Origin of the sequence: Bradyrhizobium centrolobii (assembly GCF_001641635.1) — a bacterium.
In the GTDB taxonomy this organism is placed as follows: Bacteria; Pseudomonadota; Alphaproteobacteria; order Rhizobiales; family Xanthobacteraceae; genus Bradyrhizobium; species Bradyrhizobium centrolobii.
In genome coordinates, this window is the sequence record NZ_LUUB01000026.1 from 29948 (window position 1) to 145290 (window position 115343).

Below are 115343 nucleotides of genomic sequence, written 5' to 3' on the forward strand. Positions count from 1 at the left end.
CGGATATCTGAGATAGACCGGCTCGCCCGAGGATTTGACCGCCGTGATCAGCGGCAGCTCCACGGGGCCGATCAGCCAGTTCGGCGTCTGGATCTGGTAGAAGTCGCCGCCGCAGGCCCACAGCATGAGATCGGCAAACACGATCGAAAGCCCGATCGTCACCATGGTCTGCCGGAGATCCTGACCCTCCATCCGGCGGAAAACGATGACCTGGAGCAGGATCCCGACCAGGGCGGTCAGGATGAAGGCGACGATGAAGCTGAGGATCCAGGAGCCGGTCGAGGCGCTGATGGCATAGCCGACATAGCCGCCGAACAGGTAGAGCGAGCCGTGTGCGAGGTTGACGTTGCGCATCAGGCCGAAGATCAGCGTGAAGCCGCTCGCGACGAGGAAGTAGAGGCCGCCGAGCGTGATGCCGTTGAAGACGGCGTTGAGGAAGACACGCTTGCGGCCGATCGCCTCTTCGAGGCCCGGCGGCCAGACTGCGAAGATCAGCCAGAGCACGATAGCGATGGCAATGATGACGATCAGTGCCCAGGCGGGGTGGCGCTCGACAAAGCGGGTCATGGCAGCCGCTCACCCTTCACCGCTCCCCGCAAACGCGGAGAGGGAGCAAGACCGCAGCGACCTTGCTCTGCGTCGCGCTTCGAATGCAGGTCGGACAGCCTTGCGCAGGCTGCGTACCTCGCCATGGAAGTGCCTCTCCCTGGATAGCGATCCTCTATCGGGATCGCGTTCCCCACATCCTAGCGAGGACACAAGGAGAGCGTTTGATCGTCAGTATCTTTTCGCGCGTGCCTCAGGCGCGCAAAACCTTGGCGGCGCGGCGATAATCGGTCGGCGCCATCCCGACATTGGCGGCGAAGAAGCGGGTAAAACCGCTCTGCGAGGAGAAGCCGAGATCAAAGCCGATATCGGCGATCGGCGTCTCGCTGGCCACCAGCGCTTCGAGCGCCTGTTCCATGATCAGCGTGTTGAGATAGAGATGCGGCGTGACGCCGGTCTGGACGCGGAACAGCCGGTAGAAATGCGGTCGCGACAAGCCGGATTCCCGCGCGATCGTATCGAGCTCGATCTCGGCCCCGGGACTCTCCGACATCAGCTTGATGCATTTGCGCACGCGAAAGTCGGTCACCGCGCCGTTCGCGCGCGTGTCGCGCACGACCTCGGCCTGCTGCCAGCTTTCGTCGTAGCAGATATCGATCAGTCGCCGCAGCTCGGAATCGAGACTGGAGAGCGATGGTGCGCCGCACACGAGCGCGGCGGTGCGTCTGATGTGCTTGTCGAGCGCGACGGTTCGCTTGAACTGGGTGCGGCCGAAACGCAGCCGGTCGCTACCGGATGCGTCAGGCGCAAACCATTCGGCGTTGACGTAGAGCACGAAGAAAATCGCCCCGCCGTCGAGATCGGTAGGCAGGAAGTTGTGCGGCTCCCAGGGATTGACGGCGACGACGGAGGACTCAGTGAGATCATAGTGTCCGTCGCAGACATCGATGCATGCCGGCATGCCGCCGACATGGAAGATCAGATGACCTTCACGATGCGCGTGGATGTTGAAAGGGCGGTTCAACTGATAAACCGTCGCCCGACCGAACCGGCCATGGAAGACGGCGAGCGCCCGGCTCATGCCTTCCCCTCCCGAATGTTCTTGTCTTTTCAGTCAGCGTTCAACAACCGGGAAGATATTGCAAGAGCGGAGAGCGTCCGCGTCAGCAAGTCGCTCCCCGGTCGCACGTGATGCGTCAGTACTTCTTACATTCCGGCACTGTCCGGCTCGGCAAACCGATCTTGGCGAATACCGCCGGATCATAGCCGAGGGTCTGGTTCACATTCGGGATCACCTTCACGACTTTGCTGAACAGCGCTCCCTTGCCGTCATCGACGACTTCTGTGACGAAGTTGGTGCCGATCGCCTGGCGATTGGAGTCGAGCTTGATCTTGCCGTTCGGCGCGTCGAGTTCGATCTTTGCCAGCGCGGCCTTGAACTTCGACTGATTGTCGCTGAGGTCGCCGTTGACCTCGCGCAGCGCGAGGATCAGCGCCATGGTCGAGCCGTAATAGTTGGTGGCCAGGAGCGACGGGCTCGGGAAGCGCTTGTTGGGCGGGAAGGCGTCCTGATAGGCCTTCACGAACTTCTGCCAGCCCGGATCCTCCCACGTGTCGGCTTGGCCGCTCGCCGCGATGGTGCCGATCAGCGCGTTCTTCGCGTTGCCCTTGGACGAGAGGATGGTCTGGTCGATCATGATGGAACCGCCCATCAGATGCGCCTTGCCGCCGGCCTGCTGATACTGATTGAGGAAGTTGACGGCGTCCGCGCCGCCGAGCCCGAGATAGATGGCATCGACGTCGTCGGGCAGGGCGGCAATGACGGAGGCGAAATCCTTGGTGCCGAGCGGCACCCATTGCCGGTTGGTAACCTGTCCGCCCTGTCCGCAGAATTCGAGCACGAGCCCGAACACCTGCGTGTAGATGAAGGAATAGTCCTCGCCGACGGTTGCGATCTTACGATAACCCTTGGTGTCATAGGCGTATTTGCCGAGGCCCACCTGCCACTGCGCGCCGTCCATGTTGTAGCGGAAGAAGTTCGGGGCAGGATCGACATAGGTGGTTTCCTGCGCACCGGATGCCGCATTGATGAAGGTCAGCTCGGGATGGGTTTTTGCAAAGTTCTTCACGGCGATGCCCTCGTCGCCGGAGAGCGGCGACAGCAGGATCTGCACCTTGTCCTGCTCGATCAGCTTGCGCACGGCGCGCACCGCGGAGTCCGGCGTCGCATCGGTGGAGGCAACGATGAATTCAAGCTCCTTGTCGCCGACCTTCTTGCCGAGCACGTTGAGCGCCGTCTGATGGCCACGCATGCCGTCCTCGCCGAGCACCGTGTAAGTTCCCTCGAGGGTTGCGGTGACGCCGACCTTGATCTTTTCCTGGGCGATTGCGGCGCCTGAAAGAAAGAGGCTGCTTAGCGCGATCAGTCCCACACTGCATTTCGACATTGTACTCCTCCCTGTATCGCCGATTTGTTGCCGCGCCGAACCGGCGCGAAGCCCGTGGCTCTCGAAAGGCTCTCGGTCTCTTGAATGAAGGCTAACCGAAGTCGGATGCGGCGCATGCGCGGGTACCTCGTTCGGCTTGACGAGCAGTCTCATTTTGAATGTTGCGGCGCAATTGGCTTCGCGGGTGCAATAGCCGACTGGCTTGCGGCGTTCGCGCGACCGTTGCGTAAGGGGGACGCCAGCCAGCCATAATCAAGAAAGAGAGAGATGTGAGGGATATCACATGGCGGACTCGGGTCTTGCACTAGTCAGAGCTTCATCTCTCTCAGAACCAAAGGAAGTTCGCATGAAGCTCCTGATGATCTCCGGCCTGACTGCCATCGCGGTTCTCGCGGCCGCGACGAATATGCCGCGATCGCACCCATCATCGTCTGTAGCAGGGATGCCGGCAATGCAAGAGATGCATAAGGCGCAACAAGGCAAACTGCCGGTTGACGATTTCGAAGATCGATCCCTGGTGTATCCAAGGGGAGTGCAGCCGTAGGTAGAATGCCGCCTTTGCGTCCCGACCAGTGGTTCGCGATGTGTGTGTGTGTGTCGGACAGCTCCCACAACTTCGAACAGCTCGATGCGTCAGGCGGCTCGTCCGCTTGCGAGAGCAGCGGTGTCACACGGGATGTCTCAAGGGCTCATGAAAATCGGGTTGATCTCAACAGGGGTGCCGAACAGTCCGAAGGATTGAAGCAGCGCGCGGTGGAGGTCGACTTCAAGGACAGCCAATAGTAGCGCTAACACGGCGACGATGTAGATGAGCAGTGGCGACGCGTCCCGGGTGGCGGGATCGCGATTTCGCGGCAGCATGACGCGAAAGTGCCACAACCGCGAGATGAGCTGCAGATATGCTTTCGGGTGTATTTGCATGTTCGGCCTTGGTTCGTGAGGGGCCTTTGGCAAGACTGCGATCACTTGGGTCGCCATTCAAGGCGCCGCTTGTCGCACTCTGGAACCGAATACGAGCTGCCTTCGTTGGGCTGGATCAAATCAGTAGTTTTTGTCCGGACGTCGGGCTTGCCGGCCAAACCGCAAAGACCCGCAGAATGGTCGCCGGCAGGAACCGACACAAGCCAGGCAGAATGGCAAGGTGGTGGGTTGCTTCGCTTGAGTGTTTCCGACGGCCAATGGATTTGATCTTGCGTCTCGCCACCGCGCTTCTGACAGCATCGCTGCTCCTGGCGCTGCAGCCCGCGCAAGCGCAGTTGGCGGGACACGGCGGGCCTGTCCGCGCAATCGCCGTTTCGGCCGATGGCAAGACGGTTCTGTCGGGTAGCTTCGACACGGCAGCGATCCGATGGTCCTTGGCAACCGAGTCCGCCGAGCAAGTCCTTCGCTTTCATTCGGGTGCAGTGAACGCGGTTGCCTTCCTCCGAGACGGAAGAATGGCAACTGCCGGTGCGGACGGCCAGATTGCTATCTGGACGCCGGGCCGGCCGCAGCCGGACCAGGTTTTCGAAGGCCATACGGGACCCATTGTCGGGCTCGCCGTTTCGCCCGATGCATCGAAGCTCGCATCAGCCTCGTGGGACCACACCGTGCGGATTTCATCGTTGCCCGACGGTGGGACGCGCGTGCTGCAAGGTCACTCGCAAAACGTGAACGGCGTGGCCTTTGCTCCCGATGGAAAATCGCTGGTGAGCGTGGGCTACGATCTGACGGTGCGGATCTGGCGCCTGCCGGGCGGCAGCCCCGAGATCGTTATGATGCCGGCGCCGCTGAATGCCGTAGCCATCTCGCCTGATGGCGAAATTGTCACCGGCGCAGCAGACGGCAAGCTGCGCATGATGACTGCCGATGGCAAGGGGAACGGCGAGGTCACGGCCGGCGCTAAGCCGATCGTGGCCTTGGCGATCTCCCGTGACGGCGCCTTGATCGCCGCGGCGGGAATTGACGGCACCGTGGCGATCGTCGATCGCAAGGTGCGCAGCGTGCTGCGCACGCTCGCCGGGCTCGGGAAGCCGGTCTGGTCGGTTGCGTTCCTGCCCGATGGCGCGACGCTCCTGACCGGCGACGCTGACGGCAAGATCAGGCGCTGGAATGCGCTGACCGGCGTGGCGATCGGATCGAACGTGCTGGGCACGCCGGCGGATCCGCTCGCCGCCTATGCCGGTGATCACGGCGCCGAAATCTTCAGGGCCTGCGTCGCCTGCCACACATTGTCTGAGACGGAGGTGCAGCGTGCCGGCCCGACGCTTGCCGGACTCTACGGCCGGAAGATCGCTTCGCTGCCGGGCTATCGCTTCTCCGACGCACTCAGGGCGATGGACATCGTCTGGACGCCGGAGACCGTCTCAAAACTGTTCGAGATCGGGCCGAACGCCTATACGCCCGGCACGAAGATGCCGGAGCAGCACATCGGCTCAGCCGAGGATCGCCGCGCGCTCACGGACTTTCTGGCGCGTGCGACGTCGAAGTAGGTCGATTTGGTGGTAAACGCTCAGCGCCCTCCTCGAACGCGATCGGTTCGCGCGAAGAAAACGCCGACAAGGCTCTAATACCCCGGCCATTGCTCCACGGGAATATTCGTTAGCTCCGGGCGCTCCTTGAGCATGCGAGCGACGTCAATGTTGGGATGCTCCTTGAGCGCCGTCACGACACACTGGTTGACGTATTTCCGGCGTGACAGCCACTTGATCTTCTTGCCTTTCGCCTCCGCCTTGCAGGCGACGATTGCCTGCTTGAGCGCAACCTTTTCCGCCTTGGTGAGCGCGGCAGCCTCGGCTGCTCCGTTGGCAAGGACCGTGGTCGTAAGGCACGTCAACAGTACCACCGTGAAACGAGACATGCGGCTAATCCTTGTTCTCGCGTTGGCGCAGATAGTCATCCGTCGTCCGTGGCGGCGCGCGTTCCGGAACGCCCTGGAACGGGTCGAATTGCTGTTCGCTCATGACAATGACTCGGCAGTCGGCGCACATCCGTAAGGCGTCGAGCCGTCTGTCGCCGGCGGGATACATCCAATGCCGGCCCTCGAGCTTTGCCGCGATCCGGTCGATCGTGCTCTTCACGCCGAATGGCTTGCCGCAGCGGATGCAAAGCGCGGGCTCCTCCTCCTTGATCACTTGCGCGGGCGCGCGGGCCGCGCGGAAATCGATCTGCGGCTTGAGCGTGATGACCTTTTCTGGGCACGTGCTCTGGCACAGGCCGCATTGCACGCAGGCGTCTTCGACGAATTTGAGCACGGGGCGTTCGGGATCATCGCGAAGCGCGCCGGTCGGACAGACCGAGACGCAGGACAGGCACAACGTGCATCCATCGGTATTGACGCTGATCGCGCCGATCGGCGCGCCTTGCGGCAGGGCGATCACGTCGACCGGCTTGGGTGCCAGGCGGTGTAATTCGCTGAGGGCTAGGCGAAGCAGATCGCGCCGCTTGCCGACTGTCTTGAAGGTTGCGGGCGTCCCGACTGCCGCAAGCGTCCCGATCCCGCTCAACTGCGCTCCGAGAGCGTCGGGATCGTCTGTTTCGATCGTGGCCACGCGGCATCCCCCAAATCCGAGCCCAGCCAGAATGACGTCGGCCATGGCGATCGTCTGTGACAGTCCGGTCACCTCGTGCCGCGGTTTTGCGCGCAGCAGAAACCGCACGGCAGCCACGCCATACGCGAATCCGCCGATGATAGCCTCCAGCCCGATCTGCGTCAGCTCGTTGACGGCGAGGGGAAGCACGTTGGCCGGCAATCCGTCGCCATGACGGGCAAGCGCATCGATCAGCGGCATGCCGTGCTGGCTGTCATGCAGCAACAGCACCGGATGCGTGCCGCCGGCCTCGTGATAGGCGAGCAACATGGCGCGAAGGACTTGCAACTGGGTGTCGGCGGGCGGCAGCGCGTAGGATGCAGCTCCTGTGGGGCAAGCGGCTGCGCATTGGCCGCAACCTGCGCACACTTCTGCGTTGACGGCGACATGGTCGCCGTTGGGCGTGATCGCGCCGGTCGGGCACAGATCGAGGCAACGATGGCATCCGGTCAGCTTCGAGCGCGAATGCGCGCAGAGGCTGGGCGTGAAGTCGACATATCTCGGCTTGTCGAAACTTCCGACGAGATCGCGAGCGGCAAGTACCGCGCGCAGCACAGCCGCGGGATCTCTCGGATCCGCGCGGAGATAGCCGTCCCGCAGGTCGTGCGCGGGAAACAGCGGTGGCTCGCCGCAGAGGTCGAGCACGAGATCGCAGCGCGAGGTCGCGCCGTTGCGCTCGGTTTCGAACACGAAGCGGTCGCGCGACGACGGGTGTGGCTGCGCGTAGCCGTCGATCGTGAGCTCGAAGGCGCCAAAATGTCCCCGCGCGTTGCGGATCGTGCCCTTCACGATCGGGAACACTGCCGCGGCAGGCGGCGTGATGTCTGCCGGCCTTTTGAGCATGACCGTGACATCGAGATGATCTGCAAGCAGCCGCCCGGCTTCGATCGCCGCCTCATCACAACCATAGATCAGGATGATGCCCTCACTCGACAATGTGACCAGCGGATAGTCCGGTGCGGGAACCTCCGCCGCCGCAAGCAGCGCCGCCATCTTGGCGCCCGCATTCGCGCCGTCGTGCGACCAGCCCGCCGTCTCGCGGATGTTGACGAAGGTGATCCCGCCAGGGCGCTCGCCGCTCTCATCGGTAAACTGCGCAGCCTGCTGCGTGCAGGCGACCGTCAGCGGGCCGTCCGCCTTCGCGGCGTCGCGGAAATGGTCGAGTTCCGCGCCGCAGAGATGACGAAAGCTGCTGATTTCGCAATTGGGGCATCCACGCCGGATCGCAGCCGTGTCAAGGCGCATCGTGTCTTCACACGAGCAGATCAGGACGGTCTTCGCTGGCTGCTCCAGGTGAATCCCTCCGTCAGTGCGGCGCCGACTTGCGGACTCGCGCCATTCCTGCACCTCGTATAGATATTCACTTTCGGGAAGAAAAGGAAAGTGGAGGACGGTCTTGGGGTCGACCCCAACCAGCCACGTTTCCCTGGCGGAACCGATCCATCTGCCGCCACCATTTACGCTCGTCCGGTTGCGCGAGAGCGGAGACGCCTTCGCTCACGCTTGCCGCATTGCACCCAAGAGCGGCGCCGGCACGCTGGTGTTCGTCGGGCGGTTCGATCTTGCCGAATTTGCCGTGGTGCTCGAGCCGGGCGAGCCCTTGAGCACCGCGCGGCGCGCCTTCTACGCCGGCATGGTCGCGCTCACTGACGCTCTTCGCGCCTATGCGCCGCCCAACAAGACGGTTGCGATCGGCTGGCCCGATGCTGTGAGGATTGACGGCGGGCTGGTCGGCGGCGGGCGTTTGGGGTGGCCGCCATCCGTGCGGGAGGACGAGCCGCCCGAGTGGCTCGTGTTTGGCGCCATGATCCGGACGGTCGCAATGAGCGAACGGGGGCCTGGCGTTCATCCGCTCGCGTCTGCGCTGGACGAGGAGGGATTTGGCGAGGCCGGCGCCGTGCAAGTGACGGAAAGTTTTGCGCGCCACCTGATGCGGGCGATCGACGGCTGGCAGGTCGATGGCTTTGACGGCATCGCGCGCGATTATTTGAGCCGCGTAGCCCGCGAGCGGAAAACCATCCTGCGGATCGATGATTGCGGGAATCTCCTCATACGCCACATCAACGCTGACCGGATTGAGCGGAACGAACTCATCAAGGCGCTCGCCACTCCGTCCTGGCTCGATCCCCAGCTCGGAGGGCCGCGACTGTGAAACTGCTGCGCACCATCGCGCTCGATCCCTCTGACACCTTCGTGTTCGACGTGCCGGCCGCGTCAGGCGAATGGGCCGTCTCCGGCGCCTTCCGCTTCTGCGATCAGGATCCGGCGCATCTGAGCGGCAAGGCGCGCGCGGCCTTTCGCAGCGGCTTCCTCGGGGTGCAATCCTGGGGCTGGTCGACGCTGGTGCAGATTGTGCCGGCGACTGAGGACGATTGCCGGACGCTGATCGAACTCCTTGCCAGGCAACTCGTCGATCGTTTCGGCGCGCCGGATCTGGCAACCGCGCGGACGGCTGCGGAAGAGGAAGTCGCCTTTGCGCGGTCGCTCTGTGCGCATCCGATCAGTTCGCTCATTGCCGTCCACCGTTCGGTGAGCGACGGCGAAGTCCGCGAGTCATTCCGCAGGCTGCAACTGCGGAAAGGGCAGGGACACGGCAAGGCATTCTCGTTCATGGAAATCGAGGATGAAGTCGAACCCGACAGCGATCTCAGGCTTGCCGATATGAGCCAGGAGCCGCGGCACTGATGAAGGATTTCTGGATCGCGTGCGGCCACCATCTGCTCGATCGCGACGAGAGCGGCGGGCTTTGCGTGACCGACGAGTTCCTGAAGGCCTATTTCGCCCGCCCCGAGCTGATTCCGCCGGACGAAGCCTGCCCGGTCGAGCGGCAGTTGCACCGCGAGCTGCTCGCCGCTCCCCGCCGGCCGGTCAGAGCGGACGAGATCGCAGCGATTGTCGATGCAGATGCCCGGGAGAACTGGCGGTTCGTGCTTGCCTTTCGCGATCTCCTCGTGCGGCATCCGACGCTCGAGGCCGCCTATCTTGCAACCGTCCGGTCGGGGGTCAAGGATTTGCCGCCGCTTTTCGTCAATCAGCTCGTGCACGTGATCCTGCGCAACACGCTCGATGGCTGCGATGATCCGTTCGTGCTGCGCGCAGCCGAGCTGTTCTTCCGGCCGCAGCGCATCCTGCCGCAAGAACGGGCCCTGCTGCTCGGCGATGAAGAGGTTGTCGGCGGGCAGAGCCCGACCCCGGTGCTCTCGCTGATGTCGATGCTGGGGGCCGTTGGCGATGCCCAGCTGGACGTCTTGAGCGAGGACAATGCCGAGGACTATTGGCACCGAAGCGACCATTTCGACATGGCGTTCGACCTCACCGCAGGCGGCCGCGGGCCGAGAGCGCTGGCGCAGGCGATGACGCGCTGGGTCTCCCATCTGCTCGGGATCGACGTCACCATCGAGCCATTGCGCGAGCTGCGTGATGCGCAGCTCACCTGGTATGTTGGGCTCGATGCCGATGCGACCAGGCTCGGCGACCGTCTCTGGCATGGCGAACGGCTCGACGATCGCAGCGCCGGACGCGTGCTCTCATTGTTCCGCCTGACGTTTGCTGACACGAGCATGGCCGCAGACGAGATGCAGGGCGAGCCAGTCTATCTCATTCTGTCGATGGACACCGATCAGAAGCTGCGAATGAAGTCGCAGAATTTGCTGACGGGGCTGCCGATTAAACGCCTGGAGATGGTGACGTGAGCCCGGTCGCGCTGCCGCTTGTGAGCATTCCCGTCGGCGTCGTGGTCGAACGGCACAGGGCGGACTCGCCTTGGACCGAGTTTGTCTGGCGCGCGGTCGCTGTGCTGCCGGACGAGCCGGACACCAAACCCTGGACGGTGCTCCGCGAAGAGGACGGGACGACGCTGTTCTATGCCGGCAGCGCCACGGTCGATCTCTACAGTTCCGAGACAGCGCGCTATCGCGACAATCTCGTTTCGGGCAGTCCGAGCATCTGGACCGTGTTGTCGCCTGCGGAAGGCGCCTGGCCCTATTCGGTGGCGGCCGCCACTGCCGATCCCGCGGAAGGCGAGGCGTTCACGGAGGCCGGTGCAAATCTCGTCGAGGCCGTACCCATGCCGGAGATGCTGCGCAGGCAGATTGAAAGCTTCGTTGCCGAGCACCACGTCGAACGTGAGTTCTTCAAACGCGAGCGGCGGCAGGCCGATCCAGAGGCGCTGGCGCGCCGGCAGCATCATGAAGGCGGACACGAATGAGTGAGGACAAGTTGAGTGAGGATAAGTTCCTGGCACGCTGGTCCCGTCGCAAGCGGGAGGCAAAGGCGAACGCCACGCAACCGGCCCCGGCAATACACGACGACATGCAGTCAGCACCGCCGCCCCGCGTGAAAGACGACGAAGTGGAATTCGACCTTTCGAGCCTGCCTCCGATCGACTCGATCACATCAGCGACCGACATCAAGGCGTTCCTGCGCAAGGGGATTCCGCAGGAGCTGACGCGTGCGGCGCTTCGTCGCGCCTGGAGTGCCGATCCTGCCATTCGCGACTTCGTAGGGCTTGCGGAAAATGCCTGGGACTTCAACGATCCGACCGCGATGCCGGGCTTTGGTCCGCTGGATTGTTCGGAGGGGGAACTGGCCGCGCTCGTTGACAGAATCGTCTGTGGCCTGCGCGCCTCGGCCGAGACGCTGTCTGAGACGCCGGCTGTAGTCATGGATCCTTCACGGGAATTGCGCCAAGCCGAGACGTCAAGAGTTGATGTCGAAGATGTCGCGACCGCTGAACCCGAACCTGTTCCTGCTGCAACGCAACCAACGCTCGTTGAAAACACTGAAAGCGAACGGGTGTCGCTTCGGCGCCGCAGGCATGGCAGCGCGCTGCCCAGCTAGAGGTCCGACGAAAGGCTATAGCCTCAGGCTATGGGGAGGCGATTGACCCCCCGCGGAGCAGGGACTACCTTACATCTAGCGCTTTGTAACAGAAGCAAAATCAAGCACCTGGGACTTGGATGGGAGGTCCACGTGCGTGATGATGGCCTTGAGCGAGCCATTGGCGCCGCTGGCGGCGTTGCCCAGCTTGCGCGCAAAATCGGTATCAGCCAGCCCTCTGTTTCGAACTGGAGCAAGGTGCCCGCACAACGGGTGGTTGCGGTCGAAGCGGCCACCGGCGTATCGCGCGATCACTTGCGCCCTGATCTGTACAGCGAGCCGCTCTTGTCCGAAGAACCGATTGATCCCGTGGACGCAGCGCGAGCGAAGGAATATCTGCTGCTCGCCTCGCTTCTGTCCGCAGCACCGTCGAAAAACTTGCTCGATCAACTGGCTGCTTTGACCGGCGATACGACGCCGCTCGGGCGCGCGCATGCTGCGCTCGCTGCAGCCGCCGCCAACGCGGTCGAGACGAAGGCCGAACGCGAATATTTCAACCTGTTCGTTGGCCTCGGCCGCGGCGAGCTCTTGCCCTATGCCTCCTACTACCTGACCGGCTTTCTCAACGAGCGGCCGCTGTCGCGCCTGCGCGCTGATCTCACTGCGCTTGGGATCGAGCGCGTCGCGAACAATCCTGAGCCGGAAGATCACGCGGCCATCCTGTGCGAGATCATGGCAGGCTTCGCGGGAGGCCGCTTGGCGGCGTCGTTCGACACGCAGCGCGCCTTCTTTGAGAAACACCTCGCGCCCTGGATGGGACGGCTGTTCGCCGACATCGAGAGCGCGGAGAACGCCACCTTTTATCGTGCGGTCGGTGCGTTCGGTCGCGTCTTTATCGAGATCGAGGCGGAAGCATTCACATTCGCCAACTGACCCGCACGCGCGGGTCCAGGAGGGATGCGATGAGTAGAGACAAGAAAGTCACGGTCGGGCGCCGCGACTTCCTGCGCAAGGTCGGCATTGGCACGGTCGGCGCAGGCGCGACGCTCGCGACACCGCTGGTCGGGCCTGCGCAGGCCGACAGCGAGACCAACGATGAGAAGCGCAAGGCGCGCTACAAGGAATCCGATCACGTCAAGGCCTTTTACCGCGTCAATCGTTATCCGGCTAAGGGAGGCTGACCGTGCTGATCAAGCGAACAAACCAGCGTCCCCTGCGCCACGGCTCCGTTGTCGAGTCCCTTGCAGGTCAGGCCGGCGGTCTCGACCGCCGCAGTTTCCTGCGCAAATCCGGTCTCGCCGGCGGCGCGCTCGCAGCACTCGGCACCCTGCCGGTCGGCAACGTGCGCAAGGCGGAAGCAGCGATGGCCGGTCCGCTCACCGCGGGCGCGACCGTCCGCAAGAGCATCTGCACGCATTGCTCCGTTGGGTGCACGGTGACGGCCGAGGTCTTGAACGGGGTATGGATCGGCCAGGAGCCGAGCTGGGACTCCCCGATCAACCGCGGCTCGCATTGTGCCAAGGGCGCCTCCGTGCGCGAGCTCGTGCACAGCGAGCGGCGGCTGCGCTATNTATCCGATGAAGCTCGTTGGCGGGCAGTGGACCCGCGTCTCCTGGGATACCGCAATCAACGAGATCGGCGACAAACTTCAGGCTGTACGTGAGAAGTCGGGGCCCGATTCCGTCTATTGGCTCGGCTCGGCCAAGATGACCAACGAAGGCGCCTACCTGTTCCGCAAGCTCGGCGCGTTCTGGGGAACCAACAACACCGATCACCAGGCCCGCATTTGCCATTCAACCACCGTCACCGGCGTCGCCAACACCTGGGGCTACGGCGCGATGACCAACAGCTACAACGATATCCGCAATGCGAAGACGCAGGTCATCTTGGGCGGCAATCCGGCCGAGGCGCATCCGGTATCGCTGCAACATCTGCTCGAGGGAAAAGAGCTGCAGAAAGCCAACTTTGTCGTCATCGACCCGCGCCTGACGCGTACGGCCGCACACGCGACCGATTATGTGCGGATGCGGCCGGGCACCGACATCCCGGTGCTCTACGGCATGATGTGGCACATTCTCCAGAATGGCTGGGAGGACAAGGAGTTCATCCGGCAGCGCGTCTACGGGTTCGACGATCTTAAGAAAGAGGTTGAGAAGTGGACTCCGGAAGAAGTCGAGCGCGTCACCGGCATTCCCGGCGAGCAGCTCAAGCGCGTTGCCAAGATGTTTGCCACCGAGAAGCCGGCGACGCTGATCTGGGCCATGGGCCAGACCCAGAAGACCGTCGGCACCGCCAATGTGCGGGCCAGCTGCATCGCGCTCCTGATGACCGGCAATGTCGGCAAGGCCGGCGCGGGTGCCAACATCTTCCGTGGCCACGACAACGTGCAGGGCGCAACCGATGTCGGGCTCGATATCGTCACGCTGCCGTTCTACTACGGGCTCGCCGAGGGCGCCTGGAAGCACTGGTCGCGGGTTTGGGAGGTCGATTATGACTTCCTGAAGTCACGCTTCGACTCCAAGCAGATCATGGAAACCCCGGGCATCCCGCTGACCCGCTGGTTCGAAGCGGTGACGCTGCCGAAGGATCAGGTCGCGCAGAAGGACAATGTGAAGGCGGTGTTCGTGCAGGGACACGCCTCCAACAGCATCACCCGTATTCCTGAATCTCTCAATGGCCTGAAGGCGCTCGAGCTGCTCGTTATCGCCGACCCGCATCCGACGACCTGGGCCTCGCTCGCAGTCGAGGCGGGGCGCAAGGACGGCGTCTACGTTCTCCCGGTCGCCACGCAATTCGAGTGCAAGGGCTCGCGCGTGGCCTCCAACCGCTCGCTGCAATGGGGCGAGCAGATCGTGAAGCCGATCTTCGAGTCGAAGGATGATCTCGAAGTCATCTATCTCCTGGCGAAGAAGTTTGGCTTTGCCGACCAAATGTTCAAGAAAATCAAGGTCGAGAACAATCTTCCTGAAGCAGAGGATGTACTGCGCGAGATGAACCGCGGCAGCTGGTCGACCGGCTATTGCGGGCAATCGCCCGAGCGCCTCAAGGCGCACATGAAGAACCAGGCGAAGTTCGACATGCTGACCATGCGGGCGCCCAAGGACGATCCCGAGGTCGGGGGCGACTATTACGGCCTGCCCTGGCCATGCTGGGGATCACCCGAGGTCAAGCATCCCGGCACGCCGCTGCTCTACAATACCAATCTGCATGTGATGGATGGCGGCGGCACGTTCCGGCCGCGCTTCGGTGTCGAGCGCGAGGAGAAGCTGCCGGATGGCACGACGCGGAAGGTGAGCCTGCTCGCGGATGGCTCGTACTCGTTGGGCTCGGCAATCCAGGACGGCTACCCGGAATTTACGCTGGCAAGCCTGAAGAAGCTCGGCTGGGACACCGAGCTCACGGAAGCCGAAATGGCGGTCATCAACAAGATCAATCCGGCCAATCCGGACACGGTGTCGTGGGCGCTCGATCTTTCGGGCGGCATCCAGCGCGTCGCGCTGGCGCATGGCTGCGTTCCCTATGGCAACGGCAAGGCGCGCATGAATGCCTTCGGCTTGCCGGATCCCATCCCAGTCCACCGCGAGCCGATCTATACGCCGCGCGTCGATCTCGTCGCCAAATATCCGACGCTGCCCGACGCCAAGCAGTTCCGGATGCCCAATATCGGCTTCTCCGTCCAGAAGGCTGCGGTGGAGAAGGGAATTGCAAAACAGTTCCCGCTCATCCTGTCGTCCGGCCGTCTGGTCGAATATGAGGGCGGCGGCGAGGAGACCCGGACCAACCCGTGGCTCGCCGAATTGCAGCAGGACATGTTCATCGAGATCAATCCCGCCGATGCCGCCGAGCGCGGCGTCAGGGATGGCGGCTGGGTCTGGGTCACGGGTGCGGAGAACAATTCCAGGGCTAGGATGAAGGCACTCGTCACCGAGCGGGTGGGCAAGGGCGTAGCCTGGATGCCCTTCCACTTCGGTGGCTGGTTTGCGGGCAAGGATCTTCGCGGCAACTACCCGAAGGGCACCGACCCGATCGTGCTCGGCGAAAGTGCGAACACGATCACCACCTACGGATACGATCCCGCGACGGGCATGCAGGAGCCCAAGGTCACTCTCTGCCAGATCGCGGCGGCATAAGGAGCAACGACGATGGCACGTATGAAATTTCTCTGCGACGCCGACCGTTGCATCGAGTGCAACGCCTGCGTCACGGCCTGCAAGAACGAGCACGAGGTCCCCTGGGGCATCAACCGGCGCCGGGTCGTCACCATCGACGACGGCAAGCCGGGCGAACGCTCGGTCTCGATGGCCTGCATGCACTGCACGGATGCGCCCTGTGCGGCAGTCTGCCCGGTGAACTGCTTCTATACCACCGCCGACGGCGTGGTTTTGCACTCCAAGGATCTTTGCATCGGCTGCGGCTACTGCTTCTACGCCTGTCCGTTTGGTGCGCCGCAATATCCGAAGATCGGTAACTTCGGCTCGCGCGGCAAGATGGACAAATGTACCTACTGCGCCGGCGGTCCCGAGGCCGATGGCAGCAAGGAGGAATACGAGAAATACGGTGCGAACCGTCTCGCCGAAGGCAAGCTGCCGCTGTGCGCCGAGATGTGCTCGACCAAGTCGCTGCTCGCCGGCGACGGCGAGATCATCGCCCAGATCTATAAGGAGCGCGTGCTGAAGCGCGGCTACGGCTCAGGCGCGTGGGGCTGGAAGACCGCCTATCGCGAGACGATCGAGTCCTGAAGCAGGTCGCGGGCGACGTGGCACACCGCCGAGGAGGAGTTGATGTCGTCATTTGCAAGGTTCATTCGACACGTCATCGGTGCGTGGGCGTTGCTTCTGTTGATCGCGGCAGGAGTCCCGGCATCGTCATCGGCTCAGCAGATCAATCCGACGGCGAGCTCGGTCAACGAGCGCCAGCTGCTCCAGGAGATGGACCGGATCCAGGGGCGCGTCAGCATTCCCGACCAACGCTCCAGCGTGCTGATGCAACCGGCTGGCCGCGAGTGGCGTGAATTCCGCAACGTCGCGCTGCGGTGGATCGGCGGCGTCGCCATGCTCGGCATGCTGGCGGTGCTCGTGATCTTCTATTTGACGCGCGGCATGGTTCGCCTCGAAAGCGGGCGATCCGGCCGCACCATCGTGCGGTTCAATGCGTTTGAGCGTTTCGTGCACTGGATGACCGCGACCTGCTTCGTCATCCTTGCGATCTCGGGACTGAACATCACGTTCGGGCGGCCGCTGCTGCTTCCGCTGATTGGATTTGACGCCTTCTCGGAATGGTCGCAATGGGCGAAATTCGCCCACAACTACCTGAGCTTTCCCTTCACAATCGGCGTCGTGCTGATTTTTCTGATGTGGATCGGCGGCAATATCCCGAACAAGGTGGATCTGGAGTGGATCAAGCGCGGAGGCGGCCTGATCGGTCACGATCATCCCCCGGCACGCCGCTTCAACGCCGGTCAAAAGGGGATCTACTGGATCGTTGTGATCGGCGGTGGTCTCGTCGCTGCGACCGGGTACCAGCTCATGTTCCCGTTCTACCTGACGGGAATCGAAGGCATGCAGATTGCCCAGATCGTTCACTCCGTCGTAGCCGTGTTGTTTATCGCCGCGATGATCGCGCACATCTACATCGGCACGATCGGGATGGAAGGTGCCTTCGAGGCGATGGGATCAGGTGAGGTAGATGTCAATTGGGCGCGCGAGCACCACAGCCTGTGGCTCGACCAGGAGCTGGCGCGGAGCGGCCCGAACGATTCTCAGCCACGGCCTCGCCCTGCCACATCCGCGGCCGAATAGAGCTGGCGGAGCCATTGTCTACAGGCGCACGCCCGTCGTCGCAAAGGCTTCTGCGACGGGTTCCTGTATGCTGTCGAGCACGGCAACTCCAATCGCAGCGATTACGATCGCCGCAACGCAGGCAAGGATGAAAGCCTTCATCGCGATCCTCCAGACAAGCTGACTTACGAACTTACGAATTGTTATACAGGATGTCCGGTCGCGAACAAACGCTGCGCTTGCGCAAACAACCGCAGTAAGGCCGCCGTTGAGGGGCGTTCGACGTGTCACCTTCGACTGTGCACTAAAGAATCCGAAGACAGATTTCGCTTCGAATCCTGACCTGTATGGGCCTGGAACGCGCAGGCTGCGGAGCGTCTGTCCAACACAATTTCTCAGTCATGCAGGGTCGGTTTGAGCCAAAATATATCAACGAAATTAAAGATTTATATCAAAAATTCGCTGTTGCGCCGATGGCGATTTCGCTCACGTTAAATTCGGCGTGCGACCTTGCGTAGCGCCGGCGCCATCTTGTTGCAGAGGGTCCCCGAAACGATCATGACGTCGGACTGACGGGGCGAGGCGCGGGGCTGCACCAAACCGTTCAATATCGTATCTCGGCATGGACACCTGCATTTGCTCGATCGCACAGCACGCGAGCCCAAATGTCATCCACATCAGAGAGCCCGACCGCGCCCATGTGATCCGGTCGTCGAAGGGAGCGACAAAGAAGCCACGGTCTCCGAGATTGCTTTGGACGTCGCCAAACGGAGCGGTACCGAGATAGTTCATGGCAGTATCGCCTTGCACGCCTTGCCTGATGCAGCAATCTCCGCTTCTCCTAGACGTTCCTATTCTGCTCGGGAGCAGAAATGTCGGCGATTCCGGCTCCGTCGAATGGATCTGATGTAACTTATGTACCGCCGCTCACTCGGCTAAGAGCCAAGCGGGTTTCGACCTCTGGACTGGGATACGGAACAACGAGGAGCCAGAAACAATTGGCATGGTCAGTCGTTGCTTCAGACACCGGACCTTAAGTGGGTGTACCATGAAGCGAACTCTGTTCATGCTAGTTGCAGCGCTCGGTACGCTCGGCACGTTAGCAAGTGTTCCGGCCAAGGCGGTTGAATTCGGCGTAGGCCCCGGCGGTGTGTACGTCGGTGACGACGACGGCCGCTATTATCGCAACTACCGCGAATACGGCGATTGCCGAACAGTTGTTGAGCACAGAACCAACCGATTCGGAGAGGACGTGACGATCCGCAGACGCATCTGTGACTGATTGCAGAATGCTGCCCTGAACGTCGCATCTGCACGGCCTCGGTTCCTCCCTGAGGCCGTGCTTTCGCATTCATGCCCGATCAATCAGGCGATGACGAGTTCTGCGTCTTCTTGGGTAAGAGAGGGGGCGCGCGTCGGCCAGGCAGCCGGCATTGATACGATTCGAGCGCGAAGGCACAGTCGATGCCTTACAACGTGCTCGCGCTCCTTCAGCGTTTTGCCATGTGATTGCGACCGCCTTCGCCGGTTCGAGCTTCAGCAGACAGTATATGGGCTGGTTGGCGAGGGCAAAACGGCCGACGGAGATCGTCTCGCGAAGGCTCGGGTCTTGGGTTGAACACGCGATCCGTCTATCACCTCAAGTTGGCCGCAGCGGTTCAGGGTATGCAACTTCCTGCCAGGCCATGCCGGTCCGGGTCTAAGAGAGTGGCGAACGATCTGCTTGAATGTCGTCGGCGACAGTTCGACAACCTCCGCCATCCCGAGCGCTGCGCCGTATCCGTTGGCACAATCCTGGACCGGTCGCCACAATCTTTCATTGATGGTCACGAAATTCCCCGCCGGTCGCGCGCTTGAGCGATCGATCAGGACCGGGTTGCTGGCATGGGGCAACCAGGGGCCGAATAGGTGTTTGGCGTAAAAGATCGCCAGCGAATCCGAATAACCGCCGGTTCCGTCGCGCCAAGCTCCGAACAGATAATTCATGCCGTTGTGCCGCGTGATCGTCACGTCGGCCAGCTCAAGGCCTGAGAGGAGCGTCGAGTGTCGCTCCCATTTGTCCGGAAACCGAACGCATTTGTAGAGGGCGACGTCCCCGTGTAGAGAACTCTCCGGGATCATCCACAACTCGCCGCTATCCTCGATCAGAAACGGATAGGACAGGTGCCAGGGCTCCTCCAGCACGGGCACGACCTCTCCGACCGGCCCCGCGTCACCGAACTCGTTCGCCGAAATGATTCCTTTTCCAACCCGGTGATCAAGGTCTTCGAAGAAGACGAATGTTCTTCCCTGCCATTTGATGGGAAAGGGATCGGCGTAGAAGCGATGTCCTGGATCTCCAAGAACGTTCCAGCTTGGCCCGGATAGGTCTCCAGTCTGCCAGACGCCCGCGCTCGCATTGTAGCGCCATCCGACGTGCCAATGCGGGGCATAGCAGCAGAGGCGATATATCTCCTTGGCGATCGATACGGCTAAGCCGCGCGCAACGTATCCGGCGGGTCGCCGGCGGATGCTTTCCCCGGCGGGATGCGCCAGCTGCGGCAGAATGCGCGGCCTTCCCGACAGGATTGCCGTCACCATGGTCAGGGCTCGCGCCATGACAGTTTCGAGAGCACCGCTCAAGCCGGCCGCAATCTCTCCGGAAGGATGGCCGCGATCGAGGACCGAACCATCGATCTCGTTGACGATTTCGATAACCGGCAGGTCGCCCGCGAGAATGGCCGCCAGCACAGCGTTTTCGCCTGCGGCTCCATTGAACAGCGGGCGGAGATACAGCCGGGCAGAGCAGTTCGGATCCCTTGCGGCGCTTGTGAAATCGACAATCACGTCGGCCGTGCCCGTGCGAGCCTGCGTCCGTTCCGGAATGATTTTCAGTTTATCGGCGCCACCGTGTTTGCCCTTGCGCAACACCACGCGCTCGAGTTCGAACAGCGCGTCGAGACCGGCGGTCGGTGACTCTGCCGTTGCGGTCCACACGACTTGAACCGGAACATCCCGGCCGTCGACCGACAACGTCTCGCGGCACATCCATTGCCGCGCATGCTCACGTTCGCAGCGAAACTCGATTATCATGTCGAGCCAATCTATTCCAATGCGCCCGATCAAATGGCCTGGCTGAGAATTTGAACGTATTCCTCCACCATGGCATCTACCGAATAGCGCGACTTCAGGCCTTTGGCGTTTTGTCGCAGTTCGTCGCTCAGGGTTTGGTCTGTTAGAATTGTGGAGACGGCCGCCGATAGCTTCGCATGGTCAGAGGCATCGACGAAGAGTGCCGTGGGCCTTCCCTCGAAGGACAGCACCTCGCGCAAGACGGGAAGATCGCTAACGACGGAAGGAACACCGGCGTTTGCGGCTTCGACCGCGGCCAGACCGAAGGTTTCGGCTTGCGTAGGAAATACGAACACGTCCAGACAAGCGAGAAAGTCCGCCATTCGGCGCGGGGGGATTTCGCCGACCAAATGCAATCTGTCGGATACTTTCAACTCATCTGCCAACAGCCGTAGCCGCGCCTCGTCGGCCCCCTGGCCGGCCAGTGCAAGGTGCCAGGACGGTTCACCCGGCAAAAGGCGTATCGCCGCATCAAGTCGCTTATGCGGGTGCAACCTTGCAGCGCAACCGAGCAGGACGCGATCCGGCGGCAGATTGAATTGTTGTCGCGCAGCTTCTCTCGGCAGAATGAGCGCCTTGTCGTCGAAGCCGTGTGGGACATGCACCATGCGCGACCGATAGGCTGCGGGGTAGCGCGCGTACTCGCGCTGCATGTCCAGCGAGTTGAGCGTTATGCGGTTGAAAAAGCCAAGGCTGCCCATGACGATGTCGGCCGTGCGGACCGGCCAACTCATCGACATCGCAGATGAAACCTGATTGGCGACAACCGGTGCGCGGCTGACGAGGCGAGACACGCCTCCGCCGATGACGTTGCCGAAATGCTGAAACGTCAGGACGGCGTCGGGCCTGGTGGTCCTGATATGATCACCGAGCTTCCACAGCATGCGTAGCAGCGTGAGCGGATTTCCCGGTCGGCTCGACGCGCAGTAGAACGTATTGGGCGGTTCGTCGAACGAATCCGATTTGCGGAAGAAGAACAGATTGGAGACCTGATAGCCGCGTGCGGTGAGGCCGGCACCAAGCAGCCTGGAGATCTCCTGGGCACCTGCGTTCTCGGCCTGGGTCTGCACGAGAAGAACATGCGGCTTGGGCCCGCCGCTGTTGGATCGCGCGACTGGCGCGGTCGACGAACGCATCGGTGCCTCGCGCAATTCTGTGCTTGGCTGATAACGGAGCACGGATTCCTACCCGTTGAAGGAATGGAATTTTTCTCGTGGCCCGTACCTATCACGCGAAGCGCGAATGGACACCGAGTAGAAACGAATGGAGTTAATGCGCAGCCTGCGCGATCGGACATCGTCATGAGTAAATTCCGTTGGTTGCCGGGCGGGGTGCAGCGAGCCCGTTAACCAATTGGTCATGGTCGTGTTGGGGAGGGTAACCGCCGATTAACCATAGATATTTACGTTGGAGCAGGCCACTGAACAGTGTTCGCCAGTTGAATTCGAGTAAATCCATGACGTTCGGTCGCCGCGCAGACCCGACAAGTTCCGGATCGACCGGTGTCTCCGCGTCGTGGCAAGCTCAGAATTTGCCGGCCGGCGAGGCGCGCGCGACGGCCGCGTTCCTTGGCGGTGCACTCACCGCCGCGGGCGTGCTCTCCTTTCTTCTGGAAAACGTCCGCCGCATTTTGACGCTCGCGCTCGCGATCTTCATGATCGGTGTTATCGTTCTGTTGGTGATTCCGGTTCGATTTGCAGCGACCGCTCTGGTCGTTGTCGACCCCCGAGAGCAACGCGTGACCACGGACCAGGACGTCCTGCCGGGCATAGGGCAGGATGCGGCCGCGCTGCAGAGCCTGGTTGAAGTCGCCAAGTCCGACGGCTTTCTCCGGCCGCTGATCGAGCAGCTCAAGGTTCGAGATGATGAAGACATTTCCGCTGGTCAAACCGACACCACGCGCCTGCTCGAGAAATTCCGCAACCGTCTCGATATTTCCCGTCGCGGGCTCACTTATGTGATCGCCATACGGTTCACCTCGAACCGCCCGGAGCGGGCTGCTTACTACGCCAATGCCGTGGCCGAAGCGTTCGTTGCCAACCAGAGCCGCATCCGCACCGAAGCGACTGACGAGGCGGCGGACTGGCTCAGTGGCCGGCTCAAGACATTGAACGACCGATTGAGAGCTTCGGAGGATGCCGTTGCCGCATTCAAGCTCGAGCACAGGATCGTCAATGCCGGCAAGGACGCCACGACCCAGCAATTGCGCGTTACCGAGTTGTCGCAGCAAGTTGCCGCTGCTCGCGCCCGGACCGAGGAGGCAAGGGCCCGCTACGAGCAGGCGCAACGCGACCTGAAGGCGAACGTCGAGGGACCCGCCAAGCAGGACCTTTTGAACGTACTGCGGGCCCAGCGGTCGGCGCTCAACGATCAAATTGCGCAAAAGCGCGCGGTCTTCGGCGATCGCCATCCCGACCTCGTCATATCGTACAGCCAGTTGAGCGATCTCAACAGGCAGATCGAGTTGGAGCGGACGAAGGGCATCGAGACTGCAAAGTCGGAATATGAGGCCCAACGCGATCAACAGAGGGCTCTGGAAGGCCAGATGAAGGCTGCTGAATCGCAGCTCCTGATCGACGGCCAGGCTCTCGTCCGGCTGCAGGAGCTGCAGCGCGACGCCGAGGCCAACAGAAATATCTACGAGCAGTTTCTCTCACGGTCCAAGACGACCAATGAGCAGCGCCTTCTGCAGAGTTCTCTGACCAAGATTGCGTCGCCTGCCATCCCGCCGCTTCGCTCGACCCTTCCGCCACTGCCGTTGCTGCTTGCCGCTCTCGCGATCGGCTCGCTGCTGACATCGACGGCGGTCGTTGCCGCCACGGGGCGGGGATCTGGCGAATCTGTTCAAGAGGTTCGCGATCCGGATCCGGCTGTGTCCCAGCCTGCGGTGTGGCCACGCCCGCCGGTGTGGGCCCGCATTCCCGATCTGGTGCCCGGAGACACCAGAAACATCTGGCAAAGCCCGCTGTCCGCGACGACTGAACTTGATCTCAGTTCCCATCTGCGTCCCCTGCTTGACAGGCTGGAGAAGCTGCCGGCCCCTCGGGGCAAGGTCGCCCTGGTGATGTCGGTCGGCAAGGGGGCCGGCGGCAACACCGTCGCGCGGTCGCTGAACCGGTGGGCTGTGAGCAAGGGAGAACTGAGCGTCCTGATCCAGGTGCAACCGGACCTCGGCGGTGTCGAGGTCGTGCCGGCCAAGGGGCAGGTAGACGGCGCTACCACGGCGGGCTTTCGCAGCGTCAACGTGCTTCTCAGCGCGAGCAAGAGGCCCGAGCCGCTGCGCGCGGACGATATTCGTTCAGAGTTCGATCTGATTGTCGTCCATGCAACATCTCTTGCCTTGCAACCCGAGGCGATGGCGCTGGCCGCTCACGCCGATCTGGTCATCCTGGTGGTTCGCGAAGGCGCAGTCGATTCGGCTGCAATGCGCAGGGCAACAGCTGCGCTCTCCAGATTTGGCGGCGTGCCGACCGGCCTCGTGATCAATCGTGTACCGGCGGGTTCGTCGGCTCCTCATCGTCAGGGCGAAGCATTGGGCTTGGTTGGTTGATGGCCGTTCGGCAACGTGTTGCGGAGCCGTGCAATCGCCGCCAATTGAAATCGGCGTCTAGTCGCCCGAGTCAGCGACACGGACCGCATAAGTGCCGCTTTTCGATGCCGAGAAGCGCGACAGCACTAGGATTGATGGATCGACTCCGGTTCGCCGGCGACACAGGATGTTGAGGGCGATGGTCGCGAGCGCCAGCGACGCTGTGGCCGAAATAGCTGCGCCAAGCACACCGAGCCAGGGAATTAGGACGAGAAATCCGACCAGCCGCATCGCCACGTTCGCTGCAACGACGGGAACGTACTGACGCTCATGGCCGGTCAGCTGCAATATCGCCGCAGCTGGACCGCCCGCCGCCTGAAAGGCCGTTCCGATCGCGAGCACGATCAGGACCCAGTGCTGCGCGGCGAAATGAGGCCCGAACAGGTTGAGAAGATAGGGGGCGCCAACCCAGATAAGGACGAGCCCGCTCACCACGCAAAGCGCGGTCACCTCCGCCATGAGCTGCAACGTTCGCTCGAATTCCTGATGGTTCTTGCTGAAGTACAACGAGGGAAGGCGGCGCGCCCCGAAACTATACAGTGCGGCAGACAGCATGGCGAAGATGTTGGCCAGACGCGAGGCGGCAAAATAGATTCCCGCGGTTGTCGGATCGAGCATCCAGTAGACCAGAATGACATCCAAGTACTGGTTTGCGGCCTCCAGGATAGACGCGACCCAGAAATGAAGCGCGCTCGATCTCCAACGGGACGTCTCGGAACGCGCCGACATGCTGCGCAAATTCGGCAGAGCTCGCGCAATCGCAATGATTTGCGCGACCAGGCCCACCGACATGGCGATCGTCATTACGGTGATCAATTCGGCGGGATCGAGTTGTCGATGACCGAACAACACGGCGAGCAGAAACAGGACGACGATGACCCGCCAAAAGAACTCCCTGTTTCCTTCTCCCATCAGAATGCTGACAAGCGAGCGGGCGATCTGGCTACCAAGCATCAGCCCGGCGTTCACGGCGGTGTAGGCCGACACCGCGAGTATCAGCAGCCACCAATCGCCCCTCAAGTTCGCCACCAACGCGATTGCCGCAATTGCAATCAGCATCGCGACTGAGGAGATCTTCAGGCTTGATAGGAGCACGCCTTTCGTGAGGTCGGGCTGATCTCCCACCTGATACTCGTTCAGGAATCGCACCAGAAGCATTTCTTGGCCGACCAGTCCCACAACCGATGCGATCTGGGCAACCGAAAGCCAGGTCGCAAAGATGCCAAACCCATCGGGCGACATGGTGCGTGCGGCCAGCGAGAACAATGCAAACGCAAGCGCGCCGCTGCCGACCTTCAGCAGGATGGTCCCGGCAACACCGCGCGTCACGTCACGCTGTATGAACTGGACAATGGATGCGATCATGGAAGATACGGGACGACTCTCCCGCGAAGATGCGCGTTGCGATAGCAGTGACAGCCTAGCATGCCAACAAACCGCGAGTGTTAATCGCGGCCTCCAATATTTTGTCGACCCCGGCCGACTTCGGCGTTACGCCGGGTGCTCCACTGTGGAACACGATAGTCCCGGTTGTGTCAGATCGAGCAAAGGCCGGCTTTACCGAATGGCGGCGTAGCACCGCGTAGACGCTCGAAGAAAGCCGATATCAGCTGACCCACGGCCACCGCCGGGCTACCGGAGACCCGGTTTCAGCGCATCCCGAGCAAGGCGCGTGCCGGACATCGTCGGGCCTGGGCAGGCCGCAACCCATTAACCTCAATCTCCGGAAATGATCGCGTTTGCTCCTGCGATGCGACATCAGGCGAGAGAATTGCACGTGCAACCACCATTAACCGTGGGAGCCTGGACCATGACGACGAACAAAAGCGTGACCGAGCCGATCGCGGCAGCCGGGACTGCGACGATCGTTGCGGACATCGCTATCGTTGGCGGAGGCCTTGCGGGATCACTCGCGGCGGCTGTCCTTGCACGGGCAGGGCATCGCGTCGCCCTGATCGACAAACGCGCGGTCCATCCGGATGAGTTCCGGGTCGAAAAGATCGGTGGCCAGCAGCTGGACATGTTCCGCAGGCTGGGCTTCATCCGGGGTCTCGAGAGCGTCGCTTGTTCGTTTGATCGTGTGCTCAATATCAGGGACGGCAAGGTGGTCGATGTCAGCGTCGGTCAGGCTTACGGATTTCCCTATGCCAATCTCGTTGCCATGGCGCGCGGTCAGATACCCGATCCATCGAGTCTGATTGTCGACGAGGTCATCGCGGTAAGCTGCAGCGATGACGTTCAATATCTCGACCTCGCCTCCGGAAGGCGGCTGAACGCGCGCCTTGTCGTTCTGGCTACGGGCATGGCGGGAGCTCTCGGATACAAGCTGGGAATCAGGCGGCGCGTGCTGGCCGAGCGCCACTCGGTCTCGTTCGGCTTCACGATCGCCCGCCGCGATGGCGCGCCGTTCGATTTCAAGGCCCTGACCTGTTACGGCGAGCGGACTTCCGACGGCGTCGATTATCTCAGCCTGTTTCCCGTACCTGCAGGTATGCGGGCAAATCTCTTCATGTTTCGCGACCCGACCGATCCGGTCATGCGCGAGCTACGTCGCGACATGGCAGCGACGCTTCTGCGCCTGCTGCCGGGATTACGCCCTTACCTCGGCGATTTCCACGTCACAGACCGGGTACAGAATTGGGTGATGGATCTGTCCGTCGTCGAGGGACACGTGCAGCCCGGCGTCGTGCTCATCGGCGATGCGTTCCAGACCAACTGTCCTGCCGCAGGAACTGGCGTAGGCCGGCTGCTGGTGGACGTCGAGCGTCTTTGCACCGAGTATGCGCCGCGGTGGCTCATGACCGAGGGCATGAGCAAAGAGAAGATATCTCAGTTCTATTCCGATCGCGACAAGGTCGCGGCAGACCAACGGTCATTGAAAATGGCGCGCTTCCGCCAGGCCCTGACGTCCCGCAACGATATTGGCTGGGATGCGCGGCGGCGGCTACACTTCCTGCGGCGCAATATCACCCACCGAGTGGATCAAATGCGGCCAGGCTGGCTCTCGCGTTTCCGCAGCGCGCTGCGGGCCTGAGCGCTGCGCCCGTCGACGCCGGCCCGCCGGTCAGCGCGTGGGAGTTGAGGTGCGGGTCGGCAGGAGCCTGAACTCCGACATCCGCTTGGCCGCCAGTTTGAGCCAGGGGGCTTGCCTCACTGCGAACAAAGCCATGGCGCCTGCGGTGCTGCCGGCTTGCGTAACCGTCCACATCGGCGAAGGCTGCCCGCCGAACAATTTCTTGTATGGCTCGTCACCAATGGTGAAGTCGAGCATCTGATCCCCGCGCTCGATACAATCCTTGGCGACCTGCTCGAACATCAGCGCGCCGAGGGATTGGCTCTTGTACCCGGCAATGTCGAAGGCGCTCATGATGATGAGGAAGCTGCCCTGATGGCACAGTCCCAGCACGGCGGCGATCACGTTGCCGTCCATCTTCATGGCATAGAGCCGGACAAAGGAGCCGAGACCGCGGAGCGCTACATCAGAATAGAAGCCGTAGTACTTGGGACGCTGGAGCAGATCGCCGTCGCCTTGTGCCTGAAACCGAGGGCCGCGAAATTTCCTCATCATCTCCATCGTGCCGAGGACGGAGGCGCTGTCGTCGCAGCATGAAAAGCTCAGCGTGCCCTTCTTCCGGAGTTGGCGATATTTCTTTGCGAGCTCCTTTTGATAGGAGCGATCTAACGCACTGGCCCGCCATTGCTCGAACGGAGCGACGAGAACGGTCGAGTAGGCATTCGTGTCCATCGATGCCCGGCGGGGCGCTCCCAGGAGGTTCTCGACCGGAAGCCGTCCGTCCGGCAGCTTGGTCATTCGGAGCAGATCGAAAGGTCGGACGAGGCGCCTAATCTCCTCGCACGCACTCTCGTCATCGAGCAGATCGGAAAACACTTTCGGACTGCAGACCGGCGCCAAATAGTCGGATACGCGGAGGTCAGCGAATTCGACGGTCCGTATCGGACCACGCCGAACCCTGAGCAAGGGCAGCACCATTGCAAGCGCGCCCGTTGTTCGGTGGCGGACCACGATAACCAGCCGTTTCGCCCCCGCATGGGAAGCGAGCTTGGTGTAAAGGCTGTCCAGCCAGAGCGGATGCTGGAATGCGGTCGCGGCCGAGTTATCGAACAGCTCTGTGTATTCCAGAGACAGAAAGTCGAACGCGTGATCGATGGCAACATCGAACGTGTCGCTACTTTTGTTCATACGAGACCAAAGAAACCAGATAACTTGGGAAACGCTGATCGAGCCGAATCTGCGCCTCTATAGCAGGGTAGGGCCGGGCCAAACACCGGCAGGGTTCGATCTATATTAATGCATTGAGCCAAGTTCGCCCATCGTCACACACCGGCACCAAGTCTGGTGATGTTTTCCACGCGGGGTCCAGACCCGGCGGCAGCTTGCTCTGGCAGGCACTTCGTTCGGGATTGCACCGCATTTCGTGTCGTTAACGAATTCTTAAATCCCGCGGTCGCGTGGGCTTGGCGGATCTGAGGTCAACGCGGGTGGCCCAACCCGCGATAGCAAATATTTAACCGCGCTTAAGGAAGGTCATTCCATGGCCAGCCTACAGACTCAGGTGGATTCCGGGGCACTCGAGAGCGCGATCTGGAAAACGCGCAGCGTTGGCGTGGAGAAGATTGCCAGGGCCGCAATCAGCTGTTCGATCACCATCAATGTGGTTGCATCGATGGGCACCTTCAACACCGCGCTGCTGCCGGCGGAGATGACCTTTCTGCAACAGGCCGTTGCGCTCCTGATGTGGAGCGTTCTTATCTATGCAAGTGCATTCGTGCGCCCGCGTCTGCGGCTGGAATTCAACCCCGATTTGATCGCGCTGGTCGCATTTTACACTCTCGCCGCTATCTCCGTCTTGTGGACCAGCATGAGCGCCGCAGCGATCATGAAGAGCGCGGCGCTTGCCGTCACGACCTTTGGTGCATTCTGTCTTATCACGCGTATCGACGTGGACGAGATTGTGAGGTCGACGGCCCTGGGGCTTTTTATATTGGTCGCCGCGTCGGCTTTCTGCGCGCTCTTCGTGCCCGATATCGGGATAGATCACAGCTGGATGCATAATGGTCAGTGGCAGGGCGTCTATGAATCGAAGCAGACACTTGGCTTCGTCGGCGCGTATTTGATGTTTTTTGCCTGCTATCGGAAGATGACGGGCCAGGGATGGGCGGCCTTCCTCGTTACATTCCTGCTCGCGTCAACGTGCGTTATGGCGTCGGAGTCGCGAGGCGCCGGCGCTGTTGCGCTGGCTGCCTGTGCACTGCTTCTTACCTCGCTGTGGTCGGTCAACTGCATGAGACTCTATGCGGTTTTGCCATTCGTCATGTGCATCCTGGCCGGCTTCCTGATCCTCTATTTCTATTCGACGGGATATGACGCCATCCATATCGGTCACTCGACCATCGACTTTACCGAGAGGACCTTCATCTGGCAGTACGCGATAAGCCATTTCGACGATGCGCCGCTGCTGGGCTTCGGAATCAACGGATTTTGGACAGTTCCGTCGATCTATGATTATTTCGAGCAGAACCACGGCTGGGTGCTTGATAACTATCACAGCGGCTACATCGCGATCCTGATGGAAACGGGGTTTCTGGGCTACGTGCTTTTCGCCGCGAGCGTCATTCTGTTCTCGAACAAGGTTCTCCATCTGATTTCCGCCCAGTCGATCAATCGATCGCACTGCGCCCTCATCATAGGATTTGTCGTCCTCAGCTTTCAGACCAATTTTACGGAGACGATGTTTCTGCGTTCGACGATGTTTACGTCGGTGCTTCTGGCGGCATTTTTCTTCGCGACGTGCAGGCCGGTCCCGCAGAGAAATTTGCAGCCTTTATGAGTGGAAGCAAGATGACAGCCATCCGTGCTCGTTGGCCGAGAGGCTTCAATCTTGCGGCGACGGTATTTTTCCTTGCAGCACTATTCTCCCAGGCCCGAGGGGGCGAGCAGACCGCTTCCCGTGACGCGGCGAGATTGGGGCGCGGCATTAACATTCTCGGCTACGATGGAATCTGGGAAGGCGGGCAGAACGCACCATTTCGTCTGGACAATCTGACTGCAATCAAAAGGGCTGAGTTCTCGCACGTCAGAATCAATTTCTTCGGCTTCAAGTATATGGATTCCGGGAATGTTCTGGATGAGATTGTCCTGAGGCGACTTGATGCTGTCATCGAAGAAGTTCTCGCGAGAAACCTCATCCCCATCGTGGACGAGCATGATACCCATGTTTGCCAGCGCGACGCTTCCGGATGCGCTGAGAAGCTCAGGGCGTTCTGGAGGCAGATCGCTGAGCGCTATGCCGGGAAATATCCCGCGCTTGTCTTTGAGGTCTTGAATGAGCCTGGGGGACAAATGACGTCCGCCAGCTGGAATTCACTTCTCAATGAATGTCTTGGGATCATCCGCCTCACCAACCCCGGACGGACGGTAATTGCCGCCGTTCTCAATACAGATGATATTCCTGTAGACGAACTGGTTTTGCCGGCCGACGACAGGAACCTTGTCGTCACGTTTCATTATTACGCGCCCATACGATTCACTCATCAAGGCGCACCGTGGTCTCCAACGTTTTCGAGGATCGGGCCGCTGGATTGGGGTACTCCGGCCGACGAGGCGAAGGTTACCGCGGATTTCAAGAAGATGAGTCTTTGGGCCGAGAGAGAAAGGCGCCCCATTTATCTCGGTGAGTTCGGGGTGTATGAGCGTGCTCCATCCGACAGTCGCGTGAGATACCTATCGTTCGTGGCGAGAAATGCCGACCGATTGGGCTGGGCGTGGGCCTACTGGCAGTTCGACCATGATTTCGCTGCTTTCGATAGTGCGCGTCAAACCTGGAATCCGGACATCTTGCGTGCCCTGATCCCGTCGGCGCATTGAAGCGCAACGAAATTCTCCAAAAGCCCAGCCGGCATCGATCGCATGCCGCCGCGCCTTGGTGAGCACTCGCTCGAAGTCCTGCGCAAAGCGGGCCTGAGTGAGGCCGAAACCAAGGCGTTTGTCAAAGCAAGGCGATCGGCCTCGCGCGGTGGTCTTTGGATGCGGCCCCTCTTTCGCACCTGTCAGATTGGCGGAACTATCGGGATGCCTTGGCCTGAAAGCGATCTTTCATGGGATGCTTCGATTGGGAACGTGCGTCCGCGCCAAAATTCGAATATGTACACTCTCCCAGGCGCAGCTCCCACGAGCGAGCGGGCCTGATCGAATTTAACTCTCGCTTGCCAGCTTTCGCTGGTCGCGAATCAATGGCGGATTCAGCGTGGGCCGTTCCAGCAAAGCGCGCGTTGCCAGCAAGGCGACGAAGCGAAAGACTCCTGTTTCTCGGACTGCGATCTCGTCGTCATCGCCCCTGGGCATGGTGGCCCTCCATTTGCTGACGCAGTGGAGGAAGTCTGGCCGCAACGGCGTTGTCTTTCTCGCTGAAAACGAACACAGGGCCGAGCGGATCGGGGCCGTCGTTCATGCCCTCGAGCCGTCATGCAATGTGCTCGTTTTTCCGAGGCTGAATACGCTGCCGTTCGACCAACTGGAGCCGTCGCATGAAATCGCGGGTCGACGAAGCTCGGTGTTGAGGCGCCTTGCAAAGCCGGAGAAGCCGATCCTGCTCGTGTCCACGGCAGAGGCCGTGATGGAGCGACTGCCGACGCCGGCGAGCTGGTCTCGGCTTAGCCTCCGCCTGAAGGTGGGCGCCAGATTTTCCGCCGAAGATCTCGGGGCGCGGCTTGAGGCTCTCGGATACGAGCTCGACGATGATGCCGACTATCCCGGTGGTGCGCTGTTTCACGGTCAGACATTTGAGATTTTTCCCGCCGGAGCGCTCGGTCCTTTCCGGGTAGAGCATTCCAGCGGGGTGATCGTTAGGATCGTGGCATTCGACCCGATAGAGCATCACATCGTTTTTGAGACCAAAGAGCTTCTCATCGACCCGATGTCGGAGCGGTTGGCTCTCGGGACCAGGCGCGGAAAACGCGCGACCCTGTTCGAGTATTGTGGTCGGGCCAAGTGGCTCGCGGATGCAGGCGCTCCAGCACACGCCGATAGCTGGTTGAGCACGATCGAGGAGGCGGCTGGTCGCACGGACAGGGAACGCGAATACCTTGGCGGGCGCGAATGGAAGCAGGCGACCAAACGTATGGACGTTTTGCCCCAACGGGCTCCGTTCCGCGCCACTCCGGAGTTTTCGAAGGTGGCATCGCCGAGAAAGGCGCTACGTGCATTCGTCGACGAGACGAGACGCGCCGGTTCGCGCCTGATGTTTGTTGCGGCGCAGGAGGACGATCTGCGCGTGATGGAGCGGATGAGCGGGGTCAAGGCGGATCGCTTTGCCGATTGGAGTGAGGCTACGGCCGGACGTAATCATGAAGCGGCACTTCTGGCCGACTTCGATGCGGGCTTTGTCGTGCCGGACCGGAAGCCTCTCGTCGTCGTCACGGCGTCCGACGTACTCGGCAGCAGGGCTCATCATCCGCAGCCTCTGGCCAAAGTCTGGAGCGCGGCTTTCGACCACGCAGATGTGCCGGAGCAGGGTGCGGTGGTCATTCATCTGCAGCGGGGACTAGCCTTGCTCGATGGGTTGCAGACCGTGGCAACGGGAGGCGGGTCGTCGCGAGAAATGGTCAGGCTCGTATTTGCAGGAGACAATGCCGTCCTGGTTCCGCCCGCCGACCTGGCATTGATCTGGCCATACGCCTCGGAGCTCGGTGAACTGACGCTGGATAAAGCGGATGGAAGTACATGGTGGGCCCGGCGCACGGAGGCGGAACACAAAATTCAGATCGCGGGCAGGCAACTCTCCAAACATATCAGCCAGCGTCGCCGCCGGCGGGCTCCGAAGCTTGTCCCTCCGGGCCCTCTCTATGAGAGGTTCGTCGCACGCTTTCCGTTTTTCACGACGGTCGACCAGGCGAAGGCCATTCGGGACGTCCTGGATGATCTTGCCTCCGGTCACCCCATGGATCGGGTCGTTTGCGGCGACGTCGGATTCGGCAAGACCGAGGTGGCTTTGCGCGCGGCGGCCGCCGTCGCGCTGTCGGGAAAGCAGGTGGCGATCGCGGTGCCGACGACGGTTCTGGCTCGGCAGCATGTCGCGACTTTCCGCAAACGGTTTGCTCCGTTCGGCATCGAAGTAGGAAGCTTGTCGCGAGCGACATCAGGCTCGGAGGTCAGGGAGACAAAAGAGGGGCTGAAGAGCGGAAGATTGAAAGTCGTGGTCGGGACCCAGGCTCTCGCCTCGAAGGACGCGAGGTTCCGCGATCTCGGCTTGGTCATCATCGACGAGGAACAGCATTTTGGCGCGGCGGAGAAGGCAAAGCTTTCAGGGCTGGCCAAGGGTATCCATACCCTTTGGATGAGCGCCACGCCCATCCCGCGGACTCTCGCGGCAGGCCTTGCGGGCTTCAGGGATATCAGCGTCATTGCCTCTCCACCGGCTCACCGGCTTCCGGTCGCCACGAGGATTGCTCCGCTGTCCGACGCTGCCATTGCCGCGGCATTGTTGCGCGAACAAAGGCGCCATGGACAGGGCTTCCTGATCTGTCCGCGTATTCAGGATCTCGATCCGATGCTGGCATGCGTGCAATCGATGGCCCCGGATCTCCGCATTGTCTGTCTCCATGGCAAGTTGAGTGCGGACGAAATGGACGACCGGATGATGAGCTTCGTCGAAGGCGAGGCGGACGTCCTGCTTGCCACCAACATCGTGGAGAGCGGTCTGGATATCCCCCGCGCAAATACCATCGTGGTGTGCTGGCCCGAACGATTCGGTCTCGCGCAACTTCATCAACTCAGGGGAAGGGTGGGGCGCGGCGGGATACGCGCGTTTGCGTATTTACTGACCGAGTCGGACGCGGCGCGATCCGAGAAGCGGCTCGCGGTTCTCGAGGAGTTCAGCAGGCCTGGCGCGGGTTTTGCGATCAGCGCACGGGACCTGGACCTCAGAGGGGCGGGGGACCTGCTCTCGGAGCGGCAGTCGGGCCATGTGCAGGTCTTCGGGCCCGTGCTCTACAGCCACCTTCTGAAACGGGCCTCGGAGAAAGCCGACGACAGAACGGCCGACCTGTGGGTACCCGACCTGAATCTGCCGATCGCCGACATGTTGCCGGCAAATTACGTGCAATCGGAGGCGGTTCGGCTGGAGATCTATGCCCGCGCCTCCCGGTGCAGAAGCGAAGACGAACTGGACGACCTGGAGGACGAAACTCTGCGTCGCTTCGGACAATTGCCGCCGGCAGCGCTGGATTTCTTCGCGGCCGCAAAGCTCAGGATCGATTGCAGGCGAAGAGGGATCATCAGACTGGATGTCGGGCGGGAGGCGGTCGCCGCGACCTTCCTTCCAGGACGACTGCGAAAGTCCAAGGCGCGATCGTTGCAGCGCGACGGCGATCGGGTCGTCCATATCGACAAGGGGCCCGAGGGGCCGCTTAGAAAGGTCGAGGTGTTCCTCGACGTCCTGGATGAGTGATCGCAGTGTCGGCTTGGGATACCAAAACGTGACCCAGCGAGGAGCGACGAATTTGGCGCGAGCCGGCCCAACCTTTCTTCATTTCGCTCATTGCCGTTGCCGGTTCAAATTTGGTCCATGATGGTGGTCACGCTGACTATCGATCGTGCGAACCACAGAGTTAAGCTTCGCGCACAAGCTCCGCACGCGCGGCCGCCAGCTCCTTCTTCTGCTCTGCGCTCACCTTCGGATATGCCAGGTCGAGTTGCTCCACCGCCTCCACGATCGCCGCTGCGACGACAAGTCTGGTGAACCATTTGTTGTCAGCCGGAACCACGTACCACGGCGCGTGCTGCGATGCTGTAGCCCCGATCGCTTGCTCGAACGAGCGCATATAATCGTTCCAGTACTTGCGCTCGCGGACATCCGAGGCAGAGAACTTCCAGTTCTTCTCCGGCTTGTCGAGACGCTTCATGAAGCGGCTCTTCTGCTCTTCGCGTGACACATGCAGGAAGAATTTAAGAATGACCACGCCCTGCCGCGTAAGGTAGTCCTCGAAGTGCGCGATATCGGCGAGCCGTTCGTCCCAAATGCGCTTGCCCATGAACGCCGACGGAAGCCTCTGCCGTTGCAAGATATCTTCGTGGACGCGCACAATCAGGACCTCTTCGTAGTAGGAGCGATTGAATATTCCGATCTGGCCGCGCTCCGGCAGGCGCATGGCATAGCGCCAGAGGAAGTCATGGGCGAGATCCTCTCGTGAAGGCTGCTTGAACGAAAAGACCTGGCAGCCTTGCGGATTCACCCCTGACATGACGTGTTTGATCGTGCTGTCTTTGCCGGCCGCATCCATGGCCTGGAAGACAAGCAGCAGCGACCAGCGATCCTGGGCATAAAGCATGTCCTGTTCTTCTGCGAGCCACTGCGTGCCGCGCTGAAGGAGTTCGGCGGCTTCGCCTTTTTCCATCTTCAGACCGCGCGTATCTCCAGGGTCGAAATCCTTCAGCTGGAAGCCCGCACCGTTGGTCACTCGAAATGGGTGGATGTACTTCTGGATCTGGTCGAGAATCTCTTTTCTCGGCATCGAGCACCCTCCAATTTTTTGAAGAGACACTCTCGCTGTTTTCTTAACGAGAGTTGTCCTCGGTTGAGGCTTCCTGACGCACTTGAGCCATACTACCATGGCAATGGTGCTCTGTGCAGCACGCCCCCCGGTTGCCGCGCAGTCGAGGTCATTCGCAGCGCAAGACATTCGCGCGAGGACCGACGCTCAGCCTGTCTTCGGCTTGCCGCTAACTGTCGGAAATTTAAGAAATCCAGATCTATTTCAGCGCGCGCCCTTCGGCTTCGAACCGAACAGATCGTGCGTCCCACTGATGCTCACCGTTCCCGAGCACTCGAACCCGCCGAAAAATCCACAGGAGCCGGTGACCGTGACGCGCAAGTCCTTGCGCTGGTACATGTCAACCGAAATGCCGAGGCGCGAAAAGTCGTTCGCGCTGTTCGGCAAGATCAGGTCGATGTGCTCGGCCGCCCAACGCGGCACATGCGAGTTGCTCTTCCAGAACAGTTCATTGCCGGCGTGGTGCGCGAAGTTCGGCCCGACCGTGAGCGCACCGTCCACGCCCTCGAACACGAACCCCGTTTCATCGATGTGAACGTTCACCCGATCGGGTGCTACAGCGAAATGCAGCGAGGTGATATCTTGCGGCTGCGGGTCCTTGCCGAATTGCGAACTGTAGGAGTCGCTCCACTGTCCGCGGTCGCGCCCAAGCCCGAAGCCGTGCCGACCCGGGAGGTCTCGCGTTGAGAGGGGCCTGTCGGACAGCTTTGGGCGCCAGATCTCCCGAAACCCCTTGCCGATCGTCGCGGCCATCGACAGATCGAGGGCTCAATGCGACGGTTTCTCGGGGCTTTGCCCTTCGGCGAAGGCGTCGAATCCGTCCGCCGTCTTGGCAATGCGTAACTTCTTGATCAGGTCTTCCCAGTGCTTCGGCAGGAAGGTGACGCCGTCGAGCGTGTTCGTCGCGGCAGCGACGCCGTACTTCTCGAGTTGCTGCCGGATGTAGGGCTTTTCGTCGTAAAGGCGCACATCCGGGTTGGGCCCCGCGAAATACTGCGTCAGATCGATCTGCGGCCGAAACATGGTTAGCCGCGCCGCGATCTTCCGGTAAGTATCGGTCGTCGTCGGGTTGGTGGTTGTCACGGCCGCCCTCCGAGTCAAGACTACTCTTTGATTGGTCTAGCCCGGACCGGTCCGGGTTCAATGCCGGCTCGCTCAATGAAGCTGCCGGCCGTGCTTAGGTCATTTCCGGTGAAGGTCGAGTTCCCGTCGTGCCAGCGCAAGGATTGTTTGAACCTCCCAACTGGAAACGCCGACCATCATCCGTGGGGCGGTGTCAACAGCGAGGACGATCCGATGTCACTGCGGAGCAGGGTACTAGACGTGCTCAACGGCCCGGCGGTCGCACGCATTCGCTTCCGGTTTCCCATCCGCGGCAGCCACGTGACGATTGCGCCACAAACCTTCCATCACGTCGCACGCGCGATCCGGCTGGGACAGGTCACCGTCAGGGTTCCGACCGATCTCGCGGCAGGCGTTGCCGCGCAATATAACGATGTCGCGCGAACCCGAGCGGACGGTACAGCCGTCGCGGCGAACACGCTCGAAGTGGTGTCGGCGACGGGGCGGCTGGACGAGGCCTACATCGTCCATGAGGCCCTGCATGCGGCCTACGATCTGTTGCGCACCGGCCTTGATGCGAATGCGGAAGAGGCGTCCGCCTATGTCTGCACCGCGCTCTATTGCCGCATGACAGGGCTACCGCGACCTCGTTGGGCTAATGGACCGATCTACGCCAATGCCGCAGAGGTCGCCCGAACGCTGCTGTCGCAATATCAGAAAGGTGATCCCGGAATTCCCTGGGTCGGCGAGCATGAATGGCGGTTGCTGCGCGCCGGTGTGGGCCTTGATCCGGTCTATACCAGCGGACCCGCCGGCATTCTCACTGGATGGCTCCTCGGCCAGCAATACACCCATGATGGCTGAGTGGCGGGGTGCCGCATCCGTTCTACGAAATGGCAGGACCTTCCGGCTCCCTGCCGCCACCTCCTTGCCGAGCTCGACGCCGTTGAATGCGTCAGGCGACCAGCAAGCCCAGCTTGCCGACCATCGCAAGCGATCGTTGAACGCTTTCTCGCGTTGACAGCTGCAACGGCTCGGCAGGCTGCCCGGAGCTACCCTTCTGGTCTATCCGGATGGTCGGGCCGAATCGTTCGGTCATCTCGGCAATGATCTGGTCGATGGTCCGGGTGCCGTCGAGCAACTGCAGGAAATCCCGGGTCCGATCGTCCTCCAACTGCACTGTTTGGTGGAGGAGGTTGGTGACCAACGGACCTGTTTGCGCCTGTCTTCGCGCGAGCAGGCTCGCCTGCGGACGGTCGGTAGCTTCCTTCAAGAGGAAGGGGCGCGATAGGAGGAACGAGACCTCGCCGCTGCAAGCCAGGATGAACATCGCCTCCGTCAGCACTTTTTGGTCATCATCTGCCCGCCGGCCGCCGAGCAATGCGCGGGCGCCATCGAGCAGTTCGTCAAAGGACAAAGCACGCGGCCAGGCCCGGCCAAGACACAGGTGCGCAGCCTTCAGAAGCGGATTGGTCACGGTGACCCGGCTGCCGTCCTGGTTCTCGAATTCCATCGCGGAATCGTCGGTCACGCAGGCGTCGGGATGAACCGGGCTGGTGGTGCTCAGCAAATGGAACCGGGTGACGAAATCGAGGTCGATCTGGCGGGAGAGCGAAATGCTGTCGTGGCAGAGCAAGGTACGCCGAAAGCCATTACCGTCGATAAAGTCCTGATACTGATCGCGCGCCATGAATTCGCTCTCCGGGAAGCGTTGCAGCGTCGCGCGGACCTCCTCGGAATAGCCGGCGAGATAGCGTCGTGAGAAATCAGCGTCGCTCAGATATTGCAGGCCATGGCGGCCTGCGTCCTCGGCGACCTCATGCAGCAGGAAGGCCTCGGCGCCTTCGTCGAGATCGTCGTGAAACAACAGCTCGTCGGGAGCCTTGAGAACGCGGTTGCACTGGTCGCGCATGACCGCACCGTGCACCGAGTTGGCCTTCGAGCCGTCGCTCAGGAATTTCAGGATCGCGCGGGCCTGTCCCACCTTCTCCTTCATGCTGGTGAGGCGGCGGGTGTGATACCGCATCATGTCGCGGACCATGTCGCGAAGATGCGAGAACGGGTGCGCGTTGTAGCTGACGTAGCAGACCCCGCGCGGCGCAAGGTTCTGCTTGAAGATCGTCATCATCTTCTCGCGCACCGCCGGTGGTACCCATGAATACACGCCGTGTGCGATGATGTAGTCGAAATGCCCGAAACTTGCGTCGACGTTCATGATGTCGCAATGCAGGAGCCTGATGTTGCTCAGGCCCAATGTGGCGATATTTCGCTGGCCGCGCTCGATCGTCACGCCGCTCAGGTCGACGCCGATGAATTCGCTGTCCGGATATTGAAAGGCCATCGGCAATAGGTTGCCGCCAACGCCGCAACCGAGCTCCAGCACCCGGCAGCGCTCGACCGGCGCCGATTGCATGCCGTAAACGGCAGCAATGGTTGCGAGATGGTTCGGGTGAGTGAGCCCGTAGACGTGGCCGGGATAGTAGACCTCGTCGTACGGTGTGGGGCCGGTTGTCGGGTGGCGATGCTCGGTCTGAATGTTCATCGTCCTCAGCTCCACGAGTATGCGAACTTGTCGTTCTCGATCGAGACGCGCGCTTGCTTCACTTCCTCCTTGGCAAGCGATTTTCCGAGGAATTCGCGCGACAGCTCCGGCAGCAGGGTGTTGGTGATGATGTTGTCAATCATGCGCCCGCCGGAATCCGGATCGTTGCAACGCGAAACGATGTGCTCCACGACCGCATCGTCGTAGCTGAAGGCCGCGTTGTGATTGTCGCGGAGTCGCCGTCCGATCCGGTCGAGCTGCAACCGGACGATCCCGGCGAGCATCTCGTCCGACAGCGGGAAGTACGGAATCGAGACGATACGTCCGAGCAGCGCCGCCGGAAACACCTTCAGCAATTCCGGCCTCAGCATCTTGGCGAGCTCTTCCGGCTCGTTGCGATACTTTGGATCGCGCGACAGGCCCATGATCAGGTCGGTGCCGACGTTGGTGGTCAGAATGATCAAGGTGTTCTTGAAGTCGATCCGCCGCCCGTTGCCGTCCTCCATGATTCCCTTGTCGAAGACCTGGAAGAAGATCTCGTGGACGTCGGGATGGGCCTTCTCCACCTCGTCGAGCAGGATGACGCTGTAGGGCTTGCGCCGGACCGCCTCGGTGAGGCGACCACCTTCGCCATAGCCGACATAGCCGGGAGGTGCGCCCTTCAAGGTCGAAACGGTGTGTGCTTCCTGGAACTCCGACATGTTGATCGTGATCATGTTCTGCTCGCCGCCGTAGAGGGTCTCGGCAAGCGCCAGGGCGGTTTCTGTTTTGCCAACCCCGGACGGGCCGGCCAGCATGAACACGCCAATCGGCTTTGACGGATTGTCCAGCTTGGCGCGGCTAGTTTCAATTCGCTTGGCGATCATCGTCAACCCGTGAGACTGGCCGACGACGCGGCGGTTGAGAATCTCCGGCAGCTTCAGCACGGTTTCGATCTCGTCCCGCATCATCCGGCCGACCGGGATGCCGGTCCAGTCAGACACGACGGACGCCACCGACTGCTGGTCCACATGGGCATAGACCATCCGCTTTTCCGGATTGATGCTCTCCAGCGTCTCGAACTTGCCGCGCAGCTCCGCGCGCTTGGCAGCCGGATCCTCGCCTTGTTTGGGCTCGGACAGGATCTCACGAATGCTGCGGATGTCCTTGACGAGCGCCTGCTCCGCGGCCCAATCGGCCTCAAGGCTCGCCAGCTTGTCCTTGAGCGCTGCGATGTCGCCGTCGATCGCGACAATGCGCTCGCTGTCCTCGATCCCCAGATCGCCGTCGCTGACGAGCGCCGATCTCTCAGTCTCACGAGCGGTAATCGCAACGCGCGCGTCCTCGATCAGGGCCGGCGTCGCGCTCTGGCTGATGGCCACGCGTGCCGAGGCAGTGTCAAGCAGGCTGACTGCCTTGTCCGGCAGCTGTCGTGAAGGAATGTAGCGGTGCGACAGGTTGACTGCTGCAACGATCGCAGCATCCGAGATGCGGACACCGTGGTGCTTTTCCATGGGACCGAGAAGCCCGCGCAGCATGATGCAGCAGGTCTCGACATCAGGTTCATCGATCTGGATCGGCTGGAAGCGTCGCGTGAGCGCGGGGTCCTTCTCGATATACTGGCGATACTCCGCCCATGTGGTGGCGGCGATCGTACGCAGCGTGCCACGGGCGAGGGGAGGTTTCAGGAGATTGGCCGCATCACCGGTGCCGGCCGCGCCGCCGGCGCCTATCAGTGTGTGGGCTTCATCGATGAACAGGATGATGGGGATGGGTGAGCTCTGGACCTCGTCGATCACCGACCGCAAGCGCTGTTCGAACTCGCCCTTCATGGAGGCGCCGGCCTGCATCAGGCCGATGTCGAGCGCGCAGAGCCTTACATTGCGCAGCGGTGGCGGCACGTCGCCGGCGGCGATGCGCTGGGCGAAGCCCTCGACCACCGCGGTCTTGCCGACGCCGGCCTCGCCGGTGAGAATTGGATTGTTCTGCCGCCGGCGCATCAGCACGTCGATCAGTTGACGGATTTCTTCGTCCCGACCAAGGATCGGATCCATCTGGCCCGACTTGGCCTTGGCGGTGAGATCCTGGGAGAACCGGTCGAGCGGTGTCGTCCCCTTGGGACCCGCCTGGTCCGCGCCCTCCGTGCCGACGCCGACCAATCCCGAGCCGTCCATCGGCCGCATGGTCTCCTCGTCGGAGCCGGCCCAGACGGCGCGACGCTCCGCGGCCAGTGCGTCGACGTTGACCTTGGCGAATTCCTGCGAGAGGTTGTTCAGCGTACGGCGGATATCGTTCGATTTCAGTCCCGCCACCAGCAGATGGCCGGTGCGGATCTGGGTTTCGCCGAAGAAGAGCGTGGCATAGTGCCAGCCCCGATCCAGGAGATCGATGACCGAATTGGCGACGCCCGGCATGTCGGTTTCGTTCTTGCGAAAGCCATTGATGACGCCGGCGAGGTCCGACAACAAGCGCGCCCGGTCGAGCTTGTAGTGATCCACCGAGAGGCTGAGATCGTTGCGTTCCTGCTGCAGGATATGGAACAGCCAGTGCGCAAGCTCGACGTTGCGGTTACCGGCACTCTTGGCGTGGCGCAGGGCCTGTATGAAGGCATCATAGCCGGCCCGGTTCAGCTTGCCCGTTACAGCTTCAATGCTGATATCGGTCACGGCGGCCCCTCCTGCTCAATTCCTCCGCGGATGCCTGGCACCAAGCGGAAATCGCCTCGAACCATAGTGTTAGGCGATCGGCGTGGTGGATAGGTTCAATTGGCGGCGGCATCGGCTGCGGCGCTCCGACGGGTCCTCAGGCGCTCGCCGAGCTGGAAGCGGGCATCGCGGCGATATTCTTCCGTGGAGGTCCAGTTGGGCGAGACCCAGGTGGTCCATCCAAGTCGTCCGCTCTGTCCGAGCCTGACCGGGACGGCCTCTCCCGCTGGAATGGCGAGCTCGACCTCCCATTCCAATTCGTCGCCGATATAGAAGAACACCGCGTCCGCCAGCGGCTCCGACAGGTTGCTCGTTTCGGTCGGCAGGAACTGCTCGTACTGGGTAAAATTCCTGACGAAGACTCGAACCCTGATCTTGTCCTCGACGCTGAACACGCGTGAGCCCAGAAGAGCGTCCCGGCCGAGCCTGGCATGGGTGCCGCCGAGCCGGCTGCAGTGACTTGGGTCGAATGCGAGCCAGGTGCCGACAAATTCGTCGATCTCGACCTTGACGTCGAACAGCCCCTGCAGGAACCGCGTCAGCCGTGACGCACATTTCGCCCTGGGCGCGACCAGTCCAGCGAAGCTGAGCTTCGCCATGTCCGGTACGGTGTCTCGATTGGCGAAAACGTCGGAGCCGAGGCCCGCGAAGGAGCCGACATAGGCGATGAAGCGATCCTCCGCCGGCCGGTCATGCTGCGCGATCGGCCGAGCATCGGCCCAGGCGCGAAAGAAGAGTTGCAGGAAGCGTCCGTTGAGGAGGTCGAGAAAGCGCGGGAAGGCGTCGTCCCGCATCAGCCACCAGCTGAGGCTTTCATCGGTGGTGGCTAGCGGCAGCGCGCCCTGCGGCCCCAGGAGGCCGAGAAATTTGACGAGTATCCTGAGCCGACCATCCTGGCCGTCGACCGCCGCGAGGTTGGAGGCGGGGAACTCCAGATACGGCACCTGGCCGAGGTCGACATATTCCTCGCGGCGCGCGGCGCTGTCACCGATCCGCGGTCGATCCGCGTTGGCACGCTCGAGCCGGCGCAGCGTATGGAAGAAATCGAACCGCCAGGGTTCGGCCTTCATCTGGTCGATCAGCGTCACAGCGGTCTCCGCGTACCCATGCGCGGCGGCCACCGCATGATCTCGCCGCGCTCCGGCGTCGAGATGACCGTCTGGGTGAAGGTGTTAAAGCCCGAATAGTCGGCGAAGAAGCGCTCCAGCACCGCGCCGAGCAGGAACACGCCGCTGCCTTCGAATGCTTTCTCGTCGAGGGTGACGGTGATCTCCAGGCCGCGTGCTGCGCCGCTCCCCGTGCGCTCGCGCACCCGCAGCACGACGGGCCGGCTTTCTATGCTGCGGACACCGCGGATCTTGCGTTCCGTGGCGTCGTCGAACTGGTCGGCGAACAACGACAGCATCTCCCGCAGCGCTCCGGCGTTCTTGCCGCCACCGCGCTCGACGAGGCCAAGATAGTTCAGGCTCAGCATGTTGATCAGCCGCCAGCTGACAATCCCGCTGTTGGCGATCTCGCTGCGGCTGCGCAGCTGGGCCACCACCGGCTCGCGCGGTCGGGTGGGACCAGCGACGCACATCAGATCGAGCGAGGTGTCGTCCAGCAGGCGGAAATCGGCGCCGCCCTGGCCGACCGGCAAGTGCTCGGTGAGATGGCGGTTGGAGCACAGTGCCCGGACGCTGAGTTCGGCGACGGAGCCTTCGCCGCTCAGTTCGCCGGGCTCGAGCAGTGACAGGAACATATCCGTCCCGGTGTAGTCGGAGGATGCGCCGTAAGTCTTTTCTTCCACCGTGCGGCGCCGGGGCAACCGGCGGACGGTGAAATAAAGCCCTTCGACTGATCCGCTGGTCCGGTCGACGGCGGCCGAATACAGCGGGCGCACTGGCCGCTTGTCCTTCTCTGCCGGAAAGTGCGCGTAGACTTCGAGCACCTGGTGCGGCTCGTATTCCAGATAGCGGCTGCGATCGGGCACCACATGGTACTCGTGGGTATTCGACTTGACGGGGATGCGATCGCTCGTCTTCTCGAACAGGTTGATCGCCGGTGCGGTATAGAGCCTGAAGGTATCGGGACGCACCGAGGCGGCAAGCCGCGAATTATGTTCATCGAAGGCGAAGACGATATCGACCGATTTGCTGCGCAGCCGTGGCATCACGCCGCGAAGTCCCGTCAGGTTGATGCCGAGGAACTTGCGTGGAAACATGAAATATTCCCGCAGCAGCTCTGAGCCGCGAAAGACCCGGTTGTCGTTGGGAAAAAGCGACTCGTTCTCGTCGAAGCCAACTTGCTGTACGCAGTCATGGGGCGCACGTGTCACCACCGGATCGCCAAAGTCGTCGAGATGGCGGAAGTAGACGCCCCTGCTATTCGAGATCAATTGCTCGTAGAGTGAGATGGCGTCGGATTCCGCACCGGACAGATAGATCGGGAGTTCGCTCACGCGGCAGCCTGCAAACCAGGTTTCCGGCTTGGCCCGGGCCTCCGCGTCCGGCAGTTCCTCATCGAGGCGGGCCGCAGTACGATGGGTCAACGACAGCCTCAGCCCGGCGATGACGTCGCCGCCGACCGGAATCCCGAGCGCCTGCAGCGCGCCCGCGGTCGAGAAGTATTCGGCGCCGGTGACGTCGAACGGCCAGAGCACGATATCGCGGCAAAGTCGGAATCGGCAGGAAAGACTTCGTTCTCTTTCGCGGTAGGTGGCGTCGAAATAGGCGCCGCGCGCGATCTTCTTGCCGTCGCGCAGCGCCGGGTCTGCATAGGGCGGCCGCGCCGTGACCAGCATGGCCGACGGTGTGGGAGCAAGATAGTTCGGCACCAGTTGCTCAAGCAGGTTTGCGGTGAATTCCGGAAATTCGTGCTTGAGCTTGAGCTGAACGCGGGCGGCGAGAAACGCGGCGCCTTCCAGCAGCCCCGTGATCATCGGATCCGAGCGATCCCGGATCAGGCCGCCGAGGCGCTCTGCGATGCCAGGATATTCTTCAGCGAAATCTCCTGCCTGCTCGTACAGCAGTGACAGTTCACGATTGTAGAAATCCAGGAATTCGCGGTTCATGTTAAAGTCGGTTGATCTGGATATCGCCGCTGTCGAGGTCGACGTCGGCGACGAATTCCACGGGGACGTTGAGCGGCTCGGCCTTCAGGTCGGCGTGAACGATGAAGCGCAGTTTGAGCTGCTCGGGGCCGACCGAGCCGTCGCGGCGGACCCGGATCGTCTGGCGATCGAGCCTTGGTTCATAAGTCGTCACCGTCGCGCGCAGCGCGTCGGTGAGTTCGTCGTCCGTGACGTCGTCGATCGAACGGTGGGCGATATCGGGGAAGCCGTAGTTCAGGATCGATGTTCGGACGCAATCCCGGCCGCTCAGGTCCAGGGTCGATTCCAGAGCGATGGTGTTGAGGAGCGTTTCAAGGTCATGGGAAACCTCGCGCCGGAGCAAGGTTTCCGAGATCGGAAAACGGCCCGCGCTGCGCCGCCCGGCAATCACCCGCTCGCCGAACTCATCGCGCAGATTGAGCGTCTTGCGCGCATCGCGCGCTTCATGAGCCGAGCGAAAGGCGAGCATCAATGGGGGAGAGAGCCGATCCCTCCTGGGTGTGATGGTCATTTGCGGTCCCCATGACGCCCGACTCGCACGCAATTCCGAAAGGCGTCAGTTTGTCTACGAGGTGACGTCGCCTCAGCAGGTGGTCGGGCCCGCAATCGGGCCGGCCGAGAGGTGCGATTGGAATCGCGCCGCTTGGCGCCGGTTCCCGCCATTCGCAACCGGCGCCAGGCGAGGGGCCGACAATCAGGCCCATTCCTTGTTGGCTGCAATGTCCCAGCCGAAGGTCGGCGACGCGCCGGCGGCGCCTTTTTCCGTTTGGGTCTTGTAGATCAACTTCACCTTCTGGAAGTTCAGGCTCACGTTCTCGGTGAGGCGATCTTCGCCGTGCGATCCGCCGGTCGACACGCTGGTGACCAGCACGTTTTTCATCTCAACCTTGAGATATTCGAGCGGGGTTTCGCCGGCCTTGCGGACCGTCAGGATCGCGCTGTCGATATGCTTGCCGTTCGCGCAGACCTTGAAAAGTTCTGGCGTGGCCTTGTCGACGAAGTGCGTGAAGTGCAGATCCTGGACGCTGACTTTGCCGGCGCCGCCGCCCGAGCCGCTGTGGAAAGTGCCGGTCTGGCTCTCGCCGAACGACCAGCTCAAAATATCAATTTCGTCCTTGTGCTTGTCGTCCAGCGACTCGCCCTTGATCGGATCGAGTTTCAGGAAGATGTCGACAGCCATAGCATGGTCCTCTCAAAATTCTTCATGTTTAAGGTTGCGATGTTGCAGCGTCAGGAGCTGGGGCCCGGCAGACGTGAAACCAGACTGAGGCCGACGTCCATCGCCTCCAATTGAAAGTGTGGACGGAGAAAAAATCGCGCGTTGTAATATCCCGGGTTCTCCTCGTTTGCTATGACCTCTACCTTCGCAGCGGCCAGCGGCTTGCGCGCTTTCTGAGCTTCTGACGACAGGGCCGGGTTGGCATCAACGTATTCGTTGATCCAGGTCTGCAGCCAGACCGTCAGCTCATCCTTCTCCTTCATGGATCCGATCTTGTCGCGAACCATGCACTTCAGATAGTGCGCAAAGCGGGACACTGCGAACATGTAGGGCAGACGTGACGACAGGTTGTCGGACGCGGTTGCATCCACGCCCTTCTCGCCGAAATACTTCTTCGGCTTGTAGAGCGACTGGGCGCCGATGAAGGCGGCCTTGTCGGTATTCTTGCGATGGATCAGCGGGATGAGGCCCGCCTTTGCAAGTTCGTGCTCGCGGCGATCGCTGATGGCGATCTCGGTCGGGCATTTCAGGTCGACGCCACCGTCGTCGGTCGGGAATGTGTGCGTCGGCAGATTGATGACTTCGCCGCCGGACTGCACACCGCGGATGCGCGTGCACCAGCCGAACTCCTTGAAGGCGCGGTTGATGTTGACTGCCATCGCATAGGCCGCGTTGATCCAGCCGTATTTGTCGCCGGTGTGCCCGTCCGTCTCCTCCTCGAAGGCGAACTCTTCCACGGGCTCCGATTTCGCGCCGTAGGGGAGGCGACCCAGCGCACGCGGCATGCACAGGCCGAGATAGCGCGAGTCATCCTGATCACGCAGTCCCTTCCATGCGGCATATTCCGGCGTGTCGAATACCTTGCCGATATCGCGAGGGTTGGACAGTTCGGTCCACGAATCCATTCCCATCAGCGTAGGCTCGGCGCCGCTGAAGAAGGGAGCGTGTGCCGCGCCGGCGATCTTGCTGAGATCGCGCAGCAACTGCACGTCGGTGGGGAGGTGACTGAAGTAGTAGTCGCCGATCAGGCAGCCGAACGGCTCGCCGCCCAACTGGCCGAATTCGTACTCGTAGATCTGCTTGAACAGGGGACTCTGGTCCCAGCGCGCATCGGGATAAAGCCGCAGATTCCGATACAGCTCATTCTTGGAGACGTTCATCACCCGGATCTTGAGGTTGGCGTCGGTCTCTGAGTTGAAGACGAGGTAGTGGAGGCCTCGCCAGGCACTTTCGATCGCCTGGAACTCGGGTGCGTGAAGAATTTCGTTCGTCTGCGCGGTCAGCTTCTGGTCGATCCGCGCGATCATCTCCTCGATCGTGTCGAGCACGTCCGACTTGATGACGCTCGTGTCCTTCAATGCTTCTTGAACGAGCGTGGATACCGCGTTTTCGACTTCGGTCGCTGCACGTTCGGTGCGCGGTTTGAAGCTTTGCTTCAGCAGAGCGGAAAACTCGTCAGCCTCGACGGTCCCGACCTGGGTGGTGGTCTCTTTATGGGCAGCTTCTTTTGCCATGGTCCCCACTCCTTCCCTTAGCTCTCGGTGCCGGGTTCGGTAGACTGGCTCGTCGCGCGCTCACGCAGCGCGGCCATCAGTTGAGGATCGGCGAGAAGTTTCTTCAGCTGGTCCTCGGCGGCCACCTTGCCGTCCATGTAGCGCAGCAGGTTGGCGAGCTGTTCGCGCGCCTCGAGCAGCTTGGCCGTAGCCGGCACCTGGCGAGCGACCGCCACTGGCGTGAAGTCGGACATCTTGTTGAAGCGCAGGTTGACCGAGATTTTTTCGTCGGATCCATCGCTGAGACGATTGGCGACGCGCGCCGTCACGCCGGGCTGGATGGCCGCCATGCGGTTGTCGAAATTGTCCATGTCGAACTCGAGGAACTTGCGCTCCTCGTCCTTTGTCTTCTCGACGCCGGGGTTGTTGCCGGAAAGATCAGACAGGACGCCCATGACGAACGGCAGTTCGATCAGCCGCTCGGCGTCGTAGGGATCTTCGTATGTGATGTGCACGCGCGGTGCGCGGTTTCGCCGAATGAATTTTTGACCGCTGTCCGTAGCCATGGTTGCCCTCTTCTACGCAATCGTTTTGAAGCCGAGTTGCGCGACGCAGGTTGACAAGGCGCCTCAACTTGCGGGCGGCAAAGCTTCCTTATGTCCTGTTAGTCCCCTCGAGCGAAAAGCGGGTTCAATGCGATTTGTCGATTGTCTTCAGCGCGCCCTCGGGCAGGACGTCGTTCAGCAAGCTGAGGAAGTCTCGTTGCGCCAGATCGCGCGCGCGATCGACCAAAAGCGGGATCGGGCTGGAGGGTTCCGCGGCTCGGAAAAACGACGCCACCTTCGCCAGCAAGCTCAAGGCCTGAGTCCTATTTTCTACCGAAAAAGCAATATCTTGCGCGTCGGTCTCGATCGTGGATGAGAGCGGGGTGGCGAGCTCCGCCATCCGTTCGATCGGCAGGTCGAAGACCTTGTCGCGCCCGATGTTGATCGCAGCACTCTCCACGTGGGAGGGCACCAGCATCCGCATCACCTCGATGAATGATTTGCCGACCATCTCCTGCGCCTGACGCACCAGCAACAGCGCGGGGTTGGATGGTTCCATTCGGGCAAAATAGTCGGCCGCCGCGGCAAGCGCTGCGGAGGCGTGCGCCGGCGAGGCCAGCGCGCCGGTCGTGTCCAGTGGCACTTGCGCGTCGACTGGAGCGGCATCTTCCGCAGGTGCGGCGATCGCGGCCGGATCACGCGCTGTGACAAGACCCGCGAGCCAGGCGGCCATGCCGTTTGCCAGGCTGGAGACTCTGTCGAGGCTGATGGGTTGCCCTGAGTTCAACTTTTCGTGCCAGACCGCCTTGATGTCTGCGATTTCGGCCGCGACCGCAGAGCATCGCGCGCTGACGGTCTTGAGAGTGTCGAGGTCCGTCTCGCCGACGATGCGCTCGATGGTCGCGAGATCGGGTCCGTCGGCGTCGGCGTCACCGGCGGGAATTTCGCCCTTGGCAACCTGATAGGCACGGTAGTTGAGGCTGCCGTGCCTGCGGTTCTCGATCAGTGGGAGGAATTGGAGCGGGTTGATCACGGTCGGAAACACGTCGATCGCTTCGACCGTGACGGCGCGAAGCGCATAGTCGCCGTCCTCGCCCCGCGGATGCACCGCCTCCCACTGCTCGCGCAGCAGCAAGTTGGTTGCTTTCAGGCAAGTGACAAAGCCGTCGAGATCGCGGTTGAGGATGGAAAACTTGGCCAGCAGCATATTCAGGCGCAGATCGCGGGTGCGTGCCAGAAGGGGCTGTGCGGCGGCAAACTGGCCGGCAAAATCGACCGCCTTCGGATCGAAGCGCCCGCGCTCTCCGTTGGCGTTGACGACCTCGAAGTACGACATCGGCAGCAAGGATTCCGCACCTGCGAAGAAGTTGAGATATTGCACGTCGCCGATGGCATCGAGATCCGGCCCGCAGGGATCGTCGGCGGCTACGGGCTGCGTCAGGGAGGCGACATCAAGCATCGAGATCGTCCATCTGCTCGGCCATGGCCCCTCTGCCGAGCCCGTGACATCTGGCGGATCACGCAGGGGGATCATGATCCGATTGCCTTATGGGTCAGATGCCTGCCGGTCTCGGTTCATTCCCGACGATCATGACATTTTCGCGTGAACCGGCAAGCTCTTGGAGCCGACTACTTGAGGGCCGGGGGTGGTTCTTTGGACGGCTGCTGTGGCGCGTCAGGAGGCCGGGCCCCGGGGCGGACTTGCCGCCACTGCCAGTGGCGGGCAGGATTTCCGTGGTTCTTGCATGGCGCCTGATCTGCTCTTTGCGGCCGATCAGGCGGTCGACAGAGGGAGTTTAAGCCCACATGGGCCAGCTTACCCAGGATACCCGCCTCTGCGAACTCAAGACGCCTCTCGGCAAGGACGTTCTGGCTTTTGTCGGATTCGAGGGCTCCGAAGGTCTCAGCGAACTGTTCGAATATCGTATCGAATGTCTCAGCGAGGATGCCGACCTCGACTTCGACCGTGCGATCGGTCAGCAGTGCACGCTGACCATAAAGCTGCATGAAAAGGAGCGCGAGTTCAGCGGCATTCTGACGGAAGCCCAGTGGCTCGGGGTGAAGAACGACTATTTCAGCTACAGGATCGTGCTGAGGCCCTGGCTATGGCTGTTGTCGCGCACAACCGATTGCCGGATTTTTCAGGACAAGAAAGCGCCCGACATCATCAAGGAGGTCTTCAACGAACGCGGCTTCACTGATTATGAATCCAAGCTGACCGAAGAGGGCTCCTGTCCGAAGCTCGAATATTGCGTTCAGTACCGCGAGACCGACCTGAACTTCGTTTGCCGGCTGATGGAGCTGCACGGCATCTACTATTTCTTCAAGCATGAGGGCGGCAAGCACACGCTGGTGTTGGCGGACTCCAAATCGTCGCACAGCCCGATCAACGGTCTTGCCACGATTCCCTACATCCCGCTGACGGGAGCCGACCGTCGAGGCGAGCAGCATATCTACGAATGGGTCTCGGAGCGCCGGTTTCGCACCGGCAAGGTCGAGCTCAACGACTACAACTACCAGAAGCCCAACGCGCAGATGATCAGCGACGCCAAGGGCTCCGAACATTACAGCCGGTCGGAGATGGAGTTTTACGACTATCCCGGCAAGTTCAAGGAAAAATCCGACGGCGAGCGCTACGCGAAGATCCAGCTCCAGGCCGAGCAGGCGATGGACCGGCGGCGGCGCGGCAACGGCGACGCCGTCAACCTGTTTCCCGGCGGGCTGACGAAGCTCGAAAAGCATTCCAAGGACTCGCAGAACGTCGAATATCTCGTGGTGCGGGCCACGCATTCGTTCTCGATCGAGTCCTATCGCACCGGCGGTCCCAGCGACGCCGGACAACACGTCTACTTCGGCAGCTACGAGTTTCTGCCGAGCGATAGGCCATTTCGATCGCTGATGATGACGCCGAAGCCAAGGATCAACGGCGTCCAGACGGCTAAGGTGGTGACCAAAGACGACAACTCGAGCGAGGAAATCGACGTCGAGTCGCTCGGCGAAATCTATGTCCGCTTCTTCTGGGATCGCAAGAAGAAGCGGTCGTGTCGGTTGCGGGTGGCCCAGGTCTGGTCTGGCAAGCGCTGGGGCGGTCAGATCATCCCACGCGTCGGACAGGAAGTTGTTGTCGAATTCCTGGAAGGGGATCCGGACCGGCCCCTGGTGATCGGCACCGTATACAACGACGAGTACAAGCTGCCCTACGATGTGCCGTCGAAGAAGACGATTGCGGGATTGAAGTCGGACTCCACCAAAGGTGGCGGCGGCTACAACGAGTGGAACTTCGAGGACAAGAAGGGATCCGAGAAGATCACGGTGCATGCCGAGAAGGACCACGACGTGACGGTCCGCGACACCGAGACTCGGACCATCGGCGAAGCTGCATTCGGCGGGGACACCCGCAAGACCACGCTCAAGAACGGCAACGACAAGCTCGATATCGAATTGGGCGGTCAGCACATCACGCTGGCCATGGACCAGTCGGTCAATGCAGGCATCAGCATCACACTCATGGCCAATGCCAACATCACCCTGCAGGTTGGTCCCAGCCAGATCATCCTGACCCCGGCGGGCATCGTCATCAACGCGCCGACCATCTCCATGACGGCGCAGGCCGCCATGGCGCTTGCAGCCGGTGGCCCGCTTGTCGCCCACGGCACTCCAACCCTTGTCGGCTGACGGCTATGGGACAGGTTCGGTTCGGCACGGTTCAGGATCTGTTTCAAGCCTATCCCATGGCGCGCTATGATATCGGCAAGGCCGACGCCGATAAGCCGTCGCTGGATTTTCTTCAGGATGCCGCCGACGCGCGCAACTGGCACCAGGCCGTGTCTTTCTGCGCCTATCTGCTGCCCAGGCGCGTGGCCGTTGCCTGGGGATGCCGTTCGTTGCGACGGATGTTCGACCATCTCGACGCCAACGACAGCAGGTCGCTGAACTTCGCGGAGACCTGGGTCCGGCAGCCGGACGAGCAATCCCGGAACAAGGCGCTGGCGGTCGGCAATGCCAACGATCCCGAGCAGCCGGCGACATGGCTGGCGCTGGCCGCCGGTTGGTCAGGCGGAAGCGTGGTTCCTGCGGAATTTGCGCCGGTCGAAGCCAAGCCCGATCAGGCCGCGCGGGCGGTGCGTGCAGCCCTGCTGATCGGCCTTTGCCGACTCCCCCGTGACTCCCGTGACCGGATAATGACGGCATGCCTGGAGGATGGTATTCAATTGGCACGCGGCGAACCGCGCCCTTCACGCTGACGAGACGATGTGATGGTGCTTCGCTTTAATATCGAGAACGAACCGAACTTACCAGACGGCGGCCCTGTGTCGTTTACGGTCACCGGCAGGCGTTCGGTCGATATTGGCCGGGACCGCCACCTCGACTGGACGTTGCCGGATCCGGCGCGGATGATTTCGGGAAAGCATTGCGAGGTGCGCTTTCGCGACGGCGGCTACTGGCTGCACGACGTCTCGACCAACGGCACCTTTCTCAATGGCGCCGACCAGCGCATGCGAGGGCCGCACCGGCTGCGCGACGGCGATCGGCTCACCATCGGCCATTACATCATCGGAGTCTCACTGGAAGACGAGGCTGGCGCGCGCGCCCCAACCCATGAGGCGCAACCGCACGCGCCCCTTGTCCAGCAGCATGCGAATTACGGGGAGCTTTGGGCGGCCGACCGTGACGTACCGCCGCCGATCGACCCGCAGCAGCTGAAGCAGCCGCGTGAGGCTGCGCGGCCGATCAATCCGGAATTTCTGGATTGGGCGGCGAGCGTTCCGGCGCCGGGTGCGGATCCTGTTCGACGTTCGTCGCCGATACCTCCGTACCAGCCGTCCGCGCAGGATGACATGAGCTGGGCGGCCGGCCCGGTCGCTGCGCCGAAACCGCAAGTCGAGCCACCACCCGCCATGCCAATCCCGCGCCGGCCATCGGTGTGGACCGATGATGGACCAGCGGCTGTCCGGCCGCCGCCATCGCCGGCGCACGTCGAGACGCCGCGCCCGGTGCAGGCGGCAGAGGAGGGACCAGTCACCGCCATGCCAGTCGGCGGTGACGAGTTCGCGCGGCTGGTGGCTCGCGCGGCCGGATTGCCAGACAATTTCTTTGCCAACAAGACCGATGCCGAACTGGCTGAACAGCTTGGCATCATCCTGCGCATGACCGTGGATAATCTGATGGCGCTGCTGCAGGCGCGAACCCAGGCCAAGCAGCTGACCCGCAGCACGAGCCAGACCACCGTCCAGGCCATCGAGAACAATCCGCTGAAATTCTCGCCGACCTCGGAAGAGGCGATGCGTATCCTGTTCGGACCGCCGACGCGCAGCTACCTCGACGCGCAACGCGCCTTCGCGCAGGGCTTCGGTGACCTCAAGTCACATCAGCTGAAGACGTATATGGCGATGCAGCACGCCGTCCATGAGCTGATCGCCGGTATCGATCCAACGCTGATGGCGCGCGAGCTCGAGCTTCAGCGTGGCGCAAGCTCCTGGCTCGGCACGAACAAGAGTAAACTCTGGGACGAATTCCTGACGCGCTGGAAGGCGCATCTTGGCCGCGACAACAGCGCGCCGATCGATACCTTTATGCTGCATTTCTCGAACTATTACGACCGCGCCGACAAGGCCGGGTCAAAGTGAACTATCGGCGTCCACGCGGTCGCCGACAATTGCTAAGTGGATGCAGGAATGTCTTGGTACAGCAAGGTTTTCTGGTCAGAAGGTCTGTTTCTGCGACCGCATCATTTGCAGCAGAACGATCGTTACATTGAACACCTGCTGGAAAAGCGCGTCCGCTACACGACGCCATATCCTTGGGGATTTGCCCAGCTCGAGATCGATAAGGATCTTACCGAACAGAGCAAATTCGCGGTGCGCAATGCGTCCGGCGTCATGCCGGACGGAACGCCATTCGATATTCCTGCGGACAGCCCGATACCGGAAGCGATCGAAGTGCCGGAGACGGCCGCAGGCCAGATCGTCTGGCTGATGATGCCGGTCGCGGCGCCAAACACCCGCGAGGTCGATGAGGACCGCACCGACAGTGCCAGTCGTTATGTTCGTACTTCGGAGACCTTCATCGACTCCACCTCGGCGCTGCGCATCGAGGAAGAGATCGACATCGCCTATCCGCGGCTGTCGTTCGAACTGCGCAAGACCAGCAAGCCCGGATACATGGGCCTCGGCATCGCGCGCATTCTGGAGGTGCGCGACAAGAACATCCTGTTCGACGACAAGTTCGTTCCGCCGATGCTGGTCTGCGCCGCACATCCGATCATCGACGGCTGGCTCAACCGTATCATCGGCTGGGTCGAGACCAAGCTCGACGAGCTGGCGCGTTACGCGGTCGATCCATCGTCCGGGGGCGGATTGCAGAGCGTGGACTATCTGGTGCTCCAAGTGCTGAACCGTACCATTCCGGTACTAACTCATTTCCAGCGTTCCGGCAGCGTGCATCCTGAGCGGCTGTACGAGGAGTTGCTGAGGTTCGCGGGTGAACTCGCGACATTTGCCACGGCGGAACGGCGCGCCCGCAACTATCCGGCGTACGACCACGACGATATCGAGAACGTCTTCACACCCTTGGTGAGCGACATCCAGGACTTCTTGAGCGCGCGGCTGGGCCGGCGGGCGATCCGCCTGGAGATCATCGAGCGCGCACAGAATGCGTTCGTATCGCCGATCCGCGATCGGGCGTTGTTCCGAAATGCGACCTTGGTGCTGGAGGTTGCCGCACGGCGGCCGCTCGTGGAGATCCAGAACGATTTCCCGCACCTGTTCAAGGTCGGGCCGAATACCAAGATGAACGAGATCGTGCACGCAAACCTGCCTGGGTTGACGTTGGTGCATCTGCCGACGCCGCCGCCGCACATCCGGGCCATCACGGATCACGTCTATTTCTATCTCGACCGCAAGTCGCCGCTGTGGCCCGAGTTCAGTACGGCGGCCTCGATCGGAATGCACTTCTCCGGCGACTGGCCGGAGCTTGAGCTGTACCTTTGGGCTATCCTGGAAGACAGGCCATGAGCGACAGGGACAAGCCGGTCAATCCTTTCGGTCGGGGCGAACGGACGATCATCCGTCCCAACCCCGGCGGGAAGTTGCCGCCGGCACCGCCCCCCCAGCCGCCGGCCGGCGAGGGACCTGCGGCACGTCCGCCCTATTCGCCATCGCCCGTGCCTTCTCCCGGCGCGCCAGCACCTGCAGCGTCGTCATCTTTTTCTCCCATCCCGCAGGGCTCGAACTACGCCGCCGCACCGGTCAGCCATCCGACTGAGGAATGGATCTCGACACCCGCGCAAGCCCAGGTGCCGCAACCGATCCTGCCGCCGGGACCGCCGTTGCGCGTGGACGACCTGGTCGCGCCAAACGCCAATCCGGTGATGCGCGCTGCGGGGCCGTTGCTGCAGCTGCTTGGCCGGTTGCGGGTGTCACTCATGCGTGCGTCATTCGCGAGCCTGATGGAGCAGGTCGCCGACGCCATCAAATTCTTCGAGAAGGATATCCGTTCAGCGGGCATCTCCGAACACCAGGCTAATACAGCGAAATACATCCTGTGCGCCACTGCCGACGATATCGTTCAGCACATCCCGACCGAGGAGCGCCACGTCTGGACGCAATACTCGATGCTGAGCCGGTTTTTCGGCGAGCGGGTCGGCGGCGTCCGTTTCTTCGAGATCCTCGACCATTTGAAGGTTGATCCGCTGGTCAACTATCCGGTGCTCGAGCTTCAGCACGCCTGCCTTGCGCTCGGCTTCCAGGGCATTCACCGCACGTCGGCAGGCGGGCTTGCGAACCTGCAGGTGATCCAGCGCAACCTCTATGAATTGTTGCGCCGGGTCCGGCCCAAGACGATGAGCGACCTGTCGCCCAACTGGCGCGGGCAGGCGCTGGCTGGTCGCCGGCAGCGTCTGCGTGTTCCGGTCTGGCTGGTCGCGGCCGTGGTCGCCGCGCTGCTGACCGGGTCTTATTTCGTCCTGCGGACGCTCCTCGCCGGCCGGGCAGAGAATGCTGCCGAGGTGGCGCTCGCGCTCCATCCGGACGGCCCGATCGAGCTCAAGCGCCGGGTCGTTGCGCCACCACCGCCGCCGCCACCACCGCCGCCCCCGGACCGCATCACCCAGTTGCAGCGCATCCGCAACGCCCTCGCGAAGGAGAACACCGCCTGTGCGATGACGGCGGACCAGACCGCGAGCTTCATCGTGATCAGGGTCTGTGACCTCGCATTGTTCGCGTCAGGCCAGGCCACCATCCTCGACGGCTTCAAGCCGGTTGCAGCCCGCGTCGCGGCAACCCTCGACAAGGAGCCCGGACGAATCCGGGTCGTCGGCCATACCGACAGTTCGCCGATCCGCACAGTGCGCTTCCCTTCGAACTTCGAATTGTCGGTCGAGCGCGCCAAGGCGGTTGCGGCCGCACTGAAGCCGGGTCTGGCCGATGGTTCGCGCGTCGACGTCGAGGGCAAGGGAGCCGATGCGCCAATCGCCAGCAATACGACACCTGAGGGACGCGCCAAGAACCGGCGCGTCGAGATCTTTATCGAACGCAGCGAATAGGCAGATACCGCCAGCTCACGCGGTTTGCGACAGGTACGGTTAGATGCTTGCCAAGGACATTCTTCGCATCGTTCTCTACGGAGTCGGGCTCAGCTCGCTCGGCGCGGTAATCTATTTCGCCGGTCCTTTCATCGCGTTCGGCGATTGGCGGCCGCTGGAGAACCATATCGTCCGCCAGATCGCTATCCTGCTGCTCACCACAGCTGTGGCGGGCATCGTTGGCCTCAATCTGTTCAAGCGGCGCAAGAATGCCAAGGAGATCGCCGATGGCATCGCCGGCGCGGATCAGCCTGTCAGCGACGAGCCGGTGCTCAAGGAGCGCATGAAGGATGCGCTCGCGACGCTGAAGACCGCCAGCGGCAACAAGTCGGGCTATCTCTACGATCTGCCCTGGTACGTCATCATCGGTCCGCCCGGCGCCGGCAAGACCACGGCGCTGGTCAATTCCGGCCTCAAATTTCCGCTCGCGCGCGGGGCGACGCCGGCTGCGATCGCGGGGGTCGGCGGTACCCGCTACTGCGATTGGTGGTTTACCGAGGAAGCGGTGCTGATCGATACCGCCGGCCGCTACACCACCCAGGATTCCAATAGCAAGGCCGACAAGGAAAGCTGGCTGGCATTCCTGGACATCCTGAAGAAAAGCCGGTCGCGCCAGCCGATCAACGGCGTCCTCGTCGCCATCAGTATCGAAGACGTGCTGACGCTGCCGAAGCAGGAGCTCGCGCTCCACGCCGATGCCGTCAGGATGCGCCTGCTCGAACTGCACCAAAGGCTCAGGGTCAGCTTCCCGGTCTACGCGCTCTTTACCAAGGCCGATCTCGTCGCCGGCTTCACGGAATATTTCGCCTATCTCAACGAGGCCGGCCGCCGCCAGGTCTGGGGCGCCACGTTCCAGACCGCCGACAAGACCCAGAATCTGGTAAGGCAGATTCCTGTCGAGTTCGACCGTCTGCTGGAGCGCCTCAGCGAGGAGACGCTCGACCGCCTGCAGGACGAGCCGACGCCGCAGCACCGCGTGCAATTGTTCGGCTTCCCGGCGCAGATGGCGCGGCTCAAGCCCCAGATCCACGATTTCCTCAACCAGATATTCGAGCCGACGCGCTATCACGTGAATGCGAATCTGCGCGGGTTCTACTTCACCTCGGGTACACAGCAAGGCACGCCGATCGACCAGCTGATCGGCTCGCTGGCGCGCACGTTCGGCGCGGAGGAGGTCGGTTCCGGATCCTATTCGGGCACGGGCAAGAGCTACTTCCTCGCCGATCTGATCTCCAAGGTCATCATCGGCGAGGCCGATTGGGTATCGACCGACCGTGCGGCGGTGCGCCGCGCACTGATCCTGAAGACCGCAGCGCTGTCGTTGATCGGCCTGGTCTCGATCGGACTGATCGCAGCGTGGCTGACGAGCTACAAGCGCAACTCCGATTTGATCGAGCAGAGCCTGCAGGCGGACAGCGAGTATGCGGCCGCCGGAGCGCCACTCATCAAGCAGACGCTGATTGCCGATCATGATCTCGACAAGGTGCTGCCGCTGCTCTACCGGCTGCGCAACGCCCCCGCGGGCTACGGATCGCGCAACGAGCCGGTGTCACTGTCGTCCCGCTATGGGCTCAGTCAGCACGCCCGGCTGCTGTCGCCCTCGAAGACGGCCTATCATACGGCGCTCGAGCGCATGTTCCGGCCGCGCCTGCTGTATCGCCTGGAGGAGCAGCTCAACGCGCGCATCAACGAACCTGCCTTCGTCTACGAGGCGCTGAAGGTCTACTTGATGCTCGGCGGACTGCAGTCGCCGGACCGCGAGCTGATCCGCTCCTGGATGCAGCGTGACTGGGCGGACAACCTCTATCCCGGCGCGACCAACGCGGAAGGACGGCGTCTGCTCGATGAGAACCTCGTGGCGATGTTCGAGCTCGAGACCGAGCAGCCGCCGCTGGTCGAACTCGACGGCAGGTTGATCAAGCAGGCCCAGAATTCCCTGGCGCGCCTGAGTGTGTCGCAACGTGCCTACGAGTTTCTGAAATCGGAGGCGCGTGCATCCACCGCCGGCGACTGGATCGCGAGCCGCCGCGGCGGTCCGGACATGGCCGTCGTGTTCGAAACCACGACGGGGCAGCCTTTGGACGCCGTGCGGGTGCCCGAGTTCTTCACCTACAACGGCTTCCATCAGAAGTTCATCGCCCGGCTGCCCGGACTGTCGGAGCGCATGAAGCGGGAGCGGTGGGTCTTGGGTGATGCCGGTCAGCAGTCGGCGATCGACCAGCAATACGACAATCTGGCCGGCGATCTGCTTAGCATCTATTCCAACGATTTCGTGACGAGCTGGCGGACGGCACTCGGCAGCCTGCGCCTGAAGAAGCTGCTGGTCGACAAGCCGAAATATGAGGTGCTGAGGGCGCTTTCGGCACCAACTTCGCCGATGCGGCAAGTCCTGGAATCGGTGCGCGACGAGACGATGCTGACCAAGGAACGGGCGAAGCCGCCGAACGCTGCGGCGCCCGCGGGGGCTGCCGCTGCACCGGCGCCGGCTCTCTTCACCAATGCCCAGGATGGACCGCCCGGGGCGACGATCGAGGCACAGTTCAAACCCTACCATGCGGTGCTCGAAGGCGAGAGCACCCGCCGGCCGATCGACTCGACCATCGCCAACCTGAACGACATCGCCCAGAACCTGACGCTGATTATCGAGAACCCGCAACTGACCGCGCAAGCGACCGCTGCGCTTCAGACGCAGGTCGCAGCGCTCCGCAATAATGCCTCGCGCATGCCACCGCCATTCTCCGACATGCTGAGGGCGGCGGCCGGCGAGTTCGAAGGCAGTATCGCGGCCTCAACCGCCGGACAGATCCTGCAGACGTTGCGCGATCAGGTGACGCCGGTCTGCCAGCAGACGGTGACCAACCGCTATCCGTTTGTCCGCAGCAGCAGCCAGGAGGTCCCGCTCGCGGACTTCGCCAAATTGTTCAGTCCGAACGGCGTTATGGACAAGTTCTTCACCCAGTACCTGGCACCTTACGCCGACACGTCGCGGTCGGACTGGGTCTGGCGAAAGGAGAGCCCTGTCGGCCGGTCGTTCTCGCCTGACACGCTCAAGCAATTCCAGAACGCGGCCTATATCCGCGATGCCTTCTTCCAGACCGGCGGCGGTGTGCCGGCGGTATCGTTCGCGATCCGGCCACCTGGGGCATCCGGGCCAGGCGTGACGGTCAAGACTGAGATCGGCGGCACCACGATTACAAGCCCAACCACTCCCGGACCGGCCGCTCCGTCCTTGTTCGGCGCTCCGCAACCAGCGCCACCGCCACCGCCACAGAGTAACGCACCGACGACCGTCCTATGGCCGGGCCCATCGCCGCGGACGGCAATTTCAGTCAGCAACGACACCGGTCCGCCATCCGTGCTTGAGCGCATCGGTCCCTGGTCGCTGTTCCGGATGCTGGAGGCGGGCTCATTGGTGGCGAAGTCGGAAGCCGCCAGTGCGACTTTCATCGTCGCCGGGCGTGAGCTCAACTATCAGATTTCGACCGGATCGTTGCGCAATCCGCTGAACCTGTCAGTGCTCCGCGAGTTTCGTTGCCCGACCGGAATATGACCATGCGTTGCGGTTTATTCGGCAAGATCGGCGCGAAACGCGATTTCATCGCGATCGCGACCCCGCGCAGCTTCCTTGAAGCCTGGGAGCCGTGGGTGCAGGCTGCGCTGTCGGCAAGCCGCCACCAGCTTGGCTCAGGCTGGCAGCAAGCCTTCTTGACCGCGCCGGTTTGGCGATTCTGGCTCGGCGCCGCGATCTGCGGCACCACGGTGGCGGGCGCAATCATGCCTTCGCTCGACGGGGTAGGGCGGTACTATCCATTGACCCTGCACGCGGTGACGGGCGATGACGCCTCGCTGCCGCCGCCGAACGTCGATCCACAGGACGAATGGTTCGGGCAAGCGGAGACATTCCTGCTCTCGACTCTGGATCGGGCCGCCACCTTCGAGCAGATCTCCGATGCACTGGATCGTCTCGCGGTGCCGCGACTGCAGGCGAACGTCGCCGACGGTCCGCCGATCACGTCGCTGGGGGCCGCGACAATGGGAGGGGCTTCAGCCGTCGACGCGTTCGCCGGGTCGTTCGCCGCACTTTGCGCCGCCAACCCACAGGTCTACGCCGCGGCCAGCTTCTGGTGGACCGCCGGAGGCGATGGCTTTCCCCCGATGGCGCTGAGTTGCCGCGGATTGCCAGATCCATTTCACTACTCCACGCTGCTGACCGGCGATCTCGGCCTCGCGGCATCCGGGACGGGATGACGCGCGATGGTACACACCCCATCCCTGTTCGATGTCGGCAGCGTCACCCATGTTGGACGGGTGCGGGAGCGGAACGAGGATTCATGTCTGGTGCGAACCGACGTCGGCCTGTGGGCGGTCGCCGACGGTATGGGTGGTCATGAGGCCGGCGATCTCGCCAGTCGCATCGTGGTGCAGTCGCTCGATGCGATCGGCACGCCTGAGTCAGCTGCAGACCTGCTGGCGGAATGCGAGCAGCGGCTGTTCAGCGCGAACCAGCAGATCCTGGCGCTCAGTCATGAAAGACATGGGGCCACCGTTGGTACCACGGCGGCGGTTCTGCTCGTGCGCGACGGCTATTATGCGTGCATATGGGCGGGCGACAGCCGGGTCTACCTGATCAACCGTGGTGGCATCAAGCAGGTGTCGCATGATCACAGCGAACTGGAGGAACTGATCGCCGAAGGTGCGCTGTCGCGCGAGGACGTGAAGGATTGGCCGAGCAATGCCATTACCCGGGCCGTCGGCGTCGCCGATGATCCGGAGTTCGAGGTGGTGACAGGCCCGGCCGAGCCGGAGGACATCTTCGTGATCTGCAGCGATGGCCTGACCAGGCACTTGCAGGACGACGAGATCCTGCAGCACGCGGCCACGCGGCGCGCCCAGGCGGCCTGCGATGACATGCTCGCGCTGGCTCTGGATCGCGGAGGGATCGACAACGTGACGATCGTGGTCGTGCGGCTGCTGACGCCAAAATCCACGGAGCCGACAAGATCGCCGCTCGATCGGGAGCCGCAGCCATGACCCCGAACGACCCGTTCCGATCGTCCTACCGCGGTGTGCCGCCCGGCACCCGGCTCAACGGCATCTATGAGATCGAAGCGATGATCGGTGCGGGCGGCATGGGTGAGGTCTACAAGTGCCGCGAGATTCAGACCGGATCGCCGGTTGCGGTGAAAATGCTGCTGCCCGAGATGGTCGACAACGAGGCGGCGCTCGCGCTGTTCCGTCGGGAGGCTGCAGCGCTCCACAATCTTCCACATGACGCGATCGTTCGCTACTTCCTGTTCACTGTGGAGCCGGTGCTGCAGCGACCGTATCTCGCGATGGAGTTCGTGAACGGCCGCTCGCTCTCGAACATGCTCGACGAAGGGCCGTTGACCTTCGAGGCGCTGATCAAGCTGATGCAGCGCGTCGCATCGGGACTGGAAGCCGCCCATGAGCACGGCATCATCCATCGCGACGTTTCCCCGGACAATATCATCGTGCCGCTCGACGATGTCAGGCGGGCCAAGATCATCGATTTCGGCATCGCCCGCTCGACCCAGATGGGCGACAAAACCATCATCGGCTCGGGCTTCGCCGGCAAGGACAACTATGCATCGCCGGAACAGGTAGGGTTGTACGGCAATGATGTCACCGCGAAATCCGATGTCTACAGCCTCGGTCTCGTGCTGTTCCATGCGCTGACCGGACAGAAGCTCGATATGGGCGGCAGCCAGTTTCAACTGGTGGAGAAGCGCCGGCGTGTGCCCGATCTCGGTGCGGTGGACATGCGCATCCGGCCTTTGCTGGAGCAGATGCTGCAGCCTGATCCGGCATTGCGTCCGACCATGGCGGAGGTCGCCAACTGGAGGCCGACCGGTTCGGCTCAGGCACCCGCCACGCCGCTGTACGGCTTCGATCCGCTGCGGCGGCCGGAACGCGCGACGCCGGCGCTGCAGGACAGGATGCCATCAACTGCGGAGAGCCGCCGCAGCCTGTGGCTGGGTGCAGGCGTTGCGGCGGTGTTGCTCCTGCTCGGCGGGGGCGGATATGCCTTCTACAAGCTGGTCTGGTCGGCGCCCGGCGTCGCTGCCTTGCCGCCACCTCCGAAACTCGCCGGGACAATGTCGCCGCCGAAGGCCGAGCCCGCCGCGCCACAGCCCGGGCGCCAGGAGCCGGTGAAGCTGCCCGCGCAGCCGACTGTGACGCCGTCTCCGGCACTCGATGGGCCGGGGCGAGCCGAGCGCATCCGCAAATATGTGGCCCAATATTCTGGCGGCGATTGCTTCTTCATCCTGCCCGTTGCCGTGAGTCAAAACGCCGCTGTTATCGAAGGCTTCGGCGCCTCGACCGCTCCGTTCGACACCTTCGACAAGGCGTTCCGGCGGGAGCAGGGATTCGAGGCCTCGGTCGGCGTCAGGCAAGTGACTGAGGCGCAATGTCCGGCCGTCAAGTTCTTGAGCCAGGTCGGGAGCGATCAGGCGCGAGCGCCGCGCATCAACCTGTCGGCGACAGAGCTGAAGGCCGGCGAAACCCTCAATGGGACCATCGAGAACTTCGCCAACCGTGTGGTGGAGCTGCTCATGGTGTCGGAGCGCGGCGAGGTCCAGAGCCTGTCTTATCTTCTGAAGCCGGGCATCGACTCGCTTTCGTTTACGCTCCCGACAGCGCGCGCGACCGGTCCGCAACTGCTGTTGGTCGTGGCGACCCCGCAGGTTCTGGACTCGTTGCGCCAACCGCGACCAATGGCTGCCGACACGTTCTTCCTGGAGGCGCTGAGCGAGGCTCAGCGCAACAAGACGACGATCATCGCAGCCGCGCGCTACGTGCTGCTCACGAACTGATCGACACGCTCAGAATTTTCCTATCACCAGGATCTTCAGGTCGGCATCCGGCTTGAAATCGCCTGCCGTATATTCAAGCGTGTTTCCGGTGGAGGATGCCTTGAGCCGCCCCGGACAGAAGCTCACGAGGTGCTCGCTGCTGCCCGGGTCGATGGTCAGCTTGAACGACCGGATCGGCCCGGCCCAGTTCGCGCCGGTCTTGAGCACGTATGATATGCGCCGTTCCTGCAGCTTCGCGCTGTTGGCTTGGTTGTTGCCTGCGCGCTTGTCGAGCTCGGCGAGGAACGCATCCTGGACGCAATACTCCTTGCGGTAACGCGCGACTTCCTGACTGAGCGCGCTACTACGGCGCAGGCTCGAGCGCAGGATGGTGTCAGGGCTGGAGCCGACGCTCGGGCGATACTGGTGTTCGACGGTGACGGTGCGCGCGGGCGGAAACACCTGTTGGCGCACAGCCGAAGTCTTGGTGACCCAGCCTGGCGCATATTGCTGGCGACCATTGTCGCTCATGCCGGCAGGCATCAGAAGCCCGTCGTCCACGAGCCGGGTTCGCGTCGCCGCGGGCAGGTCGGCCACCCGGATCTCGCGGCCACCGATCGGCAGCAGCGGTAGCTTGAGTTCACGGAGCAGGGCACTGACATCCTTGTCGCCGACCATGGCGCGCTGATCGATGGTCAGCGGTGCCGGGCTGCCGTCGACTTTGGTCTCGAAGTCGACGAAGTTGACCGGATCGTTTGACGGCAGCGCAATGTTCTCGGCCTCCGACAGGTCGATGTCGGGCAGAGGGAAGGCAACCGTGAGCGCAACCGGCTTGGTGGTGACGTTGGTGAATTGGTAGCGAACGCTGATCCTGTCGAGCGCGATACGAAGGTCCTCGCTCTGCATGGCCACGTCATTGGTGCGAACGAACTGGAGTCCGCCGATCGACAATTCCGCAGCCGAGTCGTTGGCCCGTGCCGGCCAGCCGGTCGCAACCAACAGCATGACCATCAAGGCCCGCACCCGGAACGACGGCCGGGTGGACGGTCCGTTCCCTACGCTAGTCTTCATGCGGCGTCGCAGCATATGCCGGTTCCATCCGGTGTGGGTCAGTCGATCGCCTGGTAAAGATCGCCCCACTCGGACTTCCAGACCCCGTCTGGATCGCACACCACGATCGCGAGCTTTACGTCGTTCGCCAGCCGGATCGCGCCGCGAAAGGCGTCCTGAGCCGGCAACTGAGCGCTGACCTGGTCAGTGGTCAGCCGTCCCCCACTCGCGGCGGCCGGCAGCACGATCGATCCGGAGGCACCGTCATTGTCGCGCTTCAGGACCAGCGTGATCGCGTCGGGCTGGACGTCATTGACCTGCTCAAATCTATTCCGGGCCATGGTTTTGCACCGCAAGCTGAAGTGGTTCGGACTATCACCGTCGAGTGATAGAATTGAACGCGATTGAGATTGCTCACCACTAATTGACGCGCCGCATCAACGGCATCTCGGATTAGTCGATCCGACGCGGCGATCGGTTCGGGGTACATTGAGGCGAACATGTTTCGTCCAATTCGTTGGATCTGGGTATTCATCGTTGGCGCTGGCATTTTCGTAACCAGAGCGCACGCCGACAATACCGTCGTACGCAGCTTTGCCGGCGGTTCTGCCGCGTCCATGGTCGGCATCATCCCGGCCAGCGAGGACGTGGAACTCGGAGGTCCGCAAGCGCTCACTGCCGACGGGCAGGGCAACCTGTTTGTGCTCGATCAGATCAACGGCCGCATTCTCCAGTTCGATCCCAAACAGCCGAATTCTGATCCCGACGTCCTCAACATGCCGAAGGACGTCCAGCCGACCGATCTCGTCGTCCACAACGACGACATCACGGTCTGGGACGGCGGCGTGCGGACGCTGAAGGCGGCGCCGGGACAGTCCACGCGCGGACTCGGTGGCGTGATCCAGCTTGAGGAGGTCTCGAGCCGTGGTGTGGACGATCAGGTCGCTGTCTCGGCCTTCGCTCAGATGGGATCGCAGGCGCCCGGCAGCGCGACAGACTTGCTCGATCAGAACACGCGCGCGGCCATCATCAGGACGACGCGGCAACCCGACCGGCAATATGTTGCTTCCCGAAGCAAGGGCTCGGTGATCGCCGATATCATTCCGGACAAGGGCAATGCCAGCGTGCGGGTCGAGATCCAAACCATGGTCACCAACGAGACCATTGGCCAACTCGGCCTGCGCGTGCGCAACCAACTCGGCACGGTGGAGTTTCTCGAGATTGACAACAGCGACCGCTTCTACGTGTTGGCCGAGGACATTCCGCCATCGGGGAAGAACGCCTCCACTTTCGTCGCACGCTATGCCGCGAACGGGCGTCTCGAGGGAATCTACGAGCTGCCTCTGGAGGATACCCCGCTGACCAGGCGGTTCGTCACGGTCTCGGGCGATGGCGATGTCTATTTCCTGCGGACCAAGCCGGACGGTGTTGAAGTGGTGGGCGTCGGCTTCCGGCCCCTGGGCAATGTCTCGGTTATCGACCTGCGGCCGTCGCGAACAACAGCCGCGCCGGCGCCGCAGCCCGACGTGAAGTTCAACGCGACAGCTGCCGTGCGGCCGTCCAATCGCCAGCAGGCGATCGAGACCGCGTTTGCGTTCGAGGGCGTCCAGTGGAGGCTCACGCAGGCAAATTACGGCAACGATCCGGACAGCCAATGCAGCGGCTTCAACCGTATTCGCCGGCCGTGGTACCTCCAGGGCAAGGTGAACCAGGAGGTGCGCGGCGTACCCTATTGCTGGGGCTGCCACGGCTCGCTCGCGAACTTCCGGCAGCGGATCGAGAGCGGGACGCTGGCTGGCAATGTCTGCACCCGCAACGCGCCGCGGCCGGATGTGGCGGGCGTCGACTGTTCGGCATTCGTCAGCGCCGCGTGGGGACTCAGTGTCCACTACACGACGGCCGCGATCCCTGCGATCGCAGCGCCCGTGACAAATCCCTGGGACCTGAAGCCCGGCGATGCGCTGAACAAGCCGGGCTCGCACGTGATGTTGTTCCTGCGGTTCACGCCTGATCGCAAGGCGGAGGTGATGGAATCCTCGACCGGTGGCTGCAATGGCCGCGTCTGCCGCAACGTCTATCCGTTGGCGAGCCTGCTCGCGCGCGGCTATGCTCCGGTCCGCTTTCGCGCCCTTGCGGACGATCAGACGACGGTTTCAGCGAGCGCCTATCAAGAGACCGAACCGCCGGCGGGCCGCAAGACGGCAAGCAAGAGGCGCTGAACCACGTGTGTCGTTGGCGCTACAGAATGGGTAAGCGTGAAGTCGAGGTGGATCACAATGCGGATGCCCAGAGGACTTGATTGCAAGATCGGGCGGCTATGCGCCACTATCGGACTCGCTGCGTTGATCGGCCTGACAATCCCGTACGCGCACGCGGCAGGAGGCCTGTCGATCAGCAATCCGGACGGGGCGGCCGTGCGCGCGCTCGTGATCGGCATCGACGACTACCAGCACGTGCGCAAATTGAAGGGCGCGGTCGCCGACGCCACTGACATCGTGACCAGCTTGAAGTCCATGGGCGTTGACGATGTCGTCGAACTGACCAACGCCCAGGCCGACAGGGCAAGCCTCCTGCGCGAGATCAGCGCACTGGTGGAGCGGACTAGGAACAACGACCTCATCTTTCTGTCGATCGCCGGTCATGGCACCCAGGAGCCGGAGCGGTTCAAGGGCTCGGAACCGGATGGGATGGAAAACGTGTTCCTGCTGCCGGGCTTCGAAACCACACCAACCGGGTCCGTTGAGCGCATTCTGGGCAGCGAGTTCAACCATTTCATCCGGCAGTTTGAGCTGCGCGGTGCGACGGTGATCTTTGTGGCTGACACCTGCCACGGCGGCGGAATGGTGCGCGACATCGATCCGCGTGCCGCGGAGATGAGCTTCCGGCAGGTGCCGCGCTATACGTTGCTGGTGGACGAACTGAAGCCGGTGTCGGACAGCAACGATCCGAAATCCGAGCTCGATCTCGACCACACGGCGTTCCTGGCTGCGGTCGATCGCTACACCAAGGCGCCGGAAGTGCGGATCCCCGGGATCGATGGCCTGCGCGGGGCTCTCAGCTATGCGGTCGCGCGAGCGATGGAAGGTAGCGCGGACATCGATCACGATGGGAAGGTGACGCTCAAGGAGCTCTTCAGCAATGTTCGGCAGGTGGTCTATCAGCTCTCGGACCAGCGCCAGAACATCGTGACGATATCGTCGCCGGCTCAGATGCCGGAGACCGACGTCGCCTTCGAATTGACGCGCGGTGTGGTGCTGATCCAAGGACCGGCCGCGAGAGCGGCCTCTGGTCAAACCGGAGCGGCGGCGCCCGAGGGACAGGCGCCCGCGCCGCCGGCTGTCGCGGCCAAGGCACCAAGCGTTCCGACCCTTGCCGCGGCGACCAAGGAACTTCCGACCAGCGCAGCTCCGACCAGCGCCGCGCCGACGTCGCTCCGTCCCGCCGCGCCGATCCGACTGGCAGCGCTCGACGGCAAGACGAATTATTTTGCGAGCGTGACGCCCAAGGATGTCACCGTGCAGGCTGTCCAACCCACGGACAATCCCGACCTGATCTGGGACCCGGTGTCTCATGACGTGATCGCGTGGGGCGATGTGGTCGCCTATGGGGTTGACGTTGCCGGTTTGCCGATGGTGGTTGACCGGACAGCAGCAATTCGTGAACTCAAGCGCATGGCGACCCGATCGCCTCAGATGATGCGTATTTGGCCAGACGATCGACAGCAGCGCGCAGGCCAGACCGTTGAAGTTGACCTCTCCGATGTGTCATCAAGGGCAGTGCTGCTGTTCAATGTGTCAGGCGATGGCACCATCCAGGTGTTGTATCCCGTGGGGTCTGATGCGGCGCTGGCTCGATCGGCGAGCTTGCGCCTACCGCTCAGGGTGGGCGAGCCGTTCGGTGCGGAGCAGGTCGTTGCGGTGACCTCGCAGCAGCGCATGGTCGATCTCGAGACGGTCCTGATGCAGCTCAACCGGCGCCGTGCCTCTGGGCAGGTGATCAAGAGCCTTCAGCATTACTTGCCCGCGGACGCGCGGATCGCCTCGATCGGCTTTTTCAGCGCTCCCTGACTTTCGGGGGAGCGCAGGCCATGCCGTCATCGCAGTCGATCCACCAGCAGCGACCATGGCTCGCATTCCTGTTGCTGCTGGCCGGTTGCGGGGCAGCTTCCGCAGCGCCGCTGCCATCTGCATCGCTTCATGTCAGCACGACAGACGCACCATGGCTTTGGCCCGTACAGGCAGCGCGCGGCCGGACCAATGCCGCAAGTGTGTCCCTTCAGATCCTGCCGAGCGAGACCGTCAACGTCGGCGGCAAGATCTCGTTCGGTGTGACCGCCAGGAAGCTGGGATATCTCATCTTGGTCGATGTCGATGCAGACGGGCGGATGTCCCAGATCTTTCCGACTCCCGAGCTGTTGGCACAGTCGGACGGCCGCGACATCAATCTCGTCAAGCCTGGCGTTGAATTCGTCGTTCCGACCCCGGCGGCACGGCAGCGTGGCTTTGAGTATGTCGTCGCACCGCCGACCGGGTCCGCGGTGATGGTTGCGATCCTGAGCGAGCGGCGCGTGCAATTGCTCGATTTGCCGGACTTGCCCCGCAAGGTGCAGGGCCAGGCCGAGGCGTTGAGCTATCTATCGGGCTGGACCAGTGAGCTGCGCGTACCGGACTCCGGCAGCGGAAAACTGGTGACGAACAATTGGTCGTTCGACATCAAATCTTATTCCATCAAGTGAGCTCTGTGAGGCTAAAGCCTGCCAAGGCTGCAGTTTGCTAAGGCTACAGCTTGCTCAGCCGGCTGAAGAAGCCGCCCCGGGCGATCATGTAGTGAATGTCCTTCGGAAAGGGAAAGGCGCTGCGAACGTTGGAAATCGCGTGCTGGAGGAATTCCCCGTGCTGCGGCGCCGGCTTGTGGTGCAGCCGGGGCTGGTCGGCGACCTGCGGAATCATGAATCGATCCACGAAAGCCGGGTCCAGATCGTTGACCCTCACCATCTGGCCAAACGCCGGAAACACGTCGTAGTGACCCAGGCTCACGTTGAGGTTCTTGAGAGCAGGGCGCTGTGGCTGAGCTTGATTGCCATCGATCGTCGCCAGCCCGCGTCCGATCAGGTCCAGCTTCACGGATTGCGGGAGAGTTGACGGACCATACACGATCTCGAGCGCGCGGCCGCTCTGTCCCGACAGCCACTGGTACCAGAACGTCGCGTCGTCGGGCCGCGCGTTGGCGCCGTAGAGGCAGTCAAATCCCCAACATGCCGTCAGGTTCGACTGATACTTTCCGAGGCTCCCGACGAGATTGCGCATGGCGTTACCGCCGCCGGAGTGGCATGCGATGACGAGCTTACCGACCTGGAGCTGAGGAATGAACGTGGAGGAGGCACCGAGGAAGTTTGCAAGAGCCCCAAGGATCTCCTCGAGGTAGCGTTCGCCCCATTTCGGAGCTGCCAGGTCCTTCACGCTGTAGTTTCCGGCAAAGCCGTCGCCGTCGGCATATTCGTAGCCCAGGAATGGCGCGATGAGCACCACGTCCTTGCCGGAATCCCGCACCTGCTCCCGCAGCCGCGCGGGATCGTCGTGGAACAGGAATTCATGGTCTTTGACGTAGAAGCCGTGCAGCCAGATCACGACATCGAATTTGGTGGCGGCGGTTGCGTGCTTTGGTGGAAGATAGACCGCCGTCGGCTTCATGCCGGGCGCCAGCCGCTTCGTGAAGAGAGTGATCCCTGGAAAGGCGTTGACGTCCTTCTGCTCAAGCTCACACGCCACCACGCAGGTCGCTCCGCTTCGGCCACGTCAGGCACAGAACTTGGCCGACCTGACGTTATGCTCGGCCGCCCGCCACACTCTCGATACCAAGTCCGCGCGGCCCAACGGCTCCCCGATGACGCCGTGGCAGCCTCGCACGGTGCTAGTGGCAGACCTCGACATTACCAGTGTTGCCGCCGGGACCGCCGCCGCCACGATACTCGAGGTGGCAGCCGCGATTGACCTGACGGCACAGATACTGATCACAATAGATCTGACCGCTGCTCCCGCTGCCGGACCTCGCAGTCGCCTGTCGCCGCGGAACGTCTGCTGTCGGCGCTGACCTCTCGCGGGCCGAACGATCCGCACGTGACGGACGCTCGTCCGTATTGCGCTTTGCAACCGGTTTCTTCTCGCGCCGCTTCTCGCATTGATTGTCGTCGTTGAGGAACGAGCCCTCGGCGCAGGTGATCTTGCTGCACTGGTCGCCGTCAGCCCTGTAGCCGTGATCACAGATCAGCGGACAGACCCGCGCCGGCTTGAGCTTGATTGCGTCGAGCGCGTCGAGACTTGCAAGCTTGGCGTCAAATTTGGTGCCCGCGTGCCGGTTGAAGAGGGCCAGCGAGCGCTGCGAAGCCGCATTCCATTGGCCGTCGACGGTACCGGTGAAACAGCCAACACGACTCAATTCGCTTTGTACGGACTTGGCGATATCGGCCTTGGCGAGATCGGTCTGGGGCGGCTCCGTGCCCAGGGCGGCGACCTTCGCGACCTTGTCATCCTGGACGGGCGTGGCAGCTGCAGGATTGTCCGCGACGGTATTCTCAACGGCGGGCTTATTGGCGGAGAGCGCTGCGACTATCGCGGTTTCGGAGGCAGTCCGCTTCCGTTCGGCTTCGGCTGCCTGCTCCTGTGCCGCTTGCTTTGTCCTCTCGGCGGCAATACGGGCCTCTTCCGCGGCCTTCAGGTCCGCAGCCGCCTTCTCCTGGTCGGCACGCTGGGCGCCTTGTGACACGAGCCGGGCTTGCTGCTGCTCGGCCTGCCGCGCTTTCTCTGTCGCTGCGACGCGAGCGTCCTCGGCGTCGAGCTGGTTAAGCTGCAGCTTGGCCAGATTTGAGTAATATCCGTCCGGATGCTGGGTCAGGAACGCGCTCAGGGCGGCCTTGTTGCGCAGCTGCAAGGCCAACTCGTAGTCACGACGTATCTCCGACTGCGGGTTGGCCGCTTGCGTAAGCTCCTCTGCCTTGGGAGCAGGAACCAGCGCAACGTCCTCGCCGCCCAGCGAGCCGTAGACATAGGGCTCCTGTCGGTTACCCGTGGCTTGCAGGACATCATCGCGGACGAAGCCGAAAGCCCTGCGCAAGTCGAGTCCCGGCTTTGCGATATACTTCACGAGAGCCGTCGCGTACGGACTATTCTTGCTGTTGCCGTCGAGCGCGGTCAATCCGGCTTTCGCCGCAAACGCGATGAGCGTGTTGGACACAGTGGGTTCGACCCTGGCCAGCCCGCGGCTGATTGATCTCGAAGCAACCGTTCGTTTCATCGTGTCGGCAAAAGGATTGTTGCGGCACGCGTCGACGATCACAACACGTAGCTGCCGCGCAGGCTCGATTGCCAGCAAGATGCGGTCGAGCGAAAACGTCTCGTCATAGATATCGGTATCACGTTCAAGCCTCGCGTCCGTGGGGATCAGATAGTTCGTCCCGTCGATCTCGATACCGTGACCTGCGTAGTAGACCAGGGCAATGTCGGCGTCGCGCGCTTGATCGGCAAAATCTCTCAGTGCCCTCCGCATGTCGCTGGCGGCGAGGTTGAGCCTCGAGTCAACCACGTCAAAACCTGCGCCCTTTAGCGTTGCGGCGATGGCTTCAGCATCGTTGGCTGGGTTTGGAAGCAGTGGGGCGTTTTGATAGCTGGAATTGCCGACCACCAAAGCCACGCGCTTTGTCGCCCAAGCTGGCTGAGAGGCCAGGAACAGCGAAACGGCAAGAAGAAGACAAACTCGGAGGTGCCTGTAAAATCTCATGGCGAAACATCCAGCATCTGCCCGAAGAACGGTAGCGTAGCGAAGATGGCCGCGTAAAAAATGCTCACTGAATTAATTGGTACGCTACTGGCGGCCACCTATCTCCGTACAGTAACAATTTCGAGCCCGATCCATTCCTCATGTTGTCGTTCGGCGGAGTGAACGCGTTCAAGCGCGCACGGAAGATTGAGGCAGGCGAAAAGGCTCGACTAAGGGGCACTCCCTTCCGGCAACCGTTTGCTGTAGCCTAAGATGTTGATATGGTTGTCGTTTATGCTCGCGATTGGTCGCTATCGCAGAGCGGTGCGCGCGTCGCTCGAACCACGTTTCGGCGAGCGGCGTCTGAAAGGGGCGGAACCGCTGCATGAGAGGCTTAGTGCGGGATCGGACAGACCGAACAGGACCGCTCGAGGGTTTCCCAAGCCAGTGATCGGGCCCGAGCCGAACCGCGAACCGAATTCATACCGCGCCGGATTGCATTTCGAAATGCCGAGCCAGTGCGGCACACCGAAGCAAGCAGTTCATCGCAGCTTGATCTGCAATTCGTTGTCCAACATCATTTGCTTGAAACGCATGGGGATGAAGTCGAAATCCAAATTTGGAGAACCTTATGTCCATTCCGCTGAGAATTTACATCACGCCATTTGCCGAGAAGGGTGTTCCGGAGTCTGGAAAATGGGATTGCAACACGGCCAAAAAGGCACTGGATGTGGTCAATACGATCTGGTCAAAAGCCAAGATTGCGTTCGTGATCAGTGACTGCCTGATAGACAAGCCGCTCGATATGGCAAAGAGCGCCCGCAACAGCGATAAGCGGGTGCTGGACGTCCTCAGCCTCCGCCATGCCCCGGATAATGCGGTCCATATTTACCTGGTCAATCCGATTCAAAACCTCGCAGCAGGTGGGAGCTCATACCTTCATAGCGATCCAGAGCCGGCCAGCTTTGTCCAGTGGTATGGCGATGACTTTGCCAATGGACGCGCCTGGGCCCATGAACTTGGTCATCTGATGAGCGTTGATCACGTCGAGATAGACTATACCAACGAGAGGCAGGCGGCGGCACTGCGCGGCAACCTCATGACGAAGGGCTTGAGCGTGGGCAGCGACTTGACCAAGCAACAAATTGAAACAGCTAAGAACTCAAAACTGGTCAAGCGATTTGGCGCCTGACGGTCGCGTGAGTATCACTGATCCCGATCTCGCCAGCCTGAATGTTGAAAGCGCCTCTGACGCAAGTTGTGTGCACGCGCGCCAGAGCGCAACATAAACTCTCTTAGTCGCAGAACCCTCGCGCTCGCCGGACTGTATCGGACGGATACAGGCCAAATACGGAGCGATACATCGCGGCAAAACGGCCCATGTGAGTAAAACCCCACTTCAGTGCATGCTTTGTCCGGTGACGTACCCGGCCTGGGCCGAGCACAGGAAAGCGCATGTGGCTCCGGACTCGTCCGGATGACCGAAACGCCTGCTGGGATTGCTGGCCCTCACTTCCTCGGTCACATCGGCAACGCCGCGCGATGAATTCCTGGCGAATGCTGCGAGATTGAATTTTCAGCCGATCTGTATCGAACGCCCCGGCAACCGATTGTTGATGGTTACGTTGTGCCAGGCGACCGAGCGCGCAGACCCGCGACAAATCCAGGCCGGTTCGCGCGCTGTTCGACAGCGCCAGCATTGCGACGGGCTCTCACTGCGTGCGAGGTGACGTTGACGATGCGGCCGAAGTTGCGCGGAAGCGGATACGGGGCTGGTCCGCAGATGCTCTAGCGAATGAGTGGGGCGACTCTGATCCTGCTGCGCGAAGAGCGGGTCGGCAGCTTCTGGCGCAAAGCGGACTGCAGAAGCCACGCTCGCCCGCAATCACGTCTAGCCAATTGGTCCGGGTATCCAATCGTCGCCTGAAAGGGGTGTAACCTTGACGTCGGCAATGACTCCGAGTTGCAGGCTTGGATCGAAATGGCGCATCGTTCGCTCATTGAAATCAATGATGCGACCAGGCGTGAGAGGCCCTACATCATTTATTTTGACGATGGCCTTCTTGCCTGCCCCCTCAACGAGGGCATATGTCGGCCGCGCGCCATATTGAACCCCGCCAAACTTCTTACGCAAATTGGTTTTGATGGCAGCGGCCCACGCAGATGGATCATAGCGCTCCCCGGAGGCTGTATTCACGCCGCCCTCCCGATACCCGGGTCGGAACGGGTTGTACATGGATGCTGCGCCAACGATCGCGGGTCCAGAAGCGGCACTATCGAGGGCATCTGAACCAACCGCACCGATTTCACTTCGAGCCATGGCAGCAGGTAGAATAGCAAGCGTCATTACGGCGCCGCAAATTGCGGCGCTCAAGCGAAACACCATCAGGATTCCTTGAATGATTTTAGATGCAGGATTCGGTTTGCTGACGCGGGAGCGTAAGCGAGAGGGGAGGGATTAACGGAATCGAGTCATCTATTTGCGGATTGGTGCCAATCGGGCACCAAAACTGGCGACGAAGCCACGCTGGTCCTGGTCGACCAAAGCAGGGCGGATTGGCATCGTCGCGGGGGCGCGGGCATCGACGTAGCACGGGCGATACATGGCTTGTAGCTGTTTGCCGCGAAGGAAGATCATTCTGGGGGTAAGACCGCCGCGCCTTGCAATCCATCGCCGCACTTGGGATGGATACCCCGAATAGAGCAGTTGGGTTGCTTCAGGATTAGTGACAGTTCGGCCATTGCCGACGAAATCAAAAGCGGCGTGAAACCCAAGTGTCGCGTTCGGGGTGACGCAAATCTTGTCGTGAGGGATTGTCGAGAGGAGGATGGTGCAGGCCGAAGCGCAAAGGCCGTCGATCACCACCGTTTGGCCTGAAGCGCGGAGTTCGCTGTACTTCGACAGATACTCCCCAATCTGCCCACCCGGGTCGTCCGCAATCCGAACCGCCGCGTGGCCTGACCCTATGCCCGCGAGCAACAGCGCTGCCGTGAGCAGCGCAGACAGAATTTTCATTAATGTCCCTACCCAAGTTGAAGATGTGATGCGGACGTCTGCCGTTGCGCATCAGGCCGGAAAACAATGGCCGAAGATGGATGAGGCGTGACGTCGGGGGTCCAATAGCGGCTCCTGGTCGCCGCTTAAACTAACCGCAACGTTTGTTGCGCGGTGGATGCACGCGCACTGTTCCTTAAAGGAAACCCCAACTCGATGATGGAGTTAGCACGCTGGTGGAACCGTCGCGTTCTGATTTGTGGCGGATTCTTGGCACGCGACGAGGTGCCAGCACGCTGATATGTTGCAGCGGGAGGATGAGCGATGAAGGTCCTTGCCGCGACACTTGCCCTGCTTGTATCGAGTCCGGCCGCCGCCCAGGAGTGCCAGACGTGCTCGTCGGCCGACGCCTGCATTCAGACGTACCTTAAGGCGACCTCGCAGGCGCAAAGGGAAATCAAGCAGGCAATCCGGGATTGGAAAGAGAACTTGGACAGAAAGGCCTCAGGTGAATTGTTCAGTAAAGGTACGGTAGCATTACAAGGCGCCATGGAGTCCCAAGTTCGCTCGGAGCTTGAGCGGCTAAAGGAGTGCTTGGCCAAAATCAAATAGCTGCGCCCGATCTGGCCCCCTTCGAGCCGCTCGGCTCCGACCTGCGAGCGCTCGTGGCGAGCAACTCGGCCATTTCTGATTAACCTCAGAAGTGGATCGATCCGGTTCTTCACGATCCTCTGCGCCTGACGATAGCGGTCGGCAGCATCGGCTAGGCGAGCCAGCGTTTGCGTCGCTTGTAGTGCTTGATATCCCGATATGATTTTCGCTTGGCGCCGGCGACTCCAAGATAGAACTCCTTGACGTCCTCGTTTGTGGCGAGTGCGTGCGCCTCGCCGTCCATAACCACGCGGCCGTTTTCGAGGATGTAGCCGTGGCCCGCATATTTGAGCGCCATGTTGGTGTTCTGTTCGGCCAGAAGAAACGATACGCCTTCTTTGGCGTTGAGATCCTTCACGATCTCGAAGATCTCCTCGACGATCTGCGGCGCGAGGCCCATTGACGGTTCGTCGAGCAGGATCATTTTCGGGCGCGACATCAGCGCTCGGCCGATCACGCACATCTGCTGTTCGCCGCCCGACGTATATCCGGCTGTGGAATTGCGCCGCTCTGTGAGCCGGGGAAAGTAGGCGTAGACCCGTTCTAGATCCTGCGCGATCGCCGACCTGCTGTCCCTGCGCGTAAAGGCACCAGTCAGGAGATTCTCCTCGACCGTAAGATGAGGGAAGGCACGCCGCCCCTCCATCACCTGAATGCAGCCGCGCCGCACCAGATCGTTTGGCGACTGGGACTGCACCTCGACGCCGTCGAACAGGATCGAGCCCTTGGTAACCTCGCCGCGCTCCGCGTGCAGCAGGTTGGAGATCGCCTTCAATGTCGTCGTCTTGCCGGCACCATTGGCGCCGAGAAGCGCGACAATGCCGCCCCGCGGGACCTCCAGCGATACTCCTTTCAACACGAGGATGACGTGGTCGTAGACGACCTCGATATTGTTGACCGACAGAACCGGAGCTGCCGCTTCAGTCGCCACACCGACAACCTTGGGAGTTGACACGCGCAGACCTTTCCAAAGAGTGGGAATCCGGGAGCCGCCGCATCGGCTCCCGGATCGCTCACACAGCTCAGCTTTCCTTCGAGCACTCGCGCGGCTGGATTTTCTTATCCGCGGCATACTTCATGGACACCTCTCTGACGAGCGGATCGATGAGTGCTTCGTCAGCCGTGTACCAGTCAGAGATGATCTTCCAGCTCTTGCCGTCCCACTGCTGGACCCGCCCGTCGCGCGTGCCCTCGTGGTCGGAGCAGGAGATCCTAATCGGCTTCAACATTCCTTCGAAGCCGAGTTCCTTGATGCGCGCCTCGGAGAGGTTGAGGTTCTCAAGACCCCAACGGACTTGCTCCCCCGTCAGCGGTTTCTGGCCGAACTTTTCCTGCGCCTTGCGGATTCCCTCCACTCCGAGCATGGCATTGACGATGCCACGGTTGTAGAGGACTTCGCCGACCTTGCCAGGTTCTGTTGAACCCTTGCCTTTCGCGTAGACGTATTTCTCTATGTCGGCATGGACGGGAAACCTGCCCGCGCCATGCTGAAGCATCAGCGACTTGTAGCCTATGGCCTGATCGCCCGCGGGCGTCACGTCCGGCTCTGCGCCGGACCACCAAACGCCGATCATCTTCTCGCGCGGATAGGCGACGGCCGCCGCTTCCTTGACTGCCGTGCTGTTCATGACGCCCCAGCCCCAGACTAGGACATAGTCTGGCCGGTTCTGGCGGATTGCCAGCCATTGCGACTTCTGTTCGACGCCGGGGTGCGTGACCGGGATCGGTGTGAATTCAAAGCCGTACTTCTGCGCCAGCACCTGCAGCATCGGGATCGGCTCCTTGCCATAGGGGCTGTCGTGATACAGCAGCGAAATCTTCTTGCCTTTCAGCTTGTCGAAGCCGCCGAGTTCCTTGGCGACGTGCTGGATTGCGATATCCGCCGCGGACCAGTAGGTGCCGAGCATTGGAAAATTGTACGGGAATACCGCGCCGTTCTTGGAATCGGCACGCCCGTAGCCCATCGTGATGATCGGGATCTTGTCGGCCGCGGTCTTTTCGGTGAGGGCGAAGGTGATGCCGGTCGACAGAGGATTGATGAAGGCCGCCCCGGTCGGACCCTTGCTCTTGAGACGCTCGTAACACTCAACCCCTTTGTCGGTCGCGTAACCGGTCTCGCATTCCTCGATCAGAATCTTGACGTCGTTGATGCCGCCGTCACGCTCATTGATCAGGTTGTAATAATCGATAACGCCGTTTGCGTAGGGAGCGCCGTTCACAGCGTAGGGGCCGGTCCGGTAGGACAGAATTGGGATGAACTGCTCGTTTTGTGCTGAAGCCGGTGCGCTAACCACCGCGCCAGACATCACCGCCGCCAATATCAGTGCATTGCGTGCAATACTTGGCATTTGCATATACTCCTCGTTTGAACCCCTCTTCTTGCTTTCGGGGGTGTGTTTCTTTCCTCCTGCACTAGGAACCATCAGCGTGCGATGCACGCGGATCGTCCATTCAATAGGGAAACGGCCACAGTCTCAGCTTCTCCTTGCCGATCGATATCAGCCGGGCGAAGCCATGGGGTTCTTTGATGAGAAGATAGCAGATCAACGATCCGAAGATGATGAATTCGAAATGAGTAATCGTCTCCGTCGACAATGGCACGCCGAGCTCGGTTGGAATCAGATTCAGCATGATCGGCACGATGAGAATGAAGGCCGCGCCGACGAATGAACCCATGATCGAGCCGAGCCCGCCGATGATGACCATGAAGAGAAGCTGCAGCGAACGGTCGATCGAGAACGCAAGCGGCTCCCATGAACCCAGGTAGACGAACGCCCAGAGTGCGCCCGCCACGCCGACGATGAATGAAGAGACCGCGAACGCCGTGAGCTTTGCATAAAGCGGCCGGATACCGATCAGCTCGGCGGCGATATCCATATCGCGGATCGCCATCCACTGCCTGCCGAGATTGCTGCGAACAAGGTTCTTTGCCAGCAACGCCATCAGGGTCAGCAATAGCAGGCATAGCAGGTAGCGCTCGATCGGCGATTGCACGATCAGACCAAAGAAGTCGAGTGCCGGCGCATTCACCGATCCCGACGGGGCGTAATTGGTGAACCACGGGATCCGTAGGAACGCCCAATCGAAGAAGAACTGCGCGGCGAGTGTCGCTACCGCCAGGTAGAGGCCCTTGATCCGCAAACTGGGAATGCCGAACAAGATTCCGACACCCGCCGCGATGAGCCCGCCGAGCAGAATGGATGCGAGCACGGGCAACGGAGGGATCGAGACCGCGAAGCCAAGCCAGGCGAGCGGGATATGAACGCCTGTTGCCAGCTTGTAGGCGGAATAGGCGCCGATGGCCATGAACGCGCCGCTGCCGAGCGAGATTTGGCCGCAATAGCCGACGAGAATATTCGTGCCGATGGCGGCGAGCGCCAGGATGAGAAACGGCAGCAAGATGGCCCACAGCAAATAGTCGCTGCCGAAGGGCCAAATATGAAAGGTCGCCAACAGCGGCACGCCAATGAAAGCGATGCCGAGCAAGACCGCGAGCGCAATACGGTCCTGACTGATCGGGAAGATCGCCATGTCCTCTGCGTAGGTCGTCTTGAACTGGCCAGCCTCGCGATAAAGCACAAGGAGCTCCTTTGTCTCAGACGCGTTCGATGATCCGCTCGCCGAACAGACCCTGCGGCCGGACGAGCAGCACCGCGAGCGCCAGAACGTAGGCAAACCAATATTCGATACCGCCACCGATGGACGGCCCCAGATACACCTCTGCAATCTTCTCACCCGCCCCCACAATGAGCCCGCCGGCGATGGCTCCCGGAATTGAGGTAAGGCCTCCGATGATCAAAACGGGCAGGGCCTTCAGCGCGAGAAAAGTGATGGAGAACTGCACGCCGAGCTTGGTACCCCACACGGTTGCCGCCACCAGCGCAACGAGACCGGCAGCGAGCCAGACCACGAACCAGATCCAACTGATCGGGATGCCGACCGAATGCGCGGCCAAATGGTCGTCGGCCACAGCCCTGAGTGCGCGACCGGTCTTGGTGCGCTGAAAGAAGAGCGCGAGACCAGCGACCAGGATGCCGGCGATCAACGCGCCCCAGACATCCAGTTTGTTGACCAGAATGCCACCCGGGAAGAGGCCCTCGAGCACAAACCAGGCGTCCGTCGGGAATAGCCGCAACGGGTAGACATCCGATCCGAAAATCATCTCCGCAGCGCCTTCGATGACGAATGTCACGCCGATGGTGGACATGAACAGCGTGAGGCCGTCCTGGTTGACAAGAGGTCCGATCACGAACCGCTCGATCAGCCAGGCCGTTGTCGCCATGATCACAGCGGAAAAACCGATGCCGAGGACGATCGCAGCCCAAAGGGGAAAGCCGTTGGCGACCAGGAGATCGAGGGCGCGAACCAGCGCCAGCCCCGCGAGCAATACCATTGCTCCCTGAGCAAAATTGAACACACCGGATGCCTTGAAGATCAACACGAAGCCGAGTGCGACCAGCGAATAGAGCACGCCGGACATCAATCCGCCGATCAGAACCTCGAGAAATTGGCCCAATGCGATCACGAACGCTCCTCAGTGTGCAACGCCAAGATAGGCCTCGATGACGGCATGGTTGTTCTTCACCTCGTCCGGCGTGCCGTCGGCGATCTTTACGCCATGATCGAGTACCGCCACGCGATCCGAGAGGTCCATGACCACGGCCATGTCGTGCTCGATCAGCGCGATCGTCGTGCCGTATTGATTGTTCACGTCGACGATGAACCGTGACATGTCCTCCTTCTCCTCGAGATTCATGCCTGCCATTGGCTCGTCGAGGAGAAGGAGGTCGGGTTCCATGGCGAGAGCGCGACCAAGCTCGACGCGTTTTTGCAAGCCGTAGGGCAGGCGCCCAACTGGTACCTTACGGATTGCCTCGATCTCCAGGAAATCGATGATCTCCTCAACGCGATGCCGATGCTCGAGCTCCTCTCTCAGGGCAGGACCGCAACGCAGCGCCTGCCACAACAGGCCCCGGCGCACCTTCAAGGTGCGGCCGGCCATAATGTTGTCGAGCGCGCTCATCCCCTTGAACAGTGCAACGTTCTGAAATGTGCGCGCGATGCCGCCGCGCGCCGCCTCGAAGGGCTGCATCCTGTCCCTGGTGCGTCCCTTGAAGGTAATGGTGCCACGATCGGGATGATAGAAACCATTGACGACATTCAGCATCGAGGTCTTTCCGGCGCCGTTCGGTCCGATGATGGCTCGAATTTCACCTTTTCGGACGTTGAACGAAACGTCCTTCAACGCCCGGACGCCGCCAAAGGACAGCGCCACGCCCTCGACTTGCAGCAGGATTTCGTTGGTGTCCCGCACTCTCATGCAGCCTTCCCCAGGGACTCCGCCGCGCCAGTTGCCTGCATGTCGCGAATCTTGACCCGCGCCGCGATCGTGCCCTTGCGACCATCCTCAAAAGCGACTTCAGTAGAAATATCGGCCTCATACGAGCCATCGTAGAGTGCCGTGAGCAGCGGCGCATAGCGTTCGGCGATGAACCGGCGGCGTACCTTCTGCGTGCGGGTCAATTCGCCATCATCCGCATCGAGTTCCTTGTGCAAGATCAGGAAGCGGCGAATCTGAGCGCCGGCGAGCGCCTTTTCCTCAACGAGAGAGCGGTTCACCGCGGCAACGTCTTTCGCTACCATGTCGTAGACCAGCGGATGCCCGGCAAGCTCCTGATAGGATCCGTAGGCAACGTTGTTGCGTTCCGCCCAATTCGCAACGGCAACGGGATCGATGTTGAGCATCGCGCAAACGAACTCCCTCGAATCGCCGAAAGTGATCGCTTCCTTGATGTTGGGAAAGAACTTCAGCTTGTTCTCAAGGTATTTCGGCGCGAACATCGTACCGTCGGTCAGCCTGCCGACGTCCTTCGCGCGATCGATGATCTTTAAGTGTCCGGACTTCTCGTCGAAAAAGCCCGCATCGCCGGTCTTGACGTATCCGTCTGGCGTCATGGCTTCCGCGGTCTTCGCCGGATCCTTGAAATAGCCGACGAACATGCCGGGCGAGCGAAACTGCACCTCGCCCGACTCCGCGATGCGGACGTCGACGTTCGGCGCCGCAGGACCAACGGTATCGGAATAGATCGCACCATCAGGCTGGCACGTCACGTAAAGAAACGCTTCGGTCTGGCCATAGAGTTGCTTCAGATTTAGTCCGATCGAGCGGTAGAAGGCGAACTGATCCGGACCGATAGCTTCGCCTGCAGTGTATGCGACGCGCACCCGAGACAGGCCGAGAGCGTTCTTGAGAGGCTCGTAGACCAGCAACCGCCCGAGCGCATAGAGCAAGCGGCCTGACAGCGGTACCGGTCTTCCGGTCAAGACCTGCTCGCCATGCAAGCGCGCAACCTCCAGAAAGTAGTTGAACATCCGCCGCTTGACGAGCGAAGCGTCTTCCATGCGGATCATCAGCCGCGTCAGCATGGCTTCGAGGCCGCGCGGCGGAGCGAAGTAGAAGGTTGGTCCAATCTCATGCCTATCCTGCTCGATCGTGTCACTGCTCTCCGGACACGCCGTGCAGAATCCAGCGACGAGGCCTTGCACATAGTTGAGGTAATGATCGCCCACCCACGCCAGCGGAAGGTAGGCGAGCACCACGTCCTCGTGGGTCAGTCCGTCGAACCTGGTGGTGTCGATTGCGGCGTCGATGCACCCTTGGGTTGATAGCGTGACTCCCTTCGACGCGCCGGTCGTTCCAGAGGTGTAGAGGATGACCGCGACGTCCGAACCATTGCCCGCCTGCACGAAGTCATCAATCCGTTTGCGAAGCGCAATGTCAGCGGCAAGCCCAGCGCGGCCCTCCTCGATGACATTGTTGATTGCGATCGTTCGACTTCGATCGTAGCCATCAAGGCCGCGCGGCTCATCATAAACGATCTTGTCGAGTTGCGGCAGTCGGTCGGACACCGACAAGACTTTATCAACCTGCTCCTGGTCTTGAGCCGCGACCAGCTTCGCCTCGGCGTGAGCGAGAACAAAAGCAAGCTCGTCGGCCATCGCCTCCGCGTAAACCGGAACGGGAATCGCACGCAGCATCTGCGCAGCCATCATGGTCCAGTAAAGCTTCGGCCGATTGGAGCCGACTACGGCAATTGTATCGCCCGGCTGTAAGCCAAGTCGATGCAACCCGGCGGCGTAGGCACGCACGATCTCGGCAACTTGAGCCCACGTCCAGCTCTGCCAGATGCCAAGATCCTTATGTCGAAATGCCGGATGCGCGCCAAACTGCGCGGCGTTCCGCAGCAGCAATTTGGGGAACGTATCGAACGATCCACCACCGGCCATGTCGGTCTCGATCCCAAAAACCGGCGCGTTGGTTCGCTCCTGTTATGGTGATGCCTGCCCGTTTTGAGCACAGCCATGCGAGTGCCGCATTCTGCGAGATTACAACGAATTGAAGGTCCGACAAGTACCAGATTGAGGGGATATCGTCCCCCCGGGGCAAGGCGCGATCGGGATGGATCTGCCGGATGCCGCTCCCCGAGGTCAATGTGACTGATACGCCAGTCCGGAGATGCCTCCCAACTCGAAGAAGATGGTCGGCTCATCAAGGTGCAACCCCAACGCATGCCAGGCTTCACGTTCGCCGTGCTGGTGTGCACGGACCAAAGGATTGTCCGCGACAGCCGAACCCGTTCGAGTTGGACCAGGCACTGACCGGAGTGCAATGACAGTCGCGGTGAACTCTCAGCCAGTATTCCTGACCGCCTCAGCAAGAATGGCATAGAGCTGCCGCTTGCTGAGTTCCTTGGGCTGCTGCCTCTCTGCTGAGTTCCGCGACACCTTCTTCGCCACTGGGCGGGCGCATGCAGCCAACGACGCGGGCCTGGGCTTCGGGGCCGGCCGTATCTTGGGTTTTGCTGTTGGCGGCTTGTGACCACGTTTCAGGCCCAAACGGGTTAGCATGCCGCAGACCGCGTTCCGGCTACACCCGAGACGGCGCGCGATCTGCGCTGCGCTCTGTCCTGCGGTCCAGAGCCTCTTGAGCAGCGCTATGTCTTTCGCATCCCAACCCATCGGACACATTATAGCGCTGAGTGCCAGGCAGCGGCTAGCCTAGTCTTCGTCGGGCTCGCGCACGACCGCCGGTTCGTCAGCGGGCTCCTCCTCCTCGTCCTCTTCGTCGTCTTCGTCTTCGTCTTCATCAGGATCTCGAGGCGGCATCGCCTTGTCCATGACTATGAGCTGAGCCCAGTCGAGCGCTCTGATCGAAAGCATTTCCGGAGTGTGTTGCTTCATGTTGTTGCTCCTCGAAAATACCCGCGGCCGAATATTCATGCCGGACGACTGCGGAAGTCCAGACGCAATGCCTCCAACGCGACGGCGCTCGGGGCGTCTACATCAGAAAGGGGCGCGAGGGCCCCAGCGTGAAGAGCGCTCTCGCGCGTGTGAGGGCACTCGGAAGGACAGGCAGTTTTTGGCGCAAAGCGGATGTTTGACGTAAGCGGTACGTCCGGCGGCAGCTGATCGCGCGCTTCATGAACTCGAATTGAACGTTCAGTAAAATAGTTTGCTAAACAGAGTTGCCGCGCAACTGGTCGGAAGCGAAGCGATGCCGACGGTGGCTGGCGTGCGGGGCCTCAAGCTCGCAATCATCACAATGGCAACTATAGCCTAGTGCATCGCAGCAAGAGGATCGCGCATCCGAACGCTGGTGAAGGTTTTTATCCGCCGCCAAGGAAACCGACTTGACGGCCTCTGGAATTTAGTAATACGTTTAGTATTACAAAAAAGATAAACATCGCGCATCGAGCGGATGTGTGGGAGGAGCTCAAGCCATCCGGGCCTCGTGTCCGGGAATGCTTCGTCTCGTTCTCCAACATCGCTCATCAACTCGGTTTCAGGGTCTTGGCGTCGTCCCGGCATGGCACGCGCTGGGCGGGTTAGGTGCATCAACGATAGAGAGGAAACGGATATGCGAAGAATGAGATGGCTACGCAGTACCGCGGCGTCCGCGATCCTTGCCGCCGCAGCGCTTTGGGGGCTCGGGGGCGGCGAAGCCGCAGCCCAGGGCAAGCAGCTCACGCTGTGCTGGGCGGCATGGGACCCGGCCAACGCGCTGGTGGAATTGGGCAAGGACTTCACCAAGCAATCCGGCATCGAGATGAAATACGAGTTCGTCCCCTGGACGAGCTATGCGGATCGCTTTCTGAACGAGCTCAACTCCCACGGTAAGCTCTGCGATCTGATCATCGGCGACAGCCAGTGGATCGGCGGAGCCGCCGAGAACAAGTGGTACGTCAAGCTCAACGACTTCTTCGACAGGGAGAAGATATCTATGGACGACTTCGTCCCGGCGACCGTCGTCGGCTATTCGCAATGGCCGAAGAACTCGCCGAACTATTGGGCGTTGCCGGCCATGGCCGATGCGGTGGGCTGGACCTATCGCAAGGACTGGTTCTCGCGGCCTGACATCCAAGCTGCATTCAAGGCCAAGTACGGCCGCGATCTGGCGCCGCCGAAAACCTATGATGAGTTGAAACAGATCGCAGAGTTCTTCCAGGGCCGGGAGATCGACGGCAAGAAGGTCTACGGGGCGTATATCTTCACCGAGCGCGGCTCCGAAGGCATCACAATGGGCGTGACGAACGTGCTCTATAATTACGGCTTCACCTACGACAATCCGAAAAAGCCGTACCAGATGCAGGGCATCGTCAATTCGTCCGATGCCGCCAAGGGACTCGAGTTCTACAAGGAGCTCTACAAGTGCTGCACGGCGCCGGGCATGACCAACGCCTACATGCAGGAGGGGTTGGATGCCTTCAAGTCCGGACAGGTGGCCATGCAGATGAACTGGTTCGCCTTCTTCCCCGGCCTCTACAAGGATCCGAATGTCGGTGGCGACAAGATCGGCTTCTTCGTCAATCCGGCCGGTCCGAACGGACACTTCACCCAGCTCGGCGGACAGGGCATCTCAGTAGTGGCGACCTCGGACCGCAAGGACGACGCGCTCGCCTACATCAAATGGTTTGCGCAGCCCGCCGTGCAGCAGAAATGGTGGCAGCTCGGCGGCTATTCGGCCCTGAAGGCGGTGGTCGACGCACCCGATTTCCCGAAGAGCGCGGCGTTCGCTCCGCAATTCCTGGAGTCGATGGGAATCGTCAAGGACTTCTGGGCCGAACCGTCCTACGCGCAACTTCTGCTCGACATGCAGAAGCGCGTGCATGACTACGTTGTGGCCGACAAGGGCACGGCGCAGCAGGCGCTCGATCTCCTGGTCAAGGATTGGACCAAGGTCTTCAAGGAGCAAGGCAAGCAGGTTGCGTCGCAATAGACAGGTTTACTCGCCTCAACCGGACTGGTTTCTCCGGGGCGTGCGCCTCGGGGAGGCCAAGCCAGCCAGCCGATGGACAAGATGACGACGATCCTTCAACCTGATGATGCGACGTTTCCCGGTGTGGGTGGTCCTGCCAAATCGCGGTCCACGCGCCGGGTTCGCGGCCTGTCGGACCGGACCATCGCGTGGCTGTTCGTCGCGCCGACGATCGCGTTGCTGCTGGCGATCAACATCTTTCCGTTGGTCTGGATGATCCGGCTGTCCTTTACCAGCCTAAACCTCAGCATGTCCTATCTGCCGTTGCGGTTTGTCGGGCTCGACAATTTCAGCGACATCCTCAACGACGAGGACGTCTGGATCCGGCTCCAGACCACGGCGCAATTCGTGATCTGGTCGGTGGCGTTGCAGGTGGTGATCGGATTCGGCCTGGCGCTCCTGATCAACCGTCAGTTTCGTGGTCACAGCTTCTGGACCACGATCATCCTGCTGCCGATGATGCTTTCGCCCGCGGTGGTCGGCAATTTCTGGACGCTGCTGTTGCAGCCGCAAATCGGTCCATTCAACTACGTGATCAGCCTGTTCACGGGCGTGCCGCCGAGTTCGTTCAGCATGACCGGGCAGGTGTCACTCGCACCTTGGACCATCGTGCTGGTCGACACCTGGATGTGGGCCCCCTACGTCATGCTGATCTGCCTCGCCGGGCTTCGTTCCATTCCCGATTACATCTACGAGGCGGCCGAAGTCGATCGCGCCTCGCCTTGGCGGCAATTCTGGTCGATTACGCTGCCGATGACGGTGCCGTTCCTGATGCTTGCCGTGCTGTTCCGTGCGATCGAGAACTTCAAGATGTTCGACATGGTCAACCTCCTCACGTCGGGTGGACCCGGATCGACCACCGAGCTGGTATCGATCACGCTGAAGCGGGCGGCGTTCGAGAAATGGCGCACCGGCTATTCCTCTGCGCTTGCCATCATCCTGTTCGTGACCGTGTTCGGTGCCGCCAACATCTACGTCAAAGCGCTCAATAAGGTGAAGCAACGATGACCGCTGCCGTCGCCAAGTCCGCCCTCGCCAAATCAACGGCTCACTCGATCGTCGAAGCCTCGCCGCGCGCAAAGGCCGTGGCCAGTAGCCTCGTCATTCTCTACGCCGTGATCTCGATCCTGCCGCTGCTCTGGATCGGCGCCACCGCCTTCAAGTCGCAGAGCGATGCCATCGCCTATCCACCCAAGGTGATCTTCGAGCCGACCCTCGAAGGTTTTGTGAACCTCTTTACAGTACGCACCCGCCAGACACCGGATTTCATCGCCAAGCTGCCGCCGCCTGAGACATGGTATGACAAGCTCGTGCGCCAGCACGATATGGTTATCGCCGGTCCATCGAAGGTCGTGCCGCGCTTCGTCAACTCGCTGATTATCGGGTTCGGATCGACGTTCCTGGCCGTCTTTCTCGGCACGCTTGCGGCGTACGCCTTCTCGCGCTTTCGCATTCCACTGGCCGACGATCTCCTGTTCTTCATTCTTTCGACGCGCATGATGCCGCCGGTCGCCGTCGCAATCCCGATCTATCTGATGTACCGGCAGCTCAACCTGACCGACACCAGGCTCGGAATGATCCTGCTCTACACGGCCGTGAACGTCTCGCTCGCGGTCTGGCTGCTCAAGGGGTTCATCGACGAAATCCCGCGCGAGTACGAGGAGGCCGCACTGGTCGACGGCTACACGCGGCTGCAGGCCTTGCGCAAGGTGGTGTTGCCGCAGGCCGTCACGGGAATCGCGGCAACCGCGATCTTTTGCCTGATCTTCTCCTGGAACGAATACGCCTTCGCGGTCCTCCTGACGAGCGGCGAGGCGCAAACCATGCCGCCCTTCATTCCCTTCATCATCGGCGAGGGCGGGCAGGACTGGCCGGCCGTTGCTGCCGCGACCACGCTGTTCGTCGTGCCGATCGTCCTGTTCACCGTGTTGTTGCGCAAGCACCTGTTGCGCGGCATCACTTTCGGAGCTGTGCGCAAATGAGCAGTTCTGCGCTTGCCAAGGCTGGAGTATCGCGCTGGTTCCGCCGTGGTCCCTGGGAGGCCGGCGCGATGACCCTGATCGGGGGCGGCATCGTCATGCTGGTGCAGCCGTGGTCGATCGATCTCTACAGCTATTCCTTCGTGACGATCCTCACCGGCACGGTCGGTTACATCATCGTGAGCCATTTTCCGGAATAGGGCGGCTAACATGGCACAGATCCGCGTCGAGAACCTGCGCAAATCCTTCGATCAATTCACGGCAGTGCAAGGCTCGAACTTCACCATCGACGACGGCACCTTCTTTGCGATGCTTGGACCCTCCGGCTGCGGCAAGACTACCACGCTGCGCATGATTGCGGGCCTTGAGCTGCCGACCGAGGGACAAATCCTGCTCGACGGCGAGGATGTCACATTCCGCCGCGCCGCCGCGCGCGACATCGCCTTCGTGTTCCAGCTTTTCGCGCTCTATCCGCACATGAATGTCGCTGACAATATCGGCTTTCCCCTGAAGTGCCAGGGCATGGGTCGGCGCGAGATTCGCGAGCGGGTGCAGGAGACGGCACGGCTCTTGCGGATCGAGCATCTGCTCTCGGGCAAGACGTCGAAGCTTTCGGGCGGCGATCGGCAGCGCGTCGCGTTGGGGCGCGCCATGGTGAGGCGACCGAAGGCCTTTCTGATGGATGAGCCGCTGGGTGCGCTCGATGCCGAGTTTCGTCATCTGATGTGTGGCGAGCTCCGCGAGCTCCACGAGCGCATCGGCGCGACCACGGTCTACGTGACGCACGACCAGCTCGAGGCGATGTCGATGGCGGATCAGATCGCCGTCATGAACAAGGGGCGCGTCGAGCAGATCGGCTCGCCGCAGGAGATATATGACCGGCCCGCGAGCATGTTCGTGGCTGATTTCATTGGCTCACCGCCGATGAATTTCCTCCGATTTGAGAGCGGTCTGCGATCCGGCAATCGGGCTGTCATTTTGCACAGCGTGAGCGTTGAAGTCCCCGAGATCCGCGAGGATCGCGCAAGCGCCCCGCTGGCGCTCGGGATACGGCCGGAGCACATCCGCTTCGCCGACGCAGCACCTGTCCGCGGAGAGGTGTTCGGCGCAGAATATCTCGGTACCACGCAAATCGTCACCGTCGACACGGCTCATGGACGCGTCGCGGCGCGACTGCCCTCCAGTACGCCCGTGCGGATCGGCGAGACGGTGGGGCTCGAATTCCGGTCCGAACGCGTGGCGCTGTTCGATGTCGGCAGTGGCCTCGCGATTCGGATCGCCAACGAGGGGAGTGCGCATCATGGCTGACGTCGCCTTACGCAATGTCAGCAAGCGCTTCGGCACGGTCGAGGCGGTGCGCGAGCTGTCGCTGACGGTGAACGACGGGGAGTTCCTGGTCCTGCTCGGGCCAAGCGGCGCCGGTAAAACCACGACGCTGCGGCTGATCACCGGGCTCGAGCGCCCCGACGCCGGTTCGGTCATGATCGATGGGCGCGACGTGACGCATGATCCACCGGGATCGCGCGATATCGCCTTCGTCTTTCAACAATACTCGCTTTATCCGCATCTTACGGTCTATGACAATCTGGCGTTCCCGCTGCGCTCGCCCGCGCGACGCGTGCCGGAGCCCATCATCCGCAGGCGCGTCGAACAGACGGCGGAGCTGTTGCATATAGCGAGCAAGCTGAGCAACCGAGCCACCCGCCTGTCCGGCGGAGAGATGCAGCGGGTGGCCATCGGCCGCGCGCTGGTCCGCGACCCCTCGATCTATTTGATGGACGAGCCGCTGTCGTCACTGGACGCCAAGCTCCGCGCGGAGCTCCGTCTGGAGCTCAAGCGCATCCAGCTCGAGCTTGGCGCGACCATTCTCTACGTGACCCATGACCAGGTCGAGGCTATGACCATGGCCTCCCGGATCGGCGTGATCCGGGATGGCCAGCTCCTTCAGCTCGGCACACCGCGGGAGATCTACGAAAACCCGTCCAGCAGCTATGTCGCCTCACGCCTCGGCACGCCCCAGATCAATTTCTTTCCGGCGAGCCTGTTGTCGGGCGTGCCGGTGCCGCCCGGAACCGAGACGGTCGGCATCCGTACCGAGCACCTTCGGCTTGCCGCACGCAATGGTGGGCCGATGGTTGGCCGCGTGCACCGCGTCGAGCACCTCGGTGAGCAGAATCACGTACACGTGGACTTTAAGGGGGAGTCGCTCGTGACGCTTGCGGATCCGCACCAGCCGCTGCATGCCGGTCAGGAGGTCGAATTGAGCCTGGTGCATCCGCTCTGCTTCGACCGCGCGGGGCGACGCATCCCCGCGATGGTTCACTAAGAGGATCAAACGCGATGTCGCTGCAACCCGAGACGTTCAAGTCGCTGGTCAAGGTGGCCGCAGAGCGGGTCATTGCCAGCGCGCCGGAGCTCACGAGCCTGGATCAGGCGATCGGCGACGGTGACCATGGAACGAATATGAAGCGCGGGTTCGAGGCCGTGCTCGGCAAGCTCGATCTGATCTCGGCGCAGCCGCTCGACGAGGCGCTGAAGATGATCGGCAAGACCCTGGTGATGACGGTTGGCGGTGCTTCCGGGCCGCTTTACGGCAGCTTTTTTCTCGCTGCCGGCGAGGCGCTCTCGCACGACAGGCATCTGCCCGAGGATCTCGCAGATGTCTTTGGCAGCGGCGTGAACGCCGTGAGCGCGCGCGGCCGCTCGCAAGCCGGCGAAAAGACGATGCTCGACGTGCTTGTTCCCGTCCTGGAGACGCTGAAGACGGCGGCCGGCCAGCCGGACCTGATCGCGCGTGTCCGAACCATCGCCGCTGAAGCGGTGGAGCGTACCGCGCCGATGCAGGCCACCAAGGGACGGGCTTCGTTCCTCGGAGCGCGCAGCGTGGGACATGTCGATCCCGGCGCACGTTCGAGCTGTGTTCTCGTGCAGGCGGTATGCGCGAGCCTGGAGGGAAAGCAATGAGCGAAACCGTGGGGATCGTGATCGTGTCGCACTCGAAGGACATCGCCAAGGGCACCGCTGACATGGTGCGGCAGATGGTCGGCAGCGAGGTCAAGGTGGCCTTCTGCGGCGGCAATCCCGATGGTGGGCTCGGTACCAGCGTGTCCTTGATCATCGACGCCATCAACGATGCCTGGTCGGCGAAAGGCGTCGCGATCCTCGTCGATCTTGGCGGCGCCGAAACAAACAGCGAGATGGCGGTCGAAATGCTGGAGCCCGCACGGCGCGATCTCGTTGTCGTATGCAACGCGCCGATCGTCGAGGGGGCCGTGATGGCGGCGACCGAGGCGGCAGGCGGCAGCTCACTGGCCCAGGTGAGGGCCGTGGCCGAGGAACTCTCTGCCGACTGACATGTCGGCGATACGATGACGGAAGATGAACATGCTCGACAAAGCGGATGGACAGATCTTCACCGACAATGTGCGGCTCGTGCACGCGGTGGGCATGCATGCGCGCCCTGCGGTCAAGCTGACCAAGCTTGCCAAGAAGTTCCAGGCCCAGATCTCCGTTCGGGTCGCAGGCGCGGCCGAGTGGATCAATGCCAAGAGTGTGGCCAAGATCATGGCCATGCGCGCGGCGCACGGCAGCACGATCGAGATCAAGGCATCGGGCAGTGACGCAGAGGCTGCCGTCGCCGCGCTGGTGAACCTGATCGCAACCGATTTTCCGGACGAGGCGTCGTAATATGCAGGGAGGCGCTGCAGGACTGGCCTATCGCGGCAGAACTGCCTCGATAGGCTTTGCCCACGGCCCGTTCGTCCGTGTCGATGCGGGCACCAATGGCGAGCGGGTAGCAGGCACGCTGGTCGAGGAAGCGCTAGCCCTTCGCAAGGCGATCGACACGGCAAGCGGTCAGATCGCGGAGCTTGCCACAATAGCCGGCGGTGAAGCCGCGCAGATTCTCGAATTCCAGGTCGCGCTTTTGGAGGACGAGGATTTCATCGAAGCGATATTCGCATCGATCGGCGAGGGCGAGGCTGCGGATGTCGCATGGCGTTCGGCGCTCGACGAGCAGATCGCGGACTACAATTCGGCGGAGGACGAATATCTGAAAGCGCGTTCTTCCGATCTCGCGGACCTGCGTGACCGCGTGATCAATATCTTGCGGGGAGGCGGGGGCCAGGTTCCGAGGATTCCGAGCGGAGCCGTGGTCTGCGCCGACGATCTGCCGCCCTCGCGATTTCTGGAGATCGATTGGTCCGGCGGCGGCGGTCTGGCGCTCAAGCGCGGCAGTCCCACGAGCCACGTCGCGATGCTGGCGCGCGCACGAGGCATTCCCATGGTCGTGCAGCTCGGCGCCATTCCGGACGTCGGAGCCACGGCGCTGCTCGACGGCGAAGGTGCCACGCTCGAACTCGATCCCAGTGCCGAGCAACTCCACCTGTTCGAGAAGCGGCGCGAGTTCCACCGCAAGAGTAGGGCGTCCGCGCGCGCGATCCTGCGGCGGCCGACGGCATCGTGGCGCGGCGAGCGGATCAGGCTGTTCATCAATATCCAGGGTGTTGAGGATCTCGATCATGCCGACGCACAATATGCTGACGGCATCGGCCTGATGCGCACGGAGTTTCTCCTCAGCGAGCGGGGCGGTCCGCCCGACGAGGAGACGCAGTTTCGCGCTTACGATGCGGTGTTGCGCTGGGCCGAGCGACGCCCGGTCACCATTCGCACTTTTGATGCGGGCGGCGACAAGCCGGTGCCCGGATTCACGATGGACGGTGAAGCCAATCCCTTCCTTGGGGTTCGCGGCCTGCGGCTTTGCCTGGCTCGGCCCGAAATCTTTACGGTCCAGCTCCGCGCGCTGGCGCGTGCCGCCGTGCGTGGAAACCTCAAGGTCATGTTCCCGATGGTCACAGCGGCGGGCGAGCTCGAGGCCGGGCGGAAGCTGTTCGCCGACGTCGTGCAGCGCTTGCAGGCGGACGGCATTGCCGCGATGCTTCCCGAGTTGGGAATCATGGTTGAGGTCCCGGCGGCAGCCTTGGCGGTTACAAGCTTCAAGGCATCCTTCTTCTCAATCGGCTCGAACGACCTCGCACAATATGTTCTTGCGTGCGATCGTTCCAACGGAGCTCTCGCCCCTTTGATGGATCCCTTGCATCCGGCGGTGCTCGAATTGATCGCACGGACCGCCGAGCACGGGCGGCGCGCGGGCGTGAGCGTCAGCCTGTGCGGCGACATGGCCAGTGATCCTCGCTGCCTGCCTGCTTTGATGAATTGTGGCTTGCGAGAGCTCTCCGTGAATGCGTCGGCGCTTGCGCAGATTAAGCAGACGATCGATCGGCTGAGTAGCGGAGGCAGCCTTGGCTGACACGGCGATCGATGAAGCGGCCGAGGCCGGCGCTGTTGTGGTCTACAAGCGCATCTTCAAGGAGGTGCTCGAGAGCCGACCGTCAGGCATGCGGCTTCGGCTTGCGCATGCCATGGGGAAAAACCGTAGCTTCGTCAGCCAGATCAGCAATCCGGCCTATCCGGTGCCGATCCCCGTGCAGCATCTCAATACGATCTTCGATGTCTGCCATTTTCCGCCGCAGGCCAAGGCTGCCTTTCTGCGCGCATATGCACGCGCGCATCCGCGCCGGATCGGCCGGCTGACTGAAGGGGCACATGAGCGCACCCTGACGCTGCACCTGCCGGATCTCGGCAGTGCGAAGCGAAACGCCGAGCTGGATGCGCTGCTCCAGGAATTCGCGCGGCGCCTGATTGCCATCATGCGGGAAAAATAGGCGCGAGATCGAGGGCAGCAAGCGGGGAGGAGACAATGAAGAAGTTCATCAATTCGGTCGACGGCGTGCTAGCAGAGAGCCTCGATGGGCTTGCGGCCGCGCATTCGGATCTCGTCGCGCTCGGGCCGGAACGGAAATTCGTGCGACGCCGCGAGCTGAATCCGAGGAAGGTCGCGCTGGTTTCGGGCGGAGGAAGCGGGCATGAGCCGCTACATGCGGGCTTCGTCGGCTATGGCATGCTCGACGCCGCCTGTCCGGGACAGGTTTTCACGTCGCCGACGCCAGATCAGATCGTCGAGGCAGCGCAGGCGGTTGCGGGAGAGGCCGGCGTGCTCTTCATCGTGAAGAACTATGCGGGCGACCGCATGAATTTCGAGATGGCGGCAGAGATCGCCGAGGGTCGCACGGCTACCATCGTGACGGATGATGACGTTGCGGTCGAGAACTCGACCCACAGCGTCGGGCGACGCGGCGTGGCCGGCACACTGATCGTCGAGAAGGTCATCGGAGCAGCCGCTGAGAAGGGCGTTGACCTCGCAGGCTGCGTTGCGCTCGGTGAGCGCGTCAACGCGCGAACGCGTTCGATGGGGGTTGCGCTGACGAGCTGCACGGTCCCGGCCGCGGGAACGCCGACCTTCGCGCTCGGTGAGGACGAGATGGAGATGGGCGTCGGCATTCACGGCGAGCCGGGACGTCGCCGTGTCAAGCTGGAGCGAGCCGATGCGATCGCTCACGAGATGATGACCGCTATCGCTGAGGACCTCGGCGCGCGCGCCGGAGCCGAGGTCCTCCTGTTCGTCAACGGATTTGGCGGTACGCCAACGATCGAGCTCTATCTTATGTACAATGCGGCACACCGGATTCTCGAGAAGCGCGGCATACGCATAGCGCGATCGCTGGTCGGCAGTTTCGTCACCTCGCTCGACATGGCCGGGTGCTCGCTCACGTTAAGCCTGCTCGACACCGAGACGACGGCGCTCTGGGATCATCCGGTGCGCACGGCCGCACTGAAATGGTGATCCTATTCCTACGCGGCGCGCCGCACGCTCGCGCTCAGTGGGATCGAGGTCCGCATCGAGCGCGCGCTGCGGGGCGGTCGCCAGACACCGTGCAGGGCCTGGAGAGGAGTTGAGCCAAGTCGGACTGTCGTCAATGGTTGCAATTGATCGTCTCTGGAGTTCGCTTGGCGCAGCGCCGTTGCTGTGGCTCGTCGTAACGCTGGCCGCTTACGCAATCGGCAACACGCTGCAGCGGCCTGCGGCGGTTCGACGTTCGAAAGTCCGGTGCTCACAGCCATCACCATCGTAGCTTCCATCGTCGTTGTGACCCGGACCGACTTCAGGGTCTATTTTGCGGCAACCCAGTTCATCAATTTCCTGCTCGGACCGGCAACTGTCGCGTTGGCCATTCCCGCTGGCGCGGAGCGCCCGGCTCGTTAAGGAACATCTTGCGGGCGTCGGACCAGCACTGTTGGCGGGCTCCGTTGCATCGATGGTCAGTGGCATTGGCCTGGTATGGCTCTTCGGGGGCTCACGCATGGTTGCGCTTTCGATGGCGCCGAAAGCGGCGACCACTCCCATTGCAGCCGCAGTGTCCAGCCAGATCGGTGGTATTCCGGCCTTGACCGCAGCGCTCGCGATCGTTGGCGGCATTGTGGCGGCGGTTGTCGCCCGGAAAATGTTGACCAGGTTGAACATCGACGATTGGCGGGCCCATGGGCTCGCTGCCGGAGTTGCGGGAAGCGGCATCGCGGCCGCGCAGGTGGCGGCACGCAACGAGCTCGGAGCCGCGTTCGCGGCACTTGGCATCGGACTAAACGGCGTGCTGGTCGGGCTCGTTGTGCCGCTCGTTGCGCAGCTCTGGAAGTCATGAGGAAATGTCGCCGGCAACTTCGTCACGTTCGGAGCGTCCATGGTGCTCGGGACTTCCGGCGCTCTCGCGAAGCTTCTGGCGCTTCCGGTCTTCTGCCTGGTCGTGATCGGCACGCGCGCATTCAGCTTCCTTCTGCCCGCGATCGGTTTGCCGATCTTTCGCTCGATGCTCGCCCTCAAGGTGCTGCTTCTGGCGGCAGGCGCCGCTTGTGCCGTCCGCTTTCGGACCGTTCGTCCAAGGCGATAGTTGGCAAGCGATCTGCACCGGCATGATCCTGGTCGCCGCCTTGGCCATTCAGAACGCCGCGCATCGCATTCATATGGGGACGGAGCCTCCAACTACGCTCATGACGGGCACCACCACCCAGATCATGATCGACGTCGCCGACGTGCTACGGAGCGCGCCGGTCTCGGTATTGACCGTCGCCAGGCCGCGTCTTGGCAAGATGACCGCGAGCGTGGCGGCCTTCGCGGTGGGGGTGCGCCGCCGGAGCAGTTCTCTACGCGAAGCTTGGGACTTTGTATTTCGTCATTCCTCCGCTGGTCGCGTTGCCGGCCGTGTTCCTGGCGCTCGCTGAACCGCGGTCATGACACCACTTCTTGAAGCTTGGGTAGACCCCCTCGATCTCCTTGCGGTGCGGCTCGAGGAAGCTCGGCAGTTTCAGGTCACGGCCCAGGGTTTCCAGAGGTTCGCCGACCGCGAATCCTGGAATGTCCGTCGCGATTTCGAAGAGGACGCCGCCCGGCTCCCGGAAGTAGATCGAGCGGAAATAGTTGCGGTCCTTCTGCTCGGTGGGATGCAGCCCATGATTGCCGACGAGCTTCTGGGCCATGCTTCCCTGTTCGGCATCATTCTTTGCGCGGAACGCGATGTGGTGCACGGAGCCGCGGCCCTGGCCGCCGCGCAGAAAACCTTTCGCCTCATAGATATCGACGACGTTTCCCTGTGCGTCGTCGGGCGCCGTCAAGCGGGTGACGGATCCCTCTCGCGCGGTCTCGCGGAAGCCGAACACATCGGTCAGGATCTTTGTGGTCTTGGTCGCATCATCGAGCAGGAGGGTGACGCCCTGGAAGCCGCGGATCGCGTGTTCCGCCGGCACGTCGCCATTGCTCCAAGCAGGTTCATCATCGGCGCCGACGACGCCGACGAGCGCAAGCGCCATGCCGTCGGGATCAGAGAACGCGAGCACGGACTCGCCGAAACGCTTCTCGAGCGCCTCGAACTTGATGCCCTTTTCGAGCAAGCGCTGCGTCCAAAAGCCCAGCGAGCGCTGCGGGACTCGGAAAGTGGTCTGATGGGTTTCGCCGACGCCGCGACGACCTGCGGGAGCTCCTTCCCAGGGGAAAAGGTGAGGATCGAGCCGGGCCGGCCAGCCTCGTCGCCGTAGTAGAAATGATACGTAGCCGGATCGTCGAAATTGACGGTCTTCTTGACGAAGCGCAGTCCGAGATCGCGTGTGTAGAAGCCGAAGTTCTTCTGCGGGTCGCCTGCAATGGCGGTGACGTGATGGATGCCTGACATTTTGCCCTCCGGGTTCGCAAGAGCCGCTAGAGCTCTCCCGGCGATATATCGAACGGCTTTGATGGGAGAACAATTCGTGCTTTTATGAAGTCACTGTCTACGAGTTGGCAGAATCGAAGATGGGACAAAGTCACCAGCCTGCAGGCGTTCGTGAAGGTGGTCGAAACCGGCAGTTTCTCGGAGGCGGCCCGCCAACTGCGTCTGTCCAGGTCCGCCATCAGCAAATACATCGGCGATCTGGAGGAGAGTCTCGGCGTACAGCTCCTCAATCGTACGAAGCGGCATGCCAGCCCGAACGAGAACGGTCAGCTCTATTTCGAGCGCGCGCTCGCCATTCTTTCGGAGATTGATGGGGCCGACCAGGCCGTGACGCACTTGCAGTCGGCTGCGCGCGGACTTCTGCGTATCAATGCGCCGATGTCCTTCGGCACAATAAAGCTCGGCCCGGCGCTCGCCGACTTCATGGTCAAATATCCGGAAATGCAGCTCCAGCTTGTGCTGAGCGACGATCTCGTCGATCCCGTCCAGGACGGTTTCGACGTGACCCTTCGAATCGCCGAGCTCGAATCATCGAGCCTGATTGCGCGAAAATCACGCCCATGCCGAGGGTGACCTGTGCATCGCCCGACTATCTCGAGAAGCACGGCACGCCATCGCACCCGCGGGATCTCCGCGATCACGTCTCGCTGACCTACGGATTCCTCCTCACCGGCAACCAGTGGAAACTGACGGGCGCGGACGGGGAGCACTGGATCCAGCCCGCCTGGTCCCTGTGCGTGAATAATGCCGAGGTGTTGCGCGACGTCGCTGTCAATGGGAGGGGAGTGGCGTTGATACCCAAGTTCATCGCCGTTGAGGCGCTGAAGAACGGATGGTTGAAGGAGATCTTGAAGGATTTCTGGTCGCCGCCGCTTACGCTGTATGCGATCTATCCGCCGACGCGACACTTGTCAGTGAAGGTCAGGCTCTTCATCGATTTTCTCGTCGAACGCTTTGGGCGCGAAGTCGATGCTTGACGGAGTTGCAATGCGTTCCAGGTCCTCCGATGCGATCGCCTCGATCCTATCCCTCATCGGTCTCGTTCGTGCGCAGGGCCGGTCCCCATTCCGCGCGTCGCCGGCGAGGCCGACACGTTCGCCGACATCCAGAACGGGCTTTTGGAGGAAGCATCCACCGAGCGTGAGATGCTCCATCTTCTGGTCAAGCTGATCGCGCGGATGAAGGCTGCCGATAGTCGGTGCCGAAGATGCGCGGCAGCAACAATGTGCCGACGCCGGCGCCGACATTGCCGGTGCCGGCGTAAAGTCCCTCCGCGGTGCCGATCTCGTGGGCATCGAGCCATTGCGCCACGTGCTGGACACCGACGACGAAGGAGACGCCGGCAATGGCGACGACCACTCGCTCGGCGAAAAGCAGCTCGTAGCTGGTGGTGAAGGCCGACGCGATCGAAACCAGTCCGCAGCCGGCAAGGATTGCGGCGAACCTCCGCGGAGCGCCAAATCGATCGGACGCCCAGCCGGCGACGATGCGTCCGACCGGCGCCATCCAGATGGCCGAACTGGCGAGCAGGCCAAGGTCCTTGATCGTGAGGTGATACGTCGCCGCGATGCTCGGACTGAACGCAGCCGTGGAAAACCACATCAGGAAGCACCAAAAAAAGCCGACGGTCGCTATCCCAAGCTGTTCAACCTTATGGCCCTGCATCAATGTTTGCTCCGATGGACGATCTGGAGATCCGTCGCATCCAAGAAAAAAGAGAGCCCCAAGCGACCAATGCAGCTGACCGCGCCGCCGCCGACGGGGCCCCAGGTCCTGGTATGGCTGCGCGCCGTCTTTCACGCTTCCACCTCGATGTCGGAAAGGGCGACGCTGCAACAGGCAAGGGCGGTACCGTTCTCCTTGCGCCGGCGGTGCTTTTCACATTCTGGTTTCTCGGAAAGCGTTCCGGCGAAACTCACCTCGCACTCTGCGCAACTGCCGGTCCGGCAGGCGTAATCCATCTCGATTCCGTGGGCTTCCGCCAGTTCCAGGAGGGTCACGGTTTCGTCCGTCTCGACCGTCCTGTCGCTCTTGATGAAGTGGACACGGTGCCGCGGCTCGGACAACGCCAGCGGCTTCGGCGCGCGCTTACCTCCCCCCGCGACGCGGCTGGATCCGAAACTCTCGCTATGAAGCTTGGCCTGATCGAAGCCTAGCTCCTGGAGGATCCTCCTTACCTCCGCGGCGAAGGGCTCGGGCCCGCACAGGAAGACGTGCCGCTGACCGAGGTCGGGGACCAGCGCATGGATCATCGACTTGTCGAATCGCCCAGTGAGGCCGGTCCATGATTCGGTTCGTCCGGACCAGGCGGAGGTCAGGGTGACGGCAACGCGGAAACAGGCATGCCGGGCCGAGATGAGCTCGAGCTCCTTGCGGAAAATGATGTCCGCAGGCGATTTAAACGAAACCAGGAACTTCACGTCCACATCGGTGGTTGTGTCGACGATCCAGCGGCTCATCGACATGATCGGCGTGATCCCGCTGCCTGCGCCGATGAACAGCATCTTTGACGCCGGACAATCGAAGCAGCTGAATTTTCCGGCCGGCCCCTTGATGGTCAGCCGCTCCCCCGGCATGACATGGTCGCACAGCCAGTTCGACACACGACCACCGGGTACGCGTTTCACAGTCAATTCGAGAACATGCGGCCGGGACGGGCTCGATGAGATGCTGTAGGACCGCTCGATATGCTCGCCATCGATGGTGAGAAGGAGGGTCACGAACTGACCCGGTCGATAGGAGAACAAGAGGGGCTTTTCGCCGACGAGCCGAAAGGTCTTGGCGTCGGCGGTTTCCTCGATGATGTCCGCCACCCTCAAGCTCGTGACGCCGCCTGACCAGAGCGCGATAGCGGCGCGATCCTCGATGAGATTCGTCAGCGCCGAGCTGGAAAGCGGCGGGACGTAGAAATAGGAGGGAATTTCCGCCAATTCCCCGGCCTCGGCGATCTCCTCCCCTGCGGTGACCGGAGAATTGGCAAGGCGGATACGCAGTTGATAGCCCGGGATGTCGACCAGGGACCCATCCCGTAGCGGAACCGGCACGCCCGCCTTGATCTTTTTTCGATCGAGAAGCGTCCCGCATTCAAGATCGATCGCATGGAGATAGAACCTGCCGTCCTTCTTGTGGAAGGCGGCGTGAAACAGGCCGAGCTTGTGGGCCTCGAGTTGTATATGGGCTCGGGGATGTCGTCCGACGACGGTCCAGCTGCCCAGCGGATCGATCGGCACATCTTCGATCTCGACGCCGTTCTGCAGGATGACGATTTTGTCGGGTGAGTTGCCATATGGTTCCTCGCCCGCGAACAGCCGATCGACCCAGGTTTTGCGGCGACGTACGAGAGTTTCGGATTGCGGTGCCGACCATCCGCCGGGGCTGTCCGCGACGATGACGGGCGCCGCCAGGCCGGCGAATAGCTGTCCCCAAAATGCCGGTTCCTGTGGGTCCGATCCTGTAATCCCGTCGCGATCCCCCATGGTCATGGTGTGCTCCTTCACCGTCAGCACTGGCGATCAAAGAGATTCAGAATGGCTTCGCGCGTGGTCTCGATGACCTGCATCATCTCTTCGATCTCCGCGGCTCCGATCTTCAGCTCTTCCAGAGTTTCCTTGAGGATCACGGATATCCGGTCGAAATGCTGCGTCTCGAGCCCGATTTTGCTGACCAGCTCGACGCCGCTGCACTGGTACGGACCGCCAAAGGCCATGGCGAGAAAGGACTTCTGCTTGAGCCGCTGAGCCGCCATATCGACATCGTCGAAAAATCGCCTGACGAGGTCGTCCTCGAGGAGCTTGCGGTGGAACAGATCGATGGCGATGGCCATCGCTTGGTCGCCACCGATCCGGTCATAGAGCGGGATGTCTTTCAGCTGGAAATAATCCCCCTTTTTCGCGGCGACACTGTCGGTTCCCCAATCGATCTGTCGCTCCAGCTTTTTTAGCAGCGGGATATGCTTGGAGCATTGGATGTAGGCCTCCTCGACCTCGACCATCACCCACCCATTTGGTCGTCTCTTGCCGTCCTTCGCCAACTCGGCCAGCACATCCTTGGGCAGCTTGTCGGCAAAGGTTTCGAGCTCGTCGCTCTGCACGATGCGCGCCTTGCCATTGACATGCAGGCCGACGGAATCTCGATAGAAATCGAGGATCAGCAGAGCGATGTGCGGATTCTCAGAAATATTCCCCTGACTGGCAAATACGCCGTTGCCGCGGTATTCAGGGTAGAGGAGATGCTTGTTCCCGAGCACATGGATGAAGCCGGGCTCGCCGAATCTCGGGCTGCAATCGCATTCGCCGTGACGATCGGCAGTGCCGACGAACATGAACTCCTGCCGGGAGATGAATTCCCGCATCCGCGGGGCAAGAAAATTCAGGACCTGCCGGGCATAAAAGGTATTGGCTCGATCCTCGGAGGCATATTTCGCCTGCAGCGCGTGCTCGCCGTCGGAGCCGGGCAGGAGGCTCGGGGTTTTCAGCTTTACAGGACCACCGGGCTGGCCCGGCGGGTGGCCGACCCCGGAAGGCGGCGGATTACTTGCTGGGCTGTCAACCAAAGATACTCGATGCAGGTTCATATTTTTCATATTTGTCCCACCTCGAACAGCCGCCCATAGAACAGGGCTTGCGATGTCGGTGCAACCAACTTAGCGCGCAACCATCCGCAGCGCGGACCACACGTGCCCCTCTGCATCGCCATGCGAAAACGCTTCGACAGCCGGTCCGCTGGTGAGAGCGGCAGCCTTACCTGAGACGATCACGGTCTTGCGTAACACTGTAGGCACTCCTTTCGAGACGCAGCGGCGTCCATTCGACTGACAGATAATTCACCGATTGTTCGCCTGGATTGCGAAAATCAGATCCATGCTCCGCCGCCGCTGTGGAGTTGAGATCGATGAAGAATATGTTCAAGAACATATTTTGACTGGCGGTATTGTCGCGCCAGTTGGAAGCGCCTCGCCGACTCATCCATGGCCGCTTACAGCCATTTCGCTCGGCGTTGTCGCGTCATACCCGACACATCTGCGGCGTGCTCCGCGCTCCGCGCATGCGTGGTCCGCGCCGCGGATCACTGCGCGTAAAGTTGATTGCACCGACGTCGCAAGCCGCCGCCCTGTTCTATGGGCGGCTGTTCGAGATAGCGCCGGCAGTCAAACCTTTGTTACGCGGCGATATGACGGAACAAGGCTGCGAGCCGATGGTGACGCTGGGCATTGTGGCTAGGCAATCTCTATGCCGTGTTGCCGGGGGCGAGCGCTCGTGCCAAGCGACACGTCGATTATCGCGTGAAGGCAGCCGATTGCACGCCCGTTGGCGCGGCGCTGCTGTGGACGCTGGAGCAGGGTTTAGGACTACGATGAGCGAACCGCTCGTCATCGTTGGCAACGGCATGGCGGCTGCCTGCTTGTGCGAAGAGCTCGTCCAGCGTGCGATCGGCCGTTATGCCGTCTCGGTGATTCGTGAAGAGCGGCTTGCTTATGATCGCGTGCTGCTTTCGTCCAATACCGTCAGTCAAAATATGTTCTTGAACATATTCTTCGTCCGTCACAACTCCACAGCGGCGGTGGATCTGAGTTTCGCAATCCAGGCGAACGATCGTGAATCTTTTGTCAGCGTTTTTGTCAGTCGAATAAACGCCGTCGCGTCTCAAAAGGAGTACTACAATGTTACGGAAGACCATGATCGTCTTAGCTAAGGCTGCCGCTCTCACACGCTGGCGCAGGGTTTAGGATTACGATGAGCGAACCCCTCGTCATCGTTGGCAACGGCATGGCGGCTGCCTGCTTGTGCGAAGAGCTCGCCCAGCGTGCGCTCGGCCGTTATGCTGTCGCCGCCGCACCTTGCCTATAATCGCGTGCTGCTCTCGTCGGTGCTGGCTGGCGAAGTGCGCCCGAGCGACATTTCACTGAAGCCGGCGGCCTGGTGGAGCGATCGGGGCATCACCTTGTGCTGCGGCGTCGGCGTGGCGGCGGCGGATATTGCCGCACGCACCGTGACGCTGTCCGACGGCAAAGTGTTGCCATTCGCCAAGCTCGTATTCTCCACCGGCTCGCGGCCGATCTGCTTGCGCATCGCCGGCGCCGATCTGCCCGGCGTGCTGACATTCCGCGACGTGAGCGACGTCGCGTCGATGTCGCGAGCTGTCTGCCGGAGTGCGCCCGTTGTCGTGATCGGCGGTGGGCTCCTGGGCATTGAGGCGGCTTACGGTCTCGCCAAGGCCGGCGCATCGGTGACACTGGTTCATCTTATGGATCGCTTGATGGAGCGCCAGCTCGACGCGCGCGCCGCATTGCTGCTCATGCGTGCGGTCGAGGCGAAAGGCATCCGGGTTCTGCTGGACGTCGCGACGGCGAGATTCGTCGGCAATAGTCACGTCGAGGGCGTAGTGCTCAAGGACGGCCGCGTCCTTGCGGCCGACATGGTCGTTGTTGCAGTCGGCATCAAGCCGAATGCCGAAGTTGCCGCTCACGCCGGTATCGCGGTCAATCGCGGCATCGTCGTCGACGATCATCTCGTTACCAGCACGTCCGATGTTTTCGCAATCGGGGAATGCGCCGAGCATCGCGGCGTCTGCTACGGTCTGGTGGAGCCCGCCAACGAGCAGGCGCGCGCGCTGGCCGAGCGCCTTGCTGGCCACGATGCGCGCTATCTCGGCAGCGTGAACGCCACCAATCTCAAGGTCTCCGGCGTTCATGTGTTCTCCGCCGGCGATTTTCTCGGAGCGCCCGGCACGGAGTCGGTCGTGCTCAGCGATCAGGGTCTCGGTACCTACCGAAAGCTGGTGATTGCCGGCGGCCGCGTCGTCGGCGCCGTGCTCTGCGGCGATACGGCCGATTCGTTCTGGTATCTCGATCTTATTCGTTCCGGCGCAACGATCGATTCCGTCCGCGAGGATCTCATTTTCGGTCGAGCATTGGCCGAGCGGCAAGCGGCCTAGAGCGGCCGGCGTCCTCGCGACGAAACAGCTGAGTCGAACAGGAGCCGGTCATGAACAGTTTATCGCCGCATTCTCCCGCCGTGCGCACTACCTGTCCATATTGCGGCGTCGGCTGCGGCATCCTCGCTGCCGTGGACCGGCAAGGCGATGCGACTATTTCCGGTGATCCCGCGCATCCGGCCAATTTCGGGCGGCTGTGCTCGAAAGGCTCGGCGCTCGGCGAAACGCTTTCGCTCGACCAGCGCTTGCTCCACCCCATGTTTCGTCGGGCAGACGGTTCTCTTGCACGTACCGGTTGGGACACCGCACTGGCAAAGGTCGCAAACGGACTGCGCACGATCGTCGATCGCGACGGGCCGAACGCGATTGCGTTCTATCTTTCCGGCCAGTTGCTCACCGAGGATTACTATGTCGCCAACAAGCTGATCAAAGGCTTTCTCGGCTCGTCCAACGTCGACACCAATTCGCGGCTGTGCATGGCCTCTTCCGTTGCCGGCCATCGCCGCGCCTTCGGTGCCGACGTGGTGCCCGGCATTTACCGGGATCTCGACGAGGCCGATCTGATCGTGCTCGTCGGCTCCAATGCGGCGTGGTGCCATCCGGTGCTCTATCAGCGAATCATTGCCGCGAAAAAAGAGCGCGGCACCAGATTGGTCGTTATCGATCCGCGGCACACCGCGACGGCGGCCGCGGCGGATCTGTTCCTGCCGATCGCATCCGGAATGGATACCGCGCTGTTTTGCGGGCTGCTTGCCTACCTCGCCGATACGCGCGCGCTCAACGACAGCTATATCGCGGAATATACGAGCGGCTTTGCCGATGTGCTTGCGCGCGCCCGTGAGATCGCCGGCGACGCGGCAGCGGCTGCCAGTGCGGGCGGACTCGATCTCGGCGAGGTTGCCCGCTTCTTTGAGCTGTTCGCGCGAACCGAGCGGGTCGTCACCTGCTACTCGCAAGGGGTCAATCAGTCCGCGCAGGGAACTGACAAGGTGAATGCGATCATCAATGTTCACCTCGCCACCGGGCGCCTCGGCCGGCCGGGCATGGGACCGTTCTCGCTGACCGGCCAGCCCAACGCCATGGGCGGCCGCGAAGTCGGTGGGCTCGCCAATCAACTCGCCGCCCATATGGGCTTTTCGCCAAGTGAAACCGATCGCGTCCGCCGCTTCTGGAACGCGCCCCGGATGGCGGCGAGCGAAGGCCTCAAGGCCGTCGACATGTTCGAAGCGATCGAACGCGGAACAATCAAGGCGCTCTGGGTCATGGCGACAAATCCGGCCGTGTCGCTGCCGCGCGCGGGCGCCTTTCGAGCGGCGCTGAAAAAGCTCGAATTGTTCATCGTGTCCGAGACTACACTTCACAACGACACCGTCGACGCGGGCGCGCATGTGCTCTTGCCTGCGGCCGCCTGGGGCGAAAAAGACGGCACCGTTACCAATTCGGAGCGGCGTATTTCGCGCCAGCGTGCGTTCCTGCCGCGCCCCGGCGAGGCGCAGCCCGATTGGTGGATCGTCAGCGAAGTGGCTCAGCGCCTCGGCTTCGAGAGCGCGTTTGCCTACCGCAAACCGGCAGACGTTTTTCGCGAGCACGCGGCGCTGTCAGCGTTCGAGAATGATGGTCGGCGCGCCTTCGACTTGGGTGGTCTCGCGGCGCTCGCCGACGATGACTATGACCAGCTCGACGCGGTGATGTGGCCCGTGAAAGCCGGAGTCGAACCAGGCGAAGCACGCTTCTTCGGCGCCGGAGCTTTTTTCACGAGCGATCGGCGTGGCCGCTTCATTGCACCGGGACATCCGGGGGTGCGTGCGGCGACGAGCGACGCTTTTCCGCTCCGCCTCAACACCGGGCGCCTGCGCGATCAGTGGCACACGATGACGCGCAGCGGAAAGAGTCCGCGGCTGGGCGCGCATTCACCCGAACCGATGGTGGATGTTCACCCCGATGATGCGAGTAGGACGGGCATCAGCGATGGCGGTTTCGCCAAGGTCACGACGCCCCATGGCGGCGCCGTGTTTCGGGTTTGCGTTCGTTCGGGTCAGCAACGCGGATCGATTTTCGCACCAATTCACTGGAGCTATTCGACGGCGGCCGATGCGTGCGTCGGCGCGCTGGCGATGGCGGAAAACGATCCGCTTTCCGGCCAGCCCGAGCTCAAGGCCACGCCCGCGCGCGTCGAACCTCTCGAGTTCGCCTATCGCGGTTTTGCGCTCACGCGCGACTTGATCGCGCTCCCCGACGGAACGTGGTTCGCGCGCGTCGCCGTTGCCGGGGGTCACGGGCTTCTGTTCGCGACCAACGAATTGCCCGCCCGATGGCATGGTTTGGTCGAAAAGCTGATATGTGGCGACCGGGAGCGTGCGGAATATATCGATCTGCCGCGTGGCATCGTGCGCATCGCTGCGTTGTGCGCCGGCAAGATCGATGCCTGCATTTTCTCGGGGCCGTCACAAAATCCGCCGCGATGGGAGGTCGTGCGCGCGCTGTTCGATCTGGGAATCTTGGCCGAGCGCGACCGGCGTCTTCTTCTTTCCGGCCAAAGCACCGAGGGCGTTGCCGAAACCGGGCCGATCGTCTGCGCCTGTTACAGTGTCGGACTTGAAGCCATCCGCCGCGCCGTGGCTGAAGGGGGGGCCGCGAACGTCGGCGATATCGGGCGAGCGCTTCGCGCCGGCACCAATTGCGGTTCCTGCGTTCCGGAATTGCAGGGAATTATCGAGCGGACCGCGTCCGCGGTTGGCTCGCGAACCGCCAGCTAGGCTGATAGCGTCAAGCTTGCGGGCCTGGCGTCTGCCCGTGTTTGCATGGGAGGAGCGGTCGCCCGCTTTGCCATTCTTTTAACCGTCTATTCAACGGGCGAGGTGCTGGGCGCTTTAGGGCGTATCTCACGCCAACGGAGCGAAGACCTTTTGGACCTCGTTCGCGCGTCCGAACGCTTCAAGGGGAGTGCAGGCGTTCGCGTTCAGTTGCGGCAGAACCCTCGCGCGGCCACTGTCCGAGCGACAGCGCGACGTTCATTGCGGCTTCGCGTATTTCGTCGGCGAGCACGCGATCCTCGATCGAGCGCGCCAACACCATGCCGCCAACGCATAGCGTTGCAATCGCGCGAGCCCGGGATCGGGCCGCCTGTCCATTACGCTGCATTGCCTGCTCAAAAATATCGATCATGACCCTGAGCACAGTTTCAAATGCTTGCCGAACACGGTGCTCCTCGCGCAAAAAGTCGGTCGGAAAAGCGATCAGGGGGCAGGTTCCGTCGATATCGTCGAAATGCTCGCGCGAAAGATAGTCGCGAACGAACTGAGCCGCGCTGTCAAAAGCGCGCGAATCGATGCTGACTCCGTCGCCGCCTAAAAGCTGCTTTTCACTTAAAATTTGGGTGACCGTTTCGGCGTAAAGATCACCTTTGCTCTCAAAGTAACTATAGAAACTTCCCCGGGTGAGCCCGGCATCAGCCATAACGTCGTCGATTGACACGGTATCGAACCCACGGCGGTTGAAGAGTCGCCGTGCGCTCCGAACAATGTTCTGTTTGGTCAGGTGGCGGTGCTCGGCAGGATACGACATCGAACCTCTCTCTGGCGACAAGCTAGTGTTTCGATTCTCGAAGCCGCATCCAAGTAGGAGGATTGCTTCAGAGCGCCTTTATAAACTGCAGTACCGTCGCAACGGTTTCAAGCAGCTCAAATAACAAACAAGTTAGTTTTGGACTTACAAGTCAGTGCCGCAGATCGTCGGAAGAACGCCGCTGGAGAGCACGTCGTCTATCATATGCCGCATTCGCTCGGTCAGCATGTCATCCCGGCAATTGCTTTCGAGCAACAGCCCCGCAACACCGGTGGAGCCCATCACTCGATGCGGCGATCGTCGTGATCGCGCGCGCGATACCGCCGGCTAGTGGTGCGTGGGCGGATAGCCGCTGAGTTGGGTGCGTAGCGCCGGTAGCCGTAGCTGCACCCGTAGTCGTGGGCATAGAGCCTAGCTACGAAACGCCGTGCGCGGAATATGCGCGGGCGCTGGCTGAGCGGTAGACGAGCATCTATTTGCAGAATGAGCTGTTACGGAATTATCACTCTCAGCTTCGTGTGACTGCAGAACGGACGAGCGCGATGAGCTCGTCCGCCTCCTGTTCAGTGCTGTCAAAGCGGGCCACGAACCGGATCACGTCGTGGCCCCGCCGTGCGAAGTGCAGCCCGATCGCCGCGAGGCGGTTGATGGCTTGACCTGGCAGGTTGAGGAAGACCAGATTGGCTTCCACTGGCGCAACGAGCCGAACGTCGGGCAGCGCGGCGAGACCTGCGCCAAGGCGTGCGGCCACGGCATTGGCCTTCGCCGCGAGCCGCAAATAAAGGCGATCCTCTACGTAAGCGAGAAGCTGCGCAGATGCATAGCGCATCTTTGACGCGGTCTGGCCAGCGCGGCGGAGCCGATAGGAGAGGGATTCGACGAGGTCCTGGTCGAAAACCACGATCGCATCCGCCGACATCGCCCCATTCTTGGTCGCCCCGAAGGATAGGATGTCGACGCCGGCCCGCCAGGTCATGTCGGCTGGGCTGCAGCCGAGCCGCGCCAGCGCATTGGCGAATCGGGCGCCATCCATGTGTAGCGACAGATTCTTGTCATGGGCGATTGCTCCAATCTCGGCTATCTCGGCGAGAGGGTAGATGGTGCCATATTCGCTGGCCTGAGTGATCGATATCGCGTCGGGCTGGGCGCGATTGCGGACGCCCCAGCCCGCGCTGGCCAGCGCCTCGCGCAGGTTCGACGGCTCGATCCGAAAGTGCGGGCCGGGCATGGGGAGGAGCTTCGCGCCGCCCGTGAAGGCTTCGGTCGCGCCGCCTTCCGCCGTGTGGATATGTGCCTCTTCGTGGCAATAGACGGCGCCATAGGGCCGCGCGCAACTCGCGAGCGACAAAGCATTGGCCGCCGTGCCGGTCGAGACCGGGAATACCGTGACCTCGGTCTCGAACAGCGTCGAAAAGCGCCGATTCAGCAGCTTCGAATAATCGTCGTCGCCGTAAGCGGCAGCCGGGCCGCGATTGGCTTCTGCGATCGCCTGCAATATCTCAGGTCTGACCGGCGCGACATTGTCGCTACGGAAATTCGGGAGTGTCCGGGCTGCTTCGTTGATGCCGTCCTGTCCTGCCGTCATATCACTGTTGTTTCCTGCTTGCTGATGCGCCGGTTGACCAGAAGCAACGGGATTGCAGTGACGAGGATGAGTACCGCCGCCGCGGCGGCCGCGAGCCCCGCGCCCGTGCCCTCAATGGCATGATACATGACGACGGTCGTGGTGACCCAGCCGCTCGCATAAAGCACGATGGTCGCGCTCAACTCGGATGCCGCCGTGATCCAGACGAGCACCAGCCCGCCGACAAGGCCACTTGCCATCAAGGGCACCGTCAGGGTCGCGAAGGTTCTAATTGGCGAGACCCCGAGATTGATCGAGGCTTCCTCGAGCGAGGGATCGAGCTGATGCACGATTGCCGAGGATGACCGGATCGCGAACGGTAGCTTGCGGACGACATAGGCGATGACCAGGATCAGCCAACCGCCGGTCAGAATCAGAGGACCGCTGTTGAACGCGATGATGAGCCCGATCGCCAGGATCGTGCCCGAGACCGCAAACGGCACCATGCCGACGAAGTCGAGCAAGCCCGACAAGCGGGTGCGGTGCCGAGCTACGACATAGCCGATCGGAGCACCGATCAGCATGGTGGCGACGGCCGCGATGCTGGCGAGCGTCAGCGTGTTGAGCAGCGGCCGATAGGAGCCCGACAGCAGGGTGGCGTAATTGACCAATCCCAGCTCCCAGGTCAGGACGGGGCCGCGGAAGCGCAAGACGGAGACCATTAACACGGCCGTGAAAGGCAATAGCGAGACGATCACGATACCCCAACTCATGATCGCAGCGACCAGTCGTAGTCCTGGCGTGAGCGGCAATTTCGCGGGCGCGCTGCGGGCACTGGTCGAGAAACGGCGCTTGCCGAGATAGTGCCGTTGAACCAGAAGCGTGAGCGCCGTGCAGGCGATCAGGAGCACACTGAGCGCGCCCGCCGCGGCCGGGTTGGCGTCAGACTCACCGGCAAAGAGTTTGAAGATGTCGACGGCCAGGAATGGCCGGTCTTCGGCCAGCACCGCCGGCACGCCAAAATTCTCCAGCGCCTCGACGAAGACCAATAGTCCGCCGGCCAGGATCGCCGGCATCACGATCGGCAGGAGCACGGTGCGGATCACATAAGGCTGCGAACCGCCGAGATTGCGAGCTGCCTCTTCCATAGAGGCGTCGACTGCCTGGAAACCGGCGAGGACAGGCATGACAACGTACGGATAAAGCGTCAACGTGAACACGATGACGATGCCGGGAAGGCCGTAGATCGAACCGATAGGGATGCCGATCCCGCGTAAAGCTGTGGTGACGACGCCGGCATGGCCGAAAAACAGCACCAGCGCGTAGGCGCTGACGAACGAGGGAAGGACGAGCGGCAGAGTCGCAAGCGTAAGGAGGAGCGCGCGGCCCGGCACGTCGATTCGGGCGAGACAGAAGGCGAGAGGGATGCTGATGGCGCATGCGAGGGCCGTCGCGAGCGCGGCGGCGAGCAGGCTGTTGCCGATGCTACCGAGATAGTAGCGGCTCTTCACAATCGTCGCATAGTTCGCAAATGTCAGGCCACCCGTGCCGTCGATCCGTATGCTCGCGTCCAGAACGAGTGCCAGCGGGTAGAGCAGAAAAACCGCGAGCAGCACCAGGGCCGCCAGCGTCACGATGGTGGCGAAGCGTTTCATGACGCCGGAAATGCCGTGATCTGCGCAGGGTCGTACGAAAGGGCGAGCGGCGCGCCCGGCGACCCGTCGAACACCTGCCCGCCGAGCGCCGAGATGCGAATCTGGGTGCCGTCCGGCAGGGTTGCGTGGAGACGTTGCATCGGGCCAAGAAATTCACGCAGCGCCAGGCGGGCTTGGACGAGAGCGCCGCCGGAACCGTCGCCCAGTCGCAACGCCTCTGGTCTGACCGACAGCAGGACCGAAGCGCCCGGCCGGGCGATCTCGCCCCTGACCGTGAACTCCGTTCCGGCTGCTGCGACATGAGTATCACGGCCGTCGAAAGCTCTCGCGATGCCCGGCACCATATTGGTCGAGCCGAGGAACTCGGCCACGAAGGCGGTTTGGGGCATCCGATAGATGCGTTCGGGTGTGTCCACTTGCTCGATCTTGCCGTGACGCAAGACGGCGATGCGATCGGAGATAGCGAGCGCCTCCTCCTGATCATGCGTTACATAGATCGCGGTCAGGCCGAGCGCCTGCTGGAGCTGCCGGACCTCGATCCGCATTTCGGTGCGCAGTTGCGCGTCGAGGTTGGACAGGGGCTCGTCGAACAGGAGCACGGCGGGTTCGATCACCAGCGCGCGAGCGATTGCCACGCGCTGCAGCTGACCGCCCGAGAGCTGGTGTGGTGAACGTGGCCCGTAGCCCTCCAGGCGCACCCGCTCGAGTGCCTTATCGACACGCGACTGGATCTCGGCAAGCGGGACCTTCCTGGCCTTCAGCCCGTAGGCGACGTTTTCGGCTACCGTATGGTTCGGGAAGATCGCGTAGTTCTGAAACACCATGCCGGTGTCGCGACGATGCGCGGGCAGACGATCGATGCGCTGGTCGTTGAAGGAAATCGAGCCGGATTCGACATCGACGAAGCCGGCGATCATGCGCAGCAGCGTCGTCTTCCCGCAGCCCGAAGGCCCAAGCAGCGTGAACAGCTCGCCATGCTCGATGACGAGCGAGATGTCGTCCACGGCCCGCACCGCGCCGAAGGTGCGGGTCAGGTTTTCAATCCGGATACTGGTCATGGAATCAGCGTGTGTTCTGGATCGTGGTCTTCAGCCGCGCGAGTGTCTCGCGCCGGGTCGATTCCCATTTCGCGTCGTCATAGGGCAGCACCTTGATGGCCGAGAAGGGCATCATGCCGGACGCGAATGCCTCGAGCTCGATATCCTGACGGGCAGGGCGTCGGAAGGTCGCCTTCAGCAACATCTCCTGGACCTCCTTGCTGGCCAGATAGTCGATGAGCTGTTTGGCCGGCTCAGGGTTCGGTCCGCCTTTCAGGATCGCTGCGCCCTCGACGACCGCATGTGTGCCCTCAGCCGGATAGACGACGTCCACCGGCGCACCATTATGGGCCCACAGGAAGCCTGCATATTCGAGGGTGATGCCGAGCGGATACTCGCCGCTGCCGATCCCGTCGAAGACCTGGGTCGAGCGGTTGAGGACCTTCGCATTCGCAAGCAGCTCGCCCATCTTTGTCCAGGCGGCGTCTCCCTCGCCCCACAGCGAGAGAAGCACGTTGGCGGCCGCGTATGAGAATCCGGAATTGGCGGGATCGGTAAAGGCCAGCCTGCCTTTCCACTTTGGGTCGAGCAGGTCGGTCCAGGATTTGGGCCCACTGGCCTTGTCGATCGACTTCGTATTCTGGCCGATCACAACAACCTGGATGTTCGTGCCGAGCCAGAGATCATTTGGATCCCGAAATTGGGCCGGCACGGCTTCGCGGCCCTTGGCCGGGTAGGCCTGAAGGTTTGGGCTGGCCAGCCGCAAGAGCGTTGTACTGACACCCCAGATCACGTCGCCCTGCGGATTGGCGGCCTCGGAGGCGATGCGGCGCACGAGGACACCTGATCCTGTCGAGACGACGTCGACCTTGATTCCGGTCGCCTTGGCGAAGCCTTCGGCAACAAGCTTGTTCACGGTGTCGTCGTTGGCCGAATAGAGCACGACGTGCTGCTCGGCCCAGGCTGACCCGGCTGCGAATAGCGATGCCGCGAGCGTCACGACTCGGGCGAGGACGGAGGCAGGACATGTCATCGTGGTTCGCCCTTGTGGTTTCAGCTGTTGCTCATTTTTTTGCGGCGAGGTGCTCGGCGGCCGCCTTGGGCCCGGAACCGGGTTCGATCGGCAAGCCAAAGTTCGTTAGCGTGTCTTCGAGATGCAAGAGATCGGTCAGAATGGTCCCAGCGCTCAAAACACCCATCGTGCCAAACCGGATAACGCGGCCGGAGAGACGGTTGCGGGCGCCTGCGATCACCGTGCGGTGATGTTGGTAGAGGTGGCGCACGATGGCTCCGCCTTCGAGCACGTCGGGGACCTTGAAGACGACGACCGTGCTCGAGCGCGGTCCATCGTTGCAAAAATCTGCAAGCCCGAGCGCTGTGCCTCCGGCGCGCAGCGCGCCGGAGAGCTGCTTGTGGCGTGCGAGCACATTGGAGAAGCCTTCCTCGTGCATCATCGTCAGGGACTGACGCAGGCCATAGATAAGGCTCACCGGCGCCGTGAACGCGGTCTCGTTCTGCTCCACGGATTTCAACGCTCGGCGGAAATCCCAATAGAAGACCGATCGTCCCTCGTCCTGCTCGATCACGCGCCACGCCTTGGCGCTTACGCTGGCGAGTGCGAGGCCGGGCGGGCACATCAGGGCCTTCTGCGAGGCCGAGACCACGATGTCGACGCCCCATTCGTCCTGTCGCATCTCGATGCCGCCGAGACCGCTCACCGAATCCGCGATGAGCAGCGTTGGCCGGTCGCGCACAAGTGCGCCAAGGGCTGCGAGATCGGCCACGATCCCGGTCGAGCTCTCATTGTGCACCACGACGACGGCTCGATAGGAGTGCTCGCGCAGCCGAGCCTCCACCGCAGCGACATCGATCGCCTGGCCCCACGCGGTTGCGACCGTGTCGACTGTGATGTTCATGGCCTTGGCGATCGCGGTGAAACGCTCACCGAACTGACCATGCTCGATCACGAGGATCCGGCTGCCGGGTCCGACCGTGTTGACGAGCGCGGCCTCCATGACGCCGGTTCCGGAGCTGGCAAAGAACAGGATGTGGTTCGTCGTGCCCAAAATCGGGCGGATCATCTCCTCGGTCTCGCCGATTGCGGTCCGGCACTCGGGACCGCGATGGTTGACCATCACCTGGGCCATCGCCTGCCGCACCCGCTCGGGCACTTCCGTGGGGCCGGGAAGCCGTAGACGGTATCCTGTTGCGGCGATGGCGGATGGAATGTCTGTGGCCGTCATAGTTTGAAGTCACCGTTCTGACGCATGTAGGGAACAAGGCCGCCCGCACCGAGGATCGCTCTCATGATCGGCGGCAGAGGCTCCGGCCGCAGCGTTTCGCCGGTGAATTCGTTGCGGATCGCGCCGATGTCGTCGGAGATCAGAATGTCGCCGTCCCGAATGCCGCCCGTATCGCAGACCAGAGGCAGCAGGCCGTTGTTGATCGCATTGCGGTAGTAGGTGCGCGAGAAGCTTCGGGCGATCACCGCCGGAATGCCGGCCCCGAGCACCGTCGTGACGGCGACCTCCATGGCCGACCCGCAACCGAAATTCCTGCCCGCCACCAGGATGTCCCCGGGCTGCACCGAGGCTGCGAAAGCCGGGTCGACATGCTCGAACAGGAATTGCCGGAGAACGGCGGGGTCGAGGCTCTCGCGCTTGCGGGCCGAGCTGATGATCGAGTCGGTGTTGACGTCGTCGCCGACGAGCCGTGCGCGTCCTCGCAGAGCTGTCATCGCGACACCTTGCGAGGATCGGTTACGGCACCGCGGGTCGCCGCGGCGGCGCAAGCGGCGGGCGAAGCAAGGTAGATCGATGCCTTGGCGTTGCCCATGCGGCCCTTGAAGTTGCGGTTGGCGGTCGAGATCACCGAAACTCCGTCTCCGGGGATCACCCCGCAGGTTCCACAGCAGGAGCCGCAGCCGGGTTCGACCACAGTCGCGCCGAAGCCTATGAGGGCGTCGAGCGTGCCATCGGCGCTCATAGCGTCGCGGATCTCGCGGGATGCCGGCGTGACCACGAGCTGCACGCCGGGCGCTACGCCTCCACCCGCCTCCAGCACCGCGCGGGCCTGATGGAAATCGCGTAACCTCCCGCCCGTGCAGGTGCCGAGATACACCATCTGCACCGGCGTACCGGCGGCATCCTCAAGCGCCACGACCTGATCCACCAGATGCGGCAGCGCGACCTGCGGCGTGAGTGCGTCGAGCGCGATCTCCACAGTTTGGCTGTAGC

Annotated in this window: 98 protein-coding genes and 7 pseudogenes (1 of these 105 cut by a window edge); 53 read left to right on the forward strand and 52 right to left on the reverse strand. The window is 62.0% G+C overall.

Annotation, left to right across the window (positions count from 1 at the left end; all coding sequences use genetic code 11):
- The 3 genes from AYJ54_RS51945 to AYJ54_RS04415 all read right to left on the reverse strand — a co-directional run.
- A partial coding sequence (locus tag AYJ54_RS51945) for a branched-chain amino acid ABC transporter permease (RefSeq protein ID WP_245328883.1) occupies positions 1 to 567 on the reverse strand: 567 nt, incomplete at its 3' end.
- A gap of 232 nt (positions 568 to 799) precedes the next feature.
- Positions 800 to 1627: a helix-turn-helix domain-containing protein gene (locus tag AYJ54_RS04410; RefSeq protein ID WP_063696819.1), complete on the reverse strand. Its 828-nt coding sequence runs from the start codon at positions 1625 to 1627 to the stop codon at positions 800 to 802.
- 115 nt (positions 1628 to 1742) lie between these two features.
- Positions 1743 to 2993, reverse strand: coding sequence for an ABC transporter substrate-binding protein (locus tag AYJ54_RS04415; protein WP_063696820.1), 1251 nt, complete (start codon positions 2991 to 2993; stop codon positions 1743 to 1745).
- 346 nt (positions 2994 to 3339) lie between these two features.
- On the opposite strand from AYJ54_RS04415, the gene AYJ54_RS04420 reads away from it, so the two are divergent.
- On the forward strand, positions 3340 to 3537 hold the full coding sequence (locus AYJ54_RS04420; protein WP_063696822.1) for a hypothetical protein: 198 nt from the start codon (positions 3340 to 3342) through the stop codon (positions 3535 to 3537).
- Positions 3538 to 3674: 137 nt separating this feature from the next.
- Here AYJ54_RS04420 and AYJ54_RS04425 read toward each other — a convergent pair whose 3' ends face one another.
- Positions 3675 to 3971 carry a hypothetical protein gene (locus AYJ54_RS04425; RefSeq protein ID WP_245328884.1) on the reverse strand — a complete coding sequence of 99 codons (297 nt, stop codon included), beginning with the start codon at positions 3969 to 3971 and terminating at the stop codon, positions 3675 to 3677.
- A gap of 200 nt (positions 3972 to 4171) precedes the next feature.
- Between AYJ54_RS04425 and AYJ54_RS04430 the strand changes: the two genes are divergently transcribed.
- Positions 4172 to 5464: a c-type cytochrome gene (locus AYJ54_RS04430; RefSeq protein ID WP_063696824.1), complete on the forward strand. Its 1293-nt coding sequence runs from the start codon at positions 4172 to 4174 to the stop codon at positions 5462 to 5464.
- 74 nt (positions 5465 to 5538) lie between these two features.
- Here AYJ54_RS04430 and AYJ54_RS04435 read toward each other — a convergent pair whose 3' ends face one another.
- A complete protein-coding gene (locus AYJ54_RS04435; RefSeq protein ID WP_063696826.1) occupies positions 5539 to 5832 on the reverse strand; it encodes a hypothetical protein in 294 nt (97 codons plus the stop codon).
- 4 nt (positions 5833 to 5836) lie between these two features.
- Positions 5837 to 7807 (reverse strand): 4Fe-4S binding protein, encoded by a 1971-nt coding sequence (locus tag AYJ54_RS04440; protein ID WP_063696827.1) that lies wholly within the window; start codon positions 7805 to 7807, stop codon positions 5837 to 5839.
- Positions 7808 to 7958: 151 nt separating this feature from the next.
- Between AYJ54_RS04440 and AYJ54_RS04445 the strand changes: the two genes are divergently transcribed.
- The 11 genes and pseudogenes from AYJ54_RS04445 to AYJ54_RS04490 all read left to right on the forward strand — a co-directional run bounded on the left by AYJ54_RS04445 (position 7959) and on the right by AYJ54_RS04490 (position 17178).
- A complete protein-coding gene (locus AYJ54_RS04445) occupies positions 7959 to 8714 on the forward strand; it encodes a biotin/lipoate--protein ligase family protein (protein WP_245328885.1) in 756 nt (251 codons plus the stop codon).
- A complete protein-coding gene (locus AYJ54_RS04450; RefSeq protein ID WP_063696829.1) occupies positions 8711 to 9247 on the forward strand; it encodes a DUF6505 family protein in 537 nt (178 codons plus the stop codon). Before AYJ54_RS04445 ends, AYJ54_RS04450 begins: the two co-directional genes overlap by 4 nt.
- Positions 9247 to 10254: a DUF6352 family protein gene (locus AYJ54_RS04455; protein WP_063696830.1), complete on the forward strand. Its 1008-nt coding sequence runs from the start codon at positions 9247 to 9249 to the stop codon at positions 10252 to 10254. The genes AYJ54_RS04450 and AYJ54_RS04455 overlap by 1 nt, the downstream gene beginning before the upstream one ends.
- Positions 10251 to 10769, forward strand: coding sequence for a DUF3305 domain-containing protein (locus tag AYJ54_RS04460; RefSeq protein ID WP_063696832.1), 519 nt, complete (start codon positions 10251 to 10253; stop codon positions 10767 to 10769). Before AYJ54_RS04455 ends, AYJ54_RS04460 begins: the two co-directional genes overlap by 4 nt.
- Before the next feature lie 11 nt (positions 10770 to 10780).
- Positions 10781 to 11401, forward strand: a complete 621-nt coding sequence (locus tag AYJ54_RS04465; RefSeq protein WP_063696974.1) for a DUF3306 domain-containing protein — start codon at positions 10781 to 10783, stop codon at positions 11399 to 11401.
- A 132-nt stretch (positions 11402 to 11533) separates the two neighbouring features.
- Complete coding sequence (locus AYJ54_RS04470; RefSeq protein WP_063696833.1) at positions 11534 to 12313, forward strand: molecular chaperone TorD family protein; 780 nt, start codon at positions 11534 to 11536, stop codon at positions 12311 to 12313.
- Positions 12314 to 12342: 29 nt separating this feature from the next.
- Complete coding sequence (locus tag AYJ54_RS04475; protein ID WP_063696835.1) at positions 12343 to 12561, forward strand: twin-arginine translocation signal domain-containing protein; 219 nt, start codon at positions 12343 to 12345, stop codon at positions 12559 to 12561.
- Positions 12562 to 12563: 2 nt separating this feature from the next.
- Positions 12564 to 12950, forward strand: a pseudogene (locus tag AYJ54_RS51950) (formate dehydrogenase); the annotation flags it as partial.
- Between the two features lies 1 nt (position 12951).
- A pseudogene (locus tag AYJ54_RS51125) lies at positions 12952 to 15510 on the forward strand (formate dehydrogenase subunit alpha); the annotation flags it as partial.
- 12 nt (positions 15511 to 15522) lie between these two features.
- The gene (fdh3B, locus tag AYJ54_RS04485) at positions 15523 to 16119 is read left to right on the forward strand and encodes a formate dehydrogenase FDH3 subunit beta (RefSeq protein WP_063696837.1); all 597 of its coding nucleotides are present in this window, start codon (positions 15523 to 15525) and stop codon (positions 16117 to 16119) included.
- Between the two features lie 42 nt (positions 16120 to 16161).
- On the forward strand, positions 16162 to 17178 hold the full coding sequence (locus tag AYJ54_RS04490; RefSeq protein WP_063696839.1) for a formate dehydrogenase subunit gamma: 1017 nt from the start codon (positions 16162 to 16164) through the stop codon (positions 17176 to 17178).
- Positions 17179 to 17196: 18 nt separating this feature from the next.
- On the opposite strand, the gene AYJ54_RS53405 is transcribed toward AYJ54_RS04490, so the two are convergent.
- Positions 17197 to 17319 carry a hypothetical protein gene (locus AYJ54_RS53405; RefSeq protein WP_283808628.1) on the reverse strand — a complete coding sequence of 41 codons (123 nt, stop codon included), beginning with the start codon at positions 17317 to 17319 and terminating at the stop codon, positions 17197 to 17199.
- Positions 17320 to 17663: 344 nt separating this feature from the next.
- Positions 17664 to 17898 (reverse strand): annotated as a pseudogene (locus AYJ54_RS04495) (NADH-quinone oxidoreductase subunit B); the annotation flags it as partial.
- 307 nt (positions 17899 to 18205) lie between these two features.
- Between AYJ54_RS04495 and AYJ54_RS48885 the strand changes: the two are divergent.
- Entirely contained in the window at positions 18206 to 18439 is a 234-nt protein-coding gene (locus AYJ54_RS48885) for a hypothetical protein (protein ID WP_136623432.1), read from the forward strand.
- Between the two features lie 254 nt (positions 18440 to 18693).
- On the opposite strand, the gene AYJ54_RS04505 is transcribed toward AYJ54_RS48885, so the two are convergent.
- Positions 18694 to 20229, reverse strand: coding sequence for a glucosamine inositolphosphorylceramide transferase family protein (locus tag AYJ54_RS04505; RefSeq protein ID WP_063696843.1), 1536 nt, complete (start codon positions 20227 to 20229; stop codon positions 18694 to 18696).
- A gap of 29 nt (positions 20230 to 20258) precedes the next feature.
- Positions 20259 to 21446, reverse strand: coding sequence for a glycosyltransferase family 4 protein (locus AYJ54_RS04510; RefSeq protein WP_063696844.1), 1188 nt, complete (start codon positions 21444 to 21446; stop codon positions 20259 to 20261).
- 278 nt (positions 21447 to 21724) lie between these two features.
- Between AYJ54_RS04510 and AYJ54_RS04515 the strand changes: the two genes are divergently transcribed.
- Positions 21725 to 23818 carry a lipopolysaccharide biosynthesis protein gene (locus AYJ54_RS04515; RefSeq protein WP_063696846.1) on the forward strand — a complete coding sequence of 698 codons (2094 nt, stop codon included), beginning with the start codon at positions 21725 to 21727 and terminating at the stop codon, positions 23816 to 23818.
- 57 nt (positions 23819 to 23875) lie between these two features.
- Here the strand turns inward: AYJ54_RS04515 and AYJ54_RS04520 are convergent, their stop codons facing one another.
- Positions 23876 to 25222: a lipopolysaccharide biosynthesis protein gene (locus AYJ54_RS04520; RefSeq protein ID WP_063696848.1), complete on the reverse strand. Its 1347-nt coding sequence runs from the start codon at positions 25220 to 25222 to the stop codon at positions 23876 to 23878.
- A gap of 445 nt (positions 25223 to 25667) precedes the next feature.
- On the opposite strand from AYJ54_RS04520, the gene AYJ54_RS04525 reads away from it, so the two are divergent.
- Positions 25668 to 26891 carry an FAD-dependent oxidoreductase gene (locus tag AYJ54_RS04525; RefSeq protein ID WP_063696850.1) on the forward strand — a complete coding sequence of 408 codons (1224 nt, stop codon included), beginning with the start codon at positions 25668 to 25670 and terminating at the stop codon, positions 26889 to 26891.
- A gap of 30 nt (positions 26892 to 26921) precedes the next feature.
- Here the strand turns inward: AYJ54_RS04525 and AYJ54_RS04530 are convergent, their stop codons facing one another.
- Positions 26922 to 28058, reverse strand: coding sequence for a GNAT family N-acetyltransferase (locus tag AYJ54_RS04530; RefSeq protein WP_063696852.1), 1137 nt, complete (start codon positions 28056 to 28058; stop codon positions 26922 to 26924).
- Between the two features lie 352 nt (positions 28059 to 28410).
- Here AYJ54_RS04530 and AYJ54_RS04535 point away from each other — a divergent pair, with 352 nt between their 5' ends.
- From AYJ54_RS04535 to AYJ54_RS04545, 3 genes are all read left to right on the forward strand, one after another.
- On the forward strand, positions 28411 to 29706 hold the full coding sequence (locus AYJ54_RS04535) for an O-antigen ligase family protein (protein ID WP_063696854.1): 1296 nt from the start codon (positions 28411 to 28413) through the stop codon (positions 29704 to 29706).
- An 11-nt stretch (positions 29707 to 29717) separates the two neighbouring features.
- Complete coding sequence (locus AYJ54_RS04540) at positions 29718 to 30743, forward strand: glycoside hydrolase family 5 protein (protein ID WP_063696975.1); 1026 nt, start codon at positions 29718 to 29720, stop codon at positions 30741 to 30743.
- Positions 30744 to 31218: 475 nt separating this feature from the next.
- The gene (locus tag AYJ54_RS04545) at positions 31219 to 34323 is read left to right on the forward strand and encodes a DEAD/DEAH box helicase (RefSeq protein WP_063696855.1); all 3105 of its coding nucleotides are present in this window, start codon (positions 31219 to 31221) and stop codon (positions 34321 to 34323) included.
- Positions 34324 to 34483: 160 nt separating this feature from the next.
- Here AYJ54_RS04545 and AYJ54_RS04550 read toward each other — a convergent pair whose 3' ends face one another.
- The 3 genes from AYJ54_RS04550 to AYJ54_RS51960 form a co-directional block, all read right to left on the reverse strand.
- Positions 34484 to 35386 (reverse strand): polyphosphate kinase 2 family protein, encoded by a 903-nt coding sequence (locus AYJ54_RS04550; protein ID WP_063696857.1) that lies wholly within the window; start codon positions 35384 to 35386, stop codon positions 34484 to 34486.
- 243 nt (positions 35387 to 35629) lie between these two features.
- Positions 35630 to 36178 carry a hypothetical protein gene (locus AYJ54_RS51955; protein ID WP_245328886.1) on the reverse strand — a complete coding sequence of 183 codons (549 nt, stop codon included), beginning with the start codon at positions 36176 to 36178 and terminating at the stop codon, positions 35630 to 35632.
- A gap of 15 nt (positions 36179 to 36193) precedes the next feature.
- Positions 36194 to 36508, reverse strand: a complete 315-nt coding sequence (locus AYJ54_RS51960; protein WP_245328887.1) for a hypothetical protein — start codon at positions 36506 to 36508, stop codon at positions 36194 to 36196.
- A gap of 213 nt (positions 36509 to 36721) precedes the next feature.
- On the opposite strand from AYJ54_RS51960, the gene AYJ54_RS04560 reads away from it, so the two are divergent.
- On the forward strand, positions 36722 to 37351 hold the full coding sequence (locus tag AYJ54_RS04560; RefSeq protein WP_063696977.1) for a hypothetical protein: 630 nt from the start codon (positions 36722 to 36724) through the stop codon (positions 37349 to 37351).
- A gap of 91 nt (positions 37352 to 37442) precedes the next feature.
- Here AYJ54_RS04560 and AYJ54_RS04565 read toward each other — a convergent pair whose 3' ends face one another.
- The 9 genes from AYJ54_RS04565 to AYJ54_RS04605 all read right to left on the reverse strand — a co-directional run bounded on the left by AYJ54_RS04565 (position 37443) and on the right by AYJ54_RS04605 (position 49520).
- Positions 37443 to 39029, reverse strand: a complete 1587-nt coding sequence (locus AYJ54_RS04565; protein WP_063696979.1) for a class I SAM-dependent methyltransferase — start codon at positions 39027 to 39029, stop codon at positions 37443 to 37445.
- Positions 39030 to 39034: 5 nt separating this feature from the next.
- On the reverse strand, positions 39035 to 41674 hold the full coding sequence (gene tssH / locus AYJ54_RS04570; RefSeq protein ID WP_063696859.1) for a type VI secretion system ATPase TssH: 2640 nt from the start codon (positions 41672 to 41674) through the stop codon (positions 39035 to 39037).
- A 95-nt stretch (positions 41675 to 41769) separates the two neighbouring features.
- Positions 41770 to 42834: a type VI secretion system baseplate subunit TssG gene (tssG, locus tag AYJ54_RS04575; protein WP_063696861.1), complete on the reverse strand. Its 1065-nt coding sequence runs from the start codon at positions 42832 to 42834 to the stop codon at positions 41770 to 41772.
- On the reverse strand, positions 42798 to 44765 hold the full coding sequence (gene tssF, locus AYJ54_RS04580) for a type VI secretion system baseplate subunit TssF (RefSeq protein WP_063696862.1): 1968 nt from the start codon (positions 44763 to 44765) through the stop codon (positions 42798 to 42800). The genes tssG and tssF overlap by 37 nt, the downstream gene beginning before the upstream one ends.
- 1 nt (position 44766) lies before the next feature.
- Positions 44767 to 45315 carry a type VI secretion system baseplate subunit TssE gene (gene tssE / locus AYJ54_RS04585; RefSeq protein ID WP_136623435.1) on the reverse strand — a complete coding sequence of 183 codons (549 nt, stop codon included), beginning with the start codon at positions 45313 to 45315 and terminating at the stop codon, positions 44767 to 44769.
- Between the two features lie 183 nt (positions 45316 to 45498).
- Entirely contained in the window at positions 45499 to 45984 is a 486-nt protein-coding gene (locus AYJ54_RS04590) for an Hcp family type VI secretion system effector (protein ID WP_063696864.1), read from the reverse strand.
- Positions 45985 to 46034: 50 nt separating this feature from the next.
- Positions 46035 to 47537 carry a type VI secretion system contractile sheath large subunit gene (gene tssC, locus AYJ54_RS04595; protein WP_063696866.1) on the reverse strand — a complete coding sequence of 501 codons (1503 nt, stop codon included), beginning with the start codon at positions 47535 to 47537 and terminating at the stop codon, positions 46035 to 46037.
- A gap of 17 nt (positions 47538 to 47554) precedes the next feature.
- A complete protein-coding gene (tssB, locus tag AYJ54_RS04600; RefSeq protein ID WP_063696867.1) occupies positions 47555 to 48082 on the reverse strand; it encodes a type VI secretion system contractile sheath small subunit in 528 nt (175 codons plus the stop codon).
- Between the two features lie 124 nt (positions 48083 to 48206).
- Complete coding sequence (locus tag AYJ54_RS04605; RefSeq protein WP_063696869.1) at positions 48207 to 49520, reverse strand: type VI secretion system protein TssA; 1314 nt, start codon at positions 49518 to 49520, stop codon at positions 48207 to 48209.
- A gap of 347 nt (positions 49521 to 49867) precedes the next feature.
- On the opposite strand from AYJ54_RS04605, the gene AYJ54_RS04610 reads away from it, so the two are divergent.
- Genes AYJ54_RS04610 through AYJ54_RS04650 form a run of 9 tightly spaced genes read left to right on the forward strand, consistent with a single transcriptional unit; the run spans position 49868 to position 63478 of the window.
- Positions 49868 to 51736, forward strand: a complete 1869-nt coding sequence (locus AYJ54_RS04610) for a type VI secretion system Vgr family protein (RefSeq protein ID WP_063696870.1) — start codon at positions 49868 to 49870, stop codon at positions 51734 to 51736.
- A 5-nt stretch (positions 51737 to 51741) separates the two neighbouring features.
- Complete coding sequence (locus tag AYJ54_RS04615) at positions 51742 to 52305, forward strand: DUF6931 family protein (RefSeq protein ID WP_063696872.1); 564 nt, start codon at positions 51742 to 51744, stop codon at positions 52303 to 52305.
- 12 nt (positions 52306 to 52317) lie between these two features.
- On the forward strand, positions 52318 to 53688 hold the full coding sequence (tagH, locus tag AYJ54_RS04620; RefSeq protein ID WP_063696874.1) for a type VI secretion system-associated FHA domain protein TagH: 1371 nt from the start codon (positions 52318 to 52320) through the stop codon (positions 53686 to 53688).
- 48 nt (positions 53689 to 53736) lie between these two features.
- On the forward strand, positions 53737 to 55074 hold the full coding sequence (tssK, locus tag AYJ54_RS04625) for a type VI secretion system baseplate subunit TssK (protein WP_063696876.1): 1338 nt from the start codon (positions 53737 to 53739) through the stop codon (positions 55072 to 55074).
- The gene (gene tssL, locus AYJ54_RS04630; RefSeq protein ID WP_063696878.1) at positions 55071 to 56603 is read left to right on the forward strand and encodes a type VI secretion system protein TssL, long form; all 1533 of its coding nucleotides are present in this window, start codon (positions 55071 to 55073) and stop codon (positions 56601 to 56603) included. The genes tssK and tssL overlap by 4 nt, the downstream gene beginning before the upstream one ends.
- 43 nt (positions 56604 to 56646) lie before the next feature.
- Positions 56647 to 60192: a type VI secretion system membrane subunit TssM gene (gene tssM / locus AYJ54_RS04635; RefSeq protein ID WP_063696880.1), complete on the forward strand. Its 3546-nt coding sequence runs from the start codon at positions 56647 to 56649 to the stop codon at positions 60190 to 60192.
- Complete coding sequence (gene tagF, locus AYJ54_RS04640; protein ID WP_063696882.1) at positions 60189 to 60890, forward strand: type VI secretion system-associated protein TagF; 702 nt, start codon at positions 60189 to 60191, stop codon at positions 60888 to 60890. Before tssM ends, tagF begins: the two co-directional genes overlap by 4 nt.
- Before the next feature lie 6 nt (positions 60891 to 60896).
- On the forward strand, positions 60897 to 61673 hold the full coding sequence (locus tag AYJ54_RS04645) for a PP2C family protein-serine/threonine phosphatase (RefSeq protein ID WP_063696883.1): 777 nt from the start codon (positions 60897 to 60899) through the stop codon (positions 61671 to 61673).
- A complete protein-coding gene (locus AYJ54_RS04650; RefSeq protein ID WP_063696885.1) occupies positions 61670 to 63478 on the forward strand; it encodes a serine/threonine-protein kinase in 1809 nt (602 codons plus the stop codon). Before AYJ54_RS04645 ends, AYJ54_RS04650 begins: the two co-directional genes overlap by 4 nt.
- Before the next feature lie 9 nt (positions 63479 to 63487).
- On the opposite strand, the gene AYJ54_RS04655 is transcribed toward AYJ54_RS04650, so the two are convergent.
- Entirely contained in the window at positions 63488 to 64468 is a 981-nt protein-coding gene (locus AYJ54_RS04655) for a DUF4424 domain-containing protein (RefSeq protein WP_063696887.1), read from the reverse strand.
- Positions 64469 to 64566: 98 nt separating this feature from the next.
- Positions 64567 to 64848, reverse strand: coding sequence for a hypothetical protein (locus AYJ54_RS04660; RefSeq protein ID WP_063696888.1), 282 nt, complete (start codon positions 64846 to 64848; stop codon positions 64567 to 64569).
- Positions 64849 to 65007: 159 nt separating this feature from the next.
- On the opposite strand from AYJ54_RS04660, the gene AYJ54_RS04665 reads away from it, so the two are divergent.
- Genes AYJ54_RS04665 through AYJ54_RS04675 form a run of 3 tightly spaced genes read left to right on the forward strand, consistent with a single transcriptional unit; the run spans position 65008 to position 69242 of the window.
- The gene (locus AYJ54_RS04665) at positions 65008 to 66726 is read left to right on the forward strand and encodes an NHL repeat-containing protein (protein ID WP_063696890.1); all 1719 of its coding nucleotides are present in this window, start codon (positions 65008 to 65010) and stop codon (positions 66724 to 66726) included.
- Positions 66727 to 66783: 57 nt separating this feature from the next.
- The gene (locus AYJ54_RS04670) at positions 66784 to 68574 is read left to right on the forward strand and encodes a caspase family protein (RefSeq protein ID WP_063696892.1); all 1791 of its coding nucleotides are present in this window, start codon (positions 66784 to 66786) and stop codon (positions 68572 to 68574) included.
- A 20-nt stretch (positions 68575 to 68594) separates the two neighbouring features.
- Positions 68595 to 69242: a DUF4384 domain-containing protein gene (locus AYJ54_RS04675; RefSeq protein ID WP_063696894.1), complete on the forward strand. Its 648-nt coding sequence runs from the start codon at positions 68595 to 68597 to the stop codon at positions 69240 to 69242.
- 43 nt (positions 69243 to 69285) lie between these two features.
- Here the strand turns inward: AYJ54_RS04675 and AYJ54_RS04680 are convergent, their stop codons facing one another.
- Both AYJ54_RS04680 and AYJ54_RS04685 read right to left on the reverse strand, forming a co-directional pair.
- Positions 69286 to 70278, reverse strand: a complete 993-nt coding sequence (locus tag AYJ54_RS04680; RefSeq protein WP_063696896.1) for a hypothetical protein — start codon at positions 70276 to 70278, stop codon at positions 69286 to 69288.
- Between the two features lie 139 nt (positions 70279 to 70417).
- On the reverse strand, positions 70418 to 72280 hold the full coding sequence (locus AYJ54_RS04685; protein ID WP_063696898.1) for a caspase family protein: 1863 nt from the start codon (positions 72278 to 72280) through the stop codon (positions 70418 to 70420).
- A 610-nt stretch (positions 72281 to 72890) separates the two neighbouring features.
- On the opposite strand from AYJ54_RS04685, the gene AYJ54_RS04690 reads away from it, so the two are divergent.
- Entirely contained in the window at positions 72891 to 73451 is a 561-nt protein-coding gene (locus tag AYJ54_RS04690) for a hypothetical protein (RefSeq protein ID WP_063696900.1), read from the forward strand.
- 207 nt (positions 73452 to 73658) lie between these two features.
- Here the strand turns inward: AYJ54_RS04690 and AYJ54_RS53850 are convergent, their stop codons facing one another.
- From AYJ54_RS53850 to AYJ54_RS04700, 3 genes are all read right to left on the reverse strand, one after another.
- Entirely contained in the window at positions 73659 to 73784 is a 126-nt protein-coding gene (locus AYJ54_RS53850) for an SDR family oxidoreductase (protein ID WP_082905477.1), read from the reverse strand.
- Positions 73785 to 74150: 366 nt separating this feature from the next.
- Positions 74151 to 74645, reverse strand: a complete 495-nt coding sequence (locus AYJ54_RS04695; RefSeq protein WP_082905478.1) for a septal ring lytic transglycosylase RlpA family protein — start codon at positions 74643 to 74645, stop codon at positions 74151 to 74153.
- Between the two features lie 90 nt (positions 74646 to 74735).
- The gene (locus AYJ54_RS04700; protein ID WP_063696902.1) at positions 74736 to 75275 is read right to left on the reverse strand and encodes a Clp protease/crotonase-like domain-containing protein; all 540 of its coding nucleotides are present in this window, start codon (positions 75273 to 75275) and stop codon (positions 74736 to 74738) included.
- A gap of 303 nt (positions 75276 to 75578) precedes the next feature.
- Between AYJ54_RS04700 and AYJ54_RS04705 the strand changes: the two genes are divergently transcribed.
- Positions 75579 to 75866, forward strand: a complete 288-nt coding sequence (locus AYJ54_RS04705) for a hypothetical protein (RefSeq protein WP_063696904.1) — start codon at positions 75579 to 75581, stop codon at positions 75864 to 75866.
- Between the two features lie 151 nt (positions 75867 to 76017).
- On the opposite strand, the gene AYJ54_RS04710 is transcribed toward AYJ54_RS04705, so the two are convergent.
- From AYJ54_RS04710 to AYJ54_RS04745, 8 genes are all read right to left on the reverse strand, one after another.
- The gene (locus AYJ54_RS04710; protein ID WP_082905479.1) at positions 76018 to 76860 is read right to left on the reverse strand and encodes an ABC transporter ATP-binding protein; all 843 of its coding nucleotides are present in this window, start codon (positions 76858 to 76860) and stop codon (positions 76018 to 76020) included.
- A 67-nt stretch (positions 76861 to 76927) separates the two neighbouring features.
- On the reverse strand, positions 76928 to 78343 hold the full coding sequence (locus AYJ54_RS04715; RefSeq protein ID WP_245328889.1) for an ABC transporter substrate-binding protein: 1416 nt from the start codon (positions 78341 to 78343) through the stop codon (positions 76928 to 76930).
- Positions 78344 to 78356: 13 nt separating this feature from the next.
- On the reverse strand, positions 78357 to 79484 hold the full coding sequence (locus AYJ54_RS04720; RefSeq protein WP_063696907.1) for a branched-chain amino acid ABC transporter permease: 1128 nt from the start codon (positions 79482 to 79484) through the stop codon (positions 78357 to 78359).
- 16 nt (positions 79485 to 79500) lie between these two features.
- Positions 79501 to 80430: a branched-chain amino acid ABC transporter permease gene (locus AYJ54_RS04725; RefSeq protein WP_283808629.1), complete on the reverse strand. Its 930-nt coding sequence runs from the start codon at positions 80428 to 80430 to the stop codon at positions 79501 to 79503.
- Positions 80431 to 80439: 9 nt separating this feature from the next.
- Positions 80440 to 81225 (reverse strand): ABC transporter ATP-binding protein, encoded by a 786-nt coding sequence (locus tag AYJ54_RS04730; protein ID WP_063696909.1) that lies wholly within the window; start codon positions 81223 to 81225, stop codon positions 80440 to 80442.
- Positions 81222 to 83192, reverse strand: a complete 1971-nt coding sequence (locus tag AYJ54_RS04735) for an AMP-binding protein (protein WP_063696911.1) — start codon at positions 83190 to 83192, stop codon at positions 81222 to 81224. The genes AYJ54_RS04730 and AYJ54_RS04735 overlap by 4 nt, the downstream gene beginning before the upstream one ends.
- A 402-nt stretch (positions 83193 to 83594) precedes the next feature.
- Positions 83595 to 83933: a GcrA family cell cycle regulator gene (locus AYJ54_RS04740; protein ID WP_347337204.1), complete on the reverse strand. Its 339-nt coding sequence runs from the start codon at positions 83931 to 83933 to the stop codon at positions 83595 to 83597.
- 30 nt (positions 83934 to 83963) lie between these two features.
- The gene (locus AYJ54_RS04745; protein ID WP_063696915.1) at positions 83964 to 84146 is read right to left on the reverse strand and encodes a hypothetical protein; all 183 of its coding nucleotides are present in this window, start codon (positions 84144 to 84146) and stop codon (positions 83964 to 83966) included.
- Between the two features lie 676 nt (positions 84147 to 84822).
- Between AYJ54_RS04745 and AYJ54_RS04750 the strand changes: the two genes are divergently transcribed.
- The 14 genes from AYJ54_RS04750 to AYJ54_RS51965 all read left to right on the forward strand — a co-directional run bounded on the left by AYJ54_RS04750 (position 84823) and on the right by AYJ54_RS51965 (position 95794).
- Entirely contained in the window at positions 84823 to 86181 is a 1359-nt protein-coding gene (locus AYJ54_RS04750; protein ID WP_063696916.1) for an ABC transporter substrate-binding protein, read from the forward strand.
- Positions 86182 to 86253: 72 nt separating this feature from the next.
- A complete protein-coding gene (locus AYJ54_RS04755) occupies positions 86254 to 87228 on the forward strand; it encodes a carbohydrate ABC transporter permease (protein WP_136623440.1) in 975 nt (324 codons plus the stop codon).
- Complete coding sequence (locus AYJ54_RS04760; RefSeq protein ID WP_063696918.1) at positions 87225 to 88202, forward strand: carbohydrate ABC transporter permease; 978 nt, start codon at positions 87225 to 87227, stop codon at positions 88200 to 88202. The genes AYJ54_RS04755 and AYJ54_RS04760 overlap by 4 nt, the downstream gene beginning before the upstream one ends.
- Positions 88199 to 88399, forward strand: a complete 201-nt coding sequence (locus AYJ54_RS04765; protein WP_063696919.1) for a hypothetical protein — start codon at positions 88199 to 88201, stop codon at positions 88397 to 88399. The genes AYJ54_RS04760 and AYJ54_RS04765 overlap by 4 nt, the downstream gene beginning before the upstream one ends.
- A 10-nt stretch (positions 88400 to 88409) precedes the next feature.
- Complete coding sequence (locus AYJ54_RS04770) at positions 88410 to 89507, forward strand: ABC transporter ATP-binding protein (RefSeq protein ID WP_063696921.1); 1098 nt, start codon at positions 88410 to 88412, stop codon at positions 89505 to 89507.
- A complete protein-coding gene (locus AYJ54_RS04775) occupies positions 89500 to 90525 on the forward strand; it encodes an ABC transporter ATP-binding protein (RefSeq protein WP_063696922.1) in 1026 nt (341 codons plus the stop codon). The genes AYJ54_RS04770 and AYJ54_RS04775 overlap by 8 nt, the downstream gene beginning before the upstream one ends.
- A 14-nt stretch (positions 90526 to 90539) precedes the next feature.
- Complete coding sequence (gene dhaL / locus AYJ54_RS04780) at positions 90540 to 91163, forward strand: dihydroxyacetone kinase subunit DhaL (protein WP_063696925.1); 624 nt, start codon at positions 90540 to 90542, stop codon at positions 91161 to 91163.
- A complete protein-coding gene (gene dhaM / locus AYJ54_RS04785) occupies positions 91160 to 91552 on the forward strand; it encodes a dihydroxyacetone kinase phosphoryl donor subunit DhaM (RefSeq protein ID WP_063696927.1) in 393 nt (130 codons plus the stop codon). The genes dhaL and dhaM overlap by 4 nt, the downstream gene beginning before the upstream one ends.
- 31 nt (positions 91553 to 91583) lie before the next feature.
- Complete coding sequence (locus AYJ54_RS04790; RefSeq protein ID WP_245328890.1) at positions 91584 to 91886, forward strand: HPr family phosphocarrier protein; 303 nt, start codon at positions 91584 to 91586, stop codon at positions 91884 to 91886.
- Between the two features lies 1 nt (position 91887).
- Positions 91888 to 93507, forward strand: coding sequence for a phosphoenolpyruvate--protein phosphotransferase (gene ptsP / locus AYJ54_RS04795; RefSeq protein WP_063696931.1), 1620 nt, complete (start codon positions 91888 to 91890; stop codon positions 93505 to 93507).
- Positions 93500 to 93922 (forward strand): hypothetical protein, encoded by a 423-nt coding sequence (locus tag AYJ54_RS04800; RefSeq protein WP_082905480.1) that lies wholly within the window; start codon positions 93500 to 93502, stop codon positions 93920 to 93922. The genes ptsP and AYJ54_RS04800 overlap by 8 nt, the downstream gene beginning before the upstream one ends.
- A 35-nt stretch (positions 93923 to 93957) precedes the next feature.
- Positions 93958 to 94941: a dihydroxyacetone kinase subunit DhaK gene (dhaK, locus tag AYJ54_RS04805; RefSeq protein ID WP_063696933.1), complete on the forward strand. Its 984-nt coding sequence runs from the start codon at positions 93958 to 93960 to the stop codon at positions 94939 to 94941.
- 183 nt (positions 94942 to 95124) lie between these two features.
- Positions 95125 to 95361, forward strand: coding sequence for an LrgB family protein (locus AYJ54_RS53410; RefSeq protein ID WP_283808630.1), 237 nt, complete (start codon positions 95125 to 95127; stop codon positions 95359 to 95361).
- Positions 95273 to 95794 (forward strand): LrgB family protein, encoded by a 522-nt coding sequence (locus AYJ54_RS51965; protein WP_283808631.1) that lies wholly within the window; start codon positions 95273 to 95275, stop codon positions 95792 to 95794. Before AYJ54_RS53410 ends, AYJ54_RS51965 begins: the two co-directional genes overlap by 89 nt.
- On the opposite strand, the gene AYJ54_RS51970 is transcribed toward AYJ54_RS51965, so the two are convergent.
- Positions 95789 to 96088 (reverse strand): hypothetical protein, encoded by a 300-nt coding sequence (locus tag AYJ54_RS51970; protein WP_245328894.1) that lies wholly within the window; start codon positions 96086 to 96088, stop codon positions 95789 to 95791. The genes AYJ54_RS51965 and AYJ54_RS51970 overlap by 6 nt on opposite strands.
- Between AYJ54_RS51970 and AYJ54_RS51975 the strand changes: the two genes are divergently transcribed.
- The gene (locus AYJ54_RS51975) at positions 96063 to 96371 is read left to right on the forward strand and encodes a DUF1275 family protein (RefSeq protein WP_245328891.1); all 309 of its coding nucleotides are present in this window, start codon (positions 96063 to 96065) and stop codon (positions 96369 to 96371) included. The genes AYJ54_RS51970 and AYJ54_RS51975 overlap by 26 nt on opposite strands.
- 18 nt (positions 96372 to 96389) lie before the next feature.
- Here the strand turns inward: AYJ54_RS51975 and AYJ54_RS04820 are convergent.
- Positions 96390 to 97315: pseudogene (locus AYJ54_RS04820) on the reverse strand (ring-cleaving dioxygenase); the annotation flags it as partial.
- Positions 97316 to 97399: 84 nt separating this feature from the next.
- Here AYJ54_RS04820 and AYJ54_RS04825 point away from each other — a divergent pair.
- A pseudogene (locus tag AYJ54_RS04825) lies at positions 97400 to 98331 on the forward strand (LysR family transcriptional regulator).
- Between the two features lie 184 nt (positions 98332 to 98515).
- Here AYJ54_RS04825 and AYJ54_RS04830 read toward each other — a convergent pair.
- The 3 genes from AYJ54_RS04830 to AYJ54_RS04840 form a co-directional block, all read right to left on the reverse strand.
- A complete protein-coding gene (locus tag AYJ54_RS04830; RefSeq protein ID WP_063696935.1) occupies positions 98516 to 99019 on the reverse strand; it encodes an MFS transporter in 504 nt (167 codons plus the stop codon).
- Positions 99020 to 99150: 131 nt separating this feature from the next.
- The gene (locus tag AYJ54_RS04835; RefSeq protein ID WP_136623441.1) at positions 99151 to 100836 is read right to left on the reverse strand and encodes an FAD-binding oxidoreductase; all 1686 of its coding nucleotides are present in this window, start codon (positions 100834 to 100836) and stop codon (positions 99151 to 99153) included.
- Positions 100837 to 100853: 17 nt separating this feature from the next.
- Positions 100854 to 101936, reverse strand: a complete 1083-nt coding sequence (locus AYJ54_RS04840; RefSeq protein WP_201724133.1) for a pyridoxamine 5'-phosphate oxidase family protein — start codon at positions 101934 to 101936, stop codon at positions 100854 to 100856.
- A gap of 770 nt (positions 101937 to 102706) precedes the next feature.
- Between AYJ54_RS04840 and AYJ54_RS48905 the strand changes: the two are divergent.
- The 3 genes and pseudogenes from AYJ54_RS48905 to AYJ54_RS04855 all read left to right on the forward strand — a co-directional run.
- Positions 102707 to 102850, forward strand: a pseudogene (locus AYJ54_RS48905) (NAD(P)/FAD-dependent oxidoreductase); the annotation flags it as partial.
- Positions 102851 to 103086: 236 nt separating this feature from the next.
- Positions 103087 to 104287: pseudogene (locus AYJ54_RS04850) on the forward strand (NAD(P)/FAD-dependent oxidoreductase).
- A 50-nt stretch (positions 104288 to 104337) separates the two neighbouring features.
- Positions 104338 to 107043 carry a nitrate reductase gene (locus AYJ54_RS04855; RefSeq protein ID WP_063696942.1) on the forward strand — a complete coding sequence of 902 codons (2706 nt, stop codon included), beginning with the start codon at positions 104338 to 104340 and terminating at the stop codon, positions 107041 to 107043.
- A 178-nt stretch (positions 107044 to 107221) separates the two neighbouring features.
- On the opposite strand, the gene AYJ54_RS04860 is transcribed toward AYJ54_RS04855, so the two are convergent.
- The 8 genes from AYJ54_RS04860 to AYJ54_RS04895 form a co-directional block, all read right to left on the reverse strand.
- Positions 107222 to 107851, reverse strand: a complete 630-nt coding sequence (locus AYJ54_RS04860) for a TetR/AcrR family transcriptional regulator (RefSeq protein WP_063696944.1) — start codon at positions 107849 to 107851, stop codon at positions 107222 to 107224.
- Between the two features lie 508 nt (positions 107852 to 108359).
- Positions 108360 to 109436 (reverse strand): threonine aldolase family protein, encoded by a 1077-nt coding sequence (locus AYJ54_RS04865; RefSeq protein ID WP_063696946.1) that lies wholly within the window; start codon positions 109434 to 109436, stop codon positions 108360 to 108362.
- Positions 109433 to 111070 carry an ABC transporter permease gene (locus tag AYJ54_RS04870; protein ID WP_063696947.1) on the reverse strand — a complete coding sequence of 546 codons (1638 nt, stop codon included), beginning with the start codon at positions 111068 to 111070 and terminating at the stop codon, positions 109433 to 109435. Before AYJ54_RS04870 ends, AYJ54_RS04865 begins: the two co-directional genes overlap by 4 nt.
- Positions 111067 to 112074: an ABC transporter ATP-binding protein gene (locus AYJ54_RS04875; RefSeq protein WP_245328892.1), complete on the reverse strand. Its 1008-nt coding sequence runs from the start codon at positions 112072 to 112074 to the stop codon at positions 111067 to 111069. Before AYJ54_RS04875 ends, AYJ54_RS04870 begins: the two co-directional genes overlap by 4 nt.
- 58 nt (positions 112075 to 112132) lie before the next feature.
- Positions 112133 to 113140: an extracellular solute-binding protein gene (locus tag AYJ54_RS04880; protein ID WP_082905482.1), complete on the reverse strand. Its 1008-nt coding sequence runs from the start codon at positions 113138 to 113140 to the stop codon at positions 112133 to 112135.
- A gap of 31 nt (positions 113141 to 113171) precedes the next feature.
- Entirely contained in the window at positions 113172 to 114350 is a 1179-nt protein-coding gene (locus AYJ54_RS04885; protein ID WP_063696953.1) for a pyridoxal-phosphate-dependent aminotransferase family protein, read from the reverse strand.
- Entirely contained in the window at positions 114347 to 114844 is a 498-nt protein-coding gene (locus AYJ54_RS04890) for a LeuD/DmdB family oxidoreductase small subunit (RefSeq protein WP_063696955.1), read from the reverse strand. Before AYJ54_RS04890 ends, AYJ54_RS04885 begins: the two co-directional genes overlap by 4 nt.
- Positions 114841 to 115343: the 3' portion of a 3-isopropylmalate dehydratase large subunit gene (locus AYJ54_RS04895; protein WP_063696957.1), read on the reverse strand. The gene runs 760 nt beyond the window's last position; the window shows 503 of its 1263 coding nt (coding positions 761-1263); its start codon lies off the right edge, out of view; the stop codon is at positions 114841 to 114843. Before AYJ54_RS04895 ends, AYJ54_RS04890 begins: the two co-directional genes overlap by 4 nt.

Bases quoted from the DNA above. Each gene is read 5' to 3' on its own strand.
- AYJ54_RS04410 (WP_063696819.1), bottom strand. From the start codon at position 1,627: ATGAGCCGGGCGCTCGCCGTCTTCCATGGCCGGTTCGGTCGGGCGACG.
- AYJ54_RS04700 (WP_063696902.1), bottom strand. From the start codon at position 75,275: ATGAAAATTCTGTCTGCGCTGCTCACGGCAGCGCTGTTGCTCGCGGGC.
- AYJ54_RS04515 (WP_063696846.1), top strand. From the start codon at position 21,725: ATGACGTTCGGTCGCCGCGCAGACCCGACAAGTTCCGGATCGACCGGT.
- tssE (WP_136623435.1), bottom strand. From the start codon at position 45,315: ATGACCATCACACCCAGGAGGGATCGGCTCTCTCCCCCATTGATGCTC.
- AYJ54_RS04615 (WP_063696872.1), top strand. From the start codon at position 51,742: ATGGGACAGGTTCGGTTCGGCACGGTTCAGGATCTGTTTCAAGCCTAT.
- tssK (WP_063696876.1), top strand. From the start codon at position 53,737: ATGTCTTGGTACAGCAAGGTTTTCTGGTCAGAAGGTCTGTTTCTGCGA.
- AYJ54_RS53405 (WP_283808628.1), bottom strand. From the start codon at position 17,319: ATGAAGGCTTTCATCCTTGCCTGCGTTGCGGCGATCGTAATCGCTGCG.
- AYJ54_RS04435 (WP_063696826.1), bottom strand. From the start codon at position 5,832: ATGTCTCGTTTCACGGTGGTACTGTTGACGTGCCTTACGACCACGGTC.
- tagF (WP_063696882.1), top strand. From the start codon at position 60,189: ATGACCATGCGTTGCGGTTTATTCGGCAAGATCGGCGCGAAACGCGAT.
- AYJ54_RS04745 (WP_063696915.1), bottom strand. From the start codon at position 84,146: ATGAAGCAACACACTCCGGAAATGCTTTCGATCAGAGCGCTCGACTGG.
- AYJ54_RS04590 (WP_063696864.1), bottom strand. From the start codon at position 45,984: ATGGCTGTCGACATCTTCCTGAAACTCGATCCGATCAAGGGCGAGTCG.
- AYJ54_RS51975 (WP_245328891.1), top strand. From the start codon at position 96,063: ATGATCCTGGTCGCCGCCTTGGCCATTCAGAACGCCGCGCATCGCATT.
- AYJ54_RS04505 (WP_063696843.1), bottom strand. From the start codon at position 20,229: ATGATAATCGAGTTTCGCTGCGAACGTGAGCATGCGCGGCAATGGATG.
- AYJ54_RS04730 (WP_063696909.1), bottom strand. From the start codon at position 81,225: ATGAGAGTGCGGGACACCAACGAAATCCTGCTGCAAGTCGAGGGCGTG.
- AYJ54_RS04755 (WP_136623440.1), top strand. From the start codon at position 86,254: ATGGACAAGATGACGACGATCCTTCAACCTGATGATGCGACGTTTCCC.
- AYJ54_RS04645 (WP_063696883.1), top strand. From the start codon at position 60,897: ATGGTACACACCCCATCCCTGTTCGATGTCGGCAGCGTCACCCATGTT.
- AYJ54_RS04770 (WP_063696921.1), top strand. From the start codon at position 88,410: ATGGCACAGATCCGCGTCGAGAACCTGCGCAAATCCTTCGATCAATTC.
- AYJ54_RS04560 (WP_063696977.1), top strand. From the start codon at position 36,722: ATGTCACTGCGGAGCAGGGTACTAGACGTGCTCAACGGCCCGGCGGTC.
- dhaL (WP_063696925.1), top strand. From the start codon at position 90,540: ATGTCGCTGCAACCCGAGACGTTCAAGTCGCTGGTCAAGGTGGCCGCA.
- tssC (WP_063696866.1), bottom strand. From the start codon at position 47,537: ATGGCAAAAGAAGCTGCCCATAAAGAGACCACCACCCAGGTCGGGACC.
- AYJ54_RS04735 (WP_063696911.1), bottom strand. From the start codon at position 83,192: ATGGCCGGTGGTGGATCGTTCGATACGTTCCCCAAATTGCTGCTGCGG.
- AYJ54_RS04565 (WP_063696979.1), bottom strand. From the start codon at position 39,029: ATGAACATTCAGACCGAGCATCGCCACCCGACAACCGGCCCCACACCG.
- AYJ54_RS04665 (WP_063696890.1), top strand. From the start codon at position 65,008: ATGTTTCGTCCAATTCGTTGGATCTGGGTATTCATCGTTGGCGCTGGC.
- dhaK (WP_063696933.1), top strand. From the start codon at position 93,958: ATGAAGAAGTTCATCAATTCGGTCGACGGCGTGCTAGCAGAGAGCCTC.
- AYJ54_RS04610 (WP_063696870.1), top strand. From the start codon at position 49,868: ATGGGCCAGCTTACCCAGGATACCCGCCTCTGCGAACTCAAGACGCCT.
- AYJ54_RS04490 (WP_063696839.1), top strand. From the start codon at position 16,162: ATGTCGTCATTTGCAAGGTTCATTCGACACGTCATCGGTGCGTGGGCG.
- AYJ54_RS04705 (WP_063696904.1), top strand. From the start codon at position 75,579: ATGAAGGTCCTTGCCGCGACACTTGCCCTGCTTGTATCGAGTCCGGCC.
- AYJ54_RS04750 (WP_063696916.1), top strand. From the start codon at position 84,823: ATGCGAAGAATGAGATGGCTACGCAGTACCGCGGCGTCCGCGATCCTT.
- AYJ54_RS04425 (WP_245328884.1), bottom strand. From the start codon at position 3,971: ATGGCGACCCAAGTGATCGCAGTCTTGCCAAAGGCCCCTCACGAACCA.
- fdh3B (WP_063696837.1), top strand. From the start codon at position 15,523: ATGGCACGTATGAAATTTCTCTGCGACGCCGACCGTTGCATCGAGTGC.
- dhaM (WP_063696927.1), top strand. From the start codon at position 91,160: ATGAGCGAAACCGTGGGGATCGTGATCGTGTCGCACTCGAAGGACATC.
- AYJ54_RS51955 (WP_245328886.1), bottom strand. From the start codon at position 36,178: ATGGCCGCGACGATCGGCAAGGGGTTTCGGGAGATCTGGCGCCCAAAG.
- AYJ54_RS04605 (WP_063696869.1), bottom strand. From the start codon at position 49,520: ATGCTTGATGTCGCCTCCCTGACGCAGCCCGTAGCCGCCGACGATCCC.
- AYJ54_RS04885 (WP_063696953.1), bottom strand. From the start codon at position 114,350: ATGACGGCCACAGACATTCCATCCGCCATCGCCGCAACAGGATACCGT.
- AYJ54_RS48885 (WP_136623432.1), top strand. From the start codon at position 18,206: ATGAAGCGAACTCTGTTCATGCTAGTTGCAGCGCTCGGTACGCTCGGC.
- AYJ54_RS04830 (WP_063696935.1), bottom strand. From the start codon at position 99,019: ATGCAGGGCCATAAGGTTGAACAGCTTGGGATAGCGACCGTCGGCTTT.
- AYJ54_RS04670 (WP_063696892.1), top strand. From the start codon at position 66,784: ATGCGGATGCCCAGAGGACTTGATTGCAAGATCGGGCGGCTATGCGCC.
- AYJ54_RS04475 (WP_063696835.1), top strand. From the start codon at position 12,343: ATGAGTAGAGACAAGAAAGTCACGGTCGGGCGCCGCGACTTCCTGCGC.
- AYJ54_RS04520 (WP_063696848.1), bottom strand. From the start codon at position 25,222: ATGATCGCATCCATTGTCCAGTTCATACAGCGTGACGTGACGCGCGGT.
- AYJ54_RS51970 (WP_245328894.1), bottom strand. From the start codon at position 96,088: ATGGCCAAGGCGGCGACCAGGATCATGCCGGTGCAGATCGCTTGCCAA.
- tssM (WP_063696880.1), top strand. From the start codon at position 56,647: ATGCTTGCCAAGGACATTCTTCGCATCGTTCTCTACGGAGTCGGGCTC.
- AYJ54_RS04870 (WP_063696947.1), bottom strand. From the start codon at position 111,070: ATGAAACGCTTCGCCACCATCGTGACGCTGGCGGCCCTGGTGCTGCTC.
- AYJ54_RS04740 (WP_347337204.1), bottom strand. From the start codon at position 83,933: ATGTGTCCGATGGGTTGGGATGCGAAAGACATAGCGCTGCTCAAGAGG.
- AYJ54_RS04420 (WP_063696822.1), top strand. From the start codon at position 3,340: ATGAAGCTCCTGATGATCTCCGGCCTGACTGCCATCGCGGTTCTCGCG.
- AYJ54_RS04440 (WP_063696827.1), bottom strand. From the start codon at position 7,807: ATGCGCCTTGACACGGCTGCGATCCGGCGTGGATGCCCCAATTGCGAA.
- AYJ54_RS04660 (WP_063696888.1), bottom strand. From the start codon at position 64,848: ATGGCCCGGAATAGATTTGAGCAGGTCAATGACGTCCAGCCCGACGCG.
- AYJ54_RS04765 (WP_063696919.1), top strand. From the start codon at position 88,199: ATGAGCAGTTCTGCGCTTGCCAAGGCTGGAGTATCGCGCTGGTTCCGC.
- AYJ54_RS04790 (WP_245328890.1), top strand. From the start codon at position 91,584: ATGCTCGACAAAGCGGATGGACAGATCTTCACCGACAATGTGCGGCTC.
- AYJ54_RS04545 (WP_063696855.1), top strand. From the start codon at position 31,219: ATGGTGGCCCTCCATTTGCTGACGCAGTGGAGGAAGTCTGGCCGCAAC.
- AYJ54_RS04535 (WP_063696854.1), top strand. From the start codon at position 28,411: ATGGCCAGCCTACAGACTCAGGTGGATTCCGGGGCACTCGAGAGCGCG.
- tssL (WP_063696878.1), top strand. From the start codon at position 55,071: ATGAGCGACAGGGACAAGCCGGTCAATCCTTTCGGTCGGGGCGAACGG.
- tssF (WP_063696862.1), bottom strand. From the start codon at position 44,765: ATGAACCGCGAATTCCTGGATTTCTACAATCGTGAACTGTCACTGCTG.
- AYJ54_RS04860 (WP_063696944.1), bottom strand. From the start codon at position 107,851: ATGTCGTATCCTGCCGAGCACCGCCACCTGACCAAACAGAACATTGTT.
- AYJ54_RS04880 (WP_082905482.1), bottom strand. From the start codon at position 113,140: ATGACATGTCCTGCCTCCGTCCTCGCCCGAGTCGTGACGCTCGCGGCA.
- AYJ54_RS04890 (WP_063696955.1), bottom strand. From the start codon at position 114,844: ATGACAGCTCTGCGAGGACGCGCACGGCTCGTCGGCGACGACGTCAAC.
- AYJ54_RS04430 (WP_063696824.1), top strand. From the start codon at position 4,172: ATGGATTTGATCTTGCGTCTCGCCACCGCGCTTCTGACAGCATCGCTG.
- AYJ54_RS04685 (WP_063696898.1), bottom strand. From the start codon at position 72,280: ATGAGATTTTACAGGCACCTCCGAGTTTGTCTTCTTCTTGCCGTTTCG.
- AYJ54_RS04865 (WP_063696946.1), bottom strand. From the start codon at position 109,436: ATGACGGCAGGACAGGACGGCATCAACGAAGCAGCCCGGACACTCCCG.
- AYJ54_RS04760 (WP_063696918.1), top strand. From the start codon at position 87,225: ATGACCGCTGCCGTCGCCAAGTCCGCCCTCGCCAAATCAACGGCTCAC.
- AYJ54_RS04855 (WP_063696942.1), top strand. From the start codon at position 104,338: ATGAACAGTTTATCGCCGCATTCTCCCGCCGTGCGCACTACCTGTCCA.
- AYJ54_RS04540 (WP_063696975.1), top strand. From the start codon at position 29,718: ATGACAGCCATCCGTGCTCGTTGGCCGAGAGGCTTCAATCTTGCGGCG.
- AYJ54_RS04835 (WP_136623441.1), bottom strand. From the start codon at position 100,836: ATGACCATGGGGGATCGCGACGGGATTACAGGATCGGACCCACAGGAA.
- AYJ54_RS04775 (WP_063696922.1), top strand. From the start codon at position 89,500: ATGGCTGACGTCGCCTTACGCAATGTCAGCAAGCGCTTCGGCACGGTC.
- AYJ54_RS04530 (WP_063696852.1), bottom strand. From the start codon at position 28,058: ATGAACAAAAGTAGCGACACGTTCGATGTTGCCATCGATCACGCGTTC.
- AYJ54_RS04675 (WP_063696894.1), top strand. From the start codon at position 68,595: ATGCCGTCATCGCAGTCGATCCACCAGCAGCGACCATGGCTCGCATTC.
- AYJ54_RS04690 (WP_063696900.1), top strand. From the start codon at position 72,891: ATGTCCATTCCGCTGAGAATTTACATCACGCCATTTGCCGAGAAGGGT.
- AYJ54_RS04655 (WP_063696887.1), bottom strand. From the start codon at position 64,468: ATGGTCATGCTGTTGGTTGCGACCGGCTGGCCGGCACGGGCCAACGAC.
- AYJ54_RS04455 (WP_063696830.1), top strand. From the start codon at position 9,247: ATGAAGGATTTCTGGATCGCGTGCGGCCACCATCTGCTCGATCGCGAC.
- AYJ54_RS04415 (WP_063696820.1), bottom strand. From the start codon at position 2,993: ATGTCGAAATGCAGTGTGGGACTGATCGCGCTAAGCAGCCTCTTTCTT.
- tagH (WP_063696874.1), top strand. From the start codon at position 52,318: ATGGTGCTTCGCTTTAATATCGAGAACGAACCGAACTTACCAGACGGC.
- AYJ54_RS04550 (WP_063696857.1), bottom strand. From the start codon at position 35,386: ATGCCGAGAAAAGAGATTCTCGACCAGATCCAGAAGTACATCCACCCA.
- ptsP (WP_063696931.1), top strand. From the start codon at position 91,888: ATGCAGGGAGGCGCTGCAGGACTGGCCTATCGCGGCAGAACTGCCTCG.
- AYJ54_RS04695 (WP_082905478.1), bottom strand. From the start codon at position 74,645: ATGGTGTTTCGCTTGAGCGCCGCAATTTGCGGCGCCGTAATGACGCTT.
- AYJ54_RS04525 (WP_063696850.1), top strand. From the start codon at position 25,668: ATGACGACGAACAAAAGCGTGACCGAGCCGATCGCGGCAGCCGGGACT.
- AYJ54_RS04650 (WP_063696885.1), top strand. From the start codon at position 61,670: ATGACCCCGAACGACCCGTTCCGATCGTCCTACCGCGGTGTGCCGCCC.
- AYJ54_RS04840 (WP_201724133.1), bottom strand. From the start codon at position 101,936: ATGAAAAATATGAACCTGCATCGAGTATCTTTGGTTGACAGCCCAGCA.
- tssB (WP_063696867.1), bottom strand. From the start codon at position 48,082: ATGGCTACGGACAGCGGTCAAAAATTCATTCGGCGAAACCGCGCACCG.